This window comes from Enterobacter cloacae complex sp. P42RS (genome assembly GCF_014930595.1).
Classification (GTDB): Bacteria; Pseudomonadota; Gammaproteobacteria; order Enterobacterales; family Enterobacteriaceae; genus Enterobacter; species Enterobacter bugandensis.
The window spans coordinates 1-107,151 of record NZ_JADBRK010000015.1 but is presented as its reverse complement, the minus strand read 5'-3'; the positions used below and the strand labels follow the sequence as shown (position 1 = coordinate 107,151).

The following is a 107,151-nucleotide window of genomic DNA, read 5'->3' as shown; positions in this document are numbered from 1 at the left end:
GATTTACAGCCGGACCAGGACATCGCTGTAAGTTATTCATTTCTCTGAAGCAATGTTCATCGCTTCAGGAAAAAAATTACTGGGGATTCCTCAGCCCACGGGGAAAGGGGGCAAACACTAAAAACGGTAGCATGCGCTACCGTTTTGCATTTACCTTGTAGGTCGGATAAGGCGAAGCCGCCACCCGACACTCACTTCAGGCGCTTGCTTTCAGCCAGTTCAACACCACGTCGTGGTGGTTGCTGGTTTTGAAGTCGTCAAACACATGTTCAACTTTACCGTCAGCGTCAATCAGGAAGCTGATGCGGTGAATGCCGTCGTAGGTTTTACCCATAAAGGTCTTTTCACCCCAGACGCCGAACTGCTCGCAGACCTGGTGATCTTCGTCGGATAGCAGCGTGAAGTTCAGCAGCTCTTTTTCCGCAAATCGTGACAGCTTTTCTGGTTTATCCGTGCTGATTCCCAGCACTTCCACGCCGACTTTCTTCAACTCGTCCATGTTGTCGCGTAAGCCGCAGGCCTGTACGGTGCAGCCGGGGGTCATGGCTTTCGGGTAGAAATAGACCAGAACACGCTGTCCCTGGAAGTCGGTCAAATTTACTTGCTCACCGTCTTGATCCGGTAAGCTAAATTTCGGTGCGATGTCACCGGCTTTCAGTGGATTCATTACTCAACTCCATCCTGTTCGTGCTGCGAATAATTGACGACGCTTATACTGCCCTGCGCGTTTAATTCTGTACAGAGGGCTTTGAACGCTTGCTCGATATTTGACGCATCCTGCGAGGCAGGGCTGTGTGCGGTAATTTGAATAAAGAGCGTGGGAACGGTGCTTTCGTCGCCCGGCTGCGTGCGGGAGACGAGTTCGGCAATGTTCATCTGATGGCTGTCGAACAGCGCGGTAAAGCGCTCAATCAGATGCGGAGAATCAGGGACTTCAACCTGCACCCAGACGGTCGCGGGCATGGCCGGACGCGGGCGCGCGGTGGTGCGCTTCATGACGATCAGCAAATCCAGCTCCGCGCCTTTCAGCGGCAGGGTGGATTCAATAAGGGTAATGGCATTCCATGTTCCGGACAGCAGCATGATAAACGTGAACTCTTCGCCGAGCATCGCCAGGCGGCTGTCTTCGATGTTACAGCCGCAGCTGCTCACGTGACGGGTGATGGTGTTCACGATACCCGGCCTGTCGGCACCCAGCGCGGTGATAACCAGGTAATGTTGTGATGAGGTTGTCAAACCTGTTCTTCCTTTGCATGGTTAAGTCTTCCTAAGGAAAGCATAAAAAAAACGTGCATACAACCGCCAGAGGGCCTCAGGTCGCTTGCTTTTATTACAGTTCCAAACGTACCATTGAGGCTCTTGTTCGCACAGAGGATGGCTCATGTTCACGGGAAGTATTGTCGCGCTTGTTACACCGATGGATGAAAAAGGTAATGTCTGCCGGTCCAGCATGAAAAAGCTGATTGATTACCATGTCGCCAATGGAACCTCGGCGATCGTTTCGGTAGGGACTACCGGTGAATCTGCAACGCTGAGCCATGAAGAGCACGGCGATGTGGTTATGCTGACCCTGGAACTGGCTGACGGACGTATTCCGGTCATTGCGGGGACAGGTGCTAATGCGACCGCAGAAGCGATCAGCCTGACCAAACGTTTTAACGACAGCGGCATCGTGGGCTGTCTGACGGTCACCCCTTACTACAACCGTCCTACTCAGGAAGGTTTGTTCCAGCACTTCAAAGCCATCGCTGAACATACTGACTTGCCACAAATTCTGTATAATGTGCCGTCCCGTACCGGCTGCGATATGCTGCCGGAAACCGTAGGTCGTCTCTCGGAAGTAAAAAATATTATCGGTATTAAAGAGGCGACAGGGAACTTAAGCCGCGTTCATCAGATCAAAGAGCTGGTTTCAGACGACTTTATCCTGTTGAGTGGTGATGATGCGACCTCGCTGGACTTTATGCAGCTTGGTGGTCATGGCGTGATCTCCGTAACGGCGAACGTTGCGGCGCGCGATATGGCTGAAATGTGCAAACTGGCCGCAGCCGGTCACTATAATGAAGCGCGTGTCATTAATCAGCGTCTGATGCCGTTGCACAATAAATTATTTGTCGAACCCAATCCGATCCCAGTGAAATGGGCGTGTAAGGAGTTGGGGCTTGTAGCATCCGATACGCTGCGTTTGCCAATGACACCGATTACCGACCACGGTCGCGACATCGTCAGGGCAGCGCTGAAGCATGCCGGTTTGCTGTAAAGTTTAGGGAGATTTGATGGCTTATTCAGTACAGAAGTCGCGCCTGGCGAAGGTTGCGAGTGTTTCGCTTGTTATACTGCTCGCTGCCTGTAGTTCAGACTCGCGCTACAAGCGCCAGGTGAGCGGTGATGAATCCTATCTGGATGCGACCCCGCTTGCTGAACTTCATGCACCGGCTGGTATGATCCTGCCGATTCAAAACGGCGATTATAATATTCCCGTGACCAACGGCAGCGGCCTGGTTGGTAAAGCGCTTGATATTCGTCCGCCAGCACAGCCTCTGGCGCTGGTAAGCGGGGCGCGTACCCAGTTCACCGGTGATACGGCGTCTCTGCTGGTTGAAAGCGCGCGCGGAAGCAATCTGTGGCCACAGGTCGTCAGCGTTATTCAGGCGAAGAATTACACCATTGATAAGCGCGATGACGCCAGCCAGACGTTAACCACCGACTGGATCGAGTGGAACCGTCTTGATGAAGATCAGCAGTACCGTGGACGCTATCAGGTCTCCGTGAAACCACAGGGTTACCAGCAGGCGGTTAACGTTAAGCTGTTGAACCTGGAGCAGGCGGGTAAACCGGTTGCGGATGCCGCCTCTATGCAGCGTTACAGCACTGAAATGCTGAACGTGATCGCCGCAGGTCTGGATAAGACCGCTACCGATGCCGCCAACGCCGCGCAGAACCGTAACGGCGTCACTTACGACGTTCAGAGCGGCGCGGATGACACCGGCCTGCCAATGCTGGTGGTGCGTGCACCGTTTAACCAGACCTGGCAGCGCCTGCCAGCGACGCTGGAAAAAGTGGGCATGAAAGTGACCGACAGCACCCGTTCAACCGGCAGCATGACGGCGACCTATAAGCCGCTGTCCGACAGCGCGTGGCAGGAGCTGGGCGCCAAAGATCCTCAGCTTGCCTCCGGTGATTACAAGATTCAGGTAGGTGACCTCGATAACCGCAGCAGCCTGCAGTTTATCGATCCAAAAGGTCACACGCTGACCCAGGCGCAGAACGATGCACTGGTCGCTGTCTTCCAGGCAGCATTCAGCAAATAAATACGAGGGCGGGTTAATCCCGCCCTTTTTATTTTCGTGCTACGCAAACGTGTGCGTGGCATAATATACCCCGTTTTGAACGCAAATTATCACACCAGGAGTAATGAAGATGCAGAAGCAAGCTGAGTTGTATCGTGGCAAAGCGAAGACCGTATACAGCACGGAGAACCCGGATCTGTTGGTGCTCGAGTTCCGCAATGATACGTCAGCAGGGGATGGCGCACGCATTGAGCAGTTCGATCGTAAAGGCATGGTGAACAACAAGTTCAACCACTTCATTATGACCAAACTGGCCGAAGCGGGTATCCCGACCCAGATGGAAGCGTTGCTGTCCGATACGGAATGTCTGGTGAAAAAACTGGATATGGTTCCGGTTGAGTGCGTGATTCGTAACCGTGCGGCAGGCTCCCTGGTGAAGCGTCTGGGCATTGAAGAAGGTATCGAGCTGAATCCACCGCTGTTCGACCTGTTCCTGAAAAACGATGCCATGCACGACCCAATGGTCAACGAATCCTACTGCGAAACTTTCGGCTGGGTGAGCAAAGAGAACCTGGCGCGCATGCAGGAACTGACCTACAAAGCCAACGACGTGCTGAAAAAGCTGTTTGATGACGCGGGCCTGATCCTCGTCGACTTCAAGCTGGAGTTTGGTCTGTTCAAAGGTGAAGTGGTGCTGGGCGACGAGTTCTCCCCGGACGGCAGCCGCCTGTGGGATAAAGAAACCCTGGATAAAATGGATAAAGACCGTTTCCGTCAGAGCCTGGGTGGCCTGATTGAAGCGTACGAGGCGGTAGCTCACCGTTTAGGCGTTAAGCTCGACTAAGTTCCTCAGTTGCCAAAGGATGTTCGCATCCTTTGGCGTCTTACCTTTGTTTCCTATGGTAATCTTGCCGTTAACCGCCTACGATCATAGCTATTATTAATGGAATAGTTCGAGGTGGTTATGCGCTGGCAAGGGCGTCGTGAAAGTGACAATGTAGAAGACAGACGCAGTGATGGTGGCGGCGGTCCTTCAATGGGCGGGCCCGGCTTCCGCTTACCCAGCGGCAAGGGCGGTATCATCCTGCTGATTGTGGTGCTGGTCGCAGGTTACTACGGGGTCGACCTCACCGGTCTGATGACCGGTCAACCGCTGCAGCAGCAACAGCATTCTCAGCGCTCCATCAGCCCGAATGAAGATGAAGCGGCCAAATTTACTTCCGTTATTCTCGCCACAACTGAAGACACCTGGAGTCAGCAGTTCGAGAAGATGGGGCGCACCTACCAGCAGCCTAAGCTGGTGATGTACCGGGGCGCAACCCGCACCGGATGCGGTACCGGGCAATCTGTTATGGGGCCATTCTATTGCCCGGCAGACGGCACCGTCTATATCGATCTCTCTTTTTACGATGACATGAAACGCAAGCTTGGCGCTGACGGTGATTTTGCTCAGGGCTACGTTATCGCGCATGAAGTCGGCCATCACGTGCAAAAGCTGCTGGGGATTGAGCCCAAAGTGCGCCAGCTTCAGCAGAACGCGTCTCAGGCCGAAGTGAACCGCCTTTCCGTCAAAATGGAACTGCAGGCGGACTGCTTCGCGGGCGTCTGGGGCCACAGCATGCAGCAGCAGGGCGTGCTGGAATCCGGGGATCTTGAAGAGGCATTAAACGCGGCTGAGGCCATCGGCGACGACCGTTTGCAGCAGCAGAGCCAGGGTCATGTCGTGCCGGACAGTTTCACTCACGGTACGTCACAGCAGCGCTACAGCTGGTTCAAGCGCGGCTTTGACAGCGGCGATCCGGCCCAGTGTAATACCTTCGGCAAAGCCATGTGATGGTGTCGTTTGAACATCTGACGCGCGAGCTTGAGCGTACCGGGCACCGCCGTCTGGTGGTGCTCACTGGCGATGAACAATGGACGTTGAGCCAGGCGGCTGGCCTGCGTGATGCCTTGCCGGGAGACTGGCTGTGGCTGGAGGAGAATCCCTCAAAAGCCGTTAGCGGGATGCTGGGGCGCGAATACCTGCACGCCGTTTTTGACGCGCGTGCCGGGTTTGATGTCTCAGCCTTTGCCGCACTCAGCGGGACGCTGCGCGCCGGAAGCCTGCTGGTGCTGCTGGTGCCGCCTCTCGCTGACTGGGCCGACAGGCCCGACGGCGATTCCGTGCGCTGGAGCGACAGCGCGGAACCGATCGCCACCCCGCGCTTCGTTCACCATTTTTGCCGGACGCTTGCCGCCGATGCGGATACGATCGTCTGGCAACAGCATCGTCCTCTCTCTCTTCCCGCTGCGCCGGATTCGCCCGCCTGGCAGCCAGCCAGCGGCGAGCCGCAGCGCGAGCAGGCGGAGATCCTCGACGCGCTTCTGACCATGCCTGCGGGCGTCGCTGCCGTGACGGCACCGCGGGGGCGCGGAAAGTCAGCCCTGGCGGGGATGCTGCTCAACAGCATTCAGGGGAGTGCGGTGGTCACTGCACCGGCCAAAGGGGCAACGGATGTCATTGCGCGCTTCGCTGGCGAGCGTTTTCACTTTATGGCCCCGGATGCGCTGCTGGCCTCCACGACAGAAGCCGACTGGCTGATTGTTGATGAAGCCGCAGCCATCCCCGGCCCGCTGCTGGACAAGCTGGTGTCGCGCTTTCCCCGCGTGTTGCTGACCACCACGGTCCAGGGTTATGAAGGCACGGGCAGGGGGTTTCTGCTCAAGTTCTGCGCCCGGTTCAGCGGGCTGCGGCGCTATACCTTAACCATCCCCATTCGCTGGGCGGCCGGGTGTCCGCTTGAGCGGATAGTGGCGAATACGCTGCTGTTTGACGACGCGCTTATTGACCGCAAACCGGAAGGTGACGTGCGTTTACGGTCGCTAGAGCCGCAGATGTGGGAGAGCGACCCGGCGCGCGTGGCAAGCGTGTATGAACTGCTGTGTGCCGCGCACTACCGGACGTCCCCGCTCGATTTACGCCGGATGATGGACGCCCCCGGCCAGCACTTTGGGGTTGCACACGCGGGGGCGGATATGGCGGGCGCGCTCTGGCTGGTGGAAGAGGGGGGATTGCCCCCCGATCTGAGCCGCGCGGTGTGGGCGGGCTTTCGTCGTCCTCGCGGGAACCTTGTGGCGCAGTCACTGGCGGCGCACGGCGGGTCGCCTCTTGCGGCGACGCTGAAGGGGCGGCGGATTAGCCGTATTGCGGTGCATCCCCACCGTCAACGGGAAGGCATCGGCCAGCGGCTTATTCGCAGCGTCAGCGGTGAAGATTATCTCTCGGTAAGCTTTGGCTATACCGACGAGCTGTGGCGTTTCTGGCGGCAGTGCGGCTTTGTGCTGGTGCGAATGGGCAGCCATCGGGAAGCCAGCAGCGGGTGCTACACGGCGATGGCCTTATTGCCGCATAGCGAGGCCGGGCACCGCCTGTGCGCGCAGGAGCACCAGCGCCTGTGTCGTGATATGCGCGTTCTTTCAGCCTGGAACGGCGAAAAGATCCCGGTGACCGATGCCTGGGAAGCTACCCTTAATAGTGACGACTGGCTGGAGTTGGCGGGATTTGCCTTTGCGCACCGGGCATTTTCAACCTCGGTTGCTGCCCTGACGCGGCTGGTGTTAGCTACAGACATGCCGCTTCCGGCGCTGCGCGGGAAAATAGAGGGTAAGACGGAGGAGATGGGGCGAAAAGCGCTGCTGGCTAAACTGCGGAGTGAAACCGCGCAAGCGCTTGAGAGCCTTGATTATTCCCGCTGCCAGCAGCTGAAAGCCGACATTTTGCAATGGCAATTTTTTCAATGACTTCTTCAGTAAAGTGGCATGGTCATTACCCCGCAGAGGCGTAAAATCCTGCTCATCAATTAAGGAGACCGCCATGAAACACGACCATTTTGTTGTTCAAAGCCCTGACAAACCGGCTAAACAGTTACTGCTCCTGTTTCATGGCGTGGGCGATAATGCCGTCAATATGGGACAGATTGGCCGCTGGTTTGCGCCCGTTTTTCCGGAAGCATTGATCGTCAGCATCGGCGGCGTGGAGCCGTGCGGTCCAGACGGACGGCAGTGGTTCACGGTTCAGGGCGTGACGGAGGAGAACCGTCAGGCGCGCATTGATGCGATCATGCCCACGTTTATCGACATCGTGCGCTACTGGCAGCAGCAGAGCGGCGTAGGCGCTGACGCAACGGCGCTGATTGGCTTCTCGCAGGGGTCAATCATGTCGCTGGAAAGCGTAAAAGCGCAGCCCGGTCTGGCTTCACGCGTCATCGCCTTTAACGGGCGTTATGCAACGCTACCGACAAGCGCGACCACGCAGACCACCATCCATCTCATTCACGGTGGTGAAGATCGGGTGATTGAGCTTTCGCATGCGGTAGCTGCCCAGGAAGCGCTGGTGCGTGAGGGTGGGGATGTGACGCTGGATATTGTTGACGATCTGGGCCACGCGATCGACGACCGCAGCATGCAGTTTGCGCTCGACCATCTGCGCTATACCGTGCCGAAGCACTACTTTGATGAAGCGCTCAGCGGCGGTAAGCCGAATGATGATGATATTGTTGAGTTTATGTGAGGTTATCCCCTCTCCACAGGAGAGGGGATACAGACCGATTACTTCTTCTGGTCTTTCTTCGGCCAGTCGTCGTCATCGTCCCACTTGTCGTTAAAATCACGGTGCGGCGGGAGATCCGGCTTATTCGCGAGAAACTTTTTGTGGTCAACGCGCTTAAGGTCTTTAATCACGTTCAGCAGTACGCCGACCAGAAACACCAGCACCAGAATCCACCAGTACTTTGCAAGCCAATCCATTCGCTATTCCTCTCTGAGCGCTCGTCAGGCGACGAGTTGCTCCATAATACGTTGATACATGCGGGCCAGCAGTTGTAAATCGGCTGCGTTCACACACTCGTTGATTTTGTGAATCGTCGCGTTAACCGGACCCAGTTCGACAACCTGTGCACCCATGCGGGCGATAAAGCGTCCGTCTGAGGTGCCGCCCGTCGTCAGCAGCTGCGGCTTAATTTCATTATAGTGCTCAATGGCGTTCACCACCGCATCCACCAGCTTGCCGCGCTGCGTCAGGAACGGCTGGCCGGAAAGCCACCAGTCAACGGTGTAGCGCAGGTTGTATTTTTCCAGCAGAGCGACAACGCGCGCTTTGATCGTCTCGTCGGTCAGTTCGGTACTGAAGCGGAAGTTGAACTGGACGAAGAAATCTCCCGGGATGACGTTGTTGCTGCCGGTTCCGGCCTTGACGTTGGCGATCTGCATGCTGGTCGGCGGGAAGAACTCGTTGCCTTTATCCCACTCGATGCCTACCAGTTCGTTCAGCATTGGCGCGGCGCGGTGGACCGGGTTATCGGCCAGATGCGGGTAGGCCACATGCCCCTGAACCCCATGTATGGTCAGGTTACAGGTCAGCGAGCCGCGGCGACCATTTTTGACGACATCACCCACCACTTCGGTACTGGACGGCTCGCCGACCAGACAGTAGTCAAGACGTTCATTGCGCGCCATCAGCGCCTCAACGACCTTCACGGTACCGTTATGGGCGCTGGCTTCTTCATCGGAGGTGATCAAGAACGCGAGACGGTTTTTGTGGTTCGGATGCTGAGCCACAAAGCGCTCTGCCGCCACAACCATTGCCGCCAGCGAACCTTTCATGTCTGCCGCGCCGCGGCCGAAGAGCATGCCATCGCGGATGGTCGGCTCAAACGGCGGATTAATCCAGCGATCAGCGTCACCCGCGGGAACGACGTCAGTGTGCCCGGCAAAAGCCAGCGTTTCGCCCTGGCCACGCCACGCCCAGAAGTTCTGGGTGTCGCCAAAATCCATGCGCTCAACGGTAAAACCGATGGCGCGCAGGCGCTCAATCATTAATGCCTGACAACCTGCGTCGTCCGGGCTAAGGGAGGGACGGCGAATAAGCTGTTGAGTCAGCTCAATGACCGGGCATGACATACACTACACCTCTACGAAAAAGTCAGAATAAAGGGTTTCACTGAAACCCAGCAGCATAGGCTGACCTGGCTTGCAGAGCAATGGGCGTTTGATAATTGCCGGCATGTCGAGCATCAACTTTGCCGCGCTGTCGGCGTCTTTGATGCTGGCGCGCACGGATTCGTCCAGCTTACGCCAGGTGGTGCCGCGGGTGTTCAGCAGCGCTTCCCATCCCAGTTCGTTAATGGCGGTATGCAGAAATTCTGCATCAAGCCCGTCGGCACGATAATCGTGGAAGCGGTACTCGACGTTATTAGTTTCCAGCCAGCGGCGTGCTTTTTTGATGGTGTCGCAATTTTTAATGCCGTACATCACAACCATGTTGAATCCTTTTGCTCTTATGGCGATTAAACGTTCAGTAAATTCGAAGATATATCTTTAGGTGGAATATAACACACTCAGGAATGCTCTGGATTTACACTGCTTCTTAATTCAACTCACACTTGTACGCTGAATATAGTTTCACCATTTAAGCATAGATGTCCACCGTGTTTAAATTCTGAATAAACTCAGCGCGTAAAATAAAACTCACCCGTTCGTAGGGTTATTTCAAAATATTGCTGGCCGTCACACAAAATTTAAACTCCTCCGTTCATATTTATCATAAATCCCCAACGGTGGCGGGGTACAATCACAGCGATTGGTTAAACAGTCTTCACAATGATGATACGTTTTCGTAGAATGCGCATAATAATAAGAGAGGTTGTTATGATTGAACGTGAACTGGGGAACTGGAAAGATTTTATCGAAGGCATGCTTCGTAAATGACATTCAGTAAGAATTGCAAGAGCACAAAAATAAGTAAAATAACCATAGTGTGAATTAATCACACAATAAAAAGGCGGCCGATTAAGCCGCCTTTTTTATGACTGCGGGTTATTCCTGTCGCTCCCGGAGCGGGAAGCGACGACGCACCAGCACAAAGAACAGCGGCACAAAATAAATCGCCAGGATGGTGGCCGAAATCATCCCCCCCATGACGCCGGTACCCACCGCATGCTGGCTGCTTGAGCCTGCACCCGTGCTGGTTGCCATCGGCAGTACGCCAAAAATAAACGCCAGTGAGGTCATCAGGATCGGACGTAGGCGCTGGCGGCAGGCGTGCAGCGTGGCGGCCATCAGCTCGTGGCCTTTGGCATTCATCTCGTTGGCAAACTCAACGATCAGAATGGCGTTTTTCGCCGACAAGCCGATCACCGTAAGTAGCCCCACCTGGAAGTAAACGTCGTTCTCCAGGCCGCGCATCCAGGTCGCCAGCAGCGCACCGATAACCCCAAGCGGCACCACCAGCATGACCGAGAACGGAACCGACCAGCTCTCATACAGCGCGGCAAGGCAGAGGAAGACCACCAGCAAAGAAAGCGCATAGAGGGCAGGGGCCTGCGCCCCGGAGAGACGCTCCTGGTAAGACATGGCCGTCCATTCCAGACCAAAACCGGCTGGCAACTGCTGCACCAGTTTTTCCATGGTGTCCATGGCGGTACCGGTGCTGACGCCCGGCGCGGCTTCCCCGACGATTTCAACTGCCGAATAGCCGTTATAGCGCTCCAGGCGCGGCGAACCGCTCTCCCAGCGCGAGGTGGCAAAGGCGGAGAAGGGGACCATCCCGCCAGAATTATTGCGTACAAACCAGCGGTTAATATCATCCGGCAACATGCGGAACGGCGCGGCTGCCTGGACATACACTTTTTTCACGCGGCCGCGATCCATAAAGTCATTTACGTAGCTTGAGCCCCATGCGGTTTGCAGGGTGTCGTTGATATCGTCGATCGACACGCCCAGCGCCTGAGCTTTACGCTGGTCGATATCCACCTGAAGCTGCGGGCTGTCGTCAAGACCGTTGTGACGAACGCGGGTCAGGCCGGGATCTTTCCCTGCTAGTTCTAGCAGCTTATCGCGCGCGGCCATCAGGGCCGAGTGGCCCGCGCCGGCGTGATCCTGCAGCTCCATATCAAACCCGGCGGAACTGCCCAGGCCGCTGATCGCGGGCGGGCTGCTGGCAAAGACGCGCGCCTCTTTAATGCGGGCAAACGCTTTGGTTGCGCGTTCAATGATGGCGAACGAGGTTCCCGTTCTGGCGTCGCGTTCGTCCCAGTCTTTCAGGCGGACAAACATGCGGGCGACGTTCTGCCCGTTCCCGCCCGGGCCGGAGCCGACGGTAGAGAAGACCGAAACAACGTTATTTTTCTCTTTGGTGAAGAAGTACTGCTCAACGTTCTGAACCACCTTCAGCGTCTGCTGCTGGGTGGATCCGCTCGGGAGCTGCACCGAGGTGATGAACATCCCCCGGTCTTCCTGCGGCAGGAACGAGGTGGGAAGATGCAGGAACAGCCACACCATGCCGCCCAGCAGCACAACGTAAATCATCATCCAGCGCAGGCTGCGGTGTAGCACTTTGCCGACGGCAGATTCATACCGCTCGGCGTTGCGGTTGAACATGCGGTTAAACCAGCCGAAGAACCCTTTCTGGCCGTGATGTTCCCCTTTGTGCAGCGGCTTAAGGAGGGTGGCGCAGAGCGCGGGAGTGAGGATCAGCGCCACCAGTACGGAGAGCACCATCGCCGAGACGATGGTGATTGAGAACTGACGGTAAATCGCCCCGGTTGTACCGCCAAAGAAGGCCATCGGGATAAAGACCGCCGACAGCACCATCGCGATACCGACCAACGCCCCCTGAATTTGTCCCATCGATTTACGCGTCGCCTGACGCGGGGAAAGCCCCTCTTCGCTCATGATGCGCTCGACGTTTTCGACCACCACGATGGCATCGTCAACCAGCAGACCAATCGCCAGCACCATGGCAAACATCGTCAGGGTGTTGATGCTGTAGCCGAACGCGTAAAGCACCGCAAAGGTGCCCAGCAGCACCACCGGGACGGCAATGGTGGGGATCAGCGTTGCGCGGAAGTTTTGCAGGAACAGGTACATGACCAGGAACACCAGGGCGATCGCTTCCAGCAGGGTTTTGACTACGTCCTCAATCGAGGCTTTAACGAAGGAGGTGGTTTCATAGGCGACTTTGTACTCCAGCCCGTGCGGGAAATACTGCGACAGCTCATCCAGACGGTCCAATACCAGCTTCGCCGTCGCCATTTCGTTTGCGCCGGAGGCCAGCTTAATTCCCAGTCCAGAGGCCGGGTTGCCGTTAAAGCGGCTCAGGTAATCGTATTTCTCCGCACCCATTTCCACCTTAGCAACGTCGCCCAGACGCACTTCTGAGCCATCCTGATTCACGCGCAGGGTGATGTTGCGGAACTGGTCCGGGGTCTGAAGCAGAGATTGCGAATTAATGGTGGCGTTCAGGGCCTGTTTATCGACGGAAGGCGTGCCTCCCAGTTGCCCTACGGCAATTTGGGCGTTCTGTGCTTTGATGGCGTCCGTCACGTCGGTCGCCGTCATCTGATAGCTGTTCAGCTTGTTGGGATCCAGCCAGATACGCATCGAGTACTGTGAGCCGTAGGCGTCGATATCCCCCACGCCGTTAATACGGCTGAGCGGGTCCTGAATATTACTGGCGACGTAGTCCGCAATGTCCTGTTTATCCATTGAGCCATCGGTGGAGACAAACGCGATGGTCAGAATGTTGGTATCACCGGTTTTACGCACGGTGACGCCCTGGTTCTGCACGGCCTGGGGCAATTTACGCATGGCCGACTGCAGCTGGTTTTGTACCTGCTGCACCGCTTCGTCCGGGTCGGTGCCCGCCTCAAAGCTCAGGGTAACCGTGGCCTGTCCCGTGGCGCTGCTTTGGGAGGACATGTACATCAGGTTATCGAGACCCGTCATGTTCTGCTCGATAACCTGCGTCACGGTATTTTCCAGCGTTTGTGCGGACGCGCCGGGGTAGTTTGCTGTGACACGCACGTTAGGCGGTGCCAGATCGGGATATTGCTCAACGGGAAGAGAAGTAATCGCCAGGACACCTGTCAGACACAACAGGATGGCAAGCACCCAGGCAAAAATGGGGCGATCGATGAAAAAATTCGCCATGAAAGTGTGACCTCGTTTTGCTGCACGTCATTATTGTTTATTGCCCGCATCACTTTAGCGGTAAGGCCCAGGCCAAACGTGGAGAAATAAAGGAGATAATGTAAATTATCATGCGCTTTTCCCGGCGCTTCCCCCTTTACCGTTATTTACCTGTTAACGGCGCGGGTGCGGGGAACGTCACGCTGACCTGCGTGCCGCCGTTTTGCGGCTGCGAGAAGTGCAGCATTCCGCCGAGCCGTTGCGCGCGTTCTCGCATAATGTTCAACCCGTAGTGTCCCGGCGGCTCGCTGGCCTCGCCAATCCCGATGCCGTTGTCGCGAATGCTGACGCTGTGCGTGCCGTCCACGGCGGTCACGCAGCTGACGGTGATCTCGCTGGCCTGCGCGTGCTTAATCGCATTCAGGACGGCCTCCCGCACGATCTGCAGCAAATGCACCTGCTTCTGCGCGTCAAGCGCCAGGGTGGAGAGGCGGCAGTCGAGGTGCAGCTTCGCCTGCGTCTGGCTCTGCAGGGCATCGAGAGACTCCTGCAGCGCCGCGGGTAAATTCGCATGGTTTAGCGTCAGGCGGAAGGTGGTCAGCAGCTCGCGCAGTTGCTGCCAGGCGTTGTTCAGCTCGCGGGAGAAGTCGGTGATGATCGTCTGCGCGGTGGCATTTTCCGCCGGCACGGCGTGTTTAAGCAGCGTGAGCTGGATCCGCAGATAGGAGAGTACCTGCGCCAGCGAATCATGCAGCTCGCGGGCGATGGTGGCGCGCTCCTCCATCAGCAGCAGCTGCTGGTAATGCTTCTGCGCCTGGTTAAAGTACAGCCCACGTCCGAGCATGGTCGCCACGCTTCTCATCAGCGGAAGAGGAACGCTGCCCGTCTCGCTTTGCCAGCGCAGCTCGCCGTAGAGGGTATCCTGCATCAGCACCGGCAGGGTTTGCAGAGAAATGCCGCTCACCTCTGTTCCTTCACACAGCCGCCAGTCGTCGCTGGTGCGTAGCTCCAGGTAATTCATCTGCGTGTATTCATGCACAATCTGCAGAATATGCCGGAAGCACAGGCTGTCTATCTGCCCGGTATTCAGCGCCTGGGAGCATTTGAACAGCATGTCGAGCTGCTGGTGGGCTTCATGCAAATGCCGCGTCTTTTCCGCGACGGAGGCTTCGAGCGACCGATAGAGAGTATGTAGCTCGCCCGACATATGATTGAAGGCGCGGGAGAGCTGGCCCAGCTCGTTGGGGAGCGCGGTGTCCGGCGCCGGGGTGGTAAATTCCCCTCGCTCAATGCGTTCGCTGGCGGCCACCAGGTTGTTCAGCGGCAACACCACCTGGCGACGGATGCGCCGCAGGGTAAACAGCGTCAGCATCAGGATCCCGAGCGCGCCAGCCAGAGAGAGGAGGGTCACCGTCTGGATTTTATTTTCGGTGTAGTGCTGGAGGGCGAGCACAAAGGCATCAATGCGGCCGACAAAATCCTCAATGTGAGCGTCATACCATGCGCTGTCGCTGCGGGCGATGTGCTTGTCCATGTCCAGCCAGGCCACATGCAGCTGCTGATAGCGCGCCTTGACGTTGTCTGGGACGTACCAGCGGTTCAGCTTCTCCAGGGAAGGCGCGCTTAACGTTCGCTGCCAGTTCTCACGATGCGCCATAAGGGAGGGGCTGTTGCGCTGCATCTCGTAGCCGAGGCGGTAGCTCTGCATGCGCAGCGAGCCCGCAATGTTGATAGCTTCGGCGTCACGCTGGCTGCTGGCAAGCGTCAGCAGCGCGACGGTGCTGGTCAGCACGGACAGGGCAATGATCGAAAATAAAGCCCAGGCAAGGCTTCCGGAAACGGGGCGTTTAACGGTCACGGAACGGATCTCTGCATAAAATGGCTCAGCCACAGGTCATGGGCAGTTGTACATTGCCTGATAACGCGGTGGCGAGCAAATAGCTTATTCATACTAAAGATAAGGTTATTGATCCAAAAGCCGCTTTGGGCATTAACCTGAAATCTGGCGAGAAGTAACGCGCCGCCTGAGCCGACGGACGACAAAGCGGGCTTCACGGGGTAGTATAAACAGACTCATTTAGCCGTGGAGCCCGTATGTCCCTGAACATTACCGTTATCAAAGACAAAATCCTTTCTGAAAATTACTTTGTCCTGCGTAACATCACTTACGATTTAACCCGTAAGAACGGTGACGTGATTCGCCACAAACGCGAAGTCTACGACCGGGGCAATGGGGCAACCATTCTGCTGTATAACCGTGAAAAGCAAAGCGTAGTGCTGATTCGCCAGTTTCGGGTCGCGACCTGGGTCAACGGCAATGCGGACGGGCGCCTGATTGAAACCTGTGCCGGCCTGCTTGATGACGATGAGCCGGAAGTCTGCATCCGCAAGGAGGCCGTTGAGGAGACCGGTTTTGAAGTGGGGGAGGTGCAAAAAGTCTTTGAGCTTTTCATGTCCCCTGGCGGGGTGACCGAGCTGGTCCATTTCTTCATTGCGGAATACACCGATGCCCAGCGCACGCATCGCGGCGGCGGCGTGGAGGATGAAGACATTGAAGTGCTGGAAATGCCTTTCACCCAGGCCGTTGAGATGGTGAAAAGCGGCGAGATCCGCGACGGTAAAGCGGTGATCCTGTTGCAGTATCTGCAAACCAGCGGCTTAATGAATCCTAAACCGATGCCGTGATAACGTGTATTTCAGATAAATCTATCCGATAAATCCGATTGAGCTCGCCCGCCCTGGGCACGAAGATACGCCCCAGATTGACCTTTTCGTTTCCGGGGCTGTGCCATTCATGCGCTACTGCGTTTTGCTTCTCTTCTTTTTCTGCGTGCTACCCGCGCCTCTGGTGTGGGCTGCGCCCGCGCAGCAGTCTTTTTCAGACTGGCAGGTTACCTGCAATAACCAGAATTTTTGTGTTGCCCGGAATACCGGCGAGCATCGCGGTCTGGTCATGACGCTGACCCGTAGCGCAGGCGCGAAAACGGACGCCAGCCTGCGCATCGATCTCGGCGGGCTTTCGGCCCCGCCGGTTAAAGAGCCTGACATTGCCCCGCGCCTGCTGCTCGACAACGTTCCGTTAAAGCTCAATTCGCAGCACTGGCAGTTAACCCCCTGGCATCTCAAAACTGACGATGCGGGTACCATCACCACGTTTCTGAAAAACATTCAGGAAGGGCAGGCGCTGACCCTGCGCGGGGGGAAGCAGACGATTTCGCTGGTCGGTCTGAAGGCGGCGCTGCTGTTTATCGACGCCCAGCAGAAGCGCGTTGGCAGCGAAACGGCATGGATTAAAAAAGGAGATAGCCCGCCGCTGAGCGTGCCTCCTGCACCGGCATTAAAAAAGGTGGCCGTGGTGAACCCGACGCCGACGCCGCTGACGCATAGCGAGCTGAACGATCTGCTGGATTATGGGACGTGGCGGATGAACAACAGCCAGTGCTCGCTGGATCCTAACCGTCGTGAAGTACGCGTCACTGCATTAACGGATGACAAAGCGCTGTTGATCGTCAGCTGTGAAGCGGGGGCCTATAACACGGTCGATCTGGCGTGGCAGGTCTCACGTAAAAAACCGTTCGCCGCCCGTAGCGTCAGGTTACGTCTGCCGTTCACCCCCTCCAGCCAGAGCAGCGATATGGAGCTGATGAACGCCCGCTTCGATGAGAAAACGCGCGAGTTGACGACACTGGCGCTGGGACGCGGTATTGGAGACTGCGGGATCCAGACGCGCTGGCGTTTTGACGGCCAGCGTTTTCGCCTGGTACGCTACGCGGAAGAGCCAAGCTGCGATAGCTGGAATGGGCCAGATGCCTGGCCCACGCTGTGGATCACTCGCTAGTTTTGCCGGATGGCGCTGTCGCACTACAACACGCTCAGCGCTTTCTCCACCACATTCTCAACGGTAAAGCCGAAATACGGGAACAGCTTGTCGGCAGGAGCGGATTCACCGTAACCCCGCATGCCTACAATTGCCCCTTTCAGCCCCACGTACTTATACCAGTAGTCGGCAATACCCGCTTCCACCGCCACGCGCGCCGCAACGCTGGAAGGCAGCACCGATTCCCGATACGCCTCGTCCTGGGCGTCAAAAATATCCGTAGAAGGCAGAGATACCACGCGCACCGCGTGACCTTCGGCGGTCAGCTTCTCCGCCGCTTTCACCGTGATTTCCACCTCGGAACCGGTGGCAATCATGATCACGTCCGGCTTGCCGCCGCTGTCTTTCAGGATGTACCCGCCACGGGCGATGTTTTTTACCTGCTCCGGCGTGCGCTCGATCTGCGCCAGGTTCTGGCGCGACAGGATCAGCGCCGTGGGCCCGTTATGACGCTCAACGGCCAGCTTCCAGCCCACCGCGGCTTCCACCTGATCGCACGGACGCCAGGTGCTGAAGTTTGGCGTTAGGCGCAGGCTCGCCAGCTGCTCTACCGCCTGGTGCGTTGGGCCATCTTCCCCCAGCCCGATGGAGTCATGGGTGTAGACCATGATCTGCCGGGCCTTCATCAGCGCCGCCATACGCGCCGCGTTTCGGGCGTACTCGACGAACATCAGGAAGGTGGCGGTGTAGGGCACGAAGCCGCCGTGATGGGCGATGCCGTTAGCAATCGCGGTCATCCCAAACTCGCGCACGCCGTAGTGGATGTAGTTCCCGGCAATGTCTTCCTTCAGGGATTTAGAGCCTGACCAGATGGTCAGGTTGCTTGGCGCCAGATCCGCCGAGCCACCGAGCAGCTCAGGCAGGAGAGGGCCAATCGCGTTCAGGGTGTTTTGCGATGCCTTACGGGTAGCGATTTTCGCCGGGTTGGACTGCAGATTTTCAATCAGCGCCTGGGTTTTATCGTCCCAGTCTTCCGGCAGGCCGCCGCTCATGCGGCGGGAAAACTCGGCGGCCAGCTCCGGGTGCGCTTTTTTGTAGGCAGCAAATTTTTCGTTCCAGGCCTGCTGCGCTTTTTCACCCGCTTCGCGCGCATCCCATGCTCTGTAGATCTCTTTCGGGATCTCAAACGGCGGATATTTCCAGCCCAGTTTCTGGCGGGTTAACGCCACTTCCTCTTCGCCCAGCGCCGCGCCGTGCGCCTCTTCTTTGCCCGCTTTGTTCGGCGAGCCGAAGCCAATGGTGGTACGGCAGATAATCAGGGACGGTTTGTCCTTCACGCTCTGCGCTTCCTGAATCGCTTTTTTCACCGCTTCCGGATCGTGGCCGTCAATCTCGTGCACCACGTGCCAGTGATAGGCCTCAAAGCGTTTTGCCGTGTCGTCGGTAAACCAGCCCTCGGTTTCCCCGTCGATGGAGATGCCGTTGTGGTCATAGAAGCCAATCAGCTTGCCGAGCCCCAGCGTGCCCGCCAGCGAGCAGACCTCGTGGGAGATCCCTTCCATCAGGCAGCCGTCGCCCATAAAGACGTAGGTGTAGTGATCGACAATCTCGTGGTCGGGCTGGTTGAACTGCGCGGCCAGCGTACGCTCGGCAATTGCCAGGCCGACGGCATTCGCCAGCCCCTGGCCCAGCGGGCCGGTGGTCGTTTCCACGCCCGGCGTATAGCCGATCTCCGGGTGGCCCGGCGTTTTGGAGTGCAGCTGGCGGAAGTTTTTTAACTCCTCAAGCGGCAGGTCGTAGCCGGAAAGGTGCAGCAGGCTGTAAAGCAGCATCGAGGCGTGACCGTTGGAGAGAATAAAACGGTCGCGGTCGTACCAGGTTGGGTCAGTGGGGTTGTGCTTCAGGAAGTCGTTCCACAGCACTTCGGCAATATCGGCCATCCCCATCGGGGCGCCAGGGTGGCCGGAATTGGCTTTTTGTACGGCATCCATGCTGAGGGCGCGAATGGCGTTGGCGAGCTCTTTACGGGACATAGTTCACTCCGTGGCAAGGTTAAAGTTTGGCGGCGAGAAGATCTTCGAGTTTTCGCTGGTCGACGGCGAACTGGCGGATGCCGTCCGCCAGTTTTTCCACGGCCATAGGGTCCTGATTATGCTCCCAGCGGAACTCCGCTTCGGTCATGGCTTTCGGTTTTGGCAGGACGGTAGAGGTCGGCACCAGCTTGCGGATCACCGTTTCGTCGCTCTCCTGCAGCTTTTTCAGCAGGTCAGGGGAGATGGTCAGACGGTCGCACCCTGCGAGCGCGAGGATCTGCTCGGTGCGGCGGAAGCTGGCGCCCATCACGATGGTTTCGTAGCGGTGTTGCTTGTAATAATCGTAGATATTACGCACCGACTTCACGCCCGGATCCTCTTCCACCACGTACGGGTCCATCGGCTGTTTCGCCTGATACCAGTCGTAGATGCGCCCGACAAACGGCGAGATCAGGAATACGCCCGCTTCGGCACAGGCGCGCGCCTGGGCAAAGGAGAACAGCAGCGTCAGGTTGCAGTGGATCCCCTCTTTTTCCAGCACCTCTGCCGCGCGGATGCCTTCCCATGTGGACGCGAGCTTGATCAGAATGCGTGACTTATCGATCCCCTGTTCCTGGTAGAGTTCCACCAGGCGGCGCGCTTTGTTAATACTCTTTTCCTGATCGAATGAGAGGCGGGCATCCACTTCGGTCGACACGCGCCCCGGAATGCTTTTCAGAATTTCCGCACCAAAATTAACCGCCAGCTTGTCGCTGGCTTCAGCAACCTGCTGCTCCTGCGTTTTCCCGCGCTGTTTACCGTAGGCAATCGCGTCGTCAATCAGATGGCTAAAATGGGCAAGCCCCGCCGCTTTCAGAAGCAGCGAAGGGTTGGTGGTCGCGTCCTCTGGCTGATAGTGGCGAATCGACTCGATATCGCCGCTGTCTGCAACCACGGTGGTGAACTGTTTGATGCCGTCTAGCTGGTTCATAAATAATTACTCCTTGGAAATAAAAGAGTTAGATGAGTGCGTTAGTTCACACTTCTGAGAAAATCATGATGGACTTAACAAAAAAGCATAGCAGACGGGGCAGGCATTGCTTTTGAGACGGGTAACATGGCTGTTATAAATTGATAACAATTTTTAATGTGTGATGGTGAGAGTTTGGCAGCCTTCAAAGTTTATGCGCTGCTCAGCGGCGATACTATCTGACCGATACGTAAAAGGAATAACAAGATGGACGATCAGTTAAAACAGAGTGCCCTCGATTTTCACGAGTTCCCTGTCTCCGGTAAAATTCAGGTCTCCCCAACCAAGCCGCTGGCGACCCAGCGCGATCTGGCGCTGGCCTACTCGCCGGGCGTGGCTGCGCCGTGTCTGGAGATCGAAAAAGATCCGCTGGCGGCCTACAAATACACCGCGCGCGGTAACCTTGTCGCCGTTATCTCTAACGGTACGGCGGTGCTGGGCCTGGGCAACATTGGTGCCCTGGCCGGTAAACCGGTGATGGAAGGGAAGGGCGTACTGTTTAAGAAATTTGCCGGTATCGACGTGTTCGATATCGAAGTGGACGAACTCGATCCCGATAAGTTCATCAACGTGGTGGCCGCGCTGGAGCCGACCTTCGGCGGGATCAACCTGGAAGACATCAAAGCGCCGGAATGTTTCTATATCGAGCAGAAGTTGCGCGAGCGTATGAACATTCCCGTGTTCCATGACGACCAGCACGGCACGGCGATTATCAGCACCGCTGCCATTCTCAACGGCCTGCGCGTGGTGGAGAAAAATCTCTCCGACGTGCGCATGGTGGTCTCCGGCGCGGGCGCGGCGGCCATCGCCTGTATGAACCTGCTGGTGGCGCTGGGGATGCAGAAACACAATATCGTGGTCTGCGACTCTAAGGGCGTTATCTACAAAGACCGCGAGCCGAACATGGCGGAAACCAAAGCGGCGTATGCCGTGGAAGATGACGGCAAGCGCACGCTTGAGGACGTGATTGACGGCGCGGATATCTTCCTCGGCTGTTCAGGCCCGAAAGTGCTGACCCAGGAAATGGTGCAGAAAATGGCGCGCGCGCCGATGATCCTGGCGCTGGCGAACCCGGAACCGGAAATCCTGCCGCCGCTGGCGAAAGCGGTGCGCGAAGACGCCATTATCTGTACCGGCCGTTCGGACTACCCGAACCAGGTGAACAACGTGCTCTGCTTCCCGTTCATCTTCCGCGGGGCGCTGGACGTTGGCGCGACGGCGATCAACGAAGAGATGAAGCTTGCCGCCGTTCACGCCATCGCTGAGCTGGCGCACGCTGAGCAGAGCGAAGTGGTCGCCTCCGCGTACGGGGATCAGGATCTGAGCTTTGGCCCGGACTACATCATTCCAAAACCGTTCGATCCGCGCCTGATTGTCAAAATTGCGCCAGCCGTTGCCAAAGCGGCGATGGACTCCGGCGTGGCGACGCGTCCGATTCAGGATTTCGACGCGTACGTCGATAAGCTCACCGAGTTTGTCTACAAAACCAACCTGTTTATGAAGCCGATCTTCTCTCAGGCTCGCGCAGACGCGAAGCGCGTGGTGCTGGCGGAAGGGGAAGAGGCGCGCGTGCTGCACGCCACGCAGGAACTGATCACCTTAGGGCTGGCGAAGCCGATCCTGATTGGTCGTCCGAGCGTGATCGAGATGCGTATTCAGAAGCTGGGCCTGCAGATTAAGCCGGGCGTGGACTTTGAGATCGTTAACAACGAATCCGATCCGCGCTTCAAGGAGTACTGGAACGAATATTACGCGATCATGAAGCGTCGCGGGATCACCCAGGAGCAGGCGCAGCGGGCGGTGATCAGCAATACTACGGTCATCGGCGCGATCATGGTCCATCGCGGCGAGGCGGATGCGCTGATCTGCGGCACCATCGGCGATTACCACGAGCACTTTAGCGTGGTGCAGGAGATCTTCGGCTATCGCGACGGCGTCCATACCGCCGGGGCGATGAACGCGCTGCTGCTGCCGAGCGGCAACACCTTTATTGCAGATACCTACGTGAACGACGATCCAACCCCGGACGAGCTGGCGGAGATCACCGTGATGGCCGCCGAGACCGTGCGTCGCTTTGGTATTGAGCCGAAGGTGGCGCTGCTGTCGCACTCAAACTTTGGTTCGTCCAAATCCGCGGCGGCGTGCAAAATGCGCCAGACTCTGGAACTGGTGCGCGAGCGTGCGCCGGAGCTGATGATTGACGGGGAAATGCACGGTGATGCCGCGCTGGTGGAGAGCATCCGCAACGAACGTATGCCGGACAGCCCGCTGAAGGGATCGGCGAACATTCTGATTATGCCGAACGTGGAAGCGGCGCGTATCAGCTACAACCTGCTGCGCGTCTCCAGCTCTGAAGGGGTGACCGTAGGACCGGTGCTGATGGGCGTGGCAAAACCGGTGCACGTGTTAACGCCGATTGCCTCCGTGCGCCGTATCGTGAATATGGTGGCGCTGGCGGTGGTTGAGGCGCAGACGCAGCCGCTGTAAGGGCGCGTGTGCTTACCCGACCTGGGGATTGAGTAGGCCGGATAAGCGCAGCGCCATCCGGCAGTTAAATCCAGTCGCGTACTTTAAGGAACTCACTCAAGGCAGCCTCCGGGCTGCCTTCTTTTGGTTCGTAGCTGTACTCCCAGCGCACCAGCGGCGGCATCGACATCAGAATCGACTCCGTGCGTCCGCCGGTCTGCAGGCCGAACAGCGTCCCGCGATCCCACACCAGGTTGAACTCCACGTACCGCCCGCGACGATAAAGCTGGAACTCACGCTCGCGCACGCCGTAGTCGGTGTTTTTACGGCGTTCGACAATCGGCAGGTACGCGTCGATGAACCCTTCGCCCACCGCGCGCATAAAGCTAAATGCCGTGTCAAAATCCGGCGTGTTGAGATCGTCAAAGAACAGCCCGCCGATGCCGCGCTGCTCGTCGCGGTGCTTCAGGTAAAAGTAGTCGTCGCACCACTTTTTAAATTTCGGGTAGACGTCCTCGCCAAACGGCAGGCAAAGGTCCCGCGCGGTGGTGTGCCAGTGCACGGCATCCTCTTCGAAGCCGTAGTAGGGCGTCATGTCGAAACCGCCGCCAAACCACCAGACCGGATCGGCCCCCGGCTTCTCCGCGATGAAAAAGCGCACGTTGGCGTGGCTGGTCGGAACAAACGGGTTATGCGGGTGGATCACCAGCGAGACGCCCATCGCTTCGAAGCTGCGGCCCGCCAGCTCAGGGCGATGTGCGGTAGCGGAAGCGGGCATGGCGTCGCCGTGAACGTGGGAGAAATTCACGCCCGCCTGTTCGAAGATGCCGCCGTTACGCAGCACGCGGCTGCGCCCGCCGCCGCCCGCTTCGCGCTGCCAGCTATCTTCCTGGAATTCACCGCCGTCTGCGGCGGCCAGTTTCCGGCATATCTCATCCTGCAGCTGCAGCAGGAACGTTTTGACCAACTGTGCATTGGGTTTCATCAGCGTTTCCTGGAGTGCGCTTTCTGGTTATCGAACCAGTTGAAGTAACTGATAATGCCGGAGGCGATGGCGTTGGCGATCTTCTGGCGAAACGCCGTGGTGCCGAGCAGGCGCTCTTCTTCCGGATTGGTAATAAAGGACGTTTCCACCAGCACGGACGGGATGGACGGTGACTTCAGCACCACAAACGCCGCCTGTTCGGTGCTTTTACTGTGCAGACGGTGCACCGGCTTAATCCGCTTGAGGATATGCGAGCCGAGCGTCAGGCTGTTTTTGATGGTGTCCGTTTGCACGAGATCGAACAGCACCTGCTGCAAGAGATGATCTTTATCCGTGGCTTTCTTACCGGCCACTTCATCCGCCCGGTTTTCGCGATCGGAAAGGTATTTCGCCATGGCGCTACTGGCGCCGCGGTTGGAGAGGGCAAACACCGACGCGCCCGCGGCGGAAGGGTTTGTGAAGCCATCCGCGTGGATCGACATAAACAGATCCGCGCCGTGCTTGTGGGCGATCTCGACGCGGTCATACAGCGGAATGAACGTGTCGCCCGTGCGCGTCAGGCGGGCGTCAATGCCGTTGCTGCGTAAAATCGATCGCACATTTTTTGCAATTGCCAGCACGACGTGTTTTTCTTTCGAACCGTTTCTGCCGATGGCGCCGGTATCAATACCGCCGTGGCCCGGATCGAGCATCACCAGACGCTTTGCGCCCGGCTTTTTGGTTTTCGGTTTGCTGTGTCCGTTACTGGTTTTGAGCGTGCTCTCGTCTTTTGCCTGAGCCTGCTTAGCGATGCCCGTTAACGTTAAGGCCGCCAGCCCCGCTTTGAGAACCTGACGACGCGATGTGAGTGCTTTTAATGGTTTGAATGTGCTCATGCGGCCTGAATACTGAAAAATGGGGTCCTGGTGTTATATCGTATCGTGTTTCCCGTTACGACAGTCCTTATTGAGAATTGTTTTACTTTTCATTTCAATACGTGACAAAGTGACATTATGCCAAATTTTGGCGAGATTTTCCCCGGTTATTGGCTAAACGCCCCGTTCACGCCATAATCACTGTTTTTAAACCCGAAAAGGCGGTTAATACCATGGAGATACGCGTTTTTCGCCAGGAAGATTTCGAAGAGGTGATCACCCTTTGGGAGCGCTGCGATCTGCTGCGTCCGTGGAACGATCCGGAAATGGATATCGAACGTAAGGTGAATCACGACGTTAGCCTGTTTCTGGTCGCGGAAGTGAACGGCGAGGTGGTCGGGACGGTGATGGGCGGGTATGACGGCCACCGCGGCTCGGCCTATTATCTGGGCGTCCACCCTGAATACCGGGCGCGCGGCATCGCCAACGCGCTGCTCAATCGTCTGGAAAAGAAACTCATCGCCCGCGGCTGCCCGAAAATCCAGATCATGGTGCGGGAAGATAACGACGTGGTGCTGGGCATGTATGAGCGTCTGGGCTACGAGCACGCCGACGTGCTGACGCTGGGTAAGCGCCTGATCGAAGATGAAGAGTACTGAGATCCACCCGGCTGACTATGACGCGCAGGGCCGCGTCAGGCTGCCGTTTTTGTTCTGGTGCGTTTTGCTCCTCCAGGCCCGTACCTGGGTACTGTTTGTGATGGCCGGTGCGTCGCGCGGGCAGGGCGATACGCTGCTGAATCTCTTTTATCCCGACCACGATGCCTTCTGGCTCGGCTTACTGCCGGGCGTACCGGCGGTGGTGGCTTTTTTGTGCAGCGGTCGACGGCATGTAATCCCGCGTCTGTGGCGCGCGCTTCGCTGGCTGCTGATCCTCGCCCAGATTGCGCTGCTGTTCTGGCAACCCGTGCTCTGGTGGCTGGGTGAACCGCTTTCCGGTATCGGCATCGCGCTGGTGGTGGCGGATATTGTGGCGCTGATGTGGCTGCTGACGAATCCCCGCTTACGCGCCTGTTTTACGCAAGAGTAAGATTAGCGCGGCACTTTTTGCCGATGCCGCACTCCAACAAGCGTTGATTTAATTAGAAAGGACGTTTCAATGAAATCGCTGCGTTTACTTTTATGCGCTCTCCCGCTGGCGTTAACCGGCTGTTCGACGCTCTCCTCCATTAACTGGTCCGCCGCGTATCCGTGGAACTGGTTTGGCTCTTCCACCGAAGTGACCGAGCAGGGCGTGGGAAAAATTACCACGTCAACGGCGCTCGATCAGGATGCTATTCAGGATGCTCTCAGCAGTGACTATCGCCTGCGTAGCGGGATGAAAACCGAGAATGGCAACATTGTGCGTTACTTTGAAGCGCTAAAGGGTGACAAGCTGGCGCTGGTGATTAACGGTGATAAAGGGACGGTGAACCGCATTGCCGTGCTGGACGAAGATATTCCGACCGCCAGCGGCGTAAAGGTGGGCACTCCGTTTAGCGATCTTTATAAACAGGCCTTTGGCAACTGCAGCAGCGCCCCTTCAGACGATGGCGTGGCGGTGGAATGTAAGGCGGAAGGCAGCCAGCACATCAGCTATGTCTTCACCGGAACCTGGAGCGGTCCGGAAGGATTGATGCCCTCTGACGACACGCTGAAGAGCTGGAAAGCGAGCAAAATACTCTGGAAGCAGTAATTTGCGCCTGAACAAACCGCCTCGCTGAAATCCGGGTATAATAGCCGCCATCAATGCCACGCTGACGTGGCATCTTTATTTCAGGAGGAGCGATGTCTCAGGTTCAGAGTGGCATTTTGCCAGAACATTGCCGCGCGGCGATTTGGATTGAAGCCAATGTTAAAGGGGACGTGGACGCCCTGCGCGCGGCCAGCAAAGTTTTCGTTGATAAACTGGCCACCTTCCAGGCCAAATTCCCGGACGCCCATCTGGGTGCCGTTGTCGCTTTCGGCAATAACGTCTGGCGTCAGCTGAGCGGCGGCGAAGGCGCGGAAGAGCTGAAGGACTTTATCCCTTACGGCAAAGGCCTGGCGCCAGCCACCCAATACGACGTGCTGATCCACATCCTCTCTCTGCGCCACGACGTGAACTTCTCCGTTGCTCAGGCGGCGGTTGAAGCGTTTGGCGACAGCATCGACGTGCAGGAAGAGGTTCACGGCTTCCGCTGGGTGGAAGAGCGCGATCTGAGCGGCTTCGTTGACGGCACCGAAAACCCGGCGGGTGAAGAGGTTCGTCGCGACGTGGCGGTCATCAAAGACGGCGTGGACGCGGGCGGCAGCTACGTGTTCGTCCAGCGCTGGGAGCACAACCTCAAGCAGCTTAACCGCATGAGCGTGCACGACCAGGAGATGATGATTGGCCGCACCAAAGAAGCCAACGAAGAGATCGACGGCGATGCGCGCCCGGTGACCTCGCACCTGTCCCGCGTTGACCTTAAGGAAGACGGTAAGGGGCTCAAAATTGTTCGTCAGAGCCTGCCGTACGGCACGGCAAGCGGCACGCACGGCCTCTACTTCTGCGCCTACTGTGCGCGCCTGTATAACATTGAACAGCAGCTACTGAGCATGTTTGGTGATACCGACGGCAAGCGCGACGCCATGCTGCGCTTCACGAAACCGGTAACCGGCGGCTACTACTTCGCCCCGTCCGTTGAGCGTCTGCTGGCGCTGTAGGTTTCCTTAATACGCTCTCTTTACCACAACTCCCCCTGGCCCCTGGGGGAGCTATTTAACTATTATGCGCTGTCAATTAAACCTGGCGACAAAGCTGATTACCCCTCTATACGCTCGAACAGTGAGTTAATCTCTTTCTCGCTGAATTTGCTTGAGAAAGCACTATCTTCAGACAAAATGCTATTAGCCAGACTGGCTTTTTTCTCCTGAAGCGCGACGATTTTCTCCTCAATACTCCCCGCCACAACCAGCTTATAGACAAAGACGGTTTTATCCTGGCCAATGCGATGAGCACGATCGGTAGCCTGGTTTTCTGCCGCCGGGTTCCACCAGGGATCGTAATGGATAACGGTGTCCGCAGCAGTCAGATTTAAACCAACGCCGCCCGCTTTCAGGCTGATCAAAAACAATGGAACTTCTTTATTCTGAAAACTAGCCACTGGCGTCTGGCGATCTTGTGTGTCTCCCGTCAGCATCGCGTAAGGGATTTTCAGTTTATTCATCGCCTCGGCGATCAGCGTCAGCATCCCGGTGAATTGCGAGAATAGCAATATTCTGCGTCCTTCGGCGATAAGTTCAGTCACCATTTCCCGCAGCATTTCGAGTTTGGCTGACTCTTTCACCTTTACAGCAGCGGGTAGTTTTACCAGGCGGGGGTCGCAACAAACCTGCCGCAGTTTTAGCAACGCATCCAGCACCACGATATGGCTGCGTGCCAGTCCTTGTTCCTCAATAGCGTGGCGCACTTTCTCCTGCATGGCTGCCCGCACTGACTCATATAAATCACGCTGTGTTCCCTCCAGCCCCACGCTTCTCACTATCACGTTTTTCGGTGGAAGCTCTTTGGCAACGTCCTTTTTGCTACGTCTGAGTATAAATGGCCGAATACGACGGGCTAACAACGCTTTTTTCTGCTGATTACCTTTCTCTATTGGAGAACGCCAAACCCTGTTGAACTCTTTTTGCGAACCTAAAAAGCCCGGTAGCAGGAAATCAAATTGTGACCACAGCTCGCCCAGATGATTTTCCAGCGGCGTGCCGGTCAGGCACAGACGGTGTCGAGTCGTGATGCGGCGGATTACCTGAGCAGCCTGCGAGCGGCTATTTTTGACATACTGCGCTTCATCCAGGATAAGCAGATGATAATCCATAGAAATAAGCGCTTGCTCATCACGCCAGAGTAGCGCGTAGGTGGAAAGGACAACGTCAAACTCACTCAGTCTATTGAAATACTCTGCGCGCAGCGGTCCATTCAAAGCCAGCACTTTTAGCTCAGGAGTGAAGCGCCTGGCTTCATGCTGCCAGTTATAAACCAGTGTGGTTGGCATGATAATAAGCACTGGTTTATCTAACCTGCCAGCTTCTTTCTCAAGGAGGATATGCGCTAATGCCTGGATCGTTTTGCCCAATCCCATGTCATCGGCCAGCACACCGGATAAATTTTGCTCTCGTAGAAATTGCATCCAGCTCAGCCCTTGCAATTGGTACTCTCGTAGTGAAGCATTGAGCCCGCCTGGTGCCGCGACAGACTGCAACCCTTTTGCTGTTTTCAGCCGCTGTGCCAAAGAAAGGATCGCGCTCTGGCCTTTAAACTGCCACCGGCCTGTATCCTCTAGCGACACGAGGCGTCCGGCCTCCCACTCGGAAAGACGCAATGGATTTGAGCTAAGGGGATCAATCAAATCGAACAGATTACCCACCAACACCTTAAGACGCTTCGCATCAATCAGCGCTTTCTCACCGCGTTCGGTGTAAAGCAGAACCTGTTCTTCATCCGGGATAATGCTAATGTTACCCTGCAACCAACGGCGATCCCGCTTGAATAAATCAGTTAGCAGCGGCACCAGACTCACCGCTCGTTCGTTAATCATTACGCCCATTTCAATATCGAACCAGCCATCACTACTCTGCGTTGCAGTTCCATCAATCCGATCAATCTCGGTTATATTGAAATGGAAGTTCGGGTCGATTTCTATTTTCCAGCCTTTCTCGCGCAACGCCGGTACCGTCTCACGAATAAAAGCCAGCCACTGTGGCATACTCCCACTGTCTTTTGTGGTGAAGCACTTTGCAGGTATGGATTTTCGCTGTGTTGAGGGGAAGTCATCTGCGCGAACTTTTCTTACCCCAGCCTTTTTCATTTGAAGTCGCGCGTTCTTTTCCTGATCGGTCGCACGCTCGACCTCAACCATTTCACCGTCTGGTGTAATTAATGCGGCATCCGTGCTGTCAGGCTCAACGACAATCCCCTGATAGTCAAACCAGAAAATAATAAAGCTGGCGAACTCTTGCTTGATGGAATATGTACCATAATCATAATAATCAAAAGGTTGTGAACTGAGGCGTAAACAGGGGATGGGATCGGTCGTAATCTTCCGCATCGCCTTTTTCTCATGCTCCGGGGGCGAAGGCAGTTCAGAAGCACATTCCGCCAGGACGTTTGCCACCAGACCTGCTTCATCCTGGCGGATTACCGGGATGGAAAGAAAGTCGCGAAGCAGGCTATAGGTCAGATCGCTGTCTGTCGGGCCAACCTCCCCAGTCTGAGAATCGAGATAATACGGCGGATCAACAAGAATTATTGAGCTGCAGCAGGGCTCGGTTTTAAGTGCAGTATTTAGCAGGTTATCTTGCAAAGTTATCCAGCTCGCTTCTGCCGGTCTTAACGCTCCCGGTCTGAGCCAGAAAGCATCTTTGACAGGGAGTGGCACAAAGTCCGGCATCATTATACAGCGCCCGGAAGCAAGGATTCTCTCCAGGATCTTTGCCCCCGATTTACCACGCAGCGCAAAGCTGGATCGATTATCGTTTCCGTTAGCAGCTAACAACATCAGTAGGGTGAGTAAGTCGTCATCCGTAACAAATGTGGGTTGCCGCGCGACGGCCGCTTTAACGTTGCTCCAGTAATTTTCGAGTTTTTGCAGTTTACCGCTTTTATCCAGCTGAGTTTTAATCAGATGAACTTCAGGTTCATCACTCCATTGGTTGATATCTAGCGCAAAAATCAATGTATGTGAAGGCGCTTTGCTGCTTATACTTGATTTCCGCTGTTGCCGAAAGCGCTCGGCCCATTCCAGAAGCTGATAATTAATCCCACCCTTCGCCATTTCCTCTTCTCTGTTTAGATGCGTCAGCGCCAGGGCAGCTGCATGTTTGCATTGCCATCGAACCGGACAGCTGCACTCTCCAGCCAGGGAGATTCCCCTTGGGATACGCGAGATACGAAGAAGAACCTGGTACGCCTGCTTTAACGAGCCTTTTACCTCTCCGCTGATCAGCTGGTGCTCTGTCACCACTCTGGTGAATTTTCCAATGTAGGGTTGCGCTTTCTCGATTGTCTGTCGACCAAAGGCATATTTCACATCGGCAGAGCTAAATTCCATGGCGTTCATAGGGCTTCATTCTTTTCTGAGGTGATATGAGGAGATTGAATTCGCCTTATAATATAATCCTGTATCAGCGGTATCCAGATTAACTGTCTGGCAAGTTCTTTGTCATCGGGCCAAAAGGCTTATTCCCTTTTCTGCTTGTAAATCACCAAACGGTATATAAAACCGTTACTCCTTTCATCCCCGTTATAAATATTATGACTATAAGATAGTCATCACATTTATAAGGGTGCGCAATGGCCGTTACTGTACTGAAAAAAGGAACTCTGGCGCTGGCAGGTTTACTGCTGGTGGCCCAAGCGCAGGCGACCGAGCTGCTGAACAGCTCGTATGATGTCTCCCGCGAGCTGTTTGCCGCCCTTAACCCACCGTTCGAGCAGCAGTGGGCGAAAGAAAACAATGGCGATAAGCTGACCATCAAGCAGTCCCACGCCGGTTCATCCAAGCAGGCGCTGGCGATTTTGCAGGGGCTGAAAGCAGATGTCGTGACCTACAACCAGGTGACTGACGTGCAGATCCTGCACGACAAGGGCAAACTGCTCCCGGCTGACTGGCAGAGCCGCTTGCCAAACAATAGCTCGCCGTTCTACTCCACCATGGGCTTCCTGGTGCGTAAGGGCAACCCGAAGAACATCCACGACTGGAGCGACCTGGTGCGTTCCGACGTGAAGCTGATTTTCCCGAACCCAAAAACCTCAGGTAACGCGCGCTACACCTATTTAGCCGCGTGGGGCGCGGCGGACAAGGCTGACGGTAAGGATAAAGCGAAGACCGAGCAGTTCATGACCCAGTTCCTGAAAAACGTCGAAGTGTTTGATACCGGCGGCCGCGGCGCGACCACGACCTTCGCCGAGCGTGGTCTGGGCGACGTGCTGATCAGCTTTGAATCCGAAGTGAACAACATTCGCAAGCAGTACGAAGCGCAGGGCTTCGAGGTGGTTATTCCGAAAACCAACATCCTGGCTGAATTCCCGGTGGCGTGGGTGGATAAAAACGTGCAGGCGAACGGCACCGAGAAAGCGGCAAAAGCCTATCTCAACTACCTGTACAGCCCGCAGGCGCAGGCCATCATCACCGATTACTACTACCGCGTGAACAACCCCGACGTGATGAACAAACTGAAGGACAAATTCCCGCAGACCGCGCTGTTCCGCGTGGAAGATCATTTCGGCTCCTGGCCTGAGGTGATGAAAACGCACTTTGCCAGCGGCGGTGAGTTAGACAAACTGCTGGCGGCGGGGCGTAAGTAATGTTTGCAGTCTCGACTAAACGCGTGCTGCCGGGCTTTACCTTAAGCCTCGGGACCAGCCTGCTGTTCGTCTGCCTGATCCTGCTGTTGCCGCTCAGCGCGCTGGTGATGCAGCTCTCTGAGATGAGCTGGGCGCAGTACTGGGACGTGGTCACCAACCCGCAGGTGGTGGCGGCCTATAAGGTGACGCTGCTGTCGGCGTTTGTTGCCTCCATTTTTAACGGCGTGTTTGGCCTGCTGATGGCGTGGATCTTAACCCGCTATCGCTTCCCGGGCCGTACGCTGCTTGATGCCCTGATGGATCTGCCGTTTGCGCTGCCGACGGCGGTTGCGGGCTTAACCCTCGCGTCGCTCTTCTCCGTGAACGGGCTGTACGGCGAGTGGCTGGCGAAATTTGACATCAAGGTGACCTATACCTGGCTCGGGATCGCGGTGGCGATGGCCTTTACCAGCATCCCGTTTGTGGTACGTACCGTGCAGCCGGTACTGGAAGAGCTGGGTCCGGAATACGAAGAAGCGGCGGAAACGCTGGGCGCCACGCGCTGGCAGAGCTTCCGTAAAGTGGTTCTGCCGGAGCTCTCTCCGGCGCTGATGGCGGGCGTCGCGCTGTCGTTTACCCGCAGCCTGGGTGAGTTCGGCGCGGTGATATTTATCGCCGGGAACATCGCCTGGAAAACGGAAGTCACCTCGTTGATGATTTTCATCCGCCTGCAGGAGTTTGATTATCCGGCGGCAAGCGCGATTGCTTCGGTGATCCTCGCGGCCTCGCTGCTGCTGTTGTACTCGATTAACACTCTGCAAAGTCGCTTTGGTCGACGTGTGGTAGGTCACTGATGGCGGAAGTTACGCAATTGAAGCGATACGATGCGCCCCGCATCAACTGGGGTAAATGGTTTCTGATTGGCGTGGGCGTGCTGGTTTCCGCCCTCATTCTCGTCGTGCCGACGATTTATATCTTCGTCCAGGCGCTCAGCAATGGGCTGATGCCCGCGCTGGAGAACCTGGCGAACCCGGACATGCTGCACGCCATCTGGCTGACGGTGCTGATTGCGTTAATCACCGTGCCGGTGAACCTGGTCTTCGGTACGCTGCTGGCCTGGCTGGTGACGCGCTTTAACTTCCCGGGACGTCAGCTGCTGCTGACCCTGCTGGATATTCCGTTTGCCGTGTCGCCTGTTGTGGCCGGTCTGGTTTACCTGCTCTTTTACGGCTCCAACGGCCCGCTGGGCGGCTGGCTGGATGAACATAACCTGCAGATCATGTTCGCCTGGCCGGGCATGGTGCTGGTGACCATCTTCGTGACCTGTCCGTTCGTGGTACGTGAGCTGGTGCCGGTGATGTTAAGCCAGGGCAGCAATGAAGACGAAGCGGCCGTTCTGCTTGGCGCCTCCGGCTGGCAGATGTTCCGTCGCGTCACGCTGCCGAACATCCGCTGGGCACTGCTCTATGGCGTGGTGCTGACCAACGCCCGCGCGATTGGTGAATTTGGTGCGGTGTCGGTGGTGTCCGGCTCGATCCGCGGCGAAACCCTGTCGCTGCCGTTACAGATTGAATTACTGGAACAGGACTACAACACCGTCGGTTCCTTTACTGCCGCAGCGTTGCTGACGCTGATGGCGATTTTGACCCTGTTTTTGAAGAGTGTGGTGCAGTGGCGTTTAGAGAATCAGGAAAAACGTCAGCATCAGGAGGGAAATCATGAGCATTGAGATTGCCAATATTAAGAAGTCTTTTGGTCGCACGCAGGTGCTGAATGATATCTCGCTGGATATCCCTTCCGGACAAATGGTCGCGCTGCTGGGGCCGTCTGGTTCCGGTAAAACTACACTGCTGCGTATTATCGCCGGGCTTGAGCATCAGACCAGCGGACATATCCGCTTTCACGGTACCGATGTGAGCCGTCTGCATGCCCGCGACCGTAAGGTAGGCTTTGTGTTCCAGCATTACGCGCTGTTCCGCCACATGACCGTTTTCGACAATATCGCCTTTGGCCTGACGGTGCTGCCACGTCGTGAACGCCCGGATGCAGCAACCATTAAGGCGAAAGTAATCAAACTGCTGGAGATGGTGCAGCTGGCGCATCTGGCGGACCGCTTCCCGGCCCAGCTTTCCGGTGGGCAGAAGCAGCGCGTGGCGCTGGCGCGCGCGCTGGCCGTTGAGCCGCAAATACTGCTGCTGGATGAACCCTTCGGCGCGCTGGATGCGCAGGTGCGCAAAGAGCTGCGTCGCTGGCTGCGCCAGCTGCATGAAGAGCTGAAATTCACCAGCGTCTTCGTGACCCACGATCAGGAAGAGGCGATGGAAGTCGCGGACCGCGTGGTGGTTATGAGCCAGGGCAACATCGAGCAGGTTGACGAGCCGGAACAGCTCTGGCGCGAGCCGGCGACCCGCTTCGTGCTGGAGTTTATGGGCGAGGTGAACCGCCTGCAGGGCACCATTCGCGGCGGTCAGTTCCACGTGGGCGCGCACCGCTGGCCGCTGGGCTACACCTCCGCGCATCAGGGGCCGGTCGATCTGTTCCTGCGCCCGTGGGAAGTGGACGTCAGCCGCCGCACCAGCCTGGATTCCCCGCTGCCGGTGCAGGTGCTGGAAGCTAGCCCTAAAGGACACTACACCCAATTGGTGGTACAGCCGCTGGGCTGGTATACCGAGCCGCTGACCGTGGTCATGCGCGACGACGTCCCGCCGCACCGGGGTGAGCGCCTGTTTGTCGGGCTGCAGCATGCGCGCATCTATCACGGTAAGGAGCGCATTGAGACGCGCGAGGATATTGCTCTGGCGGAGTCAGCCTGATAGGTTATTGAGTATGTTTTTCGCCCGGTGGCGTGATGCTTACCGGGCTTTTTATTGAGTAAAAATCGTGAATACACTCGAACACACCATCGGCAACACCCCTCTGGTCAAGCTTCAGCGCATGGGATGTGCCAACGGCAGCGAAATCTGGGTCAAACTCGAAGGCAACAACCCGGCAGGGTCGGTGAAAGACCGTGCGGCGCTGTCGATGATTGTCCAGGCCGAGAAACGCGGTGAAATTAAGCCAGGAGATGTGCTGATTGAAGCCACCAGCGGCAACACCGGTATCGCGCTGGCAATGATTGCGGCGCTGAAAGGCTACCGCATGAAGCTGCTGATGCCGGACAACATGAGCCAGGAGCGCCGCGCCGCGATGCGCGCCTACGGGGCCGAGCTGATTCTGGTAACCAAAGAGCAGGGGATGGAAGGGGCGCGAGATTTAGCGTTAGCGATGGCCGAGCGCGGTGAAGGTAAACTGCTCGATCAGTTCAATAACCCGGACAACCCGTACGCGCACTACACCACCACCGGGCCGGAAATCTGGCAGCAAACCGGCGGGCGCATCACCCATTTTGTCTCCAGCATGGGCACCACCGGCACCATTACCGGCGTGTCGCGTTTTTTGCGCGAGCAGGAGAAACCGGTCACCATTGTTGGTCTGCAGCCGGAAGAGGGGAGCAGCATTCCGGGCATTCGCCGCTGGCCTGCGGAGTATATGCCAGGCATTTTTAATGCGCAGCTGGTGGATCGGGTGCTGGATATTCATCAGCGCGAGGCGGAGAATACCATGCGTGAACTGGCCGTGCGTGAAGGCATCTTCTGCGGGGTCAGCTCGGGGGGCGCGGTAGCGGGGGCGTTGCGCGTGGCGCAGGCAAATCCCGGTGCGGTCGTGGTGGCGATAATTTGCGATCGCGGCGATCGCTATTTGTCTACCGGCGTCTTTGGTGAAGAGAGTTATTCGCAGGGGGCGGGGATTTAAGCGTCATGGAGATGATTCTATTCCGGGATAACACCCGGGCGCAGCAAACCGACATTGTCGCGGTGCAGTCGCAGGTGGTTTACGGCAGCGTGGGGAACAGCATTGCGGTGCCAAATATTCGTACCCACAGGCTGAACGTGACCGCCGTGCCGACGGTGCTGTTTAGCAACACGCCGCACTACGACACCTTCTACGGCGGGGTGATCCCCGACGAGTGGTTCAGCGGCTACCTGAAGGCGCTGGAAGAGCGCGAGATCCTGCGCGAGCTTAAAGCGGTCACTACCGGCTATATGGGCAGCGCCAGCCAGATCGCGCTGCTGGCGCAGTGGCTGAGGGCGGTCAAAGCGCAGCATCCTGACCTGCTGGTGCTGGTCGACCCGGTTATCGGCGATATCGACAGCGGAATGTACGTGAAGCCGGATATCCCGGAAGCCTACCGGGAACACCTGCTGCCGCTGGCGCAGGGGATTACGCCAAACGTTTATGAGCTGGAAGTATTGAGCGGTAAGTCGTGCCGAACGCCGGAAAGCGCTATTGCCGCCGCGCAGGGGTTGCTTTCTGACACTCTGAATTGGGTGGCGATCACCAGCGCGCCGGTCGCCGATGACCCGCAAAACATCCACGTGGTGCTGGTGACGCGTGAAGGCGTGACCGTCAGCGCGCATCCGCGCGTAGAAACCGATCTGAAAGGGACGGGGGATCTGTTCTGTTCAGAACTGGTGAGCGGAATTGTTGAGGGGAAAACCGTTGCTGATGCCATTCGCATGGCCGGCGATCGGGTGACTGACGTGATGCTTTATACCCAGTCGAAAGGCTACGACGAGCTTATCCTCCCTGCATAAACAAAAATGGCGCCCGAAGGCGCCATTTTTCTGTGCGGCAAGAATTACTTCTTGATGCGGATAACCGGGGTTTCGCCCACGGTGACGCTGCCAGACAGTTTGATCAGTTCTTTGATTTCGTCCATGTTGGAGATAACAACCGGCGTCAGGGTAGACTTGGCTTTTTCTTCCAGCAGTGGCAGATCGAATTCAATCACCGGGTCGCCAACTTTAACACGCTGGCCTTCTTCCGCGATACGCTTGAAGCCTTCGCCTTTCAGTTCAACGGTGTCGATACCGAAGTGAACGAACAGTTCGATACCGCTATCAGATTCGATAGAGAACGCATGGTTGGTTTCAAAAATTTTACCGATGGTGCCGTCAACTGGAGCAACCATTTTGTTGCCAGTTGGTTTGATAGCAATGCCATCACCAACGATTTTCTCAGCAAACACTACATCCGGCACGTCTTCGATGTTGACGATCTCGCCGGAGAGCGGAGCAACAATCTCAATAGTTCCGGAGTCTTTCTTATCATCAGAAACCAGAGATTTCAGTTTATCGAACAAACCCATGATCTTCTCCTAAGCAGTAATTTGGGCCGCATCTCGTGGATTAGCAGATTGTTTTTTCTTCAATGAACTTGTTAACCAGCGTCATTAACTCGTCCGTTGTCGGTTGAGCAAGAGCCTGCTCTGCTAACACCTTCGCATCTTCGAAGTTCGTGTTACGGATAATCTTCTTAATGCGCGGGATGGAAATGGCGCTCATAGAGAATTCGTCCAGACCCATACCCAGCAACAGAAGTGTAGCACGTTCGTCGCCTGCAAGCTCACCACACATGCCAGTCCATTTACCTTCTGCATGAGAAGCATCAATAACTTGCTTGATCAAGTTCAGTACGGACGGTGACATTGGCTGGTAGAGATGTGAAATCATATCATTACCACGGTCAACTGCCAGGGTGTACTGCGTTAAATCATTGGTACCGATACTAAAGAAATCAACTTCTTTGGCTAAATGACGCGCAATGGTCGCCGCTGCTGGTGTTTCCACCATCACGCCGATCTCAATTGACTCGTCAAATGCTTTACCTTCGTCGCGCAGTTCCTGTTTGTAGATTTCGATCTCTTTCTTCAGTGCACGCACTTCTTCAACAGAGATGATCATCGGGAACATGATGCGCAGCTTACCGAAAGCGGAGGCACGCAGGATAGCGCGAACCTGGTCACGCAGGATCTCTTTACGATCCATCGCGATACGCACGGCACGCCAGCCCAGGAACGGGTTCTCTTCTTTCGGGAAGTTCATGTACGGCAGCTCTTTGTCGCCACCGATGTCCATGGTACGGACGATAACCGCCTGCGAGCCACACGCTTCTGCGACGGCTTTATACGCAGCAAACTGCTCTTCTTCCGTTGGCAGCGCGTCGCGGTCCATGAACAGGAATTCTGTACGATAGAGACCAACACCTTCCGCACCGTTGCGCTCAGCGCCATCAACGTCGCGTACGGTACCGATGTTTGCGCACACTTCTACCTGATGGCCGTCCAGGGTGATGGCTGGCAGGTCTTTCAGCTTAGCGAGTTCTGCTTTTTCAGTCGCAACCTGCTCCTGAACCGCGCGCAGTTTTTCGATCTCTTCGTTAGTTGGGTTGACGTAAACCAGATTGTTTACGGCATCCAGAATCAGATAGTCGCCGTTTTTCACCTGAGAGGTGACGCTACCGGTGCCCACGATCGCAGGCAGTTCCAGAGAACGCGCCATGATTGAGGTGTGGGAGGTACGGCCGCCCGCGTCGGTGATGAAACCGAGAACCTTTTTCAGGTTCAGCTGTGCGGTTTCAGACGGGGTGAGGTCAGCGGCAACCAGGATCACTTCATCCTGAATCGCGCTCAGGTCGATAATGGCCAGGCCCAGGATGTTGCGCAGCAGGCGCTTACCGATGTCACGTACGTCAGCCGCACGCTCTTTCAGGTATTCATCATCCAGCTCTTCCAGGGCAGTTGCCTGACCTTCGATAACTTCATGCGCAGCCGCGTCGGCCGTCATGCCTTTATCTTTAATCAGGGCTATGATTTCCTGCTCCAGCTCCTCATCTTCGAGCAGCATGATATGCCCTTCGAAGATGGCTTCTTTTTCTTCACCGAAAGTTTCGCCAGCTTTAGTTTTGATCGCTTCCAGTTGCGCAGATGCCTTGGCACGACCGCTCAGAAAACGTTCAACTTCCTGATCAACCTTGTCGGCAGAAATTTTTTTCCGGTCGATGACGATCTCGTCTTCTTTCAGCAGCAGTGCTTTGCCGAAAGCGATACCCGGGGATGCTAAAATGCCTGAAATCATAACCCTACCTTACTTGTGACTGATATTTAAAAGAACCCGGAAACTTACTCGAGCTCAGCCATCAGTTTAACCAGATGCTCAACTGCTTTCTGCTCGTCTTCACCTTCAGCAGAGATGGTAACAACGGTGCCCTGAGTCAGGCCCAGAGTCTGCAGTTTGAACAGGCTTTTTGCGCTAGCGCTTTTGCCGTTGGAAGTTACAGTGATTTCAGAAGTGAAGCCTTTCGCTTCTTTAACAAACTGAGCAGCAGGGCGGGTGTGCAGACCGTTCGGAGCGGTAATGGTAACTTCTTGCTGGAACATTGTATTTCCCCAACTTATAGGTTTAGTGTTGTGGAACTAAAGTCTAGCCTGGCGGCTTAACTTTAGCCTGTATTGTTAGCGCTGACGTTTCAATCGTCATTAAACATTATGCAGCGAAAGGAAGACTTGAACCAAATCATAAAATCGATTCAGCAAGGGTATTTCGTTCACTGATTAATTTCACGCTTCAAAATAATTGCTGGTTTAAATACCAGACACATCGGGGTGAAGCAATGCCAGGAGGGGCAAAAGTCTGAAGCAGGTCACAAAAAAGCACCCGAAAAGGTGCTTTTTTACGCGTTATTAACATACTGGCACTACTGTTGCAGCTCTTTTTCCGTGAACAGATCGGCAAACAGTGCGGTGCTCAAGTAACGCTCACCCGAAGAAGGAAGGATAACCACAATATTCTTATTGGTAAAGGCTTCATCTTCCTGAAGTTTGAGCGCTGCCGCAACGGCCGCACCGGAAGAGATACCCGCCAGAATGCCTTCTTCATCCATCAGACGACGCGCGGTAGAGATGGCTTCTTCGTTCGTAATGGCAACGACTTTATCGATCAGCTTCAGATCCAGGTTACCCGGAATGAAGCCCGCGCCGATGCCCTGAATTTTATGCGGGCCAGGCTTAAGCTCTTCACCCGCCAGCGCCTGAGCGATAACAGGGGAGTCGGTAGGTTCAACGGCAACGGTAATCAGCTCTTTTTTACCTTTTGTGCCTTTAATATAGCGAGACACGCCGGTCAGCGTGCCGCCGGTGCCGACGCCGGAGATAAATACGTCAACCTGGCCGTCAGTATCTTCCCAGATTTCCGGGCCGGTAGTCTTCTCGTGAATTTCAGGGTTAGCCGGGTTGCTGAACTGCTGCAGCAGAAGATATTTCGCCGGATCGCTGGCCACGATCTCTTCCGCTTTCTGAATGGCACCTTTCATGCCCTTCGCGCCTTCGGTCAGGACCAGGTTCGCCCCCAGCGCTTTCAGCAGTTTGCGACGTTCGATGCTCATGGTTTCCGGCATGGTCAGGGTCAGCTTGTAGCCGCGTGCGGCAGCAACATAGGCCAGAGCGATACCGGTATTACCGCTGGTCGGTTCCACCAGCTCAACGCCTGGCTTCAGCACGCCGCGTTTTTCAGCATCCCAAATCATGTTTGCACCGATGCGGCATTTTACGCTGAAGCTCGGGTTGCGTGATTCGACCTTCGCCAGAATGCGTCCATTACCGATACGGTTCAGTCGAACCAGGGGCGTATGACCGATAGTCAGCGAGTTGTCTTCATAAATCTTACTCATGGCCTGTCCTTAACTGTATGAAATTGGGATACCGACCCAGCATACCTGCTAAGCAGGTAGGGGGAAGTAAGGAATTCGCATATCTATATACTGCAAGGAAATAATGGGGATCAGTATGGAATAAGGGGCGGCATAAGCCACCCCTGCTTTACACATTTTTGCATTATTTCCATAACGCGTGCTTAGCACGATAACAGTCCACCCACATCGCCGTCGCGCCGCAAACCGCAACCGGCATGATGAACAAGTTAAGGAAGGGAATCATGGTGAACAGGCTGGTCAGCGCGCCGAACTGCATATTGGCGACCTTCCGGGTGCGCAGCGCGGTGCGCATCGCTTTGAACGGCACCTTGTGGTTATCGAACGGATAGTCGCAGTACTGGATGGCCAGCATCCAGGCGCTGAACAGAAACCACAGCACCGGCGCAACCGTCTGGCCAATGCCGGGGACAAAGTAGAGGGCAAGGAGTACAACCGCGCGGGGGAGGTACCAGGCAAACTTCTGCCACTCGCGCTTCATAATGCGCGGGATATCTTTCACGATCCCCAGCACGCCCGTGTCCGGTGGCGTCGCGCCGGTAAGCCGTGCCTCCAGCTGTTCCGCCAGCAGGCCGTTAAACGGCGCGGCTATCCAGTTCGCGATCGTTGAGAATAAATAGCCGAATACCAGCAGCACGGAGATGACCGCCACCGGCCAGAGCAGGTAGTTAAGCCACTGCAGCCAGTCCGGCACGTAGCTCATCAGCGACGGGATCCAGCTTTCGAGCTTTGTGAACAGCCACCAGAACGCGCCGCCCATCAGAATAATGTTGATCAGCAGCGGCAGAATGACGAAGCGACGGATACCTGGCAGTGAAACCAGCTTCCAGCCCTGAGAAAAATACCAGACGCCGCTGCGCGGGGGAGAAGACGATGTTGAAACCATAACCAGGCTGTACTCCTTTTTTCACAACCAGTGGAATTGCCCGCCTATATTATCCACTTGCGGACCAATGACCAGTTCGGAAATGTTCGAAAAACCAGCAAAAAGCACGATTTACTTCATCTTTATGCTGCGAATGCTCTGCACACACTTGCACTTGACGTAAACGGCAAATACTCTTAGTGAGTAAATGTTTGCCGTGGTGGCAAGGTGTTAGAACAACAGAGAATATAATGATGCAGGATTTGCGTCTGATATTAATCATTGTTGGCGCGATCGCCATAATCGCTTTACTGGTACATGGTTTCTGGACCAGCCGTAAAGAGCGTTCCTCGATGTTTCGCGATCGCCCACTGAAGCGCATGAAGTCCAGTCGTGATGATGATGACACTGAAGATGACATCACCGGTAGCGACGACGACGGCGTGGGTGAAGTTCGTGTTCATCGGGTCAATACTGCGCCCGGCGCGGCTCATGGGGAGCATGAAGCCCCCCGCGCTCCGCAGCACCAGTATCAACCGCCGTATGCCTCTGCCCAGCCGCGCCAGCCAGCGCCGCAGCCAGTGGAAGAACCTGTACGTCAGCCGCCGCAACCGCCTGTCCAACAGCAGCCCGCTGCGCCACAGCCGGTTCAACAGCAACCTGTGCAGCAGCCCGTGCAACAGCAACCTGCGCAGCAGCCGCAGCAGCCTGTTCATGTACAGCCTGCGCCGCAGCCCGCTCCGGCTCCGCACGTTGAGCCAGAGCCGGTCGCCGAGCCTGAACCGGTTGTTGAAAAGCCGCAGCGTAAAGAAGCGGTGATCATCATGAACGTGGCCGCGCATCACGGCAGCCATCTCAACGGTGACGTGTTGCTCAACAGTATTCAACAGGCAGGCTTCAAGTTTGGCGATATGAATATTTTCCATCGCCACCTGAGCCCTGACGGTAGTGGTCCGGCGCTGTTTAGCCTGGCCAATATGGTCAACCCAGGCACCTTTGACCCGGAAATGACCGGTGATTTCGTGACGCCGGGTGTCACTATCTTTATGCAGGTGCCGTCCTACGGCGACGAGCTGCAAAACTTCAAGCTGATGCTGCAGTCCGCTCAGCACATCGCTGATGAAGTGGGTGGTGTGGTGCTCGACGATCAGCGTCGAATGATGACCCCGCAGAAGCTGCGCGAGTATCAGGACCGCATCCGCGAAGTGAAGGAAGCCAACGCGTAATTGTCGCGTTTACTTCAACTCCTCCTCAACCCCCGCCTGTCGGGGGTTTTTTCTCATTGATGGTGCGATATGGACTCAATCGAACAACAACTCACTGAACTGCGAACCACGCTTCGCCATCATGAATATCTCTATCATGTTATGGACGCACCGGAAGTGCCTGATGCGGAGTATGACCGGCTGATGCGCGAGCTGCGCGAGCTGGAGGCGCAGCACCCGGAACTGATTACGCCAGATTCTCCGACCCAGCGCGTCGGCGCCGAGCCGCTGGGGGCTTTCAGCCAGGTGCGTCACGAAGTGCCGATGCTGTCGCTGGACAACGTCTTTGATGAAGAGAGCTTCCTCGCGTTTAACAAGCGCGTGCAGGACCGTCTGAAAAGCAGCGATTCCCTCACATGGTGCTGCGAGTTGAAGCTCGACGGCCTGGCGGTCAGCCTTCTCTATGAAAACGGCGTGCTGGTGCGCGGCGCCACGCGTGGCGACGGTACGACGGGTGAAGACATCACCACTAACGTACGAACCATCCGCGCGATCCCGCTGAAGCTGCAGGGTGACAACATTCCCGCGCGTCTGGAAGTGCGCGGCGAGGTGTTCCTGCCGCAGGCGGGATTCGAGAAAATTAACGAAGAGGCGCGTCGCACCGGCGGGAAAGTGTTTGCTAACCCGCGTAACGCGGCGGCAGGCTCTCTGCGCCAGCTTGACCCGCGCATCACCGCGAAGCGACCGCTTACTTTCTTCTGCTACGGCGTCGGTATTCTGGAAGGTGGTGAGTTACCGGATACGCACCTCGGGCGTCTGCTGCAGTTTAAAGCCTGGGGCCTGCCGGTGAGCAACCGCGTTCAGCTCTGCGACTCGCCGGAAGCGGTGCTGGCGTTCTACCACAAAGTGGAAGAGGACCGTCCGACGCTCGGCTTTGATATCGATGGCGTTGTCATCAAGGTCAATTCGCTGGCGCTGCAGGAGCAGCTGGGCTTTGTGGCGCGTGCACCGCGCTGGGCGGTGGCGTTTAAATTCCCTGCCCAGGAGCAGATGACCTTCGTTCGCGACGTGGAATTTCAGGTGGGCCGTACGGGCGCTATTACTCCGGTCGCTCGACTGGAGCCGGTGCAGGTCGCAGGCGTGCTGGTGAGTAACGCTACGCTGCACAACGCCGATGAAATCGAACGCCTCGGCCTGCGCATCGGTGACAAAGTGGTGATTCGCCGCGCGGGCGATGTTATCCCGCAGGTGGTGAACGTTGTTGAGTCAGAACGTCCTGATGATACGCGCGAGGTCGTTTTCCCGACCCACTGCCCGGTATGCGGCTCTGACGTAGAGCGTGTGGAAGGCGAAGCGGTGGCCCGCTGTACGGGCGGCCTGATCTGCGGCGCGCAGCGTAAAGAGTCGCTTAAGCACTTTGTTTCCCGTCGCGCAATGGACGTTGACGGCATGGGCGACAAGATTATCGATCAGCTGGTTGAGAAAGAGTATGTCCATACGCCAGCGGATCTGTTCAGGCTCACGGCGGGCAAACTGACCGGTCTGGATCGCATGGGGCCGAAGTCAGCCCAGAACGTGGTTAACGCGCTGGAAGCAGCGAAAGAGACTACCTTCGCCCGCTTCCTGTACGCGCTGGGCATTCGTGAAGTCGGCGAAGCGACGGCGGCAGGTTTAGCCGCGTACTTTGGTACGCTGGAGGCGCTGGAAAAGGCAAGCATCGACGAGCTGCAGAAAGTGCCGGACGTCGGCATCGTCGTCGCCACGCACGTCTTTAACTTCTTTGCCGAAGAGAGCAACCGCGAGGTCATCGGCAAGCTGCTGGAAGAGGGCATTAAATGGCCCGCGCCGGTGGTGGTCAACGCCGAAGAAATTGATAGTCCATTTGCCGGTAAAACCGTGGTGCTAACCGGTAGCCTTAGCCAGCTTTCACGCGACGATGCAAAAGCGCGTCTGGTGGCGCTGGGGGCCAAAGTGGCGGGCAGCGTGTCGAAGAAAACCGACCTGGTGATTGCCGGCGAAGCTGCGGGTTCGAAGCTGGCGAAAGCCCAGGAGCTCGGCATTGAGGTTATCGACGAAGCGGAAATGATGCGCCTGTTAGGAGAGTAACGTGGAGAAAGAGCAGCTCGTTGAGATCGCCAATACGGAGATGCCGTTCGGTAAATATAAGGGCCGCAGGCTGATCGATTTGCCGGAGGAGTACCTGCTGTGGTTCGCCCGCAAGGACGAATTCCCCGCCGGGCGCCTGGGCGAGCTGATGGCTATCACGTTACTGATCAAAACCGAGGGGCTGACCCAGCTGGTGCAGCCCCTGAAGCGTCCTTAAGCCTTCGCGGCGCGGGTCTCTTCCTGCGCCAGCTTTTCCGTCTGGCGCTTGTAGCGACGCGCCAGCACCGCGCAGACCATCAGCTGGATCTGATGGAAAATCATCAGCGGCAGCACCATCATCCCGATCACCGAGGTGGGGAACAGAATGTTCGCCATCGGGATGCCGTTAGCCAGGCTCTTTTTGGAGCCGCAGAAGACGATGGTGATCTCATCGGCTTTGCTGAAACCGCACTTGCGCGCCACAAAAACGTTCACCGCAATGACAATTGCCAGCAGAACGAGGCTGACCACCACGATAAACAGCAGCGAGCCTGCGCCCACCTTATGCCAGATCCCGTTCACGACCGCTTCGCTGAAGGCGGAATAGACCACCAGCAGAATCGACGACTGGTCGGTTTTGGAGATCCATTTCTTATGCTTCGCCACGAACGCCCCGGTCCACGGACGCGAGAGATGGCCCAGGACAAACGGCAGCAGCAACTGCAGGCAGATTTTCCCGACCTGCTCAAGGTTACCCTCCGCGCCGTGCATGTTCATCAGCAGGCCCACCAGCAGCGGGGAGACGAATATCCCTAACAGGCTGGATGCCGAAGCGGAGCAGACCGCGGCTGCAACGTTCCCTCCGGCAAGAGAGGTAAAGGCAATGGCAGACTGCACGGTGGCCGGGAGAATACAGAGATACAGGAAACCGGTGTAGAGCGCCGGATCGACGTTAACCGGTGCCCACCAGGCAAACAGCACCCCGAGGATCGGGAACAGAATAAACGTGCTGCACATCACCCAGAGGTGCAGTCGCCAGTGGCTACCGCCAGCGATAATCGCTTCGCGGGAGAGCTTTGCGCCGTGCATAAAGAACAGCAGTGCGATGGCGGCTGTCGTCAGTCCCTCAAAAAAAGGGACGAAACCGCCGCGAGCAGGGAAGAACGAGGCCAGTAAAACGGTGGCCACCAGGGTGAGCGTAAACGGATCAAGAATACGAAATAGTTTCATAATGACTCCTGAAAACAGATGTCGCTATTGTGCTTTTTTCCATTTGAGAAATAAAATTGATTTATTGCATCCATTCATGAATTAAACAGATGAATTATTCCCTACGCCAGCTTCGCATTTTCGTTACCGTCGCCCATGCCCGCAGCTTTAGCCGGGCAGGTGAAATGATCGGCCTGAGCCAGTCGGCGGTCAGCCACAGCGTGAAGGAGCTGGAAAACCAGACCGGCGTTAGGTTGCTTGATCGCACCACGCGCGAAGTGGTCCTGACCGAAGCGGGGCAGCAGCTGGCCCTGCGTCTTGAGCGGCTGCTTGATGAGCTGAACAGCACGCTCAGAGACGTGGGGAGGCTGGGGCAGCAGCTGTCGGGCACCGTGCGGGTTGCGGCCAGCCAGACGATATCCGCGCACCTTATCCCGCAATGTATTGCCGAGGGAAACCATCGCTATCCTGATATTGATTTTGTCCTGCATGACAGACCGCAGCAGTGGGTGCTGGAGAGCATCCGCCAGGGCGATGTGGATTTTGGTATTGTGATCGATCCTGGCCAGGTGAGCGATCTGGAATGCGAAAGCGTTCTTTCTGAGCCTTTTTTGCTGCTCTGCCGTGACGACGACCCGCTGGCAGCGTTGCTCGAGGTCAGCTGGCAGTCCCTGCAGGGGGCGAACCTGGTTTTACAGGATTATGCCTCAGGCAGCCGTCCGCTGATTGATTCCGCGCTGGTGAATCAGGGCGTTAAGGCAACGATCGTGCAGGAGATTGGTCATCCGGCCACGCTGTTTCCGATGGTGGAAGCCGGAATTGGCATCAGCGTGTTGCCCGCTCTGGCGCTTCCCCTGCCGCAGGGAAGCCAGCTGGCGGTGAAGCGGCTGACGCCCGTTGTCGAACGAAAGCTGATGCTGGTGCGGCGAAAAAATCGTTCGCTCTCGGGTGCGGCGCAGGCCATCTGGGAAGTGGTGCGTATCCAGGCACAACGATTAACCGAGGCCCGCATACGCGATCCACTGTTTAACGCATCAGACGATTAGATGAAGATATCAATCTGATTAGTGTCTGACGGGCTATTCACGCCTTCTACTTTGCCCAGTTTTTGATCCTGCTTCTTCTGAGCTTCTTCGGCCTGCTGGCGCTGCAGTGCGGCGAGCTGTGCCTGCAGCACTTTGATCTGGGTCTGAATCAGTTCCTGCTGCTTCTTCTTCTCATCTGCACTGCCGGGGCTGTTTGCCAGCTCTTTTAACTGCTGGGTCAGCTTTTTGATCTTGTCGAGAATGCGGGTGATTTGCGCAGAAATATCGTTACTGCTCGAAGTGCCACTCGCGCCGCTGGTTTGAATCTGTTGGGTTGAAGCCTGAATGGTCGTCATACTTTTTCCTCGCGTTATAAAACAGAGGTATCGGCACCGACGGGATTAGCTTGAGGAAAATGCGGCAGGTTCATATTTTTATATCGCAGATAGCAAAAAAGCGCCTTTAGGGCGCTTTTTTACATTGGTGGGTCGTGCAGGATGACTCGCTTCGCTCGCCCTTCGGGCCGTCGCCGTAAACGGCTCCGGTGCCTCACTGCGTTCGGCTCGAACCTGCTGCAGGTTCGAATCATCCAGATCGCAGATAGCAAAAAAGCGCCTTTAGGGCGCTTTTTTACATTGGTGGGTCGTGCAGGATTCGAACCTGCGACCAATTGATTAAAAGTCAACTGCTCTACCAACTGAGCTAACGACCCGAAATGGTGGGCGATGACGGGCTCGAACCGCCGACCCCCTCCGTGTAAAGGAGATGCTCTACCAACTGAGCTAATCGCCCAATCTCAATTCTTATCTACACTGCGAGTCTACCGAAGTAGATGGTGGGTGATGACGGGCTCGAACCGCCGACCCCCTCCGTGTAAAGGAGATGCTCTACCAACTGAGCTAATCACCCCCGCTGTGTGGAGTCGCATTATAGGGAGAGTTGAAAATGAGTCAACGCATTTTCTAAAGTTTTTATTCGTTCGTCGTAAAATTAAACAAAACGATCGCAAAACGGGCGGTGGCGCATGATTTCTAAACAAAAACAGCAAACTCCGCCACGATAAAGGGATCGACATTGAGGAATCCCCCCACAGTGATAGAATATTGCCCATCGTTTTTTCCCCGGGATTTGCCGATTGCCGGCATCTTTATAACGTAAGGCCATTTCATGAAAATCAAAACTCGCTTCGCGCCGAGCCCGACAGGCTATCTGCACGTCGGTGGTGCTCGTACTGCTCTCTATTCCTGGCTTTTTGCACGCCACAACCAAGGTGAGTTCGTGCTGCGTATAGAAGATACCGATCTTGAGCGCTCCACGCCGGAAGCAATTGAAGCCATTATGGATGGTATGAACTGGCTGAACCTGCAGTGGGACGAAGGCCCGTATTTCCAGACCAAACGTTTTGACCGCTATAACGCTGTTATTGATGAGATGCTGGTCGCGGGCACGGCGTATAAGTGCTACTGCTCCAAAGAGCGTCTGGATGCGCTGCGTGAAGAGCAGATGGCGAACGGTGAAAAACCGCGCTATGACGGCCGATGCCGCCACGATCACAGCGAGCATGCCGCTGATGAGCCATGCGTGGTGCGTTTTGCTAACCCGCAGGATGGCTCGGTGATTTTCGACGACCAGATCCGTGGCCCGATCGAATTCAGCAACCAGGAGCTGGACGATCTGATCATACGCCGTACCGACGGTTCCCCAACCTATAACTTCTGCGTCGTGGTTGATGACTGGGATATGGAAATTACCCACGTTATCCGTGGTGAAGACCATATCAACAATACCCCACGCCAGATCAACATCCTGAAAGCGCTGAATGCACCTGTTCCGGTCTATGCGCACGTCTCCATGATCAACGGCGACGACGGTAAAAAGCTGTCTAAACGTCACGGTGCGGTCAGCGTCATGCAGTATCGCGACGACGGCTATCTGCCGGAAGCGCTGCTGAACTATCTGGTGCGTCTGGGCTGGGCTCACGGCGACCAGGAGATCTTCAGTCGCGAAGAGATGATCGAACTGTTCTCTCTGAGCTCTGTGAGCAAATCTGCCAGCGCATTCAACACCGACAAGCTGCTGTGGCTCAACCATCACTACATCAATACCATGCCGCCGGAATATGTGGCGACTTACCTGCAGTGGCACATTGAGCAGGCAAACATTGATACCCGAACTGGCCCTGAGCTGGCGGACCTGGTAAAACTGCTCGGCGAGCGCTGCAAGACGCTGAAAGAAATTGCCGAAAGCTGCCGCTACTTCTATGAAGAGTTTGATGAGTTCGACGCTGACGCCGCGAAGAAGCACCTCCGCCCGGTTGCGCGTCAGCCGCTGGAAGTGGTGCGTGACAAGCTGGCTGCGCTCACCGAGTGGACCGCTGAGAATGTGCATCACGCCATTCAGGCGACCGCAGACGAACTGGAAGTGGGCATGGGCAAAGTCGGTATGCCGCTGCGCGTTGCGGTGACCGGCGCGGGTCAGTCTCCGGCGCTGGACGTGACTGTCCATGCCATCGGCAAGTCACGCAGCGTGGCGCGCATCAACAAGGCGCTGGATTTTATTGCAGAACGTGAAAATCAGCAGTAATTAAGCCATCTATAAGAAAAACGGCAGGGTATCCTGCCGTTTTTTTTGCCTTTATTCGGCAATACCCAGACGAGCAAGAAAACCGCGTATGCCTTCGCGCTTCAGTAAGGTATCCAGACGCTGCTGTTCAAGCTCAGTCATACTCTCCAGCGTTTCGATAATGCCCGGACGCAGACGTGAAGGCTGTTCATTGTAGGATGAGGCCACCTCAGCCAGATGATAAACCGCCTGGCGGTTACGGATAGCCGGGAGGCTCATAATATGCTCCTTCACGCGTGCATCAACGTGAATGAGCCGCGCCCGACCGCCTTTTACGCCATTGAGTCCTTCGGTTTTCCACCCCTGCTGCCGTATCCAGCGATTTACCGTTTGTCTGGCAACACCCAAATTCTCCGCCAGCTCTTCCGTGGTCATTTTGCTACGTAGTCTTTTCATATTAATTCTGGTCGCGAATCCCTAAACGTTGCAACAAACCGGTAATCCCTTCCCGCAATAGTAGCGATGTCATCTGCTTCTGCTCTTCCGGCGTCATTTCATTGGCCAGCGTCAGGAGTAGGGTATGAAGTGAACCGTCAGTGCTGATGCCGTCAGGCATAGCGGATGTTTCCGTTGCCCGGCGTGCGCTGCGGATAAAGTCACGCACCTTTTCGTTCACATGCACCAGGCGCGCTTTACCCCCCTGGACACCGGGCTTGGGCGACGTTATCCAACCCTCTTTGCGTACCCATTTATTGATGGTCTGTCGGCTATAGCCAGTGAGCAGGGCTAACTCTTCCGGCGTCATTCGTTCCTTGATCATGCAATTTCCTGAATATTCGTGGGGTTAATTAACGGCTCATTTTATAGCACCGTTTTACGTGAAAACGTGACAGGCTTAACTCATGACTGCGAGCAGGCTCGCAAAGTGATTCATTTGCATGATTTTTCGGCGATTGAACCGCGGCTATTGATTTTGCCGTTGACACTCCGCGGCGGAATTCATATTATGCCGCCCGTCAACATGACAGCTTTACGATGGGGCTATAGCTCAGCTGGGAGAGCGCCTGCATGGCATGCAGGAGGTCAGCGGTTCGATCCCGCTTAGCTCCACCAAACTCTGAACCCAACAGAGTGTGGTTAGTAAAGTCACATGTGGGGCTATAGCTCAGCTGGGAGAGCGCTTGCATGGCATGCAAGAGGTCAGCGGTTCGATCCCGCTTAGCTCCACCAAAATTTTAAACCCTCGTCAAAAGACGAGGGTTTTTTTTATGTTTTTGTAACACCCCTCAACGTATTTTGTTGCCAAAATGGTTTTTTTCCATATCCCACCTCAACCGAAATCAATAAATCAGTCTATAAATAGACTTCAACTTGATTCGCGTAATTAATAAACCTATTATCCATGCGGTCAATGATATGAATGGATAATAATCTCCCACAGCTTAATGAATAGAAAATCGTATAATAATGTAAAGATATTTATAATTGCTCTGGCGATCTGTCTGATTGCGGTTCCCGTTTCCCGTTATCTCTCCCCGCGTGCAATTGTTAATGAACACGACGTTTATTTAGCGTGGCTCCCGTTAAGCGTTATGCTGGCGATTATGCTGTTATTGGGGCGCCGCGGTATTCTGCCTATTCTGATAAGTTTTATGGTTGCTAATATATTTAACGTTAATTTAGCACCACTACAATATTCAGTATTACTGTTCTGTCAGACTTTCTCCGTATTCGCTGCCTGCGGTGTTCTGCGCCTTCTGCTGGGCCGGCGATGGCGCTACTGTATGCCCAACAGGCACATTGGGTTACGCATATTTTGGCTCGGCTTTATGGTGCCGATAGGCATTAAAATGTCGATGTATCTCGCTGGCTATTTCTTTGATTTTCCGGTCACAATCTCAACTTTCTTCGGCGAAGGAACGGTAATTTATAACGTTGTTGATATTCAAAGCCTGATATGCGCGGCGATGATTTTTACCATGATGTTCTATTATCCGTTAAGAATGATTATTAATCCTCGTTATGCCATCAAGTTCTGGCGGCGAAGTGTGAAGCCCGTGTTTTTACACAAGAAATCATTATATATATTCGTCTGGCTGATGCTGTTAATCGCCATCATCGCAATTTTATGTGCGCCTTTTGAGTCGCCTGTTATTGCGGGCTATTTGATGCCGATAATTTTCATTCTCTTTACGTTAGCGATTAGCCGTCTGAGCTACGCGCTTATCTCTCTGCTGTGGGCCACCTCTGCGCTTCTGCTGTTGACCTACAACTACAACTTTCTAAACGGAGTGGAGTCGGGCCATTCGCTCTCCTTTATCCTGTCGGTACTGATCTCATTTGCTATCTGCCTGCTTTATATGTCGCGTATCTATCAGCGAAGCGAATGGTTGAAGCAGGGCTGGCAGGACAGAGCGCTCACCGATCCGCTGACAGGATTACCCAACATTCGTGCGCTGGAAGATTTTCTCCTCGACCACCCGGATGCCAAAGTGTGTTGCCTGAGAATGGATAATCTGGAGTTTTTGAGCCGCCATTACGGCATTCTCATGCGGGTGCACTGCAAACGAATGATCACGTCCTCTCTCCAGCCGCTGTTGCAAAAAGATGAGACGCTTTTCCAGCTGCCGGGAAGCGAGCTGGTGCTGGTATTGCTTGGGCAGGGAACGGCCGAGCGCCTCCAGCATATGGTTGATAGGCTGAACAGCCGTAAGATTTTCTGGAACAATACCGGGCTGGATATCGAATTTGGCGCGTCCTGGGGAATGGTCGAAAACGGTGAGAAACTGCACCACACGCTGGGGCAACTGAGCTGGCTGGCCGAGCAATCCTGCGGAGCGCACAACGTTCTTGCGCTGACGAATAGCCTGGAAGCTGCATCAGGACAAACAACGGAGCGTGTCCTGATGCTGGCGCGGATTAAGCACGCCCTGGAGGCGGGGCAGTTCCATTTGTATGCGCAGCCGATCCAGAAGGCGGACGGTAGCGGGTACTACGAAATTCTGGCGCGTATGGAGAGCGAGGGCGAGATCATCACCCCTGACCGCTTTATTCCCCTGATTGCCCAGTTCAACCTCAGCCACCGGTTTGATATGTGCGTCATGGAAAAACTACTGCTGTGGCTGCGCGATCACCCAGCGACGCAGGCTGGCGCCCGTTTCTCTGTCAATCTGATGCCGCTTACGCTGATGCAAAATGAGGTGGCGACTGAGATTTGTGCGCTCTTTGAACGGTACGGCGTTGCGCCTCAGGCTGTCGTGATTGAGATCACCGAAGAGCAGGCCTTCTCCAATTCCGGCTGCAGCATCCACAATATTCAGCAGCTGCGGGATTACGGTTTCAGGATTGCCATCGATGATTTTGGTACCGGCTACGCCAACTACGAGCGTCTGAGACGCCTGCAGGCAGACATCATTAAAATTGACGGCTGCTTCGTGAAAGATATTTGTACTGATGATATGGACGCAATGATCGTCCAGTCGATATGTAATCTGGCGAAGACGAAATCACTGTGCGTGGTGGCCGAATATGTTGAGACGCCAGCGCAGCGGGAGATGCTGTTACGCTTCGGCGTGGACTATCTCCAGGGCTACCTGATAGGCAAACCCAAACCGCTGGAAGAATTGCGGGCATAAAAAAACCGGGAGTAAGACTCCCGGTTTTTTTTTTACGGTAAACGTTACAGAACCAGCGCAGCGATAGAAGCAGACAGGACGCTCACCAGGGTGGAGCCGTAAACCAGTTTCAGGCCAAAGCGAGAAACCACGTTACCCTGTTCTTCGTTCAGGCCTTTAATCGCACCGGCGATAATACCGATGGACGAGAAGTTCGCGAAGGAGACCAGGAATACAGACAGAATGCCTTCCGCACGTGGAGAGAGCGTGCTGGCGATTTTCTGCAGATCCATCATCGCAACGAATTCGTTAGAAACCAGCTTGGTCGCCATGATACTGCCTACCTGCAGCGCTTCATGAGCCGGAACACCCATCACCCATGCGACAGGGTAGAAGATGTAGCCCAGGATGCCCTGGAAGGAGATGCCCAGCACTGCGGCGAACAGGGCGTTCAGTGCGGAGATCAGGGCGATAAAGCCGATCAGCATCGCGGCAACGATAATCGCCACTTTGAAACCGGCCAGGATGTACTCACCCAGCATTTCGAAGAAGCTCTGACCTTCGTGCAGGTTAGACATCTGGATGTTCTCTTCGCTGGCGTCAACACGATACGGGTTGATCAGCGACAGAACGATAAAGGTGCTGAACATATTCAGAACCAGCGCTGCAACCACATATTTTGGCTCCAGCATGGTCATGTACGCGCCCACGATAGACATGGAAACGGTAGACATCGCGGTTGCCGCCATGGTGTACATGCGGTTACGGGACATTTTGCCGAGGATATCTTTATACGCGATGAAGTTCTCAGACTGACCGAGGATCAGGGAACTTACGGCGTTGAAAGATTCCAGCTTGCCCATGCCGTTTACTTTGGATAACAGGAAACCAATGCCACGAATAACGAACGGCAGAACGCGGATGTGCTGCAGAATACCGATCAGCGCGGAGATGAAGACGATTGGGCACAGTACCTTCAGGAAGAAGAATGCCAGACCTTCGTCGTTCATTTTACCGAAGACAAAGTTTGTCCCTTCGTTGGCGAATCCGAGCAGTTTTTCGAACATTTCGGAGAAGCCTTTCACGAAGCCGAGGCCTACGTTGGAGTTCAGGAAGAACCACGCAAGTAAAACTTCAATGACCAGCAGCTGGACAACATAACGAATACGAATTTTTTTGCGGTCTGTGCTGACCAGCAATGCGAGTGCAGTAACGACAACAAGTGCCAGGACAAAATGAAGGACGCGGTCCATATTTGCTCCAAATATGAGGCAGGTTTAATTTTCGTGCACATTCTATGTAACAAGCGAAAAGAAAACGAGATCAGGGACACACTATAGTTACATCCTGTGACGAGTCTCAAAATTAGTGATCCACAATACATTTTTGTTATGTTAGGTAAATGAGTGAAAAGTTAAGTTTGTGTGCTACGCTTCACAAATGACCGCGCATTTTCACATTCTGTGATGTCGCACCACCTGCCCATCTATTGTTCTTAGCTATCAGAGAAATCATTTTAAACTCTCTAAATGATCTTGATAATCATTCTCATTTTGATAGCATTAAACATAGCAAAGGCTATATTTCCAGAGGCAGATAATGACAAACAGTCGCGTAGAGGGTAGCAGTGGTAGAGCCGCGCGCAAGTTGCGGTTCGCATTAATGGGACCTGCTTTTATTGCTGCCATCGGCTATATCGATCCGGGTAATTTTGCGACCAATATTCAGGCCGGGGCCAGTTTCGGCTATAAGCTGCTGTGGGTGGTCGTCTGGGCAAACCTGATGGCGATGCTGATTCAGATGCTCTCTGCAAAACTGGGGATTGCCACGGGTAAAAACCTGGCGGAGCAAATTCGCGACCATTATCCCCGTCCGGCGGTGTGGCTCTACTGGGTTCAGGCGGAAATTATCGCCATGGCAACCGATCTCGCTGAATTTATCGGGGCAGCGATTGGCTTTAAGCTGATTCTGGGTGTGTCGCTGTTACAGGGGGCGGTGCTGACCGGGATTGCCACATTCCTGATCCTGATGCTGCAACGTCGGGGTCAAAAACCGCTGGAGAAGGTCATTGGTGGCCTGCTGCTGTTTGTTGCTGCGGCGTACATCGTCGAGCTGATTTTCTCACAGCCGAATCTGGCGCAGCTCGCGAAAGGCATGGTGATCCCAAGCCTGCCAACCTCGGAAGCGGTTTTCCTGGCCGCCGGGGTCCTTGGGGCAACCATTATGCCGCATGTCATTTATTTGCACTCCTCGTTGACCCAGCATCTGCACGGCGGGACGCGTAAAGAACGCTACTCGGCAACCAAATGGGATGTGGCAATCGCCATGACCATCGCGGGTTTTGTGAATCTGGCGATGATGGCCACCGCAGCCGCCGCTTTCCACTTTAACGGTCATACTGGTGTCGCCGATCTCGACCAGGCTTACCTCACACTCGAGCCGTTACTGAGCCATGCTGCTGCCACGATATTTGGTCTGAGCCTGGTTGCCGCCGGTCTCTCCTCCACGGTGGTGGGGACGCTGGCAGGACAGGTGGTGATGCAGGGATTTGTTCGCTTCCATATTCCATTGTGGGTGCGTCGTTTTATCACCATGCTTCCGTCGTTTATCGTGATTATGATGGGGCTCGATCCAACGCGAATTCTGGTGATGAGCCAGGTGTTGCTGAGCTTTGGTATTGCGCTGGCGCTGGTGCCGCTGCTGATTTTCACCAGCAATAAAACTCTGATGGGCGAACTGGTTAATACGACGCTGGTGAAACGGGCCGGGTGGGCCATTGTGGTGGTCGTCGTGGCGCTGAACTTGTGGTTGTTGGTGGGAACCGCGCTGGGTCTTTAACAAAAAAGGAGCCGCAGGGGCTCCTTTTGGATTAATGATGATGGCCGTGACCATGACCTTTGCCGCGACCCCAGCCGCGACGGTCGTCACGATCCCGCCAGCCTTCACGGTAACCGCGCTCATAGGCGTTGTCTTTATACCAGCCGCGGTGTCTGCCGTTGTCATGTTTCCACCAGCGATCGCCGCGCCACTCATAGTGACGGTGCCAGTAATCACGGTCGCGCCAGTAGCCACCGTCCCAGTATCTGCCGTAGTCGTCACGATCGCCAATTTGTAATTTTACTGATGGCAACAGGGTGATTTCGCCCGCAGTGGCGACGAGCGGGGCCGAAGCCAGTAATACCGCTGCAAGAATCAGTGACCTGAACATACTCTTTCTCCTTCACGATCGGGGCCTTCGTGGGGCCTGTTAACGCAATATTACGAGTTGGTAAAGGCTCGTTTCATCGCCTCAACTCCGAATTCCCGAGGGAGAGCACTTTTTGCTAAAAGTGGTTTTATTTTGAACTGCTCAGGATCTGGTCGATTAGGGAAAGTTCTTCTGCGGTAAACTGGCGGTTTTCCAGCATACCCACGGCATCATCAATCTGAGCCGTTTTGCTGGCACCGATCAGTACCGACGTGACCTCCTCATGGCGTAACACCCAGGCAAGCGCCATCTGCGAGAGTTTCTGGCCGCGGCTTTCTGCCAGGGCGTTTAGCTGGCGCACCTTCTCAAGCTTCTCTTCGGTGATCTGTTCCGGGTTAAGGAATTGACTGCCGCTTGCCGCACGGGAATCGGCGGGAATACCGTTAAGATACCGGTTGGTCAACTGTCCCCCTGCCAGCGGCGAGAAGGGAATACAGCCGACCCCTTTTTCCTGCAGAACATCCAGCAAACCCTCTTCCGGCGCACGTTCGAACATCGAGTATTTCGGCTGGTGGATCAGGCAGGGCGTGCCCAGGTCATTCAGGATATCAATCGCTTTTCGCGCCAGCTCGGCAGGATAGTTGGATAACCCGACATACAGGGCTTTGCCCTGGCGCACCAGATGGTCAAGCGCTTTCATGGTTTCCTGCAGCGGCGTTTCCGGGTCAGGACGGTGATGATAGAAGATATCGACATATTCCAGCCCCGTGCGCTTCAGGCTTTGATCGAGGCTTGCCAGCAGATATTTACGCGATCCCCAGTCGCCGTAAGGGCCGTCCCACATGGTATATCCCGCTTTCGTGGAGACGATCAGCTCGTCGCGCCAGGGCAGGAAATCCTCCTGCAAAATACGGCCGAAATTACGCTCGGCGGACCCCGGCGGGGGACCATAGTTATTGGCAAGGTCGAAATGTGTAATACCCAGATCGAACGCGCGCTGTAAAAGTTGACGGCTATTTTCGATAAGCGTAGCGTCACCAAAGTTATGCCACAGCCCCAGCGAGACCGCGGGCAACCTGAGTCCGCTTCGCCCACAGCGGCGATACTCCATTGTCTGATAACGATTTTTTTCCGGCTGATAACCCATTCGTATGACCTCTCGTGCTGAAGAGAAAAATCAGTGTATACGTTTACATTAACGTGAAAAAAAGCAGCATAGCCCAGCATTTTTTGTAAAGCATTCTTTCCATAGCCTTCTTATCACCAATTCTGGACAGCCATCACGCTTATTTAATACTCAAAGTGAGGTCAACATCAGAAGGATACCTGTTTATGCGTACCCCGTACTGCGTCGCCGATTACCTGCTGGACCGTCTTACAGATTGTGGAGCCGATCATCTGTTTGGCGTGCCGGGCGACTATAACCTGCAGTTTCTCGACCACGTAATAGACAGCCCGGATATCTGCTGGGTGGGCTGTGCCAACGAGTTAAACGCCTCTTATGCCGCTGACGGATATGCCCGCTGTAAGGGCTTCGCCGCGCTGCTGACGACGTTTGGCGTCGGCGAATTAAGTGCCATGAACGGCATTGCGGGCAGCTATGCCGAGCACGTTCCGGTGCTGCATATTGTTGGCGCGCCGGGGATGGCGTCTCAGCAAAGGGGGGAACTGCTGCACCATACGCTGGGCGATGGTGAGTTCCGTCATTTTTACCATATGAGCGAGCCGATCACCGTTGCACAGGCGATCCTGACCGAACAAAACGCCTGTTATGAAATCGACCGGGTACTGACGACGATGCTCCGGGAACGTCGCCCCGGCTATTTGATGTTACCTGCCGATGTGGCAAAAAAAGCCGCCACGCCGCCTGTAAACGCTCTCACGCTCCGGCATGCCCATGCCGATAGCGCCTGCCTGAAAGCGTTCCGGGAGGCTGCGGAGCGTCAACTGGCAGCGAGTAAACGTACCGCGCTGTTAGCGGATTTTCTTGTCCTGCGCCATGGGCTGAAGAACGCGCTGCAGAAGTGGGTGAAGGATGTGCCGATGGCGCATGCCACGATGCTGATGGGCAAAGGCATATTCGACGAACGTAACGCCGGTTTTTACGGTACCTACAGCGGTTCGGCCAGTGCCGATCCGGTAAAAGAGGCGATAGAGGGAGCGGATACGGTGCTGTGCATCGGCACGCGTTTTACCGATACTCTGACGGCCGGGTTTACCCATCAGTTAACACTGGCACAGACGATAGAAGTCCAGCCTCATGCCGCCCGCGTCGGCGATATCTGGTTTACCGGCATCCCGATGGCCCAGGCCATTGAAGCACTGCTGGAGCTGTGCAAACAGCATATTCACGATAAGCCTGTTCCGGCATCGCACAGCGCGATGAATTTCCCTCAGCCGGACGGCTCGCTTACTCAGGAGAATTTCTGGCAAACGCTGCAAACGTTTATTCGCCCGGGAGACATCATCCTGGCCGATCAGGGCACCTCGGCCTTCGGCGCGATTGACCTGCGTTTGCCTGCCGACGTTAATTTTATCGTCCAGCCGCTGTGGGGCTCGATCGGCTACACCCTGGCCGCAGCGTTCGGTGCGCAAACGGCATGCCCGAACCGGCGGGTGATTGTGCTGACGGGGGATGGCGCGGCACAGCTGACCATTCAGGAGCTCGGGTCAATGTTGCGTGATAAACAACATCCCATCATTCTGGTGCTCAACAACGAAGGATACACGGTTGAAAGGGCAATTCACGGGCCGGAACAGCGTTACAATGACATTGCGCTATGGAACTGGACGCAAATCCCGCAGGCCCTGAGCCTCGATCCTCAGGCCCAGTGCTGGCAAGTCAGTGAAGCGGAGCAGCTGGCGGACGTGCTGGAAAAAGTGGCGCACCACGAGCGGCTCTCGCTAATTGAGGTGATGCTGCCAAAAGCGGATATCCCGCCGCTGCTGGGAGCGATTACCAAAGCGCTGGAAGCGCGCAATAGCGCCTGATTATTTGTCGTTTCGCCAGGCCATCATCATCGGTTTGCCCGCCAGCAGGAGCCAGGCGGGCAACATCACGATGCAGAGCAGCGGGAACAGCGTCGAATCCGGCACCACCACCGCCGCCATAAACAGGCTCAGCCATGCATCGCGCGTCACCACCAGTACCAGCCCCAGAATAGAGCAGGATACGGTAATCGCCGCCGGAACCGCGTCGACATGCTCGTGCAGCATCAGCCCCAGCGCCACGCCGACAAACACCGCCGGGAAGATACGCCCGCCGCGGAAACCGCACGCTGCAGCAACGACAAGCGCCGCCAGCTTGATGACGGCAAACAACAGGTAATCGGACACGCTAAACACCTGGCTGAAGGCCAGCTGCTGCATCTCGTCCAGACCTTTGAACAGGGTCACCGTTCCGCCAATTGCCCCTAAAACACCGAGGATTAGCCCCCCTGTTCCCAGAATCAATACCGGATGTTTGAGTTTATGCACCAGCCGGTGCAGGCGCGGAAGACACCATACCGCCACCATGCCCAGCGCGATGGCGATCGCGACGACGATGGCGCCGCTGAATATATCTGCAATCCGCATCTCTCCGTAGTGCGGCAGAGAGAGGGAAAAATGGGGATGGAAAAACAGGCTTGTCGTCAGCGCGCCGGCAGCCGCGGCCATCAGTGGAGCGAAAAGCTTATCCCAGAGCGGGACGTCGTTATCACTGGCCAACGTCTGAGAAAAGATCAGGGCAGCAGCGACAGGCGTGCCAAAAAGCGCCCCGATGGTGCCTGCGGAGGCGAGGATCGTCCAGTCCAGCGCGCCGACGCGAGGCAGAATGCGTGCGCCGAGGAACACCGCCAGGCCAATATTCACCGCCATAATCGGATGCTCGGGACCCAGGCTGACGCCGCCCGCCAGGCCCACGATCAACGCGACGATCAGCCCCGGCAGTGCAGAGGGGGGAACCGGGGCGCCAATCAGGGGTTCCAGCGCCGGGTCCGGTCCGGCGTGGCCGGGACTGAAACGGATCGCCAGACCCACCGCAATACCGGTTAACGTCAGCATCAGGATGATCCACGCCGAAGAATCCGCGGTGACCCCCAGTTTTGCCGGAAGCGCTGTCCATAAGAGAGTTTGCAGCACCGACGCGATTTTCATCACGACGATAAGGACCAGGCTTGAGGCCACGCCAATGATCAGCGCCGGAATTGCCAGCAACAGCATGGTTCTGGCTCGCGGGTGGAGCATGATGATTTCCTTGTACAAAATGCAATGACGTTACTTTGCACATTAAGCCTTATGGCAATAGTGCAAAAGGTGCTGAAACGGTAAAGTTATTCTGTGACGAAGATCGATAATCCATGGGCATTCACCTTCCGGTCGTTGTTGTTATCACGCCTTGAATTTACAGTGTCCCAAAGATTTATTCTGACTTTAGCGGAGCAGTAGAAGAATGACAAAGTATGCTTTGGTAGGTGATGTGGGCGGCACGAACGCGCGCCTCGCATTATGCGATGTAAGTAGCGGTGAAATTTCCCGGGCGAAAACCTATTCCGGGCTGGATTATCCAAGTCTTGAGGCCGTTGTTCGCGTCTATCTGGAAGAGCATCAGGTGAGCGTCGAAGACGGCTGCATCGCCATTGCCTGTCCGATAACCGGCGACTGGGTCGCAATGACCAACCATACCTGGGCATTCTCCATCGCAGAGATGAAAAAGAATCTCGGTTTTGCGCATCTGGAAATCATCAATGACTTCACCGCGGTGTCCATGGCGATCCCGATGCTGAAGCCGGAGCACCTGATTCAGTTTGGCGGCGCTGAACCGGTCGAAGGCAAGCCGATTGCGGTTTACGGGGCCGGTACCGGCCTGGGCGTGTCGCACCTGGTGCACGTTGCTCAGCGCTGGGTGAGCCTGCCGGGTGAAGGCGGCCATGTGGACTTTGCGCCAAACAGCGAAGAAGAGGGCATTATCCTCGAAGAGTTACGCGCGGAGATCGGCCACGTTTCCGCCGAGCGCGTCCTGTCAGGACCGGGGCTGGTGAACCTGTATCGTGCGATTGTGAAATCGGACGGTCGTCTGCCGGAAAACCTGCAGCCGAAAGACGTCACTGAACGCGCGCTGGCGGACAGCTGCATCGACTGCCGTCGCGCTCTTTCGCTGTTCTGCGTCATTATGGGACGGTTCGGCGGCAACCTGGCGCTGACGCTGGGCACCTTTGGCGGGGTCTATATTGCGGGCGGGATCGTGCCGCGCTTCCTCGACTTCTTTAAAGCCTCCGGTTTCCGCGGCGGGTTTGAAGATAAAGGGCGTTTCAGAAGCTACGTACAGGACATTCCCGTTTATCTCATCGTGCATGATAACCCAGGCCTGCTGGGTTCGGGTGCCCATCTGCGTCAGGTTCTCGGCCAAATCCTCTGATGCCTCATTACCCTCTCCCGCGGGAGAGGGCTCTTTCATTACAGGTGCATCAGTTGGCGGAACTCTTTCACTTTGCTGCGGCTCACCGGTACCTGAAAATCCAAATCCTTCAGGCGCAAAATATAGGTGTTGTTAAACCACGGTTCGATCTCGCGGATCTTATTTAAATTGACGCAAAACGAACGGTGGCAGCGGAAAAAGTGGGCTGCCGGAAGCTTGCTGCAGAATTCAGTAATGTTCATCGCCATGACATACGATTCCCGCCGCGTATAGACAAACGTCATCTTTTCGTGCGCTTCGGCGTAGTAGATATCGTTGACCGGGGTCACGATGATGCGCTCATCTTTGACCAGATTAATGGTGTCGTTTTCCCGTATCGTCGGGCTGGCGGTAGCCGGAGCGCTCTGTTGCTGCCATGCGGCCTCCAGCTTTTGCAGCATGCTGACAATTCGCGACTCCTGGTAAGGCTTCAGAATATAGTCAAATGCCTCCAGCTCGAAGGCTTCTACGGCATGCTCTTTCCATGCGGTAACGAACACAATAAACGGCTTATGGGCAAACTGATTGATATTTTGCGCCAGCAGCACGCCGTCCAGCGAGGGAATATTGATATCCAGAAAAATCGCGTCAACCCGGTTATGCTGCAGAAACTTCAGCACGTCCAGACCATCATCAAACGTACCCACAATCTCCATCTGGCTGTGGGTTTTGATAAGCCAGGTTAGTTCCTGTTGAGCCAGGAATTCATCTTCAACGATGATGACTTTCATATTACTCACCCTGAGGTAATAAAGATGTCGCCGCATGAACAGGGGAGCGCTCATTCGGGACGTAAAAAGCGATTTCAGTGCCTGGTTCAAGACGGTGAATATGCAGCCCGTCGCCGTAGAGAAGCTTGACTCTGTGGTGCACGTTCAGCAGCCCGATTTTATTCCCGGGCATCTCGTTAGACTCCACGCGCTCAATGACTTTTGGGTCAATCCCGTGACCGGTATCGCGTACCGCAATTCGCACCCGGTTGCCGCTTTCGGTGATGCTGATGGTGACCACACCTTTGCCTTTACAGGGCTGAATACCGTGAACAATCGCGTTTTCAACCAGCGGCTGGATCAGCAGGCTCGGGATCACGCAGTTGACCTCTTCATCAATATCGTAAATCACCGTGAGCTTGTCGCCAAAGCGCGCCTGTTCAATCGCGATATAGTCTTTGATCTGATAAAGCTCTTTTTTAATGTCTATCTGCTCGTCATCTTTCAGTTCGATGTTGTAGCGCAGATAGCGCGACAGGTTAAAAATCAGCTGGCGCGCGGTGTCCGGATTCAAACGAATGGAAGAGGAGATAGCGTTGAGCGCGTTAAACAGGAAATGGGGATTAATTTTGCTCTGCAGCGCGCGCAGCTCTGCCTTATTTGCCATCTCACGCAGCTGTTCTGCCCGGGAGACCTCAAGCTGAGTAGAGATAATCTGCGACAGGCCAATGGCCATCTCCTGCAGCGTGGAGGTGATCTGATGCGCGTGGCAGTAATAAATTTTCAGCGTGCCCGTCACAACGCCTTTTTCCCATAGCGGGATCACCAGCATCGAGTGAATTTCCGGCGTTCGGTGAGCTTCATCATTGTTTTTAATGATGATTTTTCCGTAGTTAATCGCCTGTCTGGTGGTCGGACTAATGGTGTCATCACTGTCGCGATAGTTGTGTTCTCCAACGCCTACGTAGGCCAGCACGTGGTCGATATTGGTGATGGCGACGGCGTCAGCGTGAATGTCGTGGCGGATGATCTCGCAGACCTGGCGCAGCGACTCCGCGTTAACGTGGCGAAAGAGCGGCAGCGTTTTGTTGGCAATATCCAGCGCCAGCTTGGCCTGACGGGCGGCGCTGGCCTCTTTTTCCCCTTCAACGCTCTGCACCAGCAGCACGATAAAACCGATGCAGACGCTGCCCAGGATCATGGGAATACCGATTTTCGAGACGATATCCAGCCCCAGCGCGGTGGTGGGGGCCCAGACGACGACCAGGATCATGGTCAGCGTTTCGCACACCATGCCCGCAGCAATCCCGGCGCGCCAGCGCTGTTTTTTGGGGATTTTGCGGCCGATCCAGCCGGAAAGCACCCCGGCGATAATGCTGGTGATAAAGCATGGCACTGCCGTTACGCCACCGATATCAATCAGGTAGCGATGGGTCCCGGCAATCACGCCGGTGATGACACCCACCCACGGGCCAAACAAAATTCCGCCGGACATGACGGCGATAATGCGCACGTTAACCAGCGAACCCTCTACCGGCACCCCGGACCAGGTGCTGAACAGTGCGAACAGGGAAAAGATGGCGGTAACCGCCAGCAGCTCTTTCGGCGAGTGTGCGGATTTATGCAAAAGCTCGCGAAACAAGCGAATGCGAATCAGGAAGAACAGGCAAATCAGCATTAATGCCGCACGGTCAAAAACCGCCAGCAGCATAGTGAATATCTCGTGCACGGAGCAGACCTGGGCAAACGGGAAAGAAACATGATAAAAAACCTGGGGCGTATTGACCAGCTATCCGTCGGGTTTATCAAATGAGGAAAAACCATATTTTACAAAGGGGATTGTCAGGTGAGGATTGATGCTACCCGATTTTTTCTCAGCGCCAAATCACCAGGTAACTGTTTTGATATCATTGTGTTAAATAACGGCTAACGGAAAGCCAATATCAGAACCCTGTTTCCATTTTCAGGCATTGCTGTGTTCCGGTTTTCACGGGGGCGCTTTTTTTTCATTTCCCTCTCGACAGGGTGATTTTTTTCAGGTTATTTTCTAAGCACGCCACATCGGTGGCAGCGTCGCTCGGACGGTCCGGGCGCTAACGTTAATCTGAGGAATCTATGGCTGAATTCAGTCCTGAACGCCGTTTTACGCGTATCGATCGTCTCCCCCCTTATGTTTTCAATATCACTGCTGAACTGAAGATGGCTGCGCGTCGGCGCGGCGAAGATATTATCGATTTCAGCATGGGTAACCCTGACGGCCCAACGCCACCGCATATCGTTGAAAAGCTCTGCACGGTTGCCCAGCGCCCGGATACGCACGGCTACTCAACCTCGCGCGGTATTCCCAGGTTACGTCGCGCGATCTCGCGCTGGTATCAGGATCGTTATCAGGTTGATATCGATCCTGAAAGTGAGGCGATTGTCACCATCGGCTCGAAAGAAGGGCTGGCACATCTGATGCTGGCCACGCTGGATCACGGTGATACGGTGCTGGTACCCAATCCAAGTTACCCAATCCATATCTACGGCGCGGTGATTGCCGGGGCGCAGGTTCGCTCTGTTCCGCTGGTGGAAGGTGTCGATTTCTTTAACGAACTGGAACGTGCCATTCGCGAAAGCTACCCGAAACCCAAGATGATGATCCTCGGTTTCCCGTCGAACCCAACGGCCCAGTGCGTGGAGCTGGATTTCTTCGAGAAAGTTGTCGCTCTGGCCAAGCGTTATGACGTGCTGGTGGTTCATGATTTAGCCTACGCCGATATCATCTATGACGGCTGGAAAGCCCCGTCGATAATGCAGGTTCCGGGCGCGCGTGACGTGGCGGTGGAGTTCTTTACCCTGTCGAAAAGCTACAACATGGCGGGCTGGCGTATTGGCTTTATGGTGGGTAACAAAACGCTGGTAAGTGCACTGGCGCGTATCAAGAGTTACCACGATTACGGTACTTTCACGCCGCTGCAGGTTGCCGCTATTGCCGCTCTGGAGGGCGATCAGCAGTGCGTTCACGACATTGCTGCTCAGTATAAACGTCGCCGCGACGTACTCGTAAAAGGGTTACATGAGGCTGGCTGGATGGTGGAGATGCCGAAAGCGTCCATGTATGTCTGGGCGAAAATTCCGGAACCGTACGCAGCGATGGGATCGCTGGAGTTTGCTAAAAAGCTGCTGCAGGACGCGAAGGTGTGTGTGTCCCCGGGTATCGGCTTTGGTGATTATGGCGACACCCACGTGCGCTTTGCTTTAATCGAAAACAGCGACCGTATTCGTCAGGCGGTGAGGGGCATCAAGAGTATGTTCCGGGCCGATGGCCTGCTCTCAGCAAAGAGCGTTGCTGAAAACCCCGTGTCCTCATGACAAAAAAACAGGAGCTAAATGGCTCCTGTTTTTTTGACTGCATGTTCTCACTAGATCATCAGGGCAAAGGTTCCGGCCCAGACTAAAACGATCACCGAAATGCCCATAAAGAAATATTTCACGTTTCATCGCTCCGCGTATCTTGTGGTACGCATTTAAAAACAGAGTCCAACTGATTATAGAGAACTGAAATCCCGGCTAAACAGAAATGAGAATTTTCCCGTTACGCCGATGACTCCCGCTCAGAATTCTGTGCTTTCCTGGTGCCAGACGGCGCTAATGTACGCTTAAAAATGAGGGGTGACAAGAGGGATTTTTTTAAATAATTTCCGCCACTTACGAGTGTCGTGGAACGGCGACAGTTTGATTTCACAGCGCAATAAATTCACTTTGGGCGACGCCATCAAAGACGGTTTTGCAGTGAGATGACAGGTGATTGAAAAGGCTAGTTTCTTAGCGAAACTAACCTTCATGCAGGGCTTAAATATAGAGGGAGGCTTCGCCAAGAGGACGCGTTTTGAAACGGCGATGCATCCAGAGATATTGCTCCGGTGCGCGCATGATTTCAGTTTCGATGACCTTATTGATAAACGCTGCCGCTTCACACTCGTTTTCCGGATAGTTAGCCATTTCCGGAGAGATGTGCAGACGGTAGCCTGACTTATCCGCTTTTCTCACCATCGTCACGGTCAGCATGGAGGCACCTGACAAACGCGAAATGACGAAAGTCCCGTTGGTCGTCGCTACATCCTTCACGGCAAAGAAGGGGGCAAAGCTGCTGCCTTTGCGTCCGTAATCCTGGTCAGGAGCGAACCAGACGGCCTCACCTTTCTTCAGGGCGCCAACCATACCGCGCAGGTTGTTACGGCTGATCATCGCTTTATTGGAGCGCATGCGGCCTCGCGTCTGAACCCACTCCATTAGTGCACTGTTGTGCGGTCTGTAGGTTGCCATCATTGGCTGACAAAGGCCCATCACGCGCCCGCCAAGCTCCAGGGACATAAAGTGCACGCCAACAACCATCACGCCGCGTTTTTGCAGCTGAGCGCGTTTAAGGTTGTCCAGTCCTTCTACATCAAACCATTTGCGGACGCGTTCATCCGGCCAGAACCAGGCCATGCCGGTTTCAAGCAGCGCCATGCCGATGGATTTAAAGTTTTCAGAGATCAGTTTTTCGCGCTCTTCAGCATTGTACTGAGGAAAGCAAAGCTCGATGTTTTTACGCGCGATAGATTCGCGACGCTTCAGGAAATAGCGGGATGCGCTGCCCAGTTTCGACCCCAGCATACGCAGCACAGGGTAGGGGAGTTGTACCAGCAGCCAGAGAACGCCAAGACCAAACCATGTAAACCAGTAACGCGGGTGTAAAAACGCGCGTTGAAATTTGGATTGAGACAAAATAGAGAAACCTATGTAGAGCCGGTGAAAGTAACGCTTAGTGCGATACCACGTGCCTATTAGACCGTAGTACAAGGTCATGGTTGCAGGCTTTACCGATCTTTACGGCGTTACCTGGCCATAGCTGACGTTGGGTGGGCGGTATAATGTAACACCGTTATACGATATGTGCTATTACTCGTTTTTGATTAAAAAAGAGACGATCCAGGAGGTGTTTGATTTTACAGATTTTATAAACAGCCGCATTGAGAGCATCCCTCCTTCTTGGGCGGCGAGCAGAAGCCTCTGTGCAAGGATAAAGTCAATTCACGAACAAGCACGGTATTAATGATTGACGACTCGTTAAGTATCCGAAAATGAATTTTTTACTACATATAATAAATAAGAATTTTCATAAGGAAAAATCTTATATATTATTCATGCTATCAATAAAATATTCACTTTTCATAATTTTTCGTTTCTTCTTTTTTTGCGTTCCTCAATAGCTTCTTTCAGTTAATTCATGCTTTTTTGACAAAGTGTCGTGATGCAAATCAAAATAAGTTGTTTTTATTAGTATCTCACTGGTTGCGATCCTTTTAACGATATAAATATTTGGTTTGCGCGAAAAGAGTAGTTTCTTTTTCTGCCTTGGCAGGGCATTACACAATAATAGTTTAGCAGAAAATTCTTAAGAAATTTCTCATTTTGGGTTAATGATCTGCGTATTTGATTTTGTGTCGATCATTATTCTATTATTGCGCATCAACGCGATACCGTGAAGTTGGCATAGCAAAACCAAAGAGGGATGATGAGATGGCTGACAGTTTTCAGAATGAAGTGCCTAAGGCACGTATTAACCTAAAGCTTGACCTGCATACTGGCGGAGCAAGCAAGAAAATGGAATTACCATTGAAATTGCTTGTTGCGGGTGATTTTAGTAATGGGCAGGACACAGCGCCAATATTTGAGCGCGAAAAGATTAATATCACGAAGAACAATTTTGATAGCGTTCTTTCCGAATATTCCCCAAAAGTTAATCTGACCGTTAAAAATACGCTGGCTGATGATGGCGGTGAAGACAACATTCAGCTGACTTTCCAGAGCATGAAAGATTTCACGCCAGAGCAGGTGGCTGCTCAGATACCGCAACTGAAGGCGATGCTGGCGATGCGCAACTTGCTCCGTGATTTGAAAGCCAACCTTTTGGATAACCAGACTTTCCGAAAAGAGTTGGAAAAAATCGTTCTTGACCAGTCGCTTAGCGCTGAGTTGCGAAATGAATTATCCGCACTGGCGTCAAAAAAATCGTAACCATCAGGCTGTTTTAACGGATTAATCAAGGAATGCTCATGTCTGTACAAAATAATATTACTGGCGGTGAAAGCGTGGTGCTGGAGCGCCCAGCAGCGGGTGGGGTTTACGCTTCCCTGTTTGAGAAAATCAATCTGAGCCCGGTCTCTGAGCTGAGCGCGCTGGATATCTGGCAAGATGCGCAGGCGATGTCGGATGCCACCGCCGATGAACGTCTGACTGCAGGTATGCAGGTCTTTCTGGAGTGTCTGACCAAAGCAGGCTCGAAAGTCGAAAAACTGGATAAAAGCCTGATTGATCACCACATCGCTGAGCTCGATTTTCAGATCAGCCGCCAGCTGGACGCTGTAATGCACCATGATGAATTTCAGGCGGTTGAGAGTCTGTGGCGTGGGGTGAAGTCGCTGGTGGATAAAACCGATTTTCGCCAGAACGTGAAAATTGAGCTTCTGAGTATGTCTAAAGAAGACCTGCGCCAGGACTTTGAAGACTGTCCGGAGGTGATCCAGAGTGGTCTTTATAAACACACCTACATCGACGAATATGATACCCCGGGCGGCGAGCCGATTGCGGCGCTGATTTCCGCTTACGAGTTCGACGCTTCAGCGCAGGATGTCGCTCTGCTGCGCAATATCTCTAAAGTCTCTGCTGCGGCACATATGCCATTTATCGGCTCGGCAGGCCCGAAATTCTTCCTCAAGGATTCAATGGAAGACGTTGCTGCGATTAAAGATATTGGTAACTATTTTGACCGCGCCGAGTACATCAAGTGGAAATCGTTCCGCGATACGGACGACGCGCGCTACATCGGTCTGGTGATGCCCCGCGTACTGGGACGTTTGCCGTATGGCCCGGATACCGTTCCGGTTCGTAGCTTCAATTATGTCGAAGAAGTCAAAGGTCCGGATCACGACAAATACCTGTGGACCAACGCATCGTTTGCTTTTGCGTCCAACATGGTGCGCAGCTTTATCAATAATGGCTGGTGTGTACAGATCCGTGGGCCACAGGCTGGTGGTGCGGTTCAGGACCTGCCTATCCATCTGTACAATCTCGGTACTGGCAATCAGGTAAAAATCCCGAGCGAAGTGATGATTCCTGAAACCCGTGAATTCGAATTCGCGAATCTGGGCTTCATTCCTTTGTCCTACTACAAAAACCGCGACTACGCCTGCTTCTTCTCGGCTAACTCCACGCAGAAACCGGCGCTGTATGACACCGCAGATGCAACGGCGAACAGCCGCATCAATGCGCGTCTTCCGTACATCTTCCTGCTGTCGCGTATCGCCCACTACCTGAAGCTGATTCAGCGCGAAAACATCGGAACCACTAAGGATCGCCGACTGCTTGAGCTGGAACTGAATACCTGGGTCCGCAGCCTAGTGACCGAAATGACCGATCCGGGCGATGAACTTCAGGCGTCTCACCCACTGCGTGACGCGAAAGTGGTGGTGGAAGATATTGAGGATAACCCGGGCTTCTTCCGCGTGAAATTGTACGCTATCCCGCACTTCCAGGTGGAAGGGATGGACGTCAACCTGTCGCTGGTTTCCCAGATGCCGAAAGCAAAATCGTAAGGTAAGGGGTGATCAGGGATGAAAATTTACCGCCCACTTTGGGAGGATGGAGCCGCTCTGGCCCCGCAACAGTTCCAGCAGCAGGTCCGCTGGAGTGAGCACGTTGCCAATATGGTCGCCCGGATGGGTATTTCTCATCCCTGGGGCGTGTTTGCAGCAGAGTTTGATGACGCTGCACTTGCGCTCTCGCGGCTGAATGCCATCCGTCTGGTCATACGTTTCCAGGATGGCACAATCGTTGATACGGACCTGGCGGATAATATTCCGCCGGTTTGTGATTTGTCTGCCGCAAACGGCGCTGAGGCTGTTGAGGTGGTTGCCGCATTGCCACTGCTGAGTGCCAGTGGTGGCAACCTCGATAATGGACAGGACAGTGAACGCCCCCGTCGCTGGAAAGCAGAACGTGTGATGGTGCAGGAACTTGCTGGTCATGAAAGCGGGGAACTCGCCATTCTACGTAATGCGCTAACCCTGCGTCTGTCCAGCCAGGAAAACACGGCATACCTAACCTGTCCGGTGACCCGTCTGGTACGTAATGCTCAGGGGAAGTGGGGCCGTGATCCTGCTTTCATTCCCCCGATGCTTTCCGTTTCTGCAAGTCCGTGGCTGACCACAGAACTGGGGGACCTACTGGTTCGTCTGCAGGTCCGCCGCCGTCGCCTGATGGCCATGCGCCGTGAAAGCAATGAGCGGATGGCAGACTTTGCTGTCGCGGATGTCTCCCTGTTCTGGCTGCTGAATGCCCTGAACAGCGCCGAGCCGGTGCTGATTGAACTGCTTCAGACGCCTGAGCGCCACCCGGAACTGTTGTATCGCGAACTGACCCGTCTGGCCGGCAGCCTGCTGACTTTCTCACTTGAGCACGACGCCAGCGATATTCCTGCTTACCAGCACGATGCACCGGAACGAGTATTCCCGCCGCTGCTGGCACTGCTGGACAAACTACTGGAAGCGAGCCTGCCGTCGCGGGTAATAAGTATCCACCTGGAGCATCAGGACCAGATCTGGAAAGGTGCCCTGCACGACGCACGTCTGCGCGAAGGGGCGGACTTCTATCTCTCAGTACGCTCCTCCATGCCGAACCATGAGCTTCAGACTAAATTCCCGCAGTTGTGTAAAGCGGGCAGCTTCGATGATGTTTCGGATGTGGTGAATGTGGCTCTGAGTGGGATGCTGATTAAGCCTTTGACGCATGTTCCGGCCGCTATTCCGTTGCGCCTTGAGAACCAGTATTTCTCGCTGGATCTGAGCAGTGAGGCGGCTCGCGCAATGCTTGAGATGGGCTGTTGCACCTTCTATACCCCACGCTCGTTGGGGGATGTTGATCTCGAACTCTTTGCGGTGCTGCGTACATGAATAAATCTGAACTCAGTCAGATAGAACATATCTTCTACCCGGGCTGGCTGATGGCCAGCCAACTGCGGGGTGGTCAGGAAGTGCGTGACGGGGAAGGGCTCTATCGCCGTGCCTGCAGTCTGGTACGGGAGGCGAAAGCTGCGCTCACGGAGGCAGGTTACAGCGACATCAGCCGTGACCATATGGTGTATACCCTTTGTGCACTGCTTGATGAGAGCGTGATGAACCGGGGAACCACCGATGATGGTTACCTGACCTGGCGCCGTGATCCGCTGCAGGCACACTTCTTCGGTACCCTCAATGCTGGTGAAGAGCTATGGGAAAGAATCCGTAATCTTCTGAAAGAAACTGCCCCTAATACCGCCGTCCTGACCTGTATGTATCGGACTCTGCAACTGGGGTTCGTGGGTCAGTATCGCGCTCAGGATGATGAGCGTCGGGAAGATATTGTTCGCGCTCTCGCAGAGCGGGTGCCCGCCTTCACATTGGCACAGGATGCCCCCATTGTTGTGCGCGCATCACGCCTGCGTAGCGGTCGTCGCTGGTACTGGTTGAGCTGGGTAGTGGCCGCCGTCGCTCTGACTGCGCTCTGGTTTTTCCTTTCGTCTTCGCTTACCGGGCTGGTAAGCCAGATTGTCAGGCCGGGGTAAGTGATGCGGGATACGTACCGAAGTCTGTTAACTGCTCTGGGTGCCGTTCTGGCGTTGTGGCTCATTCTGGGATTCTGGCCACTGTCCACGGGCAGCCGTCTGGCACTCGGTCTTCTGGTTGCTCTGGTGGCCGGAGTTATTTTCTGGTGCCTGCGTCGGGCTTCTCTGGCGCGGGCAACCGCTGTTCGTGAGATTGTGGATGAAAGCCTGCCGCCGGAAGATTTTCAGGGGGCGGTAATCTTTGTCTGTGGTGATAACGCTCCGCTCTTTGTGTCCGGAATCCGTCATCGGGAAACCCGGCAGGGCTGGTATCTGTGGGTAAAGGACGCAGAGCAACTGCCGCTCTTTGCGCAGCACCTGAGTTTGGTGCGCCCGGCTCTGGTGTCGCAAATCTCGGTCATGCTGGCGGTGGTGCCTGAGCAGCACAAATCCGGTGATGATTTTACCCAGTCTCTGCGGGGCTGGCAGCGTGCTGTCGTCCAGTGCCGCGCAGCATTTGGCTCCATCCCTCCACTGTGGACGGTAACCTGGGTATCACCACCGTCGGCGTGTGTGGAAGCCGAGCCTGTCTGGTTTACCACGGTAAACCAGCGGAGCGGTATTCAGGTATATCAGCCTGGCCAGGGCAATGTGTCACTGACGGAGTGGGCCCGGGAGGCTGGAACAGACGGACGTCTTTCCCGTCTGAGTCAGGGCCTGTGGCTGGACAGTCTGCTTGCCTGGCAGAATAGCGCGGTGAATGACTTGTTGTCGGTACGGCGGGGTGAATTACCCGTGATGAAGCCCTGTGTGCAGGGCATGTGCATGGTGCGGGTGAACGGCATCGTGGGCAATCTCTGGCAACAGCACATTACCTCCGTGACGGCGCTGCCACCGGATGTGGTCGTGGCCATAGAGCCACTGCCGCTACCTGAACTGCTGCTGCCTGCGCTGCCGCGCCGACATGGTGTCAGCCGTAGGATGGTGTTCTGGGGTTATGCCGGTCTACTCGGGGGTATTTTCCTTGCGCTGGCGATGCTGGCGTCCTGGGTGAATAACCAGCGCCTCATCCGTAACGTTGGCGATCATCTTGCGTTGTATCACCAACTGAGCGGTAAGCCAGTTGAACCGAAACTGCATGCGCAGCAGCGTCTGCGGGCTGATGGCGCATTGCTCGACGACTGGCTGCGTCGTGGGGAGCCACTACGTTATCGACTGGGACTTTATCAGGGGCTGCGTCTGGTTCCGCTCGTTGAGGCCGCTCTCAGCGACTGGGCACCTCCGCCACCGCCTCCACCGGTCATTAAGAAAATCATTCAGGGGCCGAAAACCATTCGCCTCGACAGCATGTCGCTGTTCGATTCCGGCAAGTTCGAGCTGAAAGCAGGCTCCACCAAAATGCTGGTGAATTCACTGGTTGGCATTAAAGCGAAGCCAGGCTGGCTGATTGTCGTGTCAGGGCATACCGATAACACCGGCAATCCGCAGCTGAACCAGACGTTGTCTCTTAAGCGTGCCGAAGCGGTACGCAACTGGATGCGTGACACCGGCGACGTGCCGGAAAGCTGTTTTGCGGTACAGGGCTATGGCGAAAGTCGCCCTGTCGCAACCAACGACACCCCGGAAGGGCGTGCGCTTAACCGCCGTGTCGAAATCAGTCTGGTACCGCAGGCAAGTGCCTGTCAGATACCCGGCAAATACCCGGCGCCATCGCAGGATGATGGCGTCTCAGAAAATAAAACGGAGTAATTAACATGGCAATTCCTGTTTATCTTTGGCTGAAGGACGACGGCGGCGCGGACATTAGAGGGTCTGTGGACGTTCAGGATCGTGAAGGCAGCATCGAAGTGGTGGCACAGCAGCACAACCTGTACATCCCGACCGATAACAACACCGGCAAGCTGACCGGGACCCGTATCCACACCCCGTTCCTGTTCACTAAGGAAATCGACTCCTCCAGCCCGTACCTGTACAAGGCGGTGACTACCGGTCAGACCCTGAAATCCGCTGAGTTTAAGTGGTACAAAATCAACGATGCGGGCCAGGAAGTGGAGTACTTCAACACCAAACTTGAAAACGTCAAGGTGGTGAAAGTGAACCCGGTAATGCACGACATCAAGGATCCTTCTTTCGAGAAGCATAACCACCTTGAGCAGATCGAGCTGCGTTACGAAAAAATCACCTGGACCTACAAAGACGGCAACATCATTCATTCCGATTCCTGGAACGAACGCGCCACGGCGTAATCCTGATGCGGGCAGGTTTTCCTGTCCGCAGTTTTTTGCTGAGCGCCTGGGACGCGGGCACTCAGCAAAGAAAAAACAATCTGCCTGCCTGACCTTATGCGCTTTGGTGAACAGCGAGGGGCGGTAGCGTGTCCAGGAACCGACAAAGAGAGAATCTCATGGAAAATCCAGCCATCCTGTTACGTCGTCTGAACCCTTACTGTGCCCGCGCGATGGAAGGGGCGGCATCGCTCTGCCAGACCCGTGCCCATGCCGAAATTCTGCCGGAGCACTGGCTGCTGAAGCTGCTGGAGCAAGGCGAGGGGGATCTCACTGTGCTGGCACGCCGCTACGAGTGGGATATGGATGGCATCTGGCAGGATCTGCTCGGCTGGCTGGATAAACAACCTCGCTCCGTGCGCCATAGGCCCCAGCTCTCAGAAGACATCCAGACTCTGATGCAGCAAGCCTGGCTACTGGCCTCACTCAATGGTGAAGAGCACATTCGCAGCGTCCATCTGCTGATGGCGCTGGTGGAAAAACCAAAACTGGCTCGTTGTGACGGCCTCTGGCCGTTGTTAACGCTTGGCCAGAGCCAGCTGGAGCGCCTGAGACCGTTGCTGGATGCGCAATCGGATGAGCGTCCGGAAATGCAGCGCGAAGCTGAGCTGGCACAGAACCACGGCGGTGAAGTGGAGTTTGTCGGGCGTCCGGCTGGTATGGAAATGGAAGAGGGGGAACTGAGTCCTGCGCTGCAGAACGCGCTGGATAAATTCACCCTTGATGTCACCGCCAAAGCGAAGGAAGGAAAGATCGATCCTGTGTTTGGCCGTGACACAGAAATCCGCCAGATGGTAGACATCCTCTCTCGTCGCCGCAAAAACAACCCGATCCTGGTCGGCGAGCCGGGCGTGGGGAAAACCGCACTGGTTGAAGGTCTGGCATTGCGTATTGCCGAGGGTAATGTGCCTGAATCCCTGAAAACGGTCACTCTGCGTACCCTCGACCTGGGCCTGCTACAGGCCGGCGCGGGCGTGAAAGGCGAGTTCGAACAGCGGCTAAAAAACGTCATCGATGCGGTGCAGCAATCACCGTCCCCGGTCCTGCTGTTTATTGATGAAGCGCATACCATCATCGGCGCGGGCAACCATGCGGGCGGCGCCGATGCAGCGAACCTGCTAAAACCAGCGCTGGCGCGTGGTGAACTGCGTACCATTGCGGCCACCACCTGGAGTGAGTACAAGCAGTACTTTGAACGCGATGCCGCACTGGAGCGCCGCTTCCAGATGGTCAAAGTGGACGAGCCGGATGACGACACTGCCTGCCTGATGCTGCGCGGCCTGAAATCCCGCTACGCTGAGCACCATAATGTGCATATTACCGATGATGCGGTGCGTGCGGCAGTTACGCTTTCTCGCCGCTATCTGACGGGCCGCCAGCTGCCGGACAAGGCAGTTGACCTGCTCGACACCGCCGCAGCGCGCGTCCGCATGAGCCTCGACACCGTGCCGGAGCAGCTGACCTGCATTCGCTCGCAGATCACCTCTCTTGAAATGGAGAAGCAGGCACTGCTGGAAGATATTGCTGTCGGCAATCAGAGCCATGGTGAACGCCTGACCGTCATTGAGCAGGAAGAGAACGATCTTATCGTTGCTCTCGACGAGCTTGAAACTCAATACGGGCAGGAACTGAAACTCACCGAACAACTGCTGGAAAGCCGCCAGGACATCTCCCGTCAGAGCGAGACGCACGCTCTGCAGCAGGAACTGCACGGCATGCAGCACAGCAACCCGCTGCTCTCGCTAGATGTGGATGTGCGCACCGTTGCCAATGTGATTGCTGACTGGACAGGCGTTCCGCTGTCATCGCTTATGAAAGATGAGCAGACCGAACTGCTTACCCTGGAAGATGAAATTGGCAAACGTGTGGTCGGGCAGGATGTGGCGCTCGCGGCCATCGCCCAGCGTCTGCGTGCGGCAAAAACGGGTCTCACCTCCGAGAATGGCCCGCAGGGCGTATTTCTGCTGGTGGGCCCGAGTGGGGTGGGGAAAACCGAAACCGCCCTGGCTCTGGCGGACGTGATGTACGGCGGTGAAAAATCACTGATTACCATCAACTTGTCCGAGTACCAGGAGCCTCATACTGTTTCCCAGCTGAAGGGCTCCCCTCCGGGCTACGTTGGCTACGGTCAGGGCGGTATTCTCACCGAAGCCGTGCGTAAGCGACCGTACAGCGTGGTGCTGCTCGATGAAGTCGAAAAAGCGCACCGCGACGTGATGAACCTGTTCTACCAGGTGTTCGACCGTGGCTTTATGCGCGACGGTGAAGGTCGTGAAATCGACTTCCGCAACACCGTTATTCTGATGACCTCCAACCTCGGCAGCGACCACCTGATGCAACTGCTGGACGAACAACCAGAATCCACCGAAGGCGATCTGCACGAACTGCTGCGTCCGATCCTGCGTGACCACTTCCAGCCGGCGTTGCTGGCCCGCTTCCAGACCGTGATTTACCGCCCGCTGGCGGAAGCGGCCATGCGTACCATCGTGCAGATGAAGCTCGCCCAGGTCAGTAAGCGCCTGAACCGTCACTACGGCCTGACCACATACATTGAAGAGAGCCTGTATGATGCGCTGACCGCCGCTTGTCTGCTGCCGGACACCGGCGCGCGTAACGTGGACAGTTTACTCAACCAGCAGATTCTGCCGGTGCTGAGTCAGCAGCTGTTGACTCATATGGCCGCGAAGCAAAAAACACAGTCGTTACATCTGAGCTGGAGCGAAGAAGAAGGCATCGGCCTGTTATTTGATGAATAATCGAGGTAGATGATATGGATACGGTTGAAGAACTGAACGGAACGTATTTTTTTGATGGTATTAACAACCTGACTGCCTGGGAACTGCTTTTCTGGATCATGGTTGATGAAACAGAAAAACAGCTGGGCATACAGGATATCGCAGGCGTTGCGGCTTTAATCCTGGGGGATAATAACATTGATATTCCCGGTAAACCGGAAACGGCAACCCGGGGAACTTCTCCGGCTTCGTTGTTTTTTCGCAGACATATCAGTTATAAATTTCGTAAAAGGATCTTACCGACGCTGACGAAGAAATCATTTTCGTTAAGAGGAATAAAAATTTTCTGGGTCAATAATCTGGGAGCTTTCGTCGGCAGGTCTGTTCCCGTTCTGGGCTGGGTGATCCTGGCACATGACATCTCCGTTATCAGTTATCGGACCGTTACCAAGTATAATAATATAGCCCGCGAAGAGGATAAAATCTGGTGAGCGAGATAACTGACGACAAAGTAAGGGATTTTATTCTTCATGAGCTACCGCTTGTGACCACTCTTTTTCTGAAGAAAGTGCTGGTCGACGATGATGTTGCCCTACAGGAACTTTATGAGGCTGACGACGTGGCGGATATGGCTGAGAAATATTTTTATTATTTTCAAGTTCAGCCGGATGGGTTCTCTGTCAATAATTATTATCCCTTGCAGGTAAAATCAATATTCGTATGTAAAACGAACATGCAGAAAAAACCACCGCTGACTATAAATATGTTTATTGAATCCGCCAGAGCAGGACGCTGGTTATATAAATAGTCGCAGTCAGGTAAAATAGATTATCACCACGGAGTCATTATTATGAGTCTGACGGACACGTTGCAAAACACTCTTTCCGGTTTGATTAATACCACCCTGAATCGTTATCAGCTAGATATTCCCTCCTGTACCTCGCCGCTGGATGTTGAAGATTTTTGCGGAACAGAGACGTTGAGTCAGCTCTACCGCTATGACATTAGTTTCACCAGTGCCGATAAAAACATTGATGCCCGCCAGCTACTGAGCAAACCGGCGACCCTGACCATGGGGGCGGGTAACCTGTTCTCCCAGGCGGAGCGCAAGGTGGTTCACGGGGTGGTGACCCATTTTGAGCGTATCAGTGGTTCAGCCGACCAGGCAGAATACATGATAACCCTCGAACCTTTTCTGGCGCTGCTGCGTAACCAGTTCCGCACCCACCGCTTTTTCGTCAACAAATCGGTACCGGAAGTGGTGGCCGAAGTCCTTCAGGAGCATGGACTTAAAGGCTGGGAATATGAGTTCACCCTCAAGGCCGACTATCCAAAGCGTGAGCAGATTAACCAGTATCAGGAAAACGACTTTGCCTTTGTTGAACGCCTGCTGGCGGAGGTGGGGATTTTCTACTTCTTCACTCTGCAGCCGGACACGCAAACCGAAGTGGTGCACTTCGCAGACAAGCAGAGTGCCTGGACCTTCGGTAAAACGCTGCCACTGAACAGCCCGTCAGGGGCAAATGACAACGGCGCTGATTCAGTGTGGGACGTGCATGTCTGGCATAACGTGGTGGCGCGCTCGGTCACCGCCAGCGATTATAACCACCGTGAAGCGCAGAATATCCTGACGTCCGTGCCGGCGGACATGACCCGCGGCGACGGCGAGGGAAACACCTACGGCGACGTGTACCATTACCGCCCGCGCCACCTTGAGCGTGGCGACAGGATTAATCCGGCGGCGGAAACCGGTAATTTCTGGGCTCGCCTGGAGCACGAGCGTTTTCTGTCGAACCAGACCACCATAACCGGCAGCAGCACCGACCACACCCTTGGCCCGGCACAGGTGCTGACCATCACCGAAACGTCCATCCCCCCGACGCTGCCCCGGGAAACGGAAAATGGCGTTGTGATTATCAGTGCCGGCTACACCGCCAGCCGTAAGAATGCGCTGAAGGTGGAATGGGTGGCCACGCCATACTACGAGAACCGCTGCTGGCGACCGGAAGCTAAAAAGCGCCCGGTGGTGAGTGGTACCCTGATGGCCCGCGTGACCAGTGCTAAAGAAAATGATATCTACGCCTGGCAGGATGCGTCGGGCATGTACAGGGTGAAGTTTGATGCTGACCGCGATGACAAGGGTCAGGGCCTGGAAAGTATGCCGGTGCGTTTTGCCAAACCTTACGGCGGAGACAAATACGGCTTCCACTTTCCGCTGATCCAGGGTACTGAAGTTGCCATTGCGTTCCACGAAGGCGATCCGGATCGTCCGTATATTGCCCATGCTCTTCACGATTCCCGTCACGTCGACCACGTCACTGAGGCCAACAGCACGCGTAATGTTATCCGCACGGCTGGCCTGAACAAGCTGCGGATGGAGGACAAGCGGGGTGAGGAGCACGTAAAGCTCAGCACGGAGTACGGGGGCAAGACGCAGCTTAATTTAGGACACCTGGTCAATGCAGAAAGGGCATTGCGCGGTGAAGGCGCTGAGTTGCGAACGGATGACTGGGTGAGTATCCGGGGTGGAAAAGGAATTTTCATAAGCGCAGATAATCAGCCCAAAGCGCAGGGGAAAATGTTGGATATGAATGCAGCTGTTGCACAGTTACAGGACGCGCTACAGCTGGTGACCTCTCTGGCGCAAAGCGCCAAAGCATCCGGAGCAATGGAAGCCGATACGGGGTCTCAACAACAGCTTGGTAAGGTTCTTGCGCAATTAAAAGGGGCTGGACTACTGGCTTCAGCGCCTGCCGGTATTGGTTTTATGACACCAAAAAATATCCAGATTTCTGCAGGTCATACGCTGACTGCAACTGCAGGTGAGAATGTAGACATGGGCATAATGAAAAAACTCACTGTAGCAGCGGGTGAAGCCATAAGCTTATTTGCCCAAAAGATGGGGATGAAGATATTCGCCGCAAGAGGCAAAGTGGATATTCAGGCGCAAACCGATGCCATGCGACTTCAGTCTGACAAAGCAATGAACCTCAACAGTGTCAGCAGTGAGATTGTGTTGAACGCGGCTCAGGGGATAACCCTGACTAGTAAAGGTGGTGCCTATATAAAAATCAAAGACGGCGCAGTGGAAATTGGAGCTCCCGGTAAAATAGATCTCAAAAGCGGGTCTATCTTATGGGGGGGAAGTGCGTCGCTTGAACAGGCTCTTTCTCCTGTGACTGTGAGTGATCCCGAGTTTCATAATCCTATGAATGGTGGATTCCAAATAAAAGATCAGGCTAATAATCAGCCTAAACCGTACATTCCTTATCGGATCGAGACAGAGGATGGACAGGTTATTCGTGGCGTCACGGATGAGAATGGCTATACACAGGCCCATTATGGTGTGGATCCTAAAGCAATCAAATTATTTTTTGAATAATCAGGGAGGGGATAGTGAACGAACAAGGAACACCCGTTGCGGAACATTCTCTAAGTAAAGTTGAAAAAAATGTTAAAGTTGTTATGCACAAGTCATGTCAGTGTTATTTTCGCATAGAGACACTTGAGTTAATTTTTATTGATGAGGGTGATGCCGCGGAGCTTGAAAAACTGATGAACAAGCTTAGCGAGGTAATAGATAAACAACATAAGGCCAAGATCAATTATTCTCGGGCAATAGAGGATTATGGTAATAATCTGAAAGATATTGCGAATAAAGATAAATTGCCTGGATATGAGGATAAGATCACTACGGCTGAAGCTGCTCTCGACAAAGCAACGAAAAATCTCCAGGCTGAACTAGGTGAATTTGATGAGAGTACGGGTTATAAACCCGTCATTGAGATGATTCCTGTTCAACCCTTAAATAAAGGAATGTTTGGACGTTGCTACTCTTATATAAAACAGTCTGATTATGACGCGTTTAAAAGCAAATTTACTATTGTTTCGGTTGATACATTCAGCGGTGATGCGATCTTTACTAAGGATGATAAAGGCAATATTACCGGAATCAATATCGGTGCGTTAAAAACTAAGCTAGTTGCTGCACAAAATGCCATCAAGCAGATGATGGATAATTCCATGACGGTCAGTGGGGATATTAGCTATGAAGCTACGCTGACAGAATGGGCTAATGCATGGAATAATCAATATAAAGAATATAGTAAAGACGGTAATTATATTGATGTTTCTGCTGGCGCACAATTCCTGAGGCTTACGGCTAATGCCTCAACGTTGAATACCTGGAACCCGGATACGGGGAATGTACATATTAAAGGCGAGGCGAAAGCGGATTTGACCGTCTTTTGCGGCAAAGTGAATTCAACCATTTATGTTCCAGATCGGGTCGGCTGGGAATTAAAATTTATGGTCAGTGATACCAAGGAAGCGAAAATTGGGATTTTGAGAGCAAAGATTGAGGGGGAGTTGAGGGGGTATGTAGGCGCCTCGGCGCAGGCGGAAGGCAATCTGCAGTTTGTTACGTTTGGTAATAAGCAGTTGCTGATGGGAAACCGAACGCCTGGTTCGCGTTTCGCTACCCGAAAAAAAGAAGGCGTAACCATTAATGACAGCAAAGAGAACCCAAAAGGGCTGGAACTTAAAGGGGAAGCGTTTGGTGGCGCAAAAGTCGGTGGTAGCATGGGCGGGGCGTTGCAATGGTTAAAGCCTTTCGATTCGCTGGTTGACGAACTCCCGAATATGTTGCACACCTTTGGACTGGATTCTCCGGCGCTAAAAGAAATTCTTCCTCCCATTAGTCAGTCAGAAAAGAAAAAAGGAGCGCATCTGGGGGAATTCCAGGATTTCGCTTCGCTAACTCTTGGGGGCGATGCGGAGTTAGGCATAGGTTTGAGTGGTGAATTTAGAGTCCGTTTCGTAAAAGGTAAGTTCAGATTCCATATTAAAGGTAGCCTCTGTCTGGGCGCAGGTGCGAAAGGCGAGGTAGAAGGTGAAATTACGCCTGAACTGTTTCCTGAGTTTGCTATCTGGGTTATTTATCAGTTATATGGCATTGATTATAAGCATCTGACTATCATTACTAAAGAAGCGTTTATGGCGTTGTCTTATGTTTTGATTATGGGTGGGCGAGCTATTTATGAGGAATATTATAAGAGTATTTCTGCTGAATTTGAAGATATAAAGTCGGATTTTAATGATTTTATTGATAAAATATCAACGCAGCTAACTGATGCCAAGCGTAGATCAACAGAGCGTAATGATTTTGCGAACGTGATTAATGCTAAGCCTGGCAGTGTGTATCTATTTTCTCCTGAGGCAAAGGGTATTGCCCTATATATCCTTATGGGTGACGGTGTATACGACCGTATAGATATCAATAACCAGGGGGATGGTTTTTTACCTGACACCAATAAAAATAGAAAGAAAGCTGTACTACATATTTTATCCAGTATTCAGACGAAGCGGGAATGGAAGAAAGTACTGACACGCATAACAAAGGATGGAATCGTCCACCCTGGCAATGAAGATGCAATCGTTAAGTTAGCTCAGGAAAATTTAACAATATTTTTACAGATAGGATTCAATCGGGATAAAGAACTCGAGGCTATTATTGATAAGTTAAACCTGAGAGATTTTGATAAGGTCATGAGTCGCCTGAAAAATAGCCCTGCCTACGGATATGCATTCTCACCGAACTGTTCGAAACAGTATTTTTTACACTGTGATGAAAATCCGTTTTATTCCTCGTTATGTCATTTTGTGCCCGTAGATACCCAGTATAAGCAAAAATGGGAGGGAAATGAATAATGTCAAAAAATCGTCTTGGTAAATATTGTCTCATTTTGATGGTTTTTGTCAGTGGTTGTGATAATTCACCGAGTGCAATAAAACATACACCGCAAGAGAAACAGAGATTCAGCGATATCTAAGCCGTGTTAAAGCGGATTTAGTCTATGTAAAAGGAGGGACTTTCTGGATGGGCGATTTCTGCAAGAAAATGAGAGACGGCGGCCCATACTGCTCTCCAGAGAAAGACACAAAACCACTTCATGAAGTTGAGCTCAGCAGTTATTCGATCAGTAAGTTTAAAGTCACGCACGAAGATTATGATTTTTATTTAAAAATGGCCGGTTTGCCAAAGCGGAATTTTAAAGACAAGTTTAAAGCAGATATGCTGGCGAGTATGAACTATTTTAAATATAGTCCTGCGGTAATAACCTGGAGTGAGGCTGAAAATTATTGTTCTTGGTTAAAGAGTGAGAGTGGATTACCCTATGCTCTTCCAACTGAAGCTCAGTGGGAATATGCCGCACGTAGCCGTGGAAGGAATATTTTAGTGGCAACGGATGATGGGGTTTGGCGAGAAAATGAGAAAAATGGAGAAGGAGAAAACTATGCTACTGATGAAGACCGAAATAAAGTTGAAGAACGGTTTGGAGTAAATGGTTTACTTGTGTTTTTTCCAGTTGATAAATATCCACCAGCTTCATTCGGTGTATATGGCATGGCAGATAATGGTTACGAATGGGTTAAGGATTGGTACGACCCTGAATATTATCAACACTCTCCAGGGAAAGATCCTCAGGGGCCAGAAAAACCTGTTGTTAAAGATGAGGATACCGGCCAGTATTGGAAAGTGCGGCGCGGAGGAGATCATCCGGAACCTACTGGCGATGTTGGTCTGACTTTTTTCCGCGGTTATAATATTCCAGATAGTGATTTCCCTGATGGCACAACAGTCCGATGTGTGGTTAATTATGCGGAGCCTGTAAATTGAAAAATATAAAAAAGCAATGGAGTATTTTATTGGTTCTTATTATTTGCGGTTGTGATGATTCAACGAACTCAATAAAACATTCCCCGCAAGAACAAGCAGAAATTCAGCGCTATCTAAGCCGTGTTAAAGCGGATTTAGTCTATGTCCATGGGGGTACCTTCTGGATGGGCGATTTCTGCAAGAAAATGAGGGGGGACGGCCCATACTGCTCTTCAGAAAAAGATACGAAACCACTTCATGAAATTGAATTGAGCAGTTTTTCCATAAGTAAATTTAAAGTTACCCATGAGGACTATAAGTTCTACCTCAAAATTAATAATTTGCCCGCTCAAACATTCGATAAAAAATGGAAGAATGCTACATTGGCAGAAATGAATCATTTCAAAAATAGTCCAGCCATAGTAAATTGGACTGAAGCCAATAATTACTGTATTTGGTTGGGGAGGGTAACTGGCTTACCCTTTGCACTCCCGACTGAAGCTCAGTGGGAATATTCTGCTCGTAGCCGTGGTCAGTATATTCTTGTAGCCACTGATGATGGTGTGTGGCGAGAAAATAAAAAAAACGGGAAGGGGATAAATTATGCTACGGATGTGGATCGCCAGGCTGTAGAGGATATGGTCGGGATTAATAGTACATCCGTTCATTTTCCCGTCAATGCATATCCTCCATCGCCTCTTGGACTTTATGGCATGGCCGATAATGGTTATGAGTGGGTGAAGGATTGGTATGATCCTGATTATTATAATGTAGCCGACAAAAAAAATCCGCAAGGGCCTGAGAAACCTGTTATTAAGGATGAGCGAACAGGCCAATACCGAAAAGTATTGCGGGGCGGTAATAACCCAGACCCCACTGGTGATGTAGGATTAACATTTTACCGTGGTTACAGAATTACAGATAACCCTTATCCTGTTAGCACTACGGTTCGATGTGTAGTTAATGCACCTGACCCAATAAAAGAATGACTGGCTCATTTTTACTAATGTTCATTTATAAACACTTCATGTATTTATAAAGATAATAACAGGAGGTGATATGAATAGTGATCGAGTTATTCGGCGTTGATGGCCTGAAGAAACAATACAAACTGACATTGATTTTTAATGAAGCAAAGAACAGAGTGAGTTACAGAGAAAAATCAATCGATATCGATACTGAACTAAGCATTGTGGCACTAGGTTTAAAAAAACAAGTTCAATGGGGTAGTCGCAAAGAATTTAGTTTTGAAAAATCCTGGGGATAAAAACGGATGGGACTATTGGAGAACAGTATTCTTATAAATTTAGTACATCAGATATAAAGAATCCTGTATTTAGTATTGTCAATGGCTCAGGTTGGGAATTCAAAAAAAGCCTGGTGGATAAATATCGCTCCATATTTCTCTGGCTTAACTTTATCGCGAAGATGTTACTCGGGGCTATGTATTATCTGGTTTAAAGGAATAATTATGCAGGGTGTAATTCGAATTAATGATAAAACGACTCACGGTGGCACCGTAATTGAAGGAAGCTCCGGTGTGAAATTTATGGGGTTAGAGGTTGCTTGTCTGATGGATAAAGTAACCTGCCCTACGCATGGTCAAACGTTTATTGCAGAGGGCGATGAAGGTTCAAAAATTAATGGCAAACCTGTTGCATTACATGGCCATCGCTGCGGCTGTGGTTGTTCGCTAATTTCTTCATTACTTGTTGCCGGAAAACGTTAATTATGCCAGTTGATCTTAAACAGATCCCGAAGGCAGAGCCATTACCCGTTCCTCCGAGTAAGTCTCGCTGGGTTCTAGCGATTGTTATTATCATGATTGCGGGAGCCTTATTGGTGCTTTCTCTTTGGCCAAAAGGGTTGAGTACGCATTCCGCCTGGTTCTGGTTTTGTTCGCTTCTCATTCCTTTCTCGGTGGGAATGGCCGGTTATATTGCCAGATTAAGGCACTATGAGAACGAACGAGATCGCGTGATGTGGTGGAATCATTTACACCAAAAGCAGCATAATGAACAAGTTTTATTGGGGCAGCAAGCCGTTGGATTGCTTGGGATGAGCTATACCACGCCTGTTGCCAGTAACAAACTTGCTGCAGCACTTTTGCAGGGATCAAATGCACTTCAGACAAACTATTATCCATCTCTTCAGTCCACGCTGACTTCGGCCTCACTCCATACGGCTTCGAAAGTACGTAATGAAGCCGAGTATCTGTCCTTCCTGGATGTGGTTCTGACCCGCGTTAGCCAGCAGTTACACGGAGAGATAGCAAAATTCACCGGTAACTTCGTTGTTCGCCTTCATCATGATGGCGTGTTGAAAGATGAGCAAATTTACACTATCTGGCGAAGAGCTTTTCCTGAGTTACATGCTGTTAACGACATTAGCATCAGTACCGAAAACAATGGATTGATGTGGGTAGATGAGTGGCTCGACAAACAGGATGATACGCTGCTCCTTTCCGTTGAAATCAATTTATTTCTACTGGCCCGCGATCGACAGGCGGAATCGGTATCCGCTTTATTGTTGGCTTCTCCTTTGTGCATGGAGCGGCTGCATATTAAACCGCAAGCGTGGATACACCGCCCGGTTGTTGTGGGAGATGTCGAAAATAGTGTTGCGGATACTGCAAATTGGGGAAAAGTAACTTCTGGATTACCCTGGTATTTCTGGCGGGCCCAGGTGAAAAACGATGCATTGGTCGTTGTTCTTCAGATGATGGACAAGTGGGGATTTTTAACTGCTAAAAAAGGGGAGCAGGTTCTGGATGATGCCTTCGGCAGGCCAGCTGCTGCAGTGGGCAATATAACGCTGATTTGCGCTTGCGAACATGCCGTTACTTCGGGTTTGCCTCAGTGGTTACTTGTTGGCGCTCGTACTACCCAAATGGCTATTGTCCGCCCTGCATAATGCTACGCAAAGGATAGTGATGTGAAAAAGAAAAAACGCCTCAGTACCTGGCTAGTCGTACTGCTCATTGCGGCTATAGGCGGCGGACTGATATGGACTGAAAATCCCTTTGTTTCTCTTCGTTCTCCAGAGAAAAAAATGGCGGCTTCCCTGGCTGTCTCGGGCTTATGTTTGTTCATTTTACTCTGTGATGATTTATTTGTCCGATTGTGGCAATGGTTTATTTCTTTAAGCTTTATGAAACAGCTTCGCGAATTAACCGGGAAAGATCATCATACGGAACACATATCGCGTGCGGAGCAAGGAAAATGCAGTGAAACGATTAATATTCTCCACCTTGCTATGCGCAACCTCTATGGCCGTTGCTGGGGACGCAAAACACGCATCCTGCTGATAACAGGTACTTCCACTGAGGTTGAGCAACTGACTCCCGGTCTCACCACCCAGCTCTGGCAGGAAGATCGCGGCACGCTGTTGCTGTGGGGCGGCGACCTCAATACCCCAGCCGACAGTGCCTGGCTGACCGCGCTGCGTAAGCTGCGCCGCCGTCCGGTGGATGGCATGGTGTGGGTCACCTCGGCCTTTGACCAGCTCTCAGCACCTGGGCTGGAACCACCGCTGCCGGTACCGTCTGAAAGCACCATGGATTCCCTGTCTCACGCCATCAGCGCCCGTATGGAAACGCTTGGCTGGAAACTCCCCCTGTACGTCTGGTCCCTGCATCCGCGCGCCGGTAAGCCGGAAGGGCGCATTACGCAGGCGACCGGCTGCCTTCTACCTGCCGGTTGTCGTACCGAAGGGCTGGCAGAGCAACTGTCTGCCCTGACGTCAGATTTGACCTCACTGGGCCTGCAGCAGACCTGCGGTGAAGTGAAACACAACTTCCTGCTGTCCCTTGCCGACCAGCTCATTCGTGAGCCGGAAAGCGTGACTGCCCCCCTGTCGGTGATGCTCAATCCGTACCGCCCGCTGCCGCTGGCTGGCGTGGTGTTCAGCCAGCCTTCTGCCGGTGCTGGACGTGCCGTACCGCATCACTGGGGCATGGACAAGCGCTGGGATGTTCTGCCTGATACTCTCCGAATGCTTCCTGCCGCGTTGCGCCCCGTTAAACCCGGCATTCCGTGGCGCAGGGTAATGGCGTCTGCTGCTGCGCTTACGATGGTGGGCTGGGCAGTGTGGATGAGCATCGCGTATGTCACTAACCGCAACCAGATTGCTGGTGCAAATACACAGGCATCTCTTGCCGCCCGGCAGAATATGCCGCTGGAACAGCGTCTGCACGCCCTGTCTGAACTCCAGAAAACGCTGGCCCGTCTGCAGTACCGCTCTGAGCATGGCGTACCGTGGTACGAGAAGGCCGGGCTGAGTCAGAATGATGCGCTGCTGGCAGCACTCTGGCCACGCTATCAGGACAGCGCGTTGCCGCTGTTGCGCGATGCGGCTGCAGACCATCTGCAGAAGCAGGTCAGTGCCTTTAACGCGCTGCCTCCGGTTAGCCCGCTGCGCGAGCAGAGGGCAAAAGCGACCTATGACCAGCTGAAACTTTACCTGATGCTGGCGCGTCCTGAGCATATGGATGGTGCCTGGTTTAGCACGGTGCTGCTTCAGGACTGGCCGAAGCGTGACGGCGTGAAAGACGGTATCTGGCTAGGCGTGGCTCCGTCGCTGCTGTCGTTTTATGGAGCACAACTGGTCACACATCCTGAGTGGAAACTGCGAGCTGATGAAAACATGGTCAGCCAGGCGCGTTCCCTGCTGGTTCGCCTGATGGGGGTGCGTAATAGCGAATCGACCCTGTACCAGAAAATGCTTGCACAGGTGGCACATCTGTATGTCGATATGCGTCTCGAGGACATGACTGGCGATACTGATGCTGCCCGCCTGTTCAGCACCACCGAGATCGTGCCAGGCATGTTTACCCGCCAGGCCTGGGAGCAGGCCGTCCAGCCTGCCATCGAAAAGGTGGTGAAGGCGCGGCGGGACGAGCTCGACTGGGTGTTGACGGACAGCAAACGTCCGGTCAGTAAGCAGGATGAAATCTCCCCGGAAGCACTTAAAAATCGCCTGACGGAGCGTTATTTTGCCGATTTTGGCGGCGCCTGGCTGGAATTCCTCAACAGCCTGCGCTGGAACCAGGCCACCACGCTGTCGGATTCCATTGACCAGCTGACCCTGATGGCCGACGTGCGCCAGTCACCTCTGGTGGCGCTGATGAATACCCTTAATGTGCAGGGGCGTACCGGACAGACCGGGGAGGCGATTTCGGATTCACTGGTGAAATCAGCGAAAAATCTGCTGGGCGCTGACAATACGGATGTCATTGACCAGAGTGCCGGCGTTCACGGCCCGCTGGATGCAACCTTTGGTCCGGTGCTGGCGCTGATGGATAAAAGCAACACCGTTGCGCAGTCGCTGAGCTTGCAGTCGTACCTGACCCGCGTGACGCAGGTTCGGCTGCGCTTGCAGCAGGTGACTAATGCTGCCGACCCTCAGGCCATGACCCAGACCCTTGCCCAGACCGTATTCCAGGGCAAGGCCGTGGATCTGACTGAAACCCGCGACTACGGCAGCCTGATTGCCGCCGGTCTGGGGCAGGAGTGGAGCGGTTTTGGTCGTTCGGTCTTTGTGATTCCGATGGAACAGGCCTGGCAGCAGGTGCTGGCTCCGGCGGCCGCTAGCCTCAATGCCCAGTGGCAACAGGCGGTAGTGGCTGAGTGGAACAGTGCCTTCGGTGGACGCTATCCATTTAACAATTCCAGCAGTGATGTATCCCTGCCGCTGCTGGCTAAATACCTTAATGTCGATTCCGGGCGTATTGCGCAGTTCCTGCAAAACCGCCTCAAAGGCGTGTTGCACAAAGAAGGAAACCACTGGGTGCCGGACAGCATCAACTCGCAGGGGCTGGCCTTTAACCCAGAGTTTCTCAATGCCATCAACACCCTGAGTCATATCTCGGATGTCGCCTTCACCGAAGGCAATGCCGGGATGAACTTCGAACTGCGTCCGGGTACTGCCGATGGCGTGATGCAAACCACCATGATTATCGACAACCAGAAGCTGATATACGTTAACCAGATGCCAGTCTGGAAGCGCTTCGCCTGGCCTGCGGATACTGAGGCCCCTGGAGCGAATCTGAGCTGGATAAGCACCCAGGCAGGCACCCGTCAGTATGCGGATATTCCAGGCGCCTGGGGATGGATCCGAATGCTCGACAAAGCTGCCGTCAGTGCTTATCCGGGCGTGGGTAGCAGCTACAGCCTGAGCTGGAAGGCACAGGACGGTCGCACACTCAATTACACCCTGCGTACCGAAGCGGGAGAGGGCCCACTGGCACTGCTGAAGCTGCGTAATTTCCGTCTGCCAGAGACCATCTTCAGCACGACAGGCCTGGAAGCATCAGACCAGGCCGAAAGCGCAAGCAATGATACAGAGGACGTATATTGATGAGCACGCTCAATGCTTTACTCAGCGCCTGCCAGACTGAGCAGGAGCCACTCCTTGCGGCCACCCGTGAGCGGGTTAAGCTCTGGGATAGCTGGCTGCAGCCGCTGTCCGGTCCATCACCTCAGGGTGACGACCCGGGTTATGACGATGACTTTCAGCAGATGCGCGAGGAGGTCAACAAACTCTCAGGTGCGGATACCGAACTTATTTGCCAGCTTGCAGAGAAGCTTCTGACCACGACTGCCAAAGATATCCGTGTGGCCACCTACTACTGCTGGGCAAAGCTGCACCGCGAAGGTGAGCAGGGGCTCGCTGAAGGACTTGAACTGCTGTGCGGCCTGCTGGAGCGCTTTGGTACACAACTGCATCCACAGCGTGATCGCAGCCGTAAGGCGGCACTGGAATGGCTGGCGGGATCGCGAATGACTGACTCTCTTTCCCTGTACCCCGAAGTGGTCAGAATTGATGCGATGCGTACCACCGGGGCGCTGCTGCTGATAGCACAACTGACCGAAAATCAGCCAGATGAAACCCGTCCGGAACTTAACGCTCTGTACGGTGCACTGGAAAGCCGTCTGCAGAAAGCAGGGGGCGTGGATGCGGTGGTACCGCAGAACGCCAGTACCAGCTACACACCTGCCATGACCAGCCACAGCGACGCCCCGGCAATCGGGCGGATCACCTCCGGCCAGGATTTGCTGGCCCAGGCTCGTACGCTCACCGAATACCTGCGCGAGCAGCCGGATGGCTGGCTGTCAGCGCACCATCTGATGAAAAGCCTGCGTCATGACACACTGCGGGCCATCCCGGCCCCGGATGCGCAGGGGCGTACACGCATTGAGCCGCCAAGGGCGGATCAGCGTGCGCTACTCAAACGCCTCTACCTACAGCAGAACTGGGCTGAAATGCTCGAAACGGCGGACAGCGCGTTTTCCCGTGGTGCCAATCACCTGTGGCTGGATTTGCAGTGGTATATCCATCAGGCGCTGACGAAATCAGGTCAGGACACTCTGGCTGGCATTATTGCTGCTGACCTGAAAGGGTTGCTCACCCGTCTGTCCGGGCTCGAAACGCTCTCGTTCAGTGACGGAACGCCATTTGCGGATGAAGTAACGCTGAATTGGATCCAGCAAAGCGTGATGGACACGATTGGAGGATGGGGCAATGATATCCCATCCGCTCAGATGTCTGCTGGCAATGATGACATTCTGGCTCTGGAGCCAGAAGCCGTGGCGATGGCGGACAGTGAAGGCCCGGATACTGCGCTTGTCTGGCTACAGAAACGCCCGGGTGTGACCACCGATCGTCAGAAGTGGCTGTTGCGTCTGCTGATGGGCCGCATTGCTGAGCAGTACGGTAAAAATGAGCTGGCGATGCATTTGTTTGCCGAATTGGGTGAACGTGCCAGAGACGTGACCCTTAGCAACTGGGAGCCTGAGCTATTGTTCGAGGTACAGGCCCGCCATCTAAAACTTCTGCGCCTGAAAGCTGGTCGCAGTGAGGCTGACAAAGCCCGTCTTACACCGTTAATGGACCAGTTACTTGCCGGGCTGATCGCTGTCGATCCAGCGCGTGGTGCCGTGCTTTGCGGTTAAATGCACAGGAACAGAAAAAATGGAAGATTTGACCCTGCGTTATTACGACGCGGAAATGCGCTACCTCCGTGAAGCGGCTAAAGAATTTGCCCAGACCCACCCGGACCGGGCCGCCATGCTCGACCTGGATAAAGCCGGGACTCCCGATCCGTATGTTGAACGCCTGTTCGAAGGATTTGCCTTCTCAATGGGGCGGCTTCGCGAAAAGATTGACGACGATCTGCCGGAGCTGACTGAAGGACTGGTCAGTATGCTCTGGCCACATTACCTTCGGACCATTCCGTCACTCTCGGTGGTCGCGTTCACGCCTGCGCTTCAGACCGTTAAGATGGCAGAGGTGATGCCCGCGGGGCTGGAAGTGTACTCCCGCCCGGTGGGTCCGAAAAACACAGTCTGCCGTTACCGCACAACCCGCGATGTGATGCTCAACCCGCTGAATATCTCTCGGGTGACCATGACTACTGAGCCGGACGGGCGCTCGTTACTGAGAATGCGCTTTGCCTGCAGCACGCAGGCGGACTGGTCCCATGCGGACCTCAGTGACCTGAGCCTCTATCTCGGGGCGGATGCACCAGTCAGCAGCCAGCTGCACCTTATGCTGACCAAACGGCAGGCCGCACTCTATATGCGCCTGCCTGGTCAGACTGACCGTATCCGGCTTGACGGATATTTCTCACCGGGCGGCTTTCGTGACGAAGATTGCCTGTGGCCGAAAGGCGATACCGCGTTCAGCGGCTACCAGCTTCTGCTGGAGTATTTCACCTTCCGCGACAAGTTTATGTTTGTCCACCTTAACGGCCTTAAGGGCATCACGCCGCCAGCGGGGACCGAGTATTTTGATATTGAAGTGGTGTTCAATACGCCATGGCCATCTGACCTGCCGGTCACTGATGACGCGGTTCGTCTGCACTGCGTGCCGGTGATTAACCTGTTTACGCTGGAGGCTGACCCGCTGACCATTACCGGGCTTGAAAGCGAGTACCTGCTGCGTCCAAAACGTCTGCAGGACGGACATACCGAGATTTATTCGGTGGATTCAGTCACTGGCTCAAACCGCACCAATGACGCGGAGTATGTGCCGTTTAGCAGCTTCAGGCACAAGGGCGGGATGATGCGCCGTCATGCTCCCCCCCGTTACTACCATACCCGCGTGAAGCGCAGCGTGACCGGGCTGTATGACACCTGGCTTATCCTTGGCGGGCACCAGTGGGAAGAGGACCGCCTGTTTGAACGTGAAGCCGTGTCGCTGCAAATCACCGGCACCAACGGCCAGCTGCCGCGCCGTGCGCTCCAGAGCACGCTGCTTGACCGCTGTGAGCAGGTGATGAGTACGCAACTTTCAGTACGTAACCTCTGCAAACCAACGCTGCCAGTCTATCCGCCTTCTGAAGACCGTTTTCACTGGCGGGTGCTGAGCCACCTGGGATCCGGATTCCTGAACATGATGAGTACTGCCGAAGTGCTGCGCGGCACGCTTGCCCTGTATAACTGGCAGGAAGATGAAATGAACACCCGGCGTCTGGAGGCGATTCAGCATGTAAAACATCATCGCCTTCAACGTTTTGAACAGGGCTATCTGCTGCGGGGGCTGGATATCGAAGTCACCCTCGACAGCAATGGTTTTACCGGTGAGGGTGATATTCACCTGTTCGGTGAAATGCTCAACCGATTCTTTGCGTTGTATGCCGATATGAACCAGTTCAACCAGCTCACCCTCATTGTTCAGCCAGAAGGAAAATGTATCCGGTGGAAAGAGAATCACAGTCCGCGTCTGCCAGGCTGATAGCGCAACTGGGCGACCGGCTGCCGTACATGAACTTTTATCGTTTTTGCCAGCTGCTGGAGCAGAGCCAGCCGGATAAACCGGTCACCGGTAGCACCTGGCAGGTGCGACATGAGCCGGTACGCTTCCGTCCCCATTCGGGGATGGGGTTCCCGGCCTCTGAAATCAAAGGGGCAGAGCTACCGGAACATCCGCACCTTCCACCCACAATCCGTACCACCTATATGGGGCTCTACGGCGTGGAGTCTCCGCTGCCGACGCACTATATCGATGACATCGCTCAGCGACGGGAAGGGTACGAAGCTAACGCGGACTTCCTCGATATCTTCAACCACCGGCTGATTGCTCAGTACTACCGTATCTGGCGTAAATATTCATACCCGGCGACTTTCGAAGAAGGCGGTAAGGACAAAACCTCGCAGTACCTGCTGGGACTGGCCGGGCTCGGGATTAACGGCTGCACGGACAGTATCGCGACCCCGGCTTCGCGCTTTCTGGCACTGCTGCCGGTCATGTTGCTGCCCGGGCGTACCGCAGAAGGCATGGCCTCGCTGGTGCGCCTGCTGGCACCCAACACGCAGGCGAAAATCTGGCACCATGACAAACGCCGTGTGCCGCTGAAGAAGCCACTAACCATGAGCGTCAGCCAGCCCGTCACCCTGACAAATCGACCGGTGATGGGCAACTATGCCACCGACGTGAACAGCCAGGTGCTGATGCGTCTGACCACCACTGACCCGGCAGAAGTGCAGGGCTGGTTACCGGGCGGGGAGCTTCACGCGGACCTGATGGCGCTCCTGCACGTGTATCTTGGCTCTCGCCTGGAAGTCCGCCTGCAGCTGTGTGTCGATCGTAGCCTGCTGCCTGAAGCGACAATGAGCACTCAACCCAAAGCGGGTGCAGTGCAACTGGGCCGCACTGCCGTGATGCGACCGCTGAATGCGGCTAAGACCGCATCACACCCAAAAACAATAACCATCAATCTTGGCCGCTACGAGCGCGTACAGGAAAATATTCACCGCAGGGAGACTGATGAAGATGGCGATTACCGCTGGTAAATTTCCTCTGGTTACGCTGGCTACAGGCATTACGCTGATGCTGGCAGGCTGTGGACTTACTCAGAGTGTTACGGACGGCACTGTCGCCGTGACTAAATCGATTTTTTATAAGCAGGTGAAGGTCCTGCATCTGGATATACGTGCCCGTGAAGCCGTGAACAGCAATGCTGGTGGTGTAGCTCTGTCGACGATTGTGCGTATTTATCAGCTTAAAGATCGCAAAACTTTTGACAGCACGGACTACCCGTCATTGTTTAAAGACGACAGCCAGGCTGTCAAGGCAGACCTGGTGGCGGAGAAAGATATACGGCTGCAGCCGGGTGGCGCTGTCATGGTCGATATGCCAATGGAAAAGTATGCGCAGTATGTGGCAGTGGCCGGGATGTTTATGTCACCGGACCAGGAGAACAACACCTGGCGTGTGGTAATGAGCCGCGATGAGCTTGATCCGGAGAAGGCCCGGGTGATTGAAGCGGGCAACAATCGACTGACTCTGCAGGCGCTGAAAGATGAGTGAATCATCTCGTCCTTCTCTGTATGAAGTACTTTATGGCAATTTCACCGGCGGTCTCGACCTGCATCAGGTCAGCGAGCAGAACCAAGTCATTTTGTCCGTACTCGATAACATGCAGCGCGTTCTCAACTGTCGCGCCGGCACGCTGGCGCATCTGCCTGACTACGGCCTGCCGGATATGACCAAAATACTGCAGGGCATGCCGGGAACGGCCCATGAGCTTATGGGCACATTATCTGCCGTCCTGCTCAAATACGAACCGCGCTTGAAAAAAATAACCGTTGTTCTGCTGGAACAAAATATCCCCGGCGAACTGCGCTATGCCATTGACGCTGAACTTAAAGGGATTGGTCTGGTGCGCTACGGGACTGAATTTATGCCCGAAGGGCGGGTCCTGTTAAGGCATCTCAGGCAACAACAGTATCTCGACACAACTCTCCGTTTATAAGGTCCGATAACATCATGTCCGTAAAATTACAGTTCCTGAAGAAGTTGCAGGTGCGACAACCTGCACCTGTTCCTGCAATCAGCAAGAGTCAGGCTGATATTGCAGAGTTTCGCCAGCGAATGGCTCAGCTGCAGGATGAAATGGACGCGTGGCTGACGGATACGGGACTGAATGTGGAGCCACTAACGGTATCCGTTCCGGATCTGCTGGTAGAGGGCGGAGCTTTTGAGATTTCCGGTATTGTTCTGCGTTATGACTGCCGGGCGGTAAAATTTATGCCGATCTTTCTGTATGGACAGGGCGTCGCCGGTTGTGTCGAGGTGACTTTCTGTTCCGGGGATAAGGTGATTTCTCAAGGACGCCTGTTCATGCGGGTGGGGAGCGCAAATGGCTGGATCTTTACTCCCCCAGATACCTCATCCCGATCCGGACAACTATTGGACGAAGGTGTGTTTTTCGGTCTGATTTTAGCGCTGCTGCCATAGCGATAACATTCATTCCTTTTATGCGTCATTGCATTTTTAATCGCCAAATAGCCTTACAGATCAATTGACAAAATTAACCACACGGATATGCAGGCCCATCCATGATGACCACACACACCACGCTAAAAACCGGCGGCGACCCGCGCACGCTGCCAGATTACGCTAACCTCCGCGATGAACTCAGCAAGCTGACGCATCCTGCTCGCCCGGATGTGAACTGGCAGTATGTCGAAAGACGCTGTCTCTCTCTGTTTGAACAGAACGGCGTGGAGTTGCAGACCGCAGCCTGGTACACCCTTGCCCGTACGCACCTGTCTGGATTAGCTGGCCTGAACGAAGGGCTGTCGATTCTGGAGACCCTGATTAGCCATCAGTGGGACGTTTTCTGGCCGAAGACGCTACACGCTCGTATGGAAATTCTTAGCGGCCTGAGCCAGCGACTGCAGCAGCGCATGCGTATGCTTCCACTCAACAACAGCCATCTTAGTGAGCTTTATCGTGCTGAAGCGTTGCTTACCCGCCTGAGTGCGGTCCTTCAGCGCGTTGAGCTAAAACACCTAAGCCAGTTCGATACGTTACAAACGATGATACGTTCGAATGCTGAACGGCTGGAAAAAAGTAATGACGCATCAGATCTGAATGCACTCATGCTGCCCGATCGCGAATTACCTCATGAGAGGGCAGAGCCGATTGACGAAGTGAAATGGGTCTATGTTGTGCAACCGGAAAACCAGCCTAATGCAGAGGGGCTTACGACAGCGCATGGAGCGGTCAGACCATGGAAGCCCTTTGTCGCCGGGATGTGTTCTATGCTGGTGGTCTGCGTCGCCGTAGCGTGGGGAGGGGGCTTTCTCTCCAGACCCGATCCCTTAACGACTCAGGCCATTGCCTCGCTGGCGCCGTTACCTGAAGTGCTTACACCTGTTCAGCAAGACGCGTTAACGCAGCGAGGAACGTTACCGTCTACGTTTATCTCAGATACGCAGCAGCAGCTTACACGGCTGGATAAACTGTCTCCTGACTGGAATATTTCCTACAGCCTACAGCTGTTAAAGCAGCTCCAGACATTACGGCCCGAAGAGGCTAAAGCGCTGATAATACAGTGGCAAAAAAAGTTTAACGCGACGGCGTTGCCCGTAGACGCAATGAACAGCTGGTATCAGGGGATGATGACGCTTCAGCAACTGAGTGATCGGCTGAGTAGTCTGGATGAGCAAAAAGGAAAATATATATCCGTGAGTGAGCTTAAATCCGTGGTTTTTTCGACTATGCAGTCATTTAACCATGCGATACCCGCTGAAGAGCAGCTCAGGCGCCTGTCGCAGTATCCTGCAGGAAGTGCGCTCCCTGAAGCAGAAAAGACCCAACTTGAGCTTCACCTAAAGCAACTGGCAACGCGTTATGCTCAAATAAAGCAGAATGCTTTTGTTCAATGAGTTTTTGCAGCGAACAGACTAATTTGGGTTAAAAACAGAGGAAGATAAAAGTGTCCCCTGCAGGAATCGAATTTTAGCTTAATTGTTTGTTTTTAATGATAAAAAAACATATATTTTATTTTGATGCCATCATAGGTACCATCACTAGTGACGAGCCATTGAGATCACAAGCTGCCACACCAGGGCGCTTCTCTTAGGAGCATTAGTTCATTATCTGTATAAAATTTGTGCAAAAAAAACACCCGCATCTTTAGATTGTGTACTGGTGTTTAGAGTAACAAAATTCTCTGTTGAGCGGTGAAACATGAAAAATAAATTTCAAACAAGCAATGCTAATTCAATAAAATTATGAACTATCTGATGTCCTTGTATTCTGCTGCAAACCATACTAACTCATGGTTTTTTATTTTTCGCTCAGACTTTTTATCATACGGTTTAGCTGAAAATGTTATATAATACACACCCTTACTATCTACCTTTACGGCATATGGAATTTTTCTTTCCCCATCAACCGGAATTTCCATTATTCGAAATCTTGTATTTTTAATTGATGGGTCAGATGATATGGTTTCATAGAAATTTGGCGTATAGGATTCCTTGGCAATTATTTTATCATTTTTTAAATATACTCTCTTTATTGTTAATGCATCGTCATCTAAGAATAAAGAAACTTTTTCCTTACCAACATTTTTTATAGTTACTGTTGGGTAGATGTAGTATCCATTATCAGTGTCTGAAGTGAATACAGTGTCTAAGGTTACAGTTGTTGATTCGGAGTTTTTTATTCTTTCCTTAATTTCATAAAGCTCTGTCCTAGCTCTTTCTCTTTGATCCAACAAGTGGTATGTCATTGCTGCCCAAACTAACGTAAGGGCAGTAACAACTGCAATAATTATATTATAAGTCGCTTGGTGTTCTTTGAATGGGAAACAAATGCATTTTCCCAGGAAAATTCCGCAGGATTTAGCTTTGCTTCTTAACGTCATTATCTTGTACCTTTATTCGAATCTTCAACTTCTGGAAATTCACTATCACTAATTTTTTTAATAGTCTCAATAACTTTTTTATTCTGCATAGGCATTGCCAGTTCAAGTTTTTTGATAACAACTTCCATATCATTATCATTCTTTATTTCATGTACAGCTAGTTTGATTGGAACTGCAATCTGATTTGCTATTTCAATATCTTGCTGATCTGCAAATGTTGGGGTTACACTGAGAAGTTCACATATAGCGATAGTAAAAGCAATTACGGAAACCCTAGTCTTACCTGTAAAACCCGTCCAGTAATCACCAGGGGACATAAATGATTGCTGAGTAGTAAGATTTAATAAATCATTGCTGGCGAGAAGAGATAACTGCTTTTTGATATCATCGAGACTAATAGACGAGTCAAATGTATTTTCATTGAACTTATCTTCAACTAATGTTGCTAAAGCCTCTAATTTATTCAAAACCTCTGCATATTTAGTTACTGAGTAATGATGGATATCATCTTCTTGGTTTATGCGAGAACTTGAATAAACGGTTCCGTCACTTATAAATACGGTATTTAACCAATGATAAATCGATCTCAGATGCTCAGCTGCAGAAAAAACAGTCTGGTTGGCTTTAAAAGAGCGCTTTACAGCATCAGGTATGTTTTCACGGTTATAAGAGCGGCCCCATGTAACATCACGTCTAATTTTAAAATCAAGATCCTTGGATATTTTGTCATCGATATTATAGTTGATAACTTCATCAGAACAATAAGCGTCTGATGTTATTATTCCAGCAACAACGACTCCTGAACCTATAGTGAAAATCAAATCACCAACATTCATATTGAAGAGGAATTTTTTAACTTGGTTAACGTTAGCGCTAATGATCTGCTGAGAATAGCCTTTTTTTGCGGCATCAACATAATATTCATGCATTAGACTTTCAAAATCGTCTTCACTTATTGGACCATCATTAGTAATAAAGTCGTCAAAATGCCCTATTGCTGCAACCTTTCCGTGGAGAAAATGACCAAAGAATTCATAATCTCTTCCAGGCCTTACTACCCAGCAATTTGCATTTAAATCCATATTTAAGACAATACATTCGGCCATTGAAGGACTCCATGTCTAATTTGTTTTATTGACAATGTAACTCAAAATTGCTTAAGACACGTTAATGCCAAAGTTTTACGCTAAGTTACATATGATTATATCTTTATTTTTTACTTACGCAAATAAATTAACTTATTAAAATTAAAGGTTTTTTCCATTGTGTGAAATATTTTTTTGAGTGAAACTTGTTCAACAACCCTGTTGAATGCAGTGCTTTTAGATTGCTTTTGAAATAATATACCTGTGTTATTATCGTGAATCTAATTAAGATTCCATTTCTAATGGATATAAAATGGTTTTGTTTAAGTCGTTGGACGTCAAATAGCACTGCTACAGTTTATTCGAAATTACCCTACGGCACGCACAGCCCCGCCCGCCTGCCCGCTCCACTTAACAGGGGGGGGTTCATGCGCATCGTAAATCGCTTCAGGAGCCGCCACACAAGGGCTTTTGTGTCAAAAATAACGCATAACTGTCATGCGTTTTCATGCAGCATAGACATGCATTCAGGCTACAGACATCAAAAACCCGGCAAAGGCCGGGCTGAAGTGAGTGGTTCTGTTCAGATCAAAACAGTTTTCTTTTTTTCCTGTCATCATGTGAGCCTGATACCGGTTCTGAACCGGCCAGGCTCATCACGTCGTCCCGGAATCTCAACGGCAATATTTCACTCGTCCATTTCAGCATGAGATTAAGGATGAATTCACGATACAGTGTATCTGCATCATTTGTACCTTCAATAATGCCGGGTATATGTGCTGAGCTATCCCGTTCAAATTGTCTGTACTTCATCCTGAGCAGGCTGCTCAATTCAGCACCGTTGAAAATAAAAAAGTCACGCAGAAGCTCATCGATACGCTCTTCCGTGATGCCATGATGGCAGTTTACGTAGGCGTTTGCCTTACGACCTGTCACGTTAGCCAGTACCGGCAACTGCTCTTCTTTTTCAGTGATCAGACCGACCAGTTCAGCGGCTGTGTCCTGTTGTTCCAGATACTCAGCCCGAAGAGCTTTCATCTCTGGGGTCACGATACCGCCGTTCTGGCTAAGCAATTCCCTGAACTGCACCCGATTGTCTTTGCTCGCCTGTTCAGTTTCGGCCTGATGCTGACGCAGAGCCCTGAGGTTCTCAATAGCTGCATCTTCGACCTGTCTGGCCTCCACCCAGGCCTGCATTTTTTGGTAAAGGTCAATTATCCTGGACTGCCAGTCGGAAGAAAGGCCTTTTGTCAGTGTTTCCGTCTGGCGGGCGATTTCATCTGCAGGCAACCGCATGAGCCAATCCGCATCCTGAAGTGGTTTCTTTGCCCTGGCGAGGAGTGTCACTACATGTCCGGTTGCGGCCTGAATCTGGTTTTCGGTCAATTGTTGTTCTGTCATATTATGGTTCCTCCCCATTTTATTGTGCATGACGGTCTTTAAGGGTACAGGCCGAGCCGTAGCGGCCCAGCGTCTGCGACTTACGTGCGGGGGAATCATCCTGCGACTCAGGTTCAGATGGCACGGGTTTATGCGGCTTCATAATTATCGTGTCAACGCTTTCCAGCGCTGTAAATGTGCAGGAACATTCAAGATTCTGGCACTGATACCATGAGCGTTTAACGGAAGGTGCTTCATAAGAACTGGTTCTGGCATGGGCCATAGTGCCGCATTCAGGACATTTCAGCGCCATTACAACCCCTCCGATACACTGTTGTTTTTTTGCAGCAACATCTGTTCCTGCCGGATCTTCATCTTATGCAGGGCTGCAGGGGATAGTTGCTTACTGAAATCCAGACGGGCCGCATAATCCGGGGCTACGCCCGCCAGTTTAAACACAGGGTCCTGGTCCGGCATCACATCGTTAGTGAGAGCCGGTTTGGTGATATTTTTATGAATAAAGTCTTTCAGCAATGTGTCCGGGTCATTAACTGAATGCACCACACCGACAACTGCGCTGGCTTCCCGGCCCATTGTAGATTTCAGCAGACTCAGTGTCTGGATTAGGGCCTTACCATGCAATTGCATAAAATCTTCCCAGATTTGTTTTGCGCGAATACCCACAAGGTTGTCGTGTGCGTGGATGTACTTTCCGGCTAATTCCGCAACTTCCTGCGGCAAAAGTGTATTCTCGCATTCCTGAGCCGCCAGCAGATCGTCGAAATCTTCAAGCGTTTCACGTCCCAGCGCAATTTCCGTGCGCAGCTTTTTCATTTCCTTTGAGACTACGCCCTGACTTTCACGAAACAGCGTACGCCACTCCTCATTCAGCGCGTTAGTCGTGGCTTCCATTTCAGCGCGGCGCTGTCGGATTGTCGCAATATTATCTGCTGCCGCTTTTTGCTGACAACGTGCTTCAAGCCATGCGTTTCTGGCTGTGTTAAGGGTTTCCAGTGCCCGCTGCGTTACAGCCGGAAAAGTGGAAAGGTTGTTATTCTCTGCGGTGTTGTTCATGACTTCTCCTGTCGGGTTGGTTCGTTACGTCAATTGTGTCGTGGCTGACACAAGCACACTATCGGTGGTCAGTGTGTGGTGTCTGGCACAACGGGCGTTTACGGTTATTCAGACGCTGCTATGACAGCCAGCCAGATAAAAATGCCTCGGTTTCAGTCTGCTTTATGTCCCCGGTGCGGTGGAACAGGTGGAACAGGTGTTACCTCCTTGTTTTGTAAAACATTTATAGTTACAGCGCAGGTGGAACATCGCGGGTAACAAGGTGGAACAGCGGATCGGCTGGCGTTCCACCTGTTCCACCTCACTATTTCAGAAGGTGAAACAGTTTCAGCCCCTGTAAAACACGGATGTTCCACCTGTTTCACCTGTTACCCTCAATAAATAAGACTCACGCAAAGCCTTAACCCGGCACCTCGCTGTTGAAGACATAGAGCCTGCGGGGATTCATCTCTGGAGGGCGAACGGTTGTCTGGAGCTTTCCGTCGGCAGAAGGCAGCAGATATCCACGATCCGCGCATAAACGCGCCACCTTGCGCGGGTCAAATCCCCGGCAGATTTCTTTCCAGCCGGACGGCATGACGTAGAACGTGGTGACAGCTTCCGTGCCCTGCGCGGTACTGCCTTTCTCCACCCTGCGCCAGCCCACCATATTGCCGGGGCGGTTGCGCTCGTCGTGCCAGTCTGCAAAGCGGCTGTACTGATTCGCGGTAAAGAAACTGCGTACCTGCTCCAGTGCGGCAATATCTTCCTGGTTGGCGGTGTGCCCGCGATCTTTCAGCCATGCGTTCAGGCAGACGCGGGTTGCCCGCAGGGCTTCCCCCTCAGGCCAGCCGGTGATCCCCAGGCGGGTTGCCAGCTCACCCGCCATCGCCACCAGTGCAAAGCGGTTCACTGCCCGGCCCACCTGATTGCCCGCATCTTTCGGGGTCAGAGCGGCGGTATATTCCTTCATCAGTGACTTTGCCTGTGCCGTCAGCCCGTTAAGGTCAGCGGTCAGGGCTTTCAGCCACTCCCGGAACGGCGAACCGTAGTAGCTGGACGTAGCCCATTCCAGATGTTCTGCCAGTGCCTTGCCGCTGTCGAAGCCGTGCAGCTCCTCAAATACGCCAAATTTTCCGGAATCGCTGGGGATCTGGATCATCCTGACTTCCATCCCGGCAAAAGTACGCTCACCGGCTTTTGCCGCATGTTCAGTCAGTGACAGCTCGCCGGTTGAAAAGAACAGCAGCCGCCACTGCTTACGGGTGCGCAGCTCACCGTCCGTACCGGCACGGCCCTTGCCCTGACCGTTTGCCAGCATGTAGGCGATATTGCCTGCCTCGCGTCCGTCCACCTCCCGGATCTCATCGAGCATCATGGCGGCATCGTTGCGGCGGCTGGCGCATCCCTCCAGCGCGTTGCCGGTTGCCCGCCACGTCTGCCAGTAGTCAGGCCCCCCGCAGACGGAAGTTGCCGCTTTCATGGTGGTGGTCTTACCGTCCGTCGATTCCCCCTTTAGGTGGTAGCCGCCGCCGTCCATACCAACCAGCCGTAACAGGGGTGCAGCAAAGGCCAGACTGACGGCAAACGCCACGCGGGAGTTGCCGGTGCAGTAGCGGGAAACGTGCTCCCGCCATTCCTCCGTTGTACCTGACACACGGAAATCGCGCCCCTGCACGGAAGTGGTCTGGAGAATGACACCCTCAGCACCTTCACCGCTGACCTCATCCTGCAGGACATAAACCTGACCATGCCAGCCAGTGCGGCTGACGCAGGTCACGCGGCGTTCCGGTTTACAGAGCGAGATATATTCCATCAGGCGGGCGCGGGCCTCACCGGTGGTGCTGATATAGGACAGCCCGTTAACCAGCAGTACCCGGCGCAGCTCCTCACCGCTGCCACTGAGCATTTCCATCGGCATCGCCCAGCGGCGGCGCTCTCCCCACGTATCTTCCCACTCCAGCAGTCGCCCGAAGTTACCGCCATCAGCATCGCAGGTGATTGCCGTTACGCGCAGGGGGTTGCATATTTTGACGTTCTGGATCTCCGTCTCACCGTTGCGCTGTACCTGTTTTTCATACCAGAGATATTCCTGGGTTAGACGGAACCCGTGCGGCAGCTGCGTGCGGCCCTCCCCGCACAGCACCAGACCGTTGCGAAAGGCTTCACGGGCACGGGTAATACCGTGCTCCCGATGGAAATCATTCCAGTCAGCCTTAATCTCTCCAGGTGGCAGCGTCATCCAGCCGCCGACGGCTTTTGCCGCCCGTTCAGCAAAGGATCTGCCGGGATTCTCGCCCCCGTCCTGAAAATCGTTATCACCGGCGATGATAATTTTTACCTCAGGCCAGCGTGCCCGCAGCGACTGCGCCACGTTGGGCAGGTTGCCCGCCGATATGGCAGCCACTACGCACCCGGCGGTGAGCTGGCTTACCGTCAGCGCCGTGGCGTAACCTTCGGTAATCACCACCTGTACCGGCGGTTCAGACGGTAACGGGCTGAGCGCCACAAACGCGCCTTTCATCGTGCTGCCGGGCAGTATGCTTTTTTCACCCGTCGGGGCGATAAGCTGCGCACCGGTCACGGCTCCGGCGTTTGTCGTGAGCGGTAACAGCAGGGAACCGGCAGGAAAATCCTTACCGCTGATATGCTGCACGCTCCCTGTCAGGGAGGCCGGATATCCGGCAAACCCCTTTCCGGTCAGATAGGGGCTTTCTCCTGTGTGGCTCTCTTTCATCAGCGCCGCCACGGTAAGACTCATATCGCGTTTAGGGGCTTTTTGCCTGGCGGGCTTAACAGGCAGTTCCTGCACTTCCGGCACAGTAAGCACCTGCGCCACCTCCTGCGCGGCCTTTCTGACGCCGTAACCGGTCATGAGCTTAACCAGATCCAGACCGTCACCATTGCCGCACTGGCTGCAAATCCACGTCCCGCGCCCGTCAAGGTCATCGAGGCGAAAACGATCCTTGCCCCCACATTTCGGACATGGACCGTGCCTGCCGTTTTCAGGTATATCTATACGCAGCATCTGCAGAATAACGGGCCATTTCCCCCGCGCTGCGGCTGAAATCTGCGTAACCGTCTGTGTTGTCATACTTCCCCCTGATACAGCGCCACACCCGTGCTGCAGAAATCATCAAAGGCCGCCGGAAGCGTGCGGTACAGCTCCGCCATCACTTCACAGCCGCGCACGGTCAGTACCGGCGGCGCTGTCAGCAGTGACGGCTCCAGCATGTCGGTCAGCAGTGCCAGCGCGACAGCGGCGCCCTGTGCTTCGCCGTACTCGTTGATCAGTGCGCACTCGATATGCAGGGCAATGGCCATTTCAATACGCTCAACCGTCAGGCTGTGCGGACCATACTGATCGCAGCCGGTTTCATTCAGCGCTTTCTGGCGCCATGCCGATGCAATAGCCCGCCGGTAAAGCGCAGTAGTCATTTCTGCCGGAAAAATAGAAACCTGTGGCTGGTTCATTGGGTGCCTCCTTCAATCAGTTCGCAGCTGTGCGCAATATCCGTTAAATCTGCCCGCAGGTACTCCATCAGCGCGGCAATGCCTGGCGCACAGCCTGCATCCAGCGTTCCGCCCTGACACGGATATTCAGAAAAGAGAAGCTGGAGCATGTCGCAGGCATTTCTTGCGCGGGTCAGCTTTCCGAAACCGTCCTCTGACAACCCATAGGAAAAAGCACCGGTATTGTGTTTTTCAGGCAAAGCGTGGCCCTGAGCACCGTTGTGCCCGTTTGAAATATTCATCATGGATTACTCCGTTTTCAGCGGTGTTTTGTCAGAGAAACTTTGAATAGTGTTTGTCGTCAGGTTCAGCAGAGCGCCGTATGCTGCGCTCCCGCCAGCGGATAAATGCCACAGAAGGATGCAGTGTCAGCGGGCCGGAGCCACTGCCGCCTGCCGGAGCTGGCGAAGGTTTGAAAAGTGGCGCATCAAACAGGGGAGTATACTGCTGCTCAAACCATGCCAGAGGGCATGAAGAAAGCTTATTGTCGCTGTCATAACGAATCAGCACTTCACAGCTGAATTCAGGATTAACCAGCGCCACGGAGGTAGACGCTTCAATTAATCGGATGATTGTCACGGTCCAGCCACGTTCATGCTGCCAGCGTTCGCCGGGTTGCGGATAATTACGCATGTTCACCTCCGCAAGGAATGCGACCGGCTAAGCTCAGCATGTAGTCCGGGGCTAGTCTGCGCCGCGCTGACCGCTCGTTATCTGCGGTGATCCTTAACATCACTGGACGGGCATTACGTTGAATGCGGTTGATCGCAGCAAATAACCAAGTACACTTCTGTTTAGCCATCTTCGTTTCCTCATACAGCGGATTGGTTAGAAGCCCGTTTAGTGTTCCAGCACTATCGGGCTTTGCATACATAAGGTGAATCGCACCTCTGCTTTTAAACCTACCCTCTAGTGAATCGCACTTCAAGTCTTTTATTATTATTTTTTTTGCGTATACTGAATCGCACCTAACACAAGGAGATCCAGTAATGGCAACGGGTTCAACTAACAACAAGTCGCAGCAGCTTAATGCTCGCTTCCCGCATGATGTGGTTGCAGAATTAGAAAGTAGCCTCGACGATGGCGAGACGAAAGCGCAATTTATTGTCACCGCTGTTAAAGGCGAGATTAAACGCCGCCAGCGTAAGAAAGCTAAGCTCGAGCCGGGAACCTGAACTACGTCATGAGGTATAACCAGAGCTTGCTGACATATTTTACTAAATATATATTTTTGCGAGCTCTTCAATAATAATTGTTGGGCTTTTATCATGTTGCTCATTCCACTCACCACACGATGTATATATTCTTTATTAAATAAATAGATTCACTTCCAATTGTGGAAATTAAGCTAAGTACTATAAATTTTATTCGTTGATTAACTATTTTTTTTAGCTGCCAGCCAAGCACGGATCTCTGCTGCATCATAAACTGATACTCGTTCTGATAGGCGGGTAGACTTCGGGAAGTCGGGTTTGGTTTTTTCCCAGCGCCATAGTGTGACAGTAGTGACTTTAAGGAAATCTGCTGTAGCTTTTGGTCTCGCATGACCATCTTGAGGATATGAATGTATAGTCATATATATTTACCTGCTGTGTTAAGTTACCTATGTGATTAACACAGCAGATTAAAATATTTTTCTGAATCAAAGTATTCTAAATTTTGAACGATCTATTAAAAATTTTAAAGATTCAGATAGCGTTCAAGTGTCGGTGAAGATGGAATTTCATAATCAATATCAGTACCCTTTGATTTCAACTCATCGAGGTAGTCTCTCAAGATTTTATGTCGATTATTTGCTGTGGTTGATAGTATATTTTTATTTAACGTCGGATTAGACTGTATTAAAAATCTAATAAAATTAGATAATTTCTCTTTTTGGGGTGAGATGGATTTAGTATCATCATTTTCATCAGGATTTAATGAATCTTCCATATATGGTAGTGAC

At 53.9% G+C, this 107,151-nt stretch carries 95 protein-coding genes, 5 tRNA genes, 1 other RNA gene and 1 pseudogene; 57 read left to right on the top strand and 45 right to left on the bottom strand.

Annotated elements, in window-relative coordinates; translation table 11 throughout:
- Positions 1–196: 196 nt before the first annotated feature.
- Positions 197–667, bottom strand: coding sequence for a thioredoxin-dependent thiol peroxidase (gene bcp / locus IM314_RS16975; RefSeq protein ID WP_032659360.1), 471 nt, complete (start codon positions 665–667; stop codon positions 197–199).
- Entirely contained in the window at positions 667–1,236 is a 570-nt protein-coding gene (locus IM314_RS16970; protein ID WP_028014022.1) for a glycine cleavage system transcriptional repressor, read from the bottom strand. The genes bcp and IM314_RS16970 overlap by 1 nt, the downstream gene beginning before the upstream one ends.
- Positions 1,237–1,381: 145 nt before the next feature.
- Here IM314_RS16970 and dapA point away from each other — a divergent pair, with 145 nt between their 5' ends.
- From dapA to ypfH, 6 genes are all read left to right on the top strand, one after another.
- A complete protein-coding gene (dapA, locus tag IM314_RS16965; protein WP_028014021.1) occupies positions 1,382–2,260 on the top strand; it encodes a 4-hydroxy-tetrahydrodipicolinate synthase in 879 nt (292 codons plus the stop codon).
- Between the two features lie 16 nt (positions 2,261–2,276).
- On the top strand, positions 2,277–3,311 hold the full coding sequence (bamC, locus tag IM314_RS16960) for an outer membrane protein assembly factor BamC (RefSeq protein WP_153656535.1): 1,035 nt from the start codon (positions 2,277–2,279) through the stop codon (positions 3,309–3,311).
- 109 nt (positions 3,312–3,420) lie between these two features.
- Positions 3,421–4,134 carry a phosphoribosylaminoimidazolesuccinocarboxamide synthase gene (gene purC / locus IM314_RS16955; protein WP_023332985.1) on the top strand — a complete coding sequence of 238 codons (714 nt, stop codon included), beginning with the start codon at positions 3,421–3,423 and terminating at the stop codon, positions 4,132–4,134.
- A gap of 120 nt (positions 4,135–4,254) precedes the next feature.
- The gene (locus IM314_RS16950) at positions 4,255–5,124 is read left to right on the top strand and encodes a neutral zinc metallopeptidase (RefSeq protein WP_041908778.1); all 870 of its coding nucleotides are present in this window, start codon (positions 4,255–4,257) and stop codon (positions 5,122–5,124) included.
- Positions 5,124–7,070 carry a tRNA(Met) cytidine acetyltransferase TmcA gene (locus tag IM314_RS16945; protein ID WP_193358997.1) on the top strand — a complete coding sequence of 649 codons (1,947 nt, stop codon included), beginning with the start codon at positions 5,124–5,126 and terminating at the stop codon, positions 7,068–7,070. The genes IM314_RS16950 and IM314_RS16945 overlap by 1 nt, the downstream gene beginning before the upstream one ends.
- 73 nt (positions 7,071–7,143) lie before the next feature.
- A complete protein-coding gene (gene ypfH / locus IM314_RS16940; protein WP_193358942.1) occupies positions 7,144–7,839 on the top strand; it encodes an esterase in 696 nt (231 codons plus the stop codon).
- A 38-nt stretch (positions 7,840–7,877) separates the two neighbouring features.
- Here the strand turns inward: ypfH and IM314_RS16935 are convergent, their stop codons facing one another.
- From IM314_RS16935 to IM314_RS16925, 3 genes are read right to left on the bottom strand one after another with little or no spacing between them, the layout of a single operon-like run.
- Positions 7,878–8,075, bottom strand: a complete 198-nt coding sequence (locus IM314_RS16935) for a YpfN family protein (protein ID WP_013098222.1) — start codon at positions 8,073–8,075, stop codon at positions 7,878–7,880.
- Positions 8,076–8,099: 24 nt separating this feature from the next.
- Complete coding sequence (gene dapE / locus IM314_RS16930; RefSeq protein ID WP_028014016.1) at positions 8,100–9,227, bottom strand: succinyl-diaminopimelate desuccinylase; 1,128 nt, start codon at positions 9,225–9,227, stop codon at positions 8,100–8,102.
- Positions 9,228–9,230: 3 nt separating this feature from the next.
- Positions 9,231–9,587 carry an ArsC family reductase gene (locus tag IM314_RS16925; protein WP_028014015.1) on the bottom strand — a complete coding sequence of 119 codons (357 nt, stop codon included), beginning with the start codon at positions 9,585–9,587 and terminating at the stop codon, positions 9,231–9,233.
- Between the two features lie 387 nt (positions 9,588–9,974).
- Here IM314_RS16925 and ypfM point away from each other — a divergent pair, with 387 nt between their 5' ends.
- Positions 9,975–10,034, top strand: coding sequence for a protein YpfM (gene ypfM, locus IM314_RS16920; protein ID WP_015572204.1), 60 nt, complete (start codon positions 9,975–9,977; stop codon positions 10,032–10,034).
- A 108-nt stretch (positions 10,035–10,142) separates the two neighbouring features.
- Here the strand turns inward: ypfM and acrD are convergent, their stop codons facing one another.
- Together acrD and narQ are read right to left on the bottom strand one after the other, a co-directional pair.
- Positions 10,143–13,256 carry a multidrug efflux RND transporter permease AcrD gene (gene acrD / locus IM314_RS16915; RefSeq protein ID WP_028014014.1) on the bottom strand — a complete coding sequence of 1,038 codons (3,114 nt, stop codon included), beginning with the start codon at positions 13,254–13,256 and terminating at the stop codon, positions 10,143–10,145.
- A 142-nt stretch (positions 13,257–13,398) separates the two neighbouring features.
- Complete coding sequence (gene narQ / locus IM314_RS16910) at positions 13,399–15,093, bottom strand: nitrate/nitrite two-component system sensor histidine kinase NarQ (RefSeq protein ID WP_193358943.1); 1,695 nt, start codon at positions 15,091–15,093, stop codon at positions 13,399–13,401.
- A 236-nt stretch (positions 15,094–15,329) separates the two neighbouring features.
- Between narQ and nudK the strand changes: the two genes are divergently transcribed.
- A complete protein-coding gene (nudK, locus tag IM314_RS16905) occupies positions 15,330–15,920 on the top strand; it encodes a GDP-mannose pyrophosphatase NudK (protein ID WP_047364146.1) in 591 nt (196 codons plus the stop codon).
- Between the two features lie 109 nt (positions 15,921–16,029).
- Entirely contained in the window at positions 16,030–17,073 is a 1,044-nt protein-coding gene (locus IM314_RS16900; RefSeq protein ID WP_193358944.1) for a DUF1176 domain-containing protein, read from the top strand.
- 23 nt (positions 17,074–17,096) lie between these two features.
- Here the strand turns inward: IM314_RS16900 and tkt are convergent, their stop codons facing one another.
- Together tkt and tal are read right to left on the bottom strand one after the other, a co-directional pair.
- Positions 17,097–19,085: a transketolase gene (tkt, locus tag IM314_RS16895; protein ID WP_193358945.1), complete on the bottom strand. Its 1,989-nt coding sequence runs from the start codon at positions 19,083–19,085 to the stop codon at positions 17,097–17,099.
- A 19-nt stretch (positions 19,086–19,104) separates the two neighbouring features.
- The gene (tal, locus tag IM314_RS16890) at positions 19,105–20,055 is read right to left on the bottom strand and encodes a transaldolase (protein ID WP_028014009.1); all 951 of its coding nucleotides are present in this window, start codon (positions 20,053–20,055) and stop codon (positions 19,105–19,107) included.
- A 246-nt stretch (positions 20,056–20,301) separates the two neighbouring features.
- On the opposite strand from tal, the gene maeB reads away from it, so the two are divergent.
- Positions 20,302–22,581, top strand: a complete 2,280-nt coding sequence (maeB, locus tag IM314_RS16885) for an NADP-dependent oxaloacetate-decarboxylating malate dehydrogenase (protein WP_193358946.1) — start codon at positions 20,302–20,304, stop codon at positions 22,579–22,581.
- A gap of 64 nt (positions 22,582–22,645) precedes the next feature.
- Here maeB and hemF read toward each other — a convergent pair whose 3' ends face one another.
- On the bottom strand, positions 22,646–23,545 hold the full coding sequence (gene hemF / locus IM314_RS16880) for an oxygen-dependent coproporphyrinogen oxidase (RefSeq protein ID WP_193358947.1): 900 nt from the start codon (positions 23,543–23,545) through the stop codon (positions 22,646–22,648).
- Positions 23,545–24,420 (bottom strand): N-acetylmuramoyl-L-alanine amidase AmiA, encoded by an 876-nt coding sequence (amiA, locus tag IM314_RS16875; RefSeq protein ID WP_028014006.1) that lies wholly within the window; start codon positions 24,418–24,420, stop codon positions 23,545–23,547. Before amiA ends, hemF begins: the two co-directional genes overlap by 1 nt.
- A 212-nt stretch (positions 24,421–24,632) precedes the next feature.
- On the opposite strand from amiA, the gene IM314_RS16870 reads away from it, so the two are divergent.
- From IM314_RS16870 to IM314_RS16855, 4 genes are all read left to right on the top strand, one after another.
- Positions 24,633–25,058, top strand: a complete 426-nt coding sequence (locus IM314_RS16870) for a GNAT family acetyltransferase (protein WP_003861292.1) — start codon at positions 24,633–24,635, stop codon at positions 25,056–25,058.
- A complete protein-coding gene (locus IM314_RS16865) occupies positions 25,045–25,488 on the top strand; it encodes a DUF2919 domain-containing protein (RefSeq protein WP_193358948.1) in 444 nt (147 codons plus the stop codon). The genes IM314_RS16870 and IM314_RS16865 overlap by 14 nt, the downstream gene beginning before the upstream one ends.
- Positions 25,489–25,557: 69 nt before the next feature.
- Positions 25,558–26,133, top strand: a complete 576-nt coding sequence (locus IM314_RS16860; protein WP_193358949.1) for an RpoE-regulated lipoprotein — start codon at positions 25,558–25,560, stop codon at positions 26,131–26,133.
- Positions 26,134–26,225: 92 nt separating this feature from the next.
- Entirely contained in the window at positions 26,226–27,125 is a 900-nt protein-coding gene (locus IM314_RS16855) for a Dyp-type peroxidase (RefSeq protein ID WP_153656541.1), read from the top strand.
- 98 nt (positions 27,126–27,223) lie between these two features.
- On the opposite strand, the gene IM314_RS16850 is transcribed toward IM314_RS16855, so the two are convergent.
- A complete protein-coding gene (locus IM314_RS16850; RefSeq protein WP_193358950.1) occupies positions 27,224–30,517 on the bottom strand; it encodes a DEAD/DEAH box helicase in 3,294 nt (1,097 codons plus the stop codon).
- 233 nt (positions 30,518–30,750) lie between these two features.
- Here IM314_RS16850 and IM314_RS16845 point away from each other — a divergent pair, with 233 nt between their 5' ends.
- The 6 genes from IM314_RS16845 (at position 30,751) to pdxK (ending at position 36,377) form a co-directional block, all read left to right on the top strand.
- Positions 30,751–31,764 carry a sulfate ABC transporter substrate-binding protein gene (locus tag IM314_RS16845; RefSeq protein WP_047368059.1) on the top strand — a complete coding sequence of 338 codons (1,014 nt, stop codon included), beginning with the start codon at positions 30,751–30,753 and terminating at the stop codon, positions 31,762–31,764.
- Positions 31,764–32,597, top strand: coding sequence for a sulfate/thiosulfate ABC transporter permease CysT (cysT, locus tag IM314_RS16840; RefSeq protein ID WP_028014001.1), 834 nt, complete (start codon positions 31,764–31,766; stop codon positions 32,595–32,597). The genes IM314_RS16845 and cysT overlap by 1 nt, the downstream gene beginning before the upstream one ends.
- Positions 32,597–33,472 (top strand): sulfate/thiosulfate ABC transporter permease CysW, encoded by an 876-nt coding sequence (cysW, locus tag IM314_RS16835; protein ID WP_163333152.1) that lies wholly within the window; start codon positions 32,597–32,599, stop codon positions 33,470–33,472. Before cysT ends, cysW begins: the two co-directional genes overlap by 1 nt.
- Positions 33,462–34,556 (top strand): sulfate/thiosulfate ABC transporter ATP-binding protein CysA, encoded by a 1,095-nt coding sequence (gene cysA, locus IM314_RS16830; protein ID WP_041908801.1) that lies wholly within the window; start codon positions 33,462–33,464, stop codon positions 34,554–34,556. The genes cysW and cysA overlap by 11 nt, the downstream gene beginning before the upstream one ends.
- 67 nt (positions 34,557–34,623) lie before the next feature.
- A complete protein-coding gene (gene cysM / locus IM314_RS16825) occupies positions 34,624–35,535 on the top strand; it encodes a cysteine synthase CysM (RefSeq protein ID WP_028013998.1) in 912 nt (303 codons plus the stop codon).
- A gap of 5 nt (positions 35,536–35,540) precedes the next feature.
- Positions 35,541–36,377, top strand: a complete 837-nt coding sequence (gene pdxK, locus IM314_RS16820) for a pyridoxine/pyridoxal/pyridoxamine kinase (RefSeq protein ID WP_193358951.1) — start codon at positions 35,541–35,543, stop codon at positions 36,375–36,377.
- A 44-nt stretch (positions 36,378–36,421) separates the two neighbouring features.
- Here pdxK and crr read toward each other — a convergent pair whose 3' ends face one another.
- The 5 genes from crr to cysZ form a co-directional block, all read right to left on the bottom strand.
- On the bottom strand, positions 36,422–36,931 hold the full coding sequence (gene crr / locus IM314_RS16815) for a PTS glucose transporter subunit IIA (protein ID WP_003861316.1): 510 nt from the start codon (positions 36,929–36,931) through the stop codon (positions 36,422–36,424).
- 40 nt (positions 36,932–36,971) lie between these two features.
- Entirely contained in the window at positions 36,972–38,699 is a 1,728-nt protein-coding gene (ptsI, locus tag IM314_RS16810; protein WP_008501604.1) for a phosphoenolpyruvate-protein phosphotransferase PtsI, read from the bottom strand.
- Positions 38,700–38,743: 44 nt separating this feature from the next.
- Positions 38,744–39,001 carry a phosphocarrier protein Hpr gene (gene ptsH / locus IM314_RS16805; RefSeq protein ID WP_000487600.1) on the bottom strand — a complete coding sequence of 86 codons (258 nt, stop codon included), beginning with the start codon at positions 38,999–39,001 and terminating at the stop codon, positions 38,744–38,746.
- A 317-nt stretch (positions 39,002–39,318) separates the two neighbouring features.
- Positions 39,319–40,290: a cysteine synthase A gene (cysK, locus tag IM314_RS16800; protein ID WP_028013996.1), complete on the bottom strand. Its 972-nt coding sequence runs from the start codon at positions 40,288–40,290 to the stop codon at positions 39,319–39,321.
- Positions 40,291–40,453: 163 nt separating this feature from the next.
- Positions 40,454–41,215 (bottom strand): sulfate transporter CysZ, encoded by a 762-nt coding sequence (gene cysZ, locus IM314_RS16795; protein WP_028013995.1) that lies wholly within the window; start codon positions 41,213–41,215, stop codon positions 40,454–40,456.
- 230 nt (positions 41,216–41,445) lie between these two features.
- Here cysZ and zipA point away from each other — a divergent pair, with 230 nt between their 5' ends.
- From zipA to IM314_RS16780, 3 genes are all read left to right on the top strand, one after another.
- Positions 41,446–42,420: a cell division protein ZipA gene (gene zipA, locus IM314_RS16790; RefSeq protein ID WP_048999323.1), complete on the top strand. Its 975-nt coding sequence runs from the start codon at positions 41,446–41,448 to the stop codon at positions 42,418–42,420.
- A 69-nt stretch (positions 42,421–42,489) separates the two neighbouring features.
- Positions 42,490–44,505, top strand: coding sequence for an NAD-dependent DNA ligase LigA (gene ligA, locus IM314_RS16785; RefSeq protein WP_193358952.1), 2,016 nt, complete (start codon positions 42,490–42,492; stop codon positions 44,503–44,505).
- Between the two features lies 1 nt (position 44,506).
- Entirely contained in the window at positions 44,507–44,722 is a 216-nt protein-coding gene (locus tag IM314_RS16780) for a DUF3820 family protein (protein WP_003861328.1), read from the top strand.
- Here IM314_RS16780 and IM314_RS16775 read toward each other — a convergent pair.
- Complete coding sequence (locus tag IM314_RS16775) at positions 44,719–45,714, bottom strand: bile acid:sodium symporter family protein (protein WP_041908807.1); 996 nt, start codon at positions 45,712–45,714, stop codon at positions 44,719–44,721. The two genes, IM314_RS16780 and IM314_RS16775, sit on opposite strands and share 4 nt — an antisense overlap.
- 89 nt (positions 45,715–45,803) lie before the next feature.
- On the opposite strand from IM314_RS16775, the gene IM314_RS16770 reads away from it, so the two are divergent.
- Positions 45,804–46,739 (top strand): LysR family transcriptional regulator, encoded by a 936-nt coding sequence (locus tag IM314_RS16770; RefSeq protein WP_041908810.1) that lies wholly within the window; start codon positions 45,804–45,806, stop codon positions 46,737–46,739.
- On the opposite strand, the gene IM314_RS16765 is transcribed toward IM314_RS16770, so the two are convergent.
- The 5 genes from IM314_RS16765 to IM314_RS16745 all read right to left on the bottom strand — a co-directional run bounded on the left by IM314_RS16765 (position 46,736) and on the right by IM314_RS16745 (position 47,627).
- Positions 46,736–47,074 (bottom strand): FlxA-like family protein, encoded by a 339-nt coding sequence (locus IM314_RS16765; protein ID WP_136485294.1) that lies wholly within the window; start codon positions 47,072–47,074, stop codon positions 46,736–46,738. The two genes, IM314_RS16770 and IM314_RS16765, sit on opposite strands and share 4 nt — an antisense overlap.
- A gap of 125 nt (positions 47,075–47,199) precedes the next feature.
- Positions 47,200–47,328: non-coding RNA, RtT sRNA (locus IM314_RS16760), on the bottom strand.
- A 26-nt stretch (positions 47,329–47,354) separates the two neighbouring features.
- Positions 47,355–47,430 (bottom strand) — tRNA-Lys (locus IM314_RS16755).
- A 4-nt stretch (positions 47,431–47,434) separates the two neighbouring features.
- Positions 47,435–47,510, bottom strand: a tRNA-Val gene (locus IM314_RS16750).
- 41 nt (positions 47,511–47,551) lie between these two features.
- Positions 47,552–47,627, bottom strand: a tRNA-Val gene (locus IM314_RS16745).
- A gap of 258 nt (positions 47,628–47,885) precedes the next feature.
- Here IM314_RS16745 and gltX point away from each other — a divergent pair.
- Positions 47,886–49,301: a glutamate--tRNA ligase gene (gene gltX / locus IM314_RS16740; RefSeq protein WP_045631029.1), complete on the top strand. Its 1,416-nt coding sequence runs from the start codon at positions 47,886–47,888 to the stop codon at positions 49,299–49,301.
- 51 nt (positions 49,302–49,352) lie between these two features.
- Here gltX and IM314_RS16735 read toward each other — a convergent pair whose 3' ends face one another.
- Both IM314_RS16735 and IM314_RS16730 read right to left on the bottom strand, forming a co-directional pair.
- The gene (locus IM314_RS16735; RefSeq protein ID WP_032644902.1) at positions 49,353–49,736 is read right to left on the bottom strand and encodes a YfeC-like transcriptional regulator; all 384 of its coding nucleotides are present in this window, start codon (positions 49,734–49,736) and stop codon (positions 49,353–49,355) included.
- A 1-nt stretch (position 49,737) separates the two neighbouring features.
- A complete protein-coding gene (locus IM314_RS16730) occupies positions 49,738–50,100 on the bottom strand; it encodes a YfeC-like transcriptional regulator (protein WP_028013988.1) in 363 nt (120 codons plus the stop codon).
- A gap of 217 nt (positions 50,101–50,317) precedes the next feature.
- Here IM314_RS16730 and IM314_RS16725 point away from each other — a divergent pair.
- The 3 genes from IM314_RS16725 (at position 50,318) to IM314_RS16715 (ending at position 52,915) form a co-directional block, all read left to right on the top strand.
- Positions 50,318–50,393 (top strand) — tRNA-Ala (locus IM314_RS16725).
- A gap of 41 nt (positions 50,394–50,434) precedes the next feature.
- Positions 50,435–50,510 (top strand) — tRNA-Ala (locus IM314_RS16720).
- A gap of 215 nt (positions 50,511–50,725) precedes the next feature.
- Positions 50,726–52,915, top strand: a complete 2,190-nt coding sequence (locus tag IM314_RS16715) for an EAL domain-containing protein (RefSeq protein ID WP_045631031.1) — start codon at positions 50,726–50,728, stop codon at positions 52,913–52,915.
- A 44-nt stretch (positions 52,916–52,959) separates the two neighbouring features.
- Here the strand turns inward: IM314_RS16715 and IM314_RS16710 are convergent, their stop codons facing one another.
- Positions 52,960–54,147 carry a NupC/NupG family nucleoside CNT transporter gene (locus IM314_RS16710; protein WP_008501591.1) on the bottom strand — a complete coding sequence of 396 codons (1,188 nt, stop codon included), beginning with the start codon at positions 54,145–54,147 and terminating at the stop codon, positions 52,960–52,962.
- Positions 54,148–54,493: 346 nt separating this feature from the next.
- Between IM314_RS16710 and IM314_RS16705 the strand changes: the two genes are divergently transcribed.
- Entirely contained in the window at positions 54,494–55,732 is a 1,239-nt protein-coding gene (locus tag IM314_RS16705; protein ID WP_045631032.1) for an Nramp family divalent metal transporter, read from the top strand.
- A 31-nt stretch (positions 55,733–55,763) separates the two neighbouring features.
- On the opposite strand, the gene IM314_RS16700 is transcribed toward IM314_RS16705, so the two are convergent.
- Positions 55,764–56,102: a DUF2502 domain-containing protein gene (locus tag IM314_RS16700; protein WP_041908820.1), complete on the bottom strand. Its 339-nt coding sequence runs from the start codon at positions 56,100–56,102 to the stop codon at positions 55,764–55,766.
- 127 nt (positions 56,103–56,229) lie between these two features.
- Positions 56,230–57,228: an L-glyceraldehyde 3-phosphate reductase gene (gene mgrA / locus IM314_RS16695; RefSeq protein WP_193358953.1), complete on the bottom strand. Its 999-nt coding sequence runs from the start codon at positions 57,226–57,228 to the stop codon at positions 56,230–56,232.
- 185 nt (positions 57,229–57,413) lie between these two features.
- Here mgrA and ipdC point away from each other — a divergent pair, with 185 nt between their 5' ends.
- Positions 57,414–59,072 (top strand): indolepyruvate decarboxylase, encoded by a 1,659-nt coding sequence (gene ipdC, locus IM314_RS16690; protein ID WP_193358954.1) that lies wholly within the window; start codon positions 57,414–57,416, stop codon positions 59,070–59,072.
- Here ipdC and IM314_RS16685 read toward each other — a convergent pair whose 3' ends face one another.
- Positions 59,073–60,308: an ion channel protein gene (locus IM314_RS16685; protein WP_041908826.1), complete on the bottom strand. Its 1,236-nt coding sequence runs from the start codon at positions 60,306–60,308 to the stop codon at positions 59,073–59,075.
- Between the two features lie 205 nt (positions 60,309–60,513).
- On the opposite strand from IM314_RS16685, the gene glk reads away from it, so the two are divergent.
- Positions 60,514–61,479 (top strand): glucokinase, encoded by a 966-nt coding sequence (glk, locus tag IM314_RS16680; protein WP_028013981.1) that lies wholly within the window; start codon positions 60,514–60,516, stop codon positions 61,477–61,479.
- Between the two features lie 38 nt (positions 61,480–61,517).
- Here glk and IM314_RS16675 read toward each other — a convergent pair whose 3' ends face one another.
- The gene (locus tag IM314_RS16675) at positions 61,518–62,249 is read right to left on the bottom strand and encodes a LytTR family DNA-binding domain-containing protein (RefSeq protein WP_028013980.1); all 732 of its coding nucleotides are present in this window, start codon (positions 62,247–62,249) and stop codon (positions 61,518–61,520) included.
- A 1-nt stretch (position 62,250) separates the two neighbouring features.
- A complete protein-coding gene (locus tag IM314_RS16670; protein WP_041908832.1) occupies positions 62,251–63,957 on the bottom strand; it encodes a sensor histidine kinase in 1,707 nt (568 codons plus the stop codon).
- A gap of 386 nt (positions 63,958–64,343) precedes the next feature.
- On the opposite strand from IM314_RS16670, the gene alaC reads away from it, so the two are divergent.
- The gene (alaC, locus tag IM314_RS16665; RefSeq protein WP_193358955.1) at positions 64,344–65,582 is read left to right on the top strand and encodes an alanine transaminase; all 1,239 of its coding nucleotides are present in this window, start codon (positions 64,344–64,346) and stop codon (positions 65,580–65,582) included.
- Positions 65,583–65,632: 50 nt separating this feature from the next.
- Here the strand turns inward: alaC and ypdK are convergent, their stop codons facing one another.
- Together ypdK and lpxP are read right to left on the bottom strand one after the other, a co-directional pair.
- A complete protein-coding gene (gene ypdK / locus IM314_RS22150) occupies positions 65,633–65,704 on the bottom strand; it encodes a membrane protein YpdK (protein WP_099458937.1) in 72 nt (23 codons plus the stop codon).
- Positions 65,705–66,062: 358 nt separating this feature from the next.
- Positions 66,063–66,983 carry a kdo(2)-lipid IV(A) palmitoleoyltransferase gene (gene lpxP, locus IM314_RS16655; RefSeq protein WP_028013977.1) on the bottom strand — a complete coding sequence of 307 codons (921 nt, stop codon included), beginning with the start codon at positions 66,981–66,983 and terminating at the stop codon, positions 66,063–66,065.
- Positions 66,984–67,775: 792 nt separating this feature from the next.
- On the opposite strand from lpxP, the gene tssB reads away from it, so the two are divergent.
- From tssB to IM314_RS16535, 24 genes are all read left to right on the top strand, one after another.
- Positions 67,776–68,273, top strand: coding sequence for a type VI secretion system contractile sheath small subunit (gene tssB, locus IM314_RS16650; protein ID WP_193358956.1), 498 nt, complete (start codon positions 67,776–67,778; stop codon positions 68,271–68,273).
- A gap of 32 nt (positions 68,274–68,305) precedes the next feature.
- Positions 68,306–69,850, top strand: coding sequence for a type VI secretion system contractile sheath large subunit (gene tssC, locus IM314_RS16645; RefSeq protein ID WP_193358957.1), 1,545 nt, complete (start codon positions 68,306–68,308; stop codon positions 69,848–69,850).
- 18 nt (positions 69,851–69,868) lie between these two features.
- A complete protein-coding gene (tssK, locus tag IM314_RS16640) occupies positions 69,869–71,206 on the top strand; it encodes a type VI secretion system baseplate subunit TssK (protein WP_193358958.1) in 1,338 nt (445 codons plus the stop codon).
- Entirely contained in the window at positions 71,203–71,856 is a 654-nt protein-coding gene (tssL, locus tag IM314_RS16635; protein WP_193358959.1) for a type VI secretion system protein TssL, short form, read from the top strand. The genes tssK and tssL overlap by 4 nt, the downstream gene beginning before the upstream one ends.
- Positions 71,857–71,859: 3 nt before the next feature.
- Positions 71,860–73,584, top strand: coding sequence for an OmpA family protein (locus IM314_RS16630; protein WP_193358960.1), 1,725 nt, complete (start codon positions 71,860–71,862; stop codon positions 73,582–73,584).
- 5 nt (positions 73,585–73,589) lie between these two features.
- Positions 73,590–74,081 carry a type VI secretion system effector Hcp gene (gene hcp / locus IM314_RS16625; protein ID WP_193358961.1) on the top strand — a complete coding sequence of 164 codons (492 nt, stop codon included), beginning with the start codon at positions 73,590–73,592 and terminating at the stop codon, positions 74,079–74,081.
- Positions 74,082–74,239: 158 nt separating this feature from the next.
- The gene (tssH, locus tag IM314_RS16620) at positions 74,240–76,876 is read left to right on the top strand and encodes a type VI secretion system ATPase TssH (protein WP_193358962.1); all 2,637 of its coding nucleotides are present in this window, start codon (positions 74,240–74,242) and stop codon (positions 76,874–76,876) included.
- 14 nt (positions 76,877–76,890) lie between these two features.
- Entirely contained in the window at positions 76,891–77,346 is a 456-nt protein-coding gene (locus IM314_RS16615; protein ID WP_193358963.1) for an STM2901 family protein, read from the top strand.
- Complete coding sequence (locus tag IM314_RS16610) at positions 77,343–77,663, top strand: DUF1493 family protein (RefSeq protein ID WP_193358964.1); 321 nt, start codon at positions 77,343–77,345, stop codon at positions 77,661–77,663. Before IM314_RS16615 ends, IM314_RS16610 begins: the two co-directional genes overlap by 4 nt.
- A 42-nt stretch (positions 77,664–77,705) precedes the next feature.
- The gene (locus IM314_RS16605; RefSeq protein WP_193358965.1) at positions 77,706–80,237 is read left to right on the top strand and encodes a type VI secretion system Vgr family protein; all 2,532 of its coding nucleotides are present in this window, start codon (positions 77,706–77,708) and stop codon (positions 80,235–80,237) included.
- Positions 80,238–80,251: 14 nt separating this feature from the next.
- Entirely contained in the window at positions 80,252–82,564 is a 2,313-nt protein-coding gene (locus IM314_RS16600; RefSeq protein ID WP_193358966.1) for a hypothetical protein, read from the top strand.
- Positions 82,565–82,733: 169 nt separating this feature from the next.
- Complete coding sequence (locus IM314_RS16595; protein ID WP_227008775.1) at positions 82,734–83,534, top strand: SUMF1/EgtB/PvdO family nonheme iron enzyme; 801 nt, start codon at positions 82,734–82,736, stop codon at positions 83,532–83,534.
- Positions 83,531–84,502, top strand: a complete 972-nt coding sequence (locus IM314_RS16590) for an SUMF1/EgtB/PvdO family nonheme iron enzyme (RefSeq protein WP_227008629.1) — start codon at positions 83,531–83,533, stop codon at positions 84,500–84,502. The genes IM314_RS16595 and IM314_RS16590 overlap by 4 nt, the downstream gene beginning before the upstream one ends.
- Positions 84,503–84,579: 77 nt before the next feature.
- The gene (locus IM314_RS16585; RefSeq protein WP_193358967.1) at positions 84,580–84,780 is read left to right on the top strand and encodes a hypothetical protein; all 201 of its coding nucleotides are present in this window, start codon (positions 84,580–84,582) and stop codon (positions 84,778–84,780) included.
- A 204-nt stretch (positions 84,781–84,984) separates the two neighbouring features.
- A complete protein-coding gene (locus IM314_RS16580; protein WP_193358968.1) occupies positions 84,985–85,242 on the top strand; it encodes a PAAR domain-containing protein in 258 nt (85 codons plus the stop codon).
- A 2-nt stretch (positions 85,243–85,244) separates the two neighbouring features.
- Entirely contained in the window at positions 85,245–86,426 is a 1,182-nt protein-coding gene (locus tag IM314_RS16575) for a hypothetical protein (RefSeq protein WP_193358969.1), read from the top strand.
- Between the two features lie 21 nt (positions 86,427–86,447).
- Entirely contained in the window at positions 86,448–89,870 is a 3,423-nt protein-coding gene (locus IM314_RS16570) for an ImcF-related family protein (RefSeq protein WP_193358970.1), read from the top strand.
- Positions 89,870–91,465: a type VI secretion system protein TssA gene (gene tssA, locus IM314_RS16565; RefSeq protein WP_193358971.1), complete on the top strand. Its 1,596-nt coding sequence runs from the start codon at positions 89,870–89,872 to the stop codon at positions 91,463–91,465. Before IM314_RS16570 ends, tssA begins: the two co-directional genes overlap by 1 nt.
- 19 nt (positions 91,466–91,484) lie before the next feature.
- The gene (gene tssF, locus IM314_RS16560; RefSeq protein WP_193358972.1) at positions 91,485–93,248 is read left to right on the top strand and encodes a type VI secretion system baseplate subunit TssF; all 1,764 of its coding nucleotides are present in this window, start codon (positions 91,485–91,487) and stop codon (positions 93,246–93,248) included.
- Positions 93,203–94,306, top strand: coding sequence for a type VI secretion system baseplate subunit TssG (gene tssG, locus IM314_RS16555; RefSeq protein WP_193358973.1), 1,104 nt, complete (start codon positions 93,203–93,205; stop codon positions 94,304–94,306). Before tssF ends, tssG begins: the two co-directional genes overlap by 46 nt.
- A complete protein-coding gene (gene tssJ / locus IM314_RS16550) occupies positions 94,287–94,823 on the top strand; it encodes a type VI secretion system lipoprotein TssJ (RefSeq protein WP_193358999.1) in 537 nt (178 codons plus the stop codon). The genes tssG and tssJ overlap by 20 nt, the downstream gene beginning before the upstream one ends.
- Positions 94,816–95,268 (top strand): type VI secretion system baseplate subunit TssE, encoded by a 453-nt coding sequence (gene tssE, locus IM314_RS16545; RefSeq protein WP_047364134.1) that lies wholly within the window; start codon positions 94,816–94,818, stop codon positions 95,266–95,268. The genes tssJ and tssE overlap by 8 nt, the downstream gene beginning before the upstream one ends.
- 14 nt (positions 95,269–95,282) lie before the next feature.
- Positions 95,283–95,753: a hypothetical protein gene (locus tag IM314_RS16540; protein ID WP_047364133.1), complete on the top strand. Its 471-nt coding sequence runs from the start codon at positions 95,283–95,285 to the stop codon at positions 95,751–95,753.
- A 101-nt stretch (positions 95,754–95,854) separates the two neighbouring features.
- Positions 95,855–97,189: a VasL domain-containing protein gene (locus IM314_RS16535; RefSeq protein ID WP_193358974.1), complete on the top strand. Its 1,335-nt coding sequence runs from the start codon at positions 95,855–95,857 to the stop codon at positions 97,187–97,189.
- Between the two features lie 353 nt (positions 97,190–97,542).
- Here IM314_RS16535 and IM314_RS16530 read toward each other — a convergent pair whose 3' ends face one another.
- The 10 genes from IM314_RS16530 to IM314_RS22145 form a co-directional block, all read right to left on the bottom strand.
- Positions 97,543–98,175, bottom strand: a complete 633-nt coding sequence (locus IM314_RS16530) for a hypothetical protein (RefSeq protein WP_193358975.1) — start codon at positions 98,173–98,175, stop codon at positions 97,543–97,545.
- Complete coding sequence (locus tag IM314_RS16525) at positions 98,175–99,281, bottom strand: hypothetical protein (protein ID WP_193358976.1); 1,107 nt, start codon at positions 99,279–99,281, stop codon at positions 98,175–98,177. The genes IM314_RS16530 and IM314_RS16525 overlap by 1 nt, the downstream gene beginning before the upstream one ends.
- Before the next feature lie 567 nt (positions 99,282–99,848).
- Complete coding sequence (locus IM314_RS16520; protein WP_193358977.1) at positions 99,849–100,661, bottom strand: hypothetical protein; 813 nt, start codon at positions 100,659–100,661, stop codon at positions 99,849–99,851.
- Positions 100,662–100,680: 19 nt separating this feature from the next.
- Positions 100,681–100,953, bottom strand: a complete 273-nt coding sequence (locus tag IM314_RS16515) for an ogr/Delta-like zinc finger family protein (protein ID WP_047027775.1) — start codon at positions 100,951–100,953, stop codon at positions 100,681–100,683.
- Positions 100,953–101,714, bottom strand: coding sequence for a septation initiation protein (locus IM314_RS16510; RefSeq protein WP_193358978.1), 762 nt, complete (start codon positions 101,712–101,714; stop codon positions 100,953–100,955). The genes IM314_RS16515 and IM314_RS16510 overlap by 1 nt, the downstream gene beginning before the upstream one ends.
- Positions 101,715–102,114: 400 nt before the next feature.
- Positions 102,115–104,787, bottom strand: a complete 2,673-nt coding sequence (locus tag IM314_RS16505) for a TOPRIM and DUF927 domain-containing protein (RefSeq protein ID WP_193358979.1) — start codon at positions 104,785–104,787, stop codon at positions 102,115–102,117.
- Positions 104,784–105,167 (bottom strand): DUF5375 family protein, encoded by a 384-nt coding sequence (locus tag IM314_RS16500; protein ID WP_193358980.1) that lies wholly within the window; start codon positions 105,165–105,167, stop codon positions 104,784–104,786. Before IM314_RS16500 ends, IM314_RS16505 begins: the two co-directional genes overlap by 4 nt.
- Entirely contained in the window at positions 105,164–105,448 is a 285-nt protein-coding gene (locus IM314_RS16495) for a hypothetical protein (RefSeq protein ID WP_193359000.1), read from the bottom strand. The genes IM314_RS16500 and IM314_RS16495 overlap by 4 nt, the downstream gene beginning before the upstream one ends.
- A gap of 31 nt (positions 105,449–105,479) precedes the next feature.
- The gene (locus IM314_RS16490) at positions 105,480–105,839 is read right to left on the bottom strand and encodes a hypothetical protein (RefSeq protein WP_193358981.1); all 360 of its coding nucleotides are present in this window, start codon (positions 105,837–105,839) and stop codon (positions 105,480–105,482) included.
- The gene (locus tag IM314_RS22145; protein ID WP_193358982.1) at positions 105,832–106,008 is read right to left on the bottom strand and encodes a host cell division inhibitor Icd-like protein; all 177 of its coding nucleotides are present in this window, start codon (positions 106,006–106,008) and stop codon (positions 105,832–105,834) included. The genes IM314_RS16490 and IM314_RS22145 overlap by 8 nt, the downstream gene beginning before the upstream one ends.
- Before the next feature lie 187 nt (positions 106,009–106,195).
- Between IM314_RS22145 and IM314_RS16480 the strand changes: the two genes are divergently transcribed.
- Positions 106,196–106,381, top strand: coding sequence for a YlcI/YnfO family protein (locus IM314_RS16480; protein ID WP_023258407.1), 186 nt, complete (start codon positions 106,196–106,198; stop codon positions 106,379–106,381).
- 200 nt (positions 106,382–106,581) lie between these two features.
- On the opposite strand, the gene IM314_RS16475 is transcribed toward IM314_RS16480, so the two are convergent.
- Complete coding sequence (locus tag IM314_RS16475; protein ID WP_024148122.1) at positions 106,582–106,782, bottom strand: AlpA family transcriptional regulator; 201 nt, start codon at positions 106,780–106,782, stop codon at positions 106,582–106,584.
- 104 nt (positions 106,783–106,886) lie between these two features.
- Positions 106,887–107,151: pseudogene (locus tag IM314_RS21995) on the bottom strand (hypothetical protein); the annotation flags it as partial.

Bases quoted from the DNA above. Each gene is read 5' to 3' on its own strand.
- bcp (WP_032659360.1), bottom strand. From the start codon at position 667: ATGAATCCACTGAAAGCCGGTGACATCGCACCGAAATTTAGCTTACCG.
- dapA (WP_028014021.1), top strand. From the start codon at position 1,382: ATGTTCACGGGAAGTATTGTCGCGCTTGTTACACCGATGGATGAAAAA.
- bamC (WP_153656535.1), top strand. From the start codon at position 2,277: ATGGCTTATTCAGTACAGAAGTCGCGCCTGGCGAAGGTTGCGAGTGTT.
- purC (WP_023332985.1), top strand. From the start codon at position 3,421: ATGCAGAAGCAAGCTGAGTTGTATCGTGGCAAAGCGAAGACCGTATAC.
- IM314_RS16950 (WP_041908778.1), top strand. From the start codon at position 4,255: ATGCGCTGGCAAGGGCGTCGTGAAAGTGACAATGTAGAAGACAGACGC.
- IM314_RS16945 (WP_193358997.1), top strand. From the start codon at position 5,124: ATGGTGTCGTTTGAACATCTGACGCGCGAGCTTGAGCGTACCGGGCAC.
- ypfH (WP_193358942.1), top strand. From the start codon at position 7,144: ATGAAACACGACCATTTTGTTGTTCAAAGCCCTGACAAACCGGCTAAA.
- IM314_RS16935 (WP_013098222.1), bottom strand. From the start codon at position 8,075: ATGGATTGGCTTGCAAAGTACTGGTGGATTCTGGTGCTGGTGTTTCTG.
- dapE (WP_028014016.1), bottom strand. From the start codon at position 9,227: ATGTCATGCCCGGTCATTGAGCTGACTCAACAGCTTATTCGCCGTCCC.
- IM314_RS16925 (WP_028014015.1), bottom strand. From the start codon at position 9,587: ATGGTTGTGATGTACGGCATTAAAAATTGCGACACCATCAAAAAAGCA.
- acrD (WP_028014014.1), bottom strand. From the start codon at position 13,256: ATGGCGAATTTTTTCATCGATCGCCCCATTTTTGCCTGGGTGCTTGCC.
- nudK (WP_047364146.1), top strand. From the start codon at position 15,330: ATGTCCCTGAACATTACCGTTATCAAAGACAAAATCCTTTCTGAAAAT.
- IM314_RS16900 (WP_193358944.1), top strand. From the start codon at position 16,030: ATGCGCTACTGCGTTTTGCTTCTCTTCTTTTTCTGCGTGCTACCCGCG.
- tkt (WP_193358945.1), bottom strand. From the start codon at position 19,085: ATGTCCCGTAAAGAGCTCGCCAACGCCATTCGCGCCCTCAGCATGGAT.
- tal (WP_028014009.1), bottom strand. From the start codon at position 20,055: ATGAACCAGCTAGACGGCATCAAACAGTTCACCACCGTGGTTGCAGAC.
- maeB (WP_193358946.1), top strand. From the start codon at position 20,302: ATGGACGATCAGTTAAAACAGAGTGCCCTCGATTTTCACGAGTTCCCT.
- hemF (WP_193358947.1), bottom strand. From the start codon at position 23,545: ATGAAACCCAATGCACAGTTGGTCAAAACGTTCCTGCTGCAGCTGCAG.
- amiA (WP_028014006.1), bottom strand. From the start codon at position 24,420: ATGAGCACATTCAAACCATTAAAAGCACTCACATCGCGTCGTCAGGTT.
- IM314_RS16870 (WP_003861292.1), top strand. From the start codon at position 24,633: ATGGAGATACGCGTTTTTCGCCAGGAAGATTTCGAAGAGGTGATCACC.
- IM314_RS16865 (WP_193358948.1), top strand. From the start codon at position 25,045: ATGAAGAGTACTGAGATCCACCCGGCTGACTATGACGCGCAGGGCCGC.
- IM314_RS16860 (WP_193358949.1), top strand. From the start codon at position 25,558: ATGAAATCGCTGCGTTTACTTTTATGCGCTCTCCCGCTGGCGTTAACC.
- IM314_RS16855 (WP_153656541.1), top strand. From the start codon at position 26,226: ATGTCTCAGGTTCAGAGTGGCATTTTGCCAGAACATTGCCGCGCGGCG.
- IM314_RS16850 (WP_193358950.1), bottom strand. From the start codon at position 30,517: ATGAACGCCATGGAATTTAGCTCTGCCGATGTGAAATATGCCTTTGGT.
- IM314_RS16845 (WP_047368059.1), top strand. From the start codon at position 30,751: ATGGCCGTTACTGTACTGAAAAAAGGAACTCTGGCGCTGGCAGGTTTA.
- cysT (WP_028014001.1), top strand. From the start codon at position 31,764: ATGTTTGCAGTCTCGACTAAACGCGTGCTGCCGGGCTTTACCTTAAGC.
- cysW (WP_163333152.1), top strand. From the start codon at position 32,597: ATGGCGGAAGTTACGCAATTGAAGCGATACGATGCGCCCCGCATCAAC.
- cysA (WP_041908801.1), top strand. From the start codon at position 33,462: ATGAGCATTGAGATTGCCAATATTAAGAAGTCTTTTGGTCGCACGCAG.
- pdxK (WP_193358951.1), top strand. From the start codon at position 35,541: ATGGAGATGATTCTATTCCGGGATAACACCCGGGCGCAGCAAACCGAC.
- crr (WP_003861316.1), bottom strand. From the start codon at position 36,931: ATGGGTTTGTTCGATAAACTGAAATCTCTGGTTTCTGATGATAAGAAA.
- ptsI (WP_008501604.1), bottom strand. From the start codon at position 38,699: ATGATTTCAGGCATTTTAGCATCCCCGGGTATCGCTTTCGGCAAAGCA.
- ptsH (WP_000487600.1), bottom strand. From the start codon at position 39,001: ATGTTCCAGCAAGAAGTTACCATTACCGCTCCGAACGGTCTGCACACC.
- cysK (WP_028013996.1), bottom strand. From the start codon at position 40,290: ATGAGTAAGATTTATGAAGACAACTCGCTGACTATCGGTCATACGCCC.
- cysZ (WP_028013995.1), bottom strand. From the start codon at position 41,215: ATGGTTTCAACATCGTCTTCTCCCCCGCGCAGCGGCGTCTGGTATTTT.
- zipA (WP_048999323.1), top strand. From the start codon at position 41,446: ATGATGCAGGATTTGCGTCTGATATTAATCATTGTTGGCGCGATCGCC.
- ligA (WP_193358952.1), top strand. From the start codon at position 42,490: ATGGACTCAATCGAACAACAACTCACTGAACTGCGAACCACGCTTCGC.
- IM314_RS16775 (WP_041908807.1), bottom strand. From the start codon at position 45,714: ATGAAACTATTTCGTATTCTTGATCCGTTTACGCTCACCCTGGTGGCC.
- IM314_RS16770 (WP_041908810.1), top strand. From the start codon at position 45,804: ATGAATTATTCCCTACGCCAGCTTCGCATTTTCGTTACCGTCGCCCAT.
- IM314_RS16765 (WP_136485294.1), bottom strand. From the start codon at position 47,074: ATGACGACCATTCAGGCTTCAACCCAACAGATTCAAACCAGCGGCGCG.
- gltX (WP_045631029.1), top strand. From the start codon at position 47,886: ATGAAAATCAAAACTCGCTTCGCGCCGAGCCCGACAGGCTATCTGCAC.
- IM314_RS16735 (WP_032644902.1), bottom strand. From the start codon at position 49,736: ATGAAAAGACTACGTAGCAAAATGACCACGGAAGAGCTGGCGGAGAAT.
- IM314_RS16730 (WP_028013988.1), bottom strand. From the start codon at position 50,100: ATGATCAAGGAACGAATGACGCCGGAAGAGTTAGCCCTGCTCACTGGC.
- IM314_RS16715 (WP_045631031.1), top strand. From the start codon at position 50,726: ATGAATAGAAAATCGTATAATAATGTAAAGATATTTATAATTGCTCTG.
- IM314_RS16710 (WP_008501591.1), bottom strand. From the start codon at position 54,147: ATGGACCGCGTCCTTCATTTTGTCCTGGCACTTGTTGTCGTTACTGCA.
- IM314_RS16705 (WP_045631032.1), top strand. From the start codon at position 54,494: ATGACAAACAGTCGCGTAGAGGGTAGCAGTGGTAGAGCCGCGCGCAAG.
- IM314_RS16700 (WP_041908820.1), bottom strand. From the start codon at position 56,102: ATGTTCAGGTCACTGATTCTTGCAGCGGTATTACTGGCTTCGGCCCCG.
- mgrA (WP_193358953.1), bottom strand. From the start codon at position 57,228: ATGGGTTATCAGCCGGAAAAAAATCGTTATCAGACAATGGAGTATCGC.
- ipdC (WP_193358954.1), top strand. From the start codon at position 57,414: ATGCGTACCCCGTACTGCGTCGCCGATTACCTGCTGGACCGTCTTACA.
- IM314_RS16685 (WP_041908826.1), bottom strand. From the start codon at position 60,308: ATGCTCCACCCGCGAGCCAGAACCATGCTGTTGCTGGCAATTCCGGCG.
- glk (WP_028013981.1), top strand. From the start codon at position 60,514: ATGACAAAGTATGCTTTGGTAGGTGATGTGGGCGGCACGAACGCGCGC.
- IM314_RS16675 (WP_028013980.1), bottom strand. From the start codon at position 62,249: ATGAAAGTCATCATCGTTGAAGATGAATTCCTGGCTCAACAGGAACTA.
- alaC (WP_193358955.1), top strand. From the start codon at position 64,344: ATGGCTGAATTCAGTCCTGAACGCCGTTTTACGCGTATCGATCGTCTC.
- tssB (WP_193358956.1), top strand. From the start codon at position 67,776: ATGGCTGACAGTTTTCAGAATGAAGTGCCTAAGGCACGTATTAACCTA.
- tssC (WP_193358957.1), top strand. From the start codon at position 68,306: ATGCTCATGTCTGTACAAAATAATATTACTGGCGGTGAAAGCGTGGTG.
- tssK (WP_193358958.1), top strand. From the start codon at position 69,869: ATGAAAATTTACCGCCCACTTTGGGAGGATGGAGCCGCTCTGGCCCCG.
- tssL (WP_193358959.1), top strand. From the start codon at position 71,203: ATGAATAAATCTGAACTCAGTCAGATAGAACATATCTTCTACCCGGGC.
- IM314_RS16630 (WP_193358960.1), top strand. From the start codon at position 71,860: ATGCGGGATACGTACCGAAGTCTGTTAACTGCTCTGGGTGCCGTTCTG.
- hcp (WP_193358961.1), top strand. From the start codon at position 73,590: ATGGCAATTCCTGTTTATCTTTGGCTGAAGGACGACGGCGGCGCGGAC.
- tssH (WP_193358962.1), top strand. From the start codon at position 74,240: ATGGAAAATCCAGCCATCCTGTTACGTCGTCTGAACCCTTACTGTGCC.
- IM314_RS16615 (WP_193358963.1), top strand. From the start codon at position 76,891: ATGGATACGGTTGAAGAACTGAACGGAACGTATTTTTTTGATGGTATT.
- IM314_RS16605 (WP_193358965.1), top strand. From the start codon at position 77,706: ATGAGTCTGACGGACACGTTGCAAAACACTCTTTCCGGTTTGATTAAT.
- IM314_RS16595 (WP_227008775.1), top strand. From the start codon at position 82,734: ATGGGCGATTTCTGCAAGAAAATGAGAGACGGCGGCCCATACTGCTCT.
- IM314_RS16580 (WP_193358968.1), top strand. From the start codon at position 84,985: ATGCAGGGTGTAATTCGAATTAATGATAAAACGACTCACGGTGGCACC.
- IM314_RS16575 (WP_193358969.1), top strand. From the start codon at position 85,245: ATGCCAGTTGATCTTAAACAGATCCCGAAGGCAGAGCCATTACCCGTT.
- tssA (WP_193358971.1), top strand. From the start codon at position 89,870: ATGAGCACGCTCAATGCTTTACTCAGCGCCTGCCAGACTGAGCAGGAG.
- tssF (WP_193358972.1), top strand. From the start codon at position 91,485: ATGGAAGATTTGACCCTGCGTTATTACGACGCGGAAATGCGCTACCTC.
- tssG (WP_193358973.1), top strand. From the start codon at position 93,203: ATGTATCCGGTGGAAAGAGAATCACAGTCCGCGTCTGCCAGGCTGATA.
- tssJ (WP_193358999.1), top strand. From the start codon at position 94,287: ATGGCGATTACCGCTGGTAAATTTCCTCTGGTTACGCTGGCTACAGGC.
- tssE (WP_047364134.1), top strand. From the start codon at position 94,816: ATGAGTGAATCATCTCGTCCTTCTCTGTATGAAGTACTTTATGGCAAT.
- IM314_RS16540 (WP_047364133.1), top strand. From the start codon at position 95,283: ATGTCCGTAAAATTACAGTTCCTGAAGAAGTTGCAGGTGCGACAACCT.
- IM314_RS16535 (WP_193358974.1), top strand. From the start codon at position 95,855: ATGATGACCACACACACCACGCTAAAAACCGGCGGCGACCCGCGCACG.
- IM314_RS16530 (WP_193358975.1), bottom strand. From the start codon at position 98,175: ATGACGTTAAGAAGCAAAGCTAAATCCTGCGGAATTTTCCTGGGAAAA.
- IM314_RS16525 (WP_193358976.1), bottom strand. From the start codon at position 99,281: ATGGCCGAATGTATTGTCTTAAATATGGATTTAAATGCAAATTGCTGG.
- IM314_RS16520 (WP_193358977.1), bottom strand. From the start codon at position 100,661: ATGACAGAACAACAATTGACCGAAAACCAGATTCAGGCCGCAACCGGA.
- IM314_RS16515 (WP_047027775.1), bottom strand. From the start codon at position 100,953: ATGGCGCTGAAATGTCCTGAATGCGGCACTATGGCCCATGCCAGAACC.
- IM314_RS16510 (WP_193358978.1), bottom strand. From the start codon at position 101,714: ATGAACAACACCGCAGAGAATAACAACCTTTCCACTTTTCCGGCTGTA.
- IM314_RS16505 (WP_193358979.1), bottom strand. From the start codon at position 104,787: ATGACAACACAGACGGTTACGCAGATTTCAGCCGCAGCGCGGGGGAAA.
- IM314_RS16500 (WP_193358980.1), bottom strand. From the start codon at position 105,167: ATGAACCAGCCACAGGTTTCTATTTTTCCGGCAGAAATGACTACTGCG.
- IM314_RS16495 (WP_193359000.1), bottom strand. From the start codon at position 105,448: ATGAATATTTCAAACGGGCACAACGGTGCTCAGGGCCACGCTTTGCCT.
- IM314_RS16490 (WP_193358981.1), bottom strand. From the start codon at position 105,839: ATGCGTAATTATCCGCAACCCGGCGAACGCTGGCAGCATGAACGTGGC.
- IM314_RS22145 (WP_193358982.1), bottom strand. From the start codon at position 106,008: ATGGCTAAACAGAAGTGTACTTGGTTATTTGCTGCGATCAACCGCATT.
- IM314_RS16480 (WP_023258407.1), top strand. From the start codon at position 106,196: ATGGCAACGGGTTCAACTAACAACAAGTCGCAGCAGCTTAATGCTCGC.
- IM314_RS16475 (WP_024148122.1), bottom strand. From the start codon at position 106,782: ATGACTATACATTCATATCCTCAAGATGGTCATGCGAGACCAAAAGCT.